89 protein-coding genes and 1 other RNA gene (1 of these 90 running past the window's edge) are annotated in these 115,343 nt (G+C 73.7%); 31 read left to right on the top strand and 59 right to left on the bottom strand.

What is annotated here, in order from left to right:
* From PYR91_RS20910 to PYR91_RS20900, 3 genes are all read left to right on the top strand, one after another.
* On the top strand, nucleotides 1–1,054 hold the 3' portion of the coding sequence (locus tag PYR91_RS20910) for a trypsin-like peptidase domain-containing protein (RefSeq protein WP_279781942.1). The gene continues 20 nt to the left of window position 1, outside the view; the window shows 1,054 of its 1,074 coding nt (coding positions 21–1,074); the start codon falls outside the window, past its left edge; it ends in the stop codon at nucleotides 1,052–1,054.
* A 354-nt stretch (nucleotides 1,055–1,408) separates the two neighbouring features.
* Nucleotides 1,409–1,618: a hypothetical protein gene (locus PYR91_RS20905; protein ID WP_279781940.1), complete on the top strand. Its 210-nt coding sequence runs from the start codon at nucleotides 1,409–1,411 to the stop codon at nucleotides 1,616–1,618.
* A gap of 69 nt (nucleotides 1,619–1,687) precedes the next feature.
* Complete coding sequence (locus PYR91_RS20900) at nucleotides 1,688–2,071, top strand: IS5 family transposase (protein WP_279782348.1); 384 nt, start codon at nucleotides 1,688–1,690, stop codon at nucleotides 2,069–2,071.
* Nucleotides 2,072–2,205: 134 nt separating this feature from the next.
* On the opposite strand, the gene PYR91_RS20895 is transcribed toward PYR91_RS20900, so the two are convergent.
* Nucleotides 2,206–2,538, bottom strand: coding sequence for a hypothetical protein (locus tag PYR91_RS20895; protein WP_279781939.1), 333 nt, complete (start codon nucleotides 2,536–2,538; stop codon nucleotides 2,206–2,208).
* A 323-nt stretch (nucleotides 2,539–2,861) separates the two neighbouring features.
* Between PYR91_RS20895 and PYR91_RS20890 the strand changes: the two genes are divergently transcribed.
* Nucleotides 2,862–4,475: an alpha/beta fold hydrolase gene (locus PYR91_RS20890; RefSeq protein WP_279781938.1), complete on the top strand. Its 1,614-nt coding sequence runs from the start codon at nucleotides 2,862–2,864 to the stop codon at nucleotides 4,473–4,475.
* A gap of 76 nt (nucleotides 4,476–4,551) precedes the next feature.
* Here the strand turns inward: PYR91_RS20890 and ssrA are convergent.
* The 5 genes from ssrA to ftsE form a co-directional block, all read right to left on the bottom strand.
* Nucleotides 4,552–4,928: a transfer-messenger RNA gene (gene ssrA, locus PYR91_RS20885) on the bottom strand.
* 320 nt (nucleotides 4,929–5,248) lie between these two features.
* A complete protein-coding gene (locus PYR91_RS20880; RefSeq protein ID WP_279781937.1) occupies nucleotides 5,249–7,132 on the bottom strand; it encodes a penicillin-binding transpeptidase domain-containing protein in 1,884 nt (627 codons plus the stop codon).
* 25 nt (nucleotides 7,133–7,157) lie between these two features.
* Nucleotides 7,158–7,625 (bottom strand): SsrA-binding protein SmpB, encoded by a 468-nt coding sequence (gene smpB / locus PYR91_RS20875; RefSeq protein ID WP_279781935.1) that lies wholly within the window; start codon nucleotides 7,623–7,625, stop codon nucleotides 7,158–7,160.
* Nucleotides 7,626–7,648: 23 nt separating this feature from the next.
* On the bottom strand, nucleotides 7,649–8,557 hold the full coding sequence (gene ftsX / locus PYR91_RS20870; RefSeq protein ID WP_279781933.1) for a permease-like cell division protein FtsX: 909 nt from the start codon (nucleotides 8,555–8,557) through the stop codon (nucleotides 7,649–7,651).
* 36 nt (nucleotides 8,558–8,593) lie between these two features.
* Complete coding sequence (ftsE, locus tag PYR91_RS20865) at nucleotides 8,594–9,283, bottom strand: cell division ATP-binding protein FtsE (RefSeq protein WP_279781931.1); 690 nt, start codon at nucleotides 9,281–9,283, stop codon at nucleotides 8,594–8,596.
* A 234-nt stretch (nucleotides 9,284–9,517) separates the two neighbouring features.
* Here ftsE and PYR91_RS20860 point away from each other — a divergent pair, with 234 nt between their 5' ends.
* Nucleotides 9,518–9,709 (top strand): hypothetical protein, encoded by a 192-nt coding sequence (locus PYR91_RS20860; protein ID WP_279781929.1) that lies wholly within the window; start codon nucleotides 9,518–9,520, stop codon nucleotides 9,707–9,709.
* Between the two features lie 203 nt (nucleotides 9,710–9,912).
* Here PYR91_RS20860 and prfB read toward each other — a convergent pair whose 3' ends face one another.
* Nucleotides 9,913–11,031, bottom strand: coding sequence for a peptide chain release factor 2 (gene prfB / locus PYR91_RS20855; RefSeq protein ID WP_279781927.1), 1,119 nt, complete (start codon nucleotides 11,029–11,031; stop codon nucleotides 9,913–9,915).
* A gap of 81 nt (nucleotides 11,032–11,112) precedes the next feature.
* Here prfB and PYR91_RS20850 point away from each other — a divergent pair, with 81 nt between their 5' ends.
* The gene (locus tag PYR91_RS20850) at nucleotides 11,113–12,147 is read left to right on the top strand and encodes a hypothetical protein (RefSeq protein WP_279781925.1); all 1,035 of its coding nucleotides are present in this window, start codon (nucleotides 11,113–11,115) and stop codon (nucleotides 12,145–12,147) included.
* A 67-nt stretch (nucleotides 12,148–12,214) separates the two neighbouring features.
* Here PYR91_RS20850 and PYR91_RS20845 read toward each other — a convergent pair whose 3' ends face one another.
* On the bottom strand, nucleotides 12,215–17,083 hold the full coding sequence (locus PYR91_RS20845) for an NAD-glutamate dehydrogenase (protein WP_279781924.1): 4,869 nt from the start codon (nucleotides 17,081–17,083) through the stop codon (nucleotides 12,215–12,217).
* Nucleotides 17,084–17,437: 354 nt separating this feature from the next.
* Here PYR91_RS20845 and PYR91_RS20840 point away from each other — a divergent pair, with 354 nt between their 5' ends.
* Nucleotides 17,438–19,018: an FAD-binding oxidoreductase gene (locus tag PYR91_RS20840; protein ID WP_279781922.1), complete on the top strand. Its 1,581-nt coding sequence runs from the start codon at nucleotides 17,438–17,440 to the stop codon at nucleotides 19,016–19,018.
* Nucleotides 19,019–19,264: 246 nt separating this feature from the next.
* Here the strand turns inward: PYR91_RS20840 and PYR91_RS20835 are convergent, their stop codons facing one another.
* The 13 genes from PYR91_RS20835 to PYR91_RS20775 all read right to left on the bottom strand — a co-directional run bounded on the left by PYR91_RS20835 (nucleotide 19,265) and on the right by PYR91_RS20775 (nucleotide 34,031).
* Complete coding sequence (locus PYR91_RS20835; protein ID WP_279781920.1) at nucleotides 19,265–21,388, bottom strand: acetoacetate--CoA ligase; 2,124 nt, start codon at nucleotides 21,386–21,388, stop codon at nucleotides 19,265–19,267.
* 1,042 nt (nucleotides 21,389–22,430) lie between these two features.
* A complete protein-coding gene (gene alaS / locus PYR91_RS20830; RefSeq protein WP_279781918.1) occupies nucleotides 22,431–25,091 on the bottom strand; it encodes an alanine--tRNA ligase in 2,661 nt (886 codons plus the stop codon).
* 243 nt (nucleotides 25,092–25,334) lie between these two features.
* Nucleotides 25,335–26,075 carry an HAD family hydrolase gene (locus tag PYR91_RS20825; RefSeq protein WP_279781916.1) on the bottom strand — a complete coding sequence of 247 codons (741 nt, stop codon included), beginning with the start codon at nucleotides 26,073–26,075 and terminating at the stop codon, nucleotides 25,335–25,337.
* A 134-nt stretch (nucleotides 26,076–26,209) separates the two neighbouring features.
* Nucleotides 26,210–26,671 carry an HAD hydrolase-like protein gene (locus tag PYR91_RS20820; protein WP_279781914.1) on the bottom strand — a complete coding sequence of 154 codons (462 nt, stop codon included), beginning with the start codon at nucleotides 26,669–26,671 and terminating at the stop codon, nucleotides 26,210–26,212.
* A 30-nt stretch (nucleotides 26,672–26,701) separates the two neighbouring features.
* A complete protein-coding gene (locus PYR91_RS20815; protein ID WP_279781913.1) occupies nucleotides 26,702–26,848 on the bottom strand; it encodes a hypothetical protein in 147 nt (48 codons plus the stop codon).
* Between the two features lie 71 nt (nucleotides 26,849–26,919).
* Nucleotides 26,920–27,426 carry a hypothetical protein gene (locus PYR91_RS20810; protein ID WP_279781912.1) on the bottom strand — a complete coding sequence of 169 codons (507 nt, stop codon included), beginning with the start codon at nucleotides 27,424–27,426 and terminating at the stop codon, nucleotides 26,920–26,922.
* 123 nt (nucleotides 27,427–27,549) lie between these two features.
* On the bottom strand, nucleotides 27,550–28,242 hold the full coding sequence (locus PYR91_RS20805; RefSeq protein ID WP_279781910.1) for an HAD family phosphatase: 693 nt from the start codon (nucleotides 28,240–28,242) through the stop codon (nucleotides 27,550–27,552).
* A gap of 82 nt (nucleotides 28,243–28,324) precedes the next feature.
* The gene (locus PYR91_RS20800; RefSeq protein ID WP_279781907.1) at nucleotides 28,325–30,055 is read right to left on the bottom strand and encodes a glycoside hydrolase family 3 protein; all 1,731 of its coding nucleotides are present in this window, start codon (nucleotides 30,053–30,055) and stop codon (nucleotides 28,325–28,327) included.
* A gap of 58 nt (nucleotides 30,056–30,113) precedes the next feature.
* A complete protein-coding gene (ptsP, locus tag PYR91_RS20795; protein ID WP_279781906.1) occupies nucleotides 30,114–31,784 on the bottom strand; it encodes a phosphoenolpyruvate--protein phosphotransferase in 1,671 nt (556 codons plus the stop codon).
* A gap of 16 nt (nucleotides 31,785–31,800) precedes the next feature.
* Nucleotides 31,801–32,058, bottom strand: a complete 258-nt coding sequence (locus tag PYR91_RS20790) for an HPr family phosphocarrier protein (protein ID WP_279781904.1) — start codon at nucleotides 32,056–32,058, stop codon at nucleotides 31,801–31,803.
* A 185-nt stretch (nucleotides 32,059–32,243) separates the two neighbouring features.
* Nucleotides 32,244–32,693, bottom strand: coding sequence for a PTS glucose transporter subunit IIA (locus PYR91_RS20785; protein ID WP_279781902.1), 450 nt, complete (start codon nucleotides 32,691–32,693; stop codon nucleotides 32,244–32,246).
* 23 nt (nucleotides 32,694–32,716) lie between these two features.
* Entirely contained in the window at nucleotides 32,717–32,953 is a 237-nt protein-coding gene (locus PYR91_RS20780) for a PTS glucose/sucrose transporter subunit IIB (protein ID WP_279781901.1), read from the bottom strand.
* Nucleotides 32,954–32,996: 43 nt separating this feature from the next.
* Nucleotides 32,997–34,031, bottom strand: a complete 1,035-nt coding sequence (locus PYR91_RS20775; RefSeq protein ID WP_279781899.1) for an SIS domain-containing protein — start codon at nucleotides 34,029–34,031, stop codon at nucleotides 32,997–32,999.
* Nucleotides 34,032–34,189: 158 nt separating this feature from the next.
* On the opposite strand from PYR91_RS20775, the gene PYR91_RS20770 reads away from it, so the two are divergent.
* The 3 genes from PYR91_RS20770 to PYR91_RS20760 all read left to right on the top strand — a co-directional run bounded on the left by PYR91_RS20770 (nucleotide 34,190) and on the right by PYR91_RS20760 (nucleotide 37,142).
* A complete protein-coding gene (locus tag PYR91_RS20770; RefSeq protein WP_279781897.1) occupies nucleotides 34,190–34,927 on the top strand; it encodes a GntR family transcriptional regulator in 738 nt (245 codons plus the stop codon).
* 35 nt (nucleotides 34,928–34,962) lie between these two features.
* The gene (locus PYR91_RS20765; protein WP_279781895.1) at nucleotides 34,963–36,384 is read left to right on the top strand and encodes a PTS transporter subunit EIIC; all 1,422 of its coding nucleotides are present in this window, start codon (nucleotides 34,963–34,965) and stop codon (nucleotides 36,382–36,384) included.
* Between the two features lie 452 nt (nucleotides 36,385–36,836).
* Nucleotides 36,837–37,142, top strand: coding sequence for an Rv3235 family protein (locus tag PYR91_RS20760; protein WP_279781893.1), 306 nt, complete (start codon nucleotides 36,837–36,839; stop codon nucleotides 37,140–37,142).
* Between the two features lie 181 nt (nucleotides 37,143–37,323).
* Here the strand turns inward: PYR91_RS20760 and secA are convergent, their stop codons facing one another.
* Complete coding sequence (secA, locus tag PYR91_RS20755; protein ID WP_279781891.1) at nucleotides 37,324–40,125, bottom strand: preprotein translocase subunit SecA; 2,802 nt, start codon at nucleotides 40,123–40,125, stop codon at nucleotides 37,324–37,326.
* 291 nt (nucleotides 40,126–40,416) lie between these two features.
* Between secA and PYR91_RS20750 the strand changes: the two genes are divergently transcribed.
* Both PYR91_RS20750 and PYR91_RS20745 read left to right on the top strand, forming a co-directional pair.
* Nucleotides 40,417–40,701 carry an HGxxPAAW family protein gene (locus tag PYR91_RS20750; protein ID WP_279781889.1) on the top strand — a complete coding sequence of 95 codons (285 nt, stop codon included), beginning with the start codon at nucleotides 40,417–40,419 and terminating at the stop codon, nucleotides 40,699–40,701.
* A gap of 46 nt (nucleotides 40,702–40,747) precedes the next feature.
* Complete coding sequence (locus PYR91_RS20745; protein ID WP_279781887.1) at nucleotides 40,748–41,980, top strand: crosslink repair DNA glycosylase YcaQ family protein; 1,233 nt, start codon at nucleotides 40,748–40,750, stop codon at nucleotides 41,978–41,980.
* Between the two features lie 25 nt (nucleotides 41,981–42,005).
* On the opposite strand, the gene PYR91_RS20740 is transcribed toward PYR91_RS20745, so the two are convergent.
* The 6 genes from PYR91_RS20740 to mtrA all read right to left on the bottom strand — a co-directional run bounded on the left by PYR91_RS20740 (nucleotide 42,006) and on the right by mtrA (nucleotide 49,242).
* The gene (locus PYR91_RS20740) at nucleotides 42,006–42,710 is read right to left on the bottom strand and encodes a response regulator transcription factor (protein WP_279781886.1); all 705 of its coding nucleotides are present in this window, start codon (nucleotides 42,708–42,710) and stop codon (nucleotides 42,006–42,008) included.
* A gap of 135 nt (nucleotides 42,711–42,845) precedes the next feature.
* Entirely contained in the window at nucleotides 42,846–43,517 is a 672-nt protein-coding gene (gene raiA, locus PYR91_RS20735) for a ribosome-associated translation inhibitor RaiA (protein WP_279781884.1), read from the bottom strand.
* 588 nt (nucleotides 43,518–44,105) lie between these two features.
* Entirely contained in the window at nucleotides 44,106–44,843 is a 738-nt protein-coding gene (locus PYR91_RS20730; RefSeq protein ID WP_279781882.1) for a phosphoribosyltransferase family protein, read from the bottom strand.
* 47 nt (nucleotides 44,844–44,890) lie between these two features.
* Nucleotides 44,891–46,792 (bottom strand): LpqB family beta-propeller domain-containing protein, encoded by a 1,902-nt coding sequence (locus PYR91_RS20725; protein WP_279781881.1) that lies wholly within the window; start codon nucleotides 46,790–46,792, stop codon nucleotides 44,891–44,893.
* On the bottom strand, nucleotides 46,782–48,539 hold the full coding sequence (gene mtrB / locus PYR91_RS20720) for an MtrAB system histidine kinase MtrB (RefSeq protein WP_279781879.1): 1,758 nt from the start codon (nucleotides 48,537–48,539) through the stop codon (nucleotides 46,782–46,784). The genes PYR91_RS20725 and mtrB overlap by 11 nt, the downstream gene beginning before the upstream one ends.
* A gap of 25 nt (nucleotides 48,540–48,564) precedes the next feature.
* The gene (gene mtrA / locus PYR91_RS20715; RefSeq protein ID WP_279781877.1) at nucleotides 48,565–49,242 is read right to left on the bottom strand and encodes an MtrAB system response regulator MtrA; all 678 of its coding nucleotides are present in this window, start codon (nucleotides 49,240–49,242) and stop codon (nucleotides 48,565–48,567) included.
* A 314-nt stretch (nucleotides 49,243–49,556) separates the two neighbouring features.
* On the opposite strand from mtrA, the gene PYR91_RS20710 reads away from it, so the two are divergent.
* From PYR91_RS20710 to PYR91_RS20685, 6 genes are all read left to right on the top strand, one after another.
* Nucleotides 49,557–51,119 carry a glycerophosphoryl diester phosphodiesterase membrane domain-containing protein gene (locus PYR91_RS20710; protein WP_279781875.1) on the top strand — a complete coding sequence of 521 codons (1,563 nt, stop codon included), beginning with the start codon at nucleotides 49,557–49,559 and terminating at the stop codon, nucleotides 51,117–51,119.
* Entirely contained in the window at nucleotides 51,116–52,033 is a 918-nt protein-coding gene (locus PYR91_RS20705; RefSeq protein ID WP_279781873.1) for a DUF4129 domain-containing protein, read from the top strand. Before PYR91_RS20710 ends, PYR91_RS20705 begins: the two co-directional genes overlap by 4 nt.
* The gene (locus PYR91_RS20700) at nucleotides 52,033–53,223 is read left to right on the top strand and encodes a DUF4350 domain-containing protein (protein WP_279781871.1); all 1,191 of its coding nucleotides are present in this window, start codon (nucleotides 52,033–52,035) and stop codon (nucleotides 53,221–53,223) included. The genes PYR91_RS20705 and PYR91_RS20700 overlap by 1 nt, the downstream gene beginning before the upstream one ends.
* Before the next feature lie 125 nt (nucleotides 53,224–53,348).
* Nucleotides 53,349–54,287, top strand: a complete 939-nt coding sequence (locus tag PYR91_RS20695) for a MoxR family ATPase (RefSeq protein WP_279782346.1) — start codon at nucleotides 53,349–53,351, stop codon at nucleotides 54,285–54,287.
* Nucleotides 54,287–55,621: a DUF58 domain-containing protein gene (locus PYR91_RS20690; RefSeq protein ID WP_279781869.1), complete on the top strand. Its 1,335-nt coding sequence runs from the start codon at nucleotides 54,287–54,289 to the stop codon at nucleotides 55,619–55,621. Before PYR91_RS20695 ends, PYR91_RS20690 begins: the two co-directional genes overlap by 1 nt.
* A 440-nt stretch (nucleotides 55,622–56,061) precedes the next feature.
* Nucleotides 56,062–57,645 (top strand): penicillin-binding transpeptidase domain-containing protein, encoded by a 1,584-nt coding sequence (locus PYR91_RS20685; RefSeq protein ID WP_279781867.1) that lies wholly within the window; start codon nucleotides 56,062–56,064, stop codon nucleotides 57,643–57,645.
* 122 nt (nucleotides 57,646–57,767) lie between these two features.
* Here PYR91_RS20685 and PYR91_RS20680 read toward each other — a convergent pair whose 3' ends face one another.
* The gene (locus PYR91_RS20680) at nucleotides 57,768–58,757 is read right to left on the bottom strand and encodes a stage II sporulation protein M (RefSeq protein ID WP_279781865.1); all 990 of its coding nucleotides are present in this window, start codon (nucleotides 58,755–58,757) and stop codon (nucleotides 57,768–57,770) included.
* 37 nt (nucleotides 58,758–58,794) lie between these two features.
* Between PYR91_RS20680 and PYR91_RS20675 the strand changes: the two genes are divergently transcribed.
* Nucleotides 58,795–59,925 (top strand): RDD family protein, encoded by a 1,131-nt coding sequence (locus PYR91_RS20675; protein WP_279781863.1) that lies wholly within the window; start codon nucleotides 58,795–58,797, stop codon nucleotides 59,923–59,925.
* Between the two features lie 199 nt (nucleotides 59,926–60,124).
* On the opposite strand, the gene PYR91_RS20670 is transcribed toward PYR91_RS20675, so the two are convergent.
* A complete protein-coding gene (locus PYR91_RS20670; RefSeq protein WP_279781862.1) occupies nucleotides 60,125–61,387 on the bottom strand; it encodes an adenosylhomocysteinase in 1,263 nt (420 codons plus the stop codon).
* 102 nt (nucleotides 61,388–61,489) lie between these two features.
* Nucleotides 61,490–62,917, bottom strand: a complete 1,428-nt coding sequence (gene ahcY / locus PYR91_RS20665) for an adenosylhomocysteinase (RefSeq protein ID WP_279781861.1) — start codon at nucleotides 62,915–62,917, stop codon at nucleotides 61,490–61,492.
* A 112-nt stretch (nucleotides 62,918–63,029) separates the two neighbouring features.
* Between ahcY and PYR91_RS20660 the strand changes: the two genes are divergently transcribed.
* Nucleotides 63,030–63,365 (top strand): MerR family DNA-binding transcriptional regulator, encoded by a 336-nt coding sequence (locus tag PYR91_RS20660; protein WP_279781859.1) that lies wholly within the window; start codon nucleotides 63,030–63,032, stop codon nucleotides 63,363–63,365.
* Nucleotides 63,366–63,612: 247 nt separating this feature from the next.
* Here PYR91_RS20660 and PYR91_RS20655 read toward each other — a convergent pair whose 3' ends face one another.
* The 6 genes from PYR91_RS20655 to PYR91_RS20630 form a co-directional block, all read right to left on the bottom strand.
* Nucleotides 63,613–65,274 carry an amidase family protein gene (locus tag PYR91_RS20655; protein ID WP_279781857.1) on the bottom strand — a complete coding sequence of 554 codons (1,662 nt, stop codon included), beginning with the start codon at nucleotides 65,272–65,274 and terminating at the stop codon, nucleotides 63,613–63,615.
* A gap of 253 nt (nucleotides 65,275–65,527) precedes the next feature.
* Entirely contained in the window at nucleotides 65,528–66,481 is a 954-nt protein-coding gene (locus PYR91_RS20650) for a cation diffusion facilitator family transporter (protein WP_279781855.1), read from the bottom strand.
* A 61-nt stretch (nucleotides 66,482–66,542) separates the two neighbouring features.
* Nucleotides 66,543–67,661, bottom strand: a complete 1,119-nt coding sequence (locus PYR91_RS20645) for an SIS domain-containing protein (RefSeq protein ID WP_279781853.1) — start codon at nucleotides 67,659–67,661, stop codon at nucleotides 66,543–66,545.
* Entirely contained in the window at nucleotides 67,658–67,831 is a 174-nt protein-coding gene (locus tag PYR91_RS20640; protein WP_347943357.1) for a Trm112 family protein, read from the bottom strand. The genes PYR91_RS20645 and PYR91_RS20640 overlap by 4 nt, the downstream gene beginning before the upstream one ends.
* Before the next feature lie 2 nt (nucleotides 67,832–67,833).
* The gene (locus PYR91_RS20635; protein WP_279781849.1) at nucleotides 67,834–69,189 is read right to left on the bottom strand and encodes a phosphomannomutase/phosphoglucomutase; all 1,356 of its coding nucleotides are present in this window, start codon (nucleotides 69,187–69,189) and stop codon (nucleotides 67,834–67,836) included.
* Between the two features lie 142 nt (nucleotides 69,190–69,331).
* Nucleotides 69,332–69,697 carry a DUF3499 domain-containing protein gene (locus PYR91_RS20630; RefSeq protein ID WP_279781847.1) on the bottom strand — a complete coding sequence of 122 codons (366 nt, stop codon included), beginning with the start codon at nucleotides 69,695–69,697 and terminating at the stop codon, nucleotides 69,332–69,334.
* 206 nt (nucleotides 69,698–69,903) lie between these two features.
* Here PYR91_RS20630 and PYR91_RS20625 point away from each other — a divergent pair, with 206 nt between their 5' ends.
* Nucleotides 69,904–70,368 (top strand): metallopeptidase family protein, encoded by a 465-nt coding sequence (locus PYR91_RS20625; RefSeq protein ID WP_279781846.1) that lies wholly within the window; start codon nucleotides 69,904–69,906, stop codon nucleotides 70,366–70,368.
* Between the two features lie 7 nt (nucleotides 70,369–70,375).
* Here the strand turns inward: PYR91_RS20625 and PYR91_RS20620 are convergent, their stop codons facing one another.
* The 4 genes from PYR91_RS20620 to PYR91_RS20605 all read right to left on the bottom strand — a co-directional run bounded on the left by PYR91_RS20620 (nucleotide 70,376) and on the right by PYR91_RS20605 (nucleotide 78,344).
* Nucleotides 70,376–71,839: a DUF5719 family protein gene (locus tag PYR91_RS20620; RefSeq protein ID WP_279781844.1), complete on the bottom strand. Its 1,464-nt coding sequence runs from the start codon at nucleotides 71,837–71,839 to the stop codon at nucleotides 70,376–70,378.
* Entirely contained in the window at nucleotides 71,839–74,847 is a 3,009-nt protein-coding gene (locus PYR91_RS20615; RefSeq protein ID WP_279781842.1) for a glycosyltransferase family 2 protein, read from the bottom strand. The genes PYR91_RS20620 and PYR91_RS20615 overlap by 1 nt, the downstream gene beginning before the upstream one ends.
* A 227-nt stretch (nucleotides 74,848–75,074) precedes the next feature.
* Nucleotides 75,075–75,317, bottom strand: a complete 243-nt coding sequence (locus PYR91_RS20610) for a WhiB family transcriptional regulator (RefSeq protein ID WP_184889896.1) — start codon at nucleotides 75,315–75,317, stop codon at nucleotides 75,075–75,077.
* A 276-nt stretch (nucleotides 75,318–75,593) separates the two neighbouring features.
* On the bottom strand, nucleotides 75,594–78,344 hold the full coding sequence (locus PYR91_RS20605) for a hypothetical protein (RefSeq protein WP_279781840.1): 2,751 nt from the start codon (nucleotides 78,342–78,344) through the stop codon (nucleotides 75,594–75,596).
* A gap of 273 nt (nucleotides 78,345–78,617) precedes the next feature.
* Between PYR91_RS20605 and cofD the strand changes: the two genes are divergently transcribed.
* On the top strand, nucleotides 78,618–79,544 hold the full coding sequence (gene cofD / locus PYR91_RS20600) for a 2-phospho-L-lactate transferase (RefSeq protein ID WP_279781838.1): 927 nt from the start codon (nucleotides 78,618–78,620) through the stop codon (nucleotides 79,542–79,544).
* A 61-nt stretch (nucleotides 79,545–79,605) separates the two neighbouring features.
* Nucleotides 79,606–80,871, top strand: a complete 1,266-nt coding sequence (locus tag PYR91_RS20595) for a coenzyme F420-0:L-glutamate ligase (RefSeq protein ID WP_279781836.1) — start codon at nucleotides 79,606–79,608, stop codon at nucleotides 80,869–80,871.
* Between the two features lie 94 nt (nucleotides 80,872–80,965).
* Here the strand turns inward: PYR91_RS20595 and PYR91_RS20590 are convergent, their stop codons facing one another.
* The 3 genes from PYR91_RS20590 to PYR91_RS20580 all read right to left on the bottom strand — a co-directional run bounded on the left by PYR91_RS20590 (nucleotide 80,966) and on the right by PYR91_RS20580 (nucleotide 86,389).
* A complete protein-coding gene (locus tag PYR91_RS20590; protein WP_279781834.1) occupies nucleotides 80,966–82,660 on the bottom strand; it encodes a substrate-binding domain-containing protein in 1,695 nt (564 codons plus the stop codon).
* A gap of 285 nt (nucleotides 82,661–82,945) precedes the next feature.
* Nucleotides 82,946–83,455: a GNAT family N-acetyltransferase gene (locus PYR91_RS20585; protein ID WP_279781832.1), complete on the bottom strand. Its 510-nt coding sequence runs from the start codon at nucleotides 83,453–83,455 to the stop codon at nucleotides 82,946–82,948.
* Between the two features lie 228 nt (nucleotides 83,456–83,683).
* Complete coding sequence (locus PYR91_RS20580) at nucleotides 83,684–86,389, bottom strand: bifunctional FO biosynthesis protein CofGH (protein ID WP_279781831.1); 2,706 nt, start codon at nucleotides 86,387–86,389, stop codon at nucleotides 83,684–83,686.
* Between the two features lie 195 nt (nucleotides 86,390–86,584).
* Between PYR91_RS20580 and PYR91_RS20575 the strand changes: the two genes are divergently transcribed.
* Nucleotides 86,585–86,830, top strand: a complete 246-nt coding sequence (locus PYR91_RS20575) for a hypothetical protein (RefSeq protein ID WP_279781829.1) — start codon at nucleotides 86,585–86,587, stop codon at nucleotides 86,828–86,830.
* A 92-nt stretch (nucleotides 86,831–86,922) separates the two neighbouring features.
* Here PYR91_RS20575 and PYR91_RS20570 read toward each other — a convergent pair whose 3' ends face one another.
* The 5 genes from PYR91_RS20570 to PYR91_RS20550 form a co-directional block, all read right to left on the bottom strand.
* The gene (locus tag PYR91_RS20570; RefSeq protein WP_279781827.1) at nucleotides 86,923–87,846 is read right to left on the bottom strand and encodes a DNA-3-methyladenine glycosylase 2 family protein; all 924 of its coding nucleotides are present in this window, start codon (nucleotides 87,844–87,846) and stop codon (nucleotides 86,923–86,925) included.
* Nucleotides 87,847–88,131: 285 nt separating this feature from the next.
* Nucleotides 88,132–89,235 (bottom strand): NDP-sugar synthase, encoded by a 1,104-nt coding sequence (locus PYR91_RS20565; protein ID WP_279781825.1) that lies wholly within the window; start codon nucleotides 89,233–89,235, stop codon nucleotides 88,132–88,134.
* Between the two features lie 264 nt (nucleotides 89,236–89,499).
* Complete coding sequence (locus tag PYR91_RS20560; protein ID WP_279781823.1) at nucleotides 89,500–90,627, bottom strand: glycosyltransferase family 1 protein; 1,128 nt, start codon at nucleotides 90,625–90,627, stop codon at nucleotides 89,500–89,502.
* A 350-nt stretch (nucleotides 90,628–90,977) separates the two neighbouring features.
* Entirely contained in the window at nucleotides 90,978–91,967 is a 990-nt protein-coding gene (locus PYR91_RS20555) for a lysylphosphatidylglycerol synthase domain-containing protein (RefSeq protein WP_279781821.1), read from the bottom strand.
* Entirely contained in the window at nucleotides 91,964–92,818 is an 855-nt protein-coding gene (locus PYR91_RS20550) for a class I SAM-dependent methyltransferase (RefSeq protein WP_279781819.1), read from the bottom strand. The genes PYR91_RS20555 and PYR91_RS20550 overlap by 4 nt, the downstream gene beginning before the upstream one ends.
* Nucleotides 92,819–92,978: 160 nt before the next feature.
* Here PYR91_RS20550 and PYR91_RS20545 point away from each other — a divergent pair, with 160 nt between their 5' ends.
* A complete protein-coding gene (locus PYR91_RS20545) occupies nucleotides 92,979–93,923 on the top strand; it encodes a lysylphosphatidylglycerol synthase domain-containing protein (RefSeq protein ID WP_279781817.1) in 945 nt (314 codons plus the stop codon).
* On the opposite strand, the gene PYR91_RS20540 is transcribed toward PYR91_RS20545, so the two are convergent.
* The 4 genes from PYR91_RS20540 to PYR91_RS20525 all read right to left on the bottom strand — a co-directional run bounded on the left by PYR91_RS20540 (nucleotide 93,878) and on the right by PYR91_RS20525 (nucleotide 98,927).
* On the bottom strand, nucleotides 93,878–94,951 hold the full coding sequence (locus PYR91_RS20540) for a glycosyltransferase family 4 protein (RefSeq protein WP_279781815.1): 1,074 nt from the start codon (nucleotides 94,949–94,951) through the stop codon (nucleotides 93,878–93,880). The genes PYR91_RS20545 and PYR91_RS20540 overlap by 46 nt on opposite strands.
* Before the next feature lies 1 nt (nucleotide 94,952).
* Nucleotides 94,953–95,846 (bottom strand): glycosyltransferase family 2 protein, encoded by an 894-nt coding sequence (locus tag PYR91_RS20535; RefSeq protein WP_279781814.1) that lies wholly within the window; start codon nucleotides 95,844–95,846, stop codon nucleotides 94,953–94,955.
* Between the two features lie 117 nt (nucleotides 95,847–95,963).
* On the bottom strand, nucleotides 95,964–96,860 hold the full coding sequence (locus PYR91_RS20530; protein WP_279781812.1) for a permease-like cell division protein FtsX: 897 nt from the start codon (nucleotides 96,858–96,860) through the stop codon (nucleotides 95,964–95,966).
* A 33-nt stretch (nucleotides 96,861–96,893) separates the two neighbouring features.
* Entirely contained in the window at nucleotides 96,894–98,927 is a 2,034-nt protein-coding gene (locus tag PYR91_RS20525) for a hypothetical protein (protein ID WP_279781810.1), read from the bottom strand.
* A gap of 170 nt (nucleotides 98,928–99,097) precedes the next feature.
* On the opposite strand from PYR91_RS20525, the gene PYR91_RS20520 reads away from it, so the two are divergent.
* The 5 genes from PYR91_RS20520 (at nucleotide 99,098) to PYR91_RS20500 (ending at nucleotide 107,407) form a co-directional block, all read left to right on the top strand.
* Complete coding sequence (locus tag PYR91_RS20520; RefSeq protein WP_279781808.1) at nucleotides 99,098–101,248, top strand: hypothetical protein; 2,151 nt, start codon at nucleotides 99,098–99,100, stop codon at nucleotides 101,246–101,248.
* Between the two features lie 467 nt (nucleotides 101,249–101,715).
* A complete protein-coding gene (locus PYR91_RS20515) occupies nucleotides 101,716–103,182 on the top strand; it encodes an LCP family protein (protein ID WP_279781807.1) in 1,467 nt (488 codons plus the stop codon).
* A gap of 309 nt (nucleotides 103,183–103,491) precedes the next feature.
* Nucleotides 103,492–105,372: an acyltransferase family protein gene (locus PYR91_RS20510; protein ID WP_279781805.1), complete on the top strand. Its 1,881-nt coding sequence runs from the start codon at nucleotides 103,492–103,494 to the stop codon at nucleotides 105,370–105,372.
* Nucleotides 105,373–105,472: 100 nt separating this feature from the next.
* Nucleotides 105,473–106,588, top strand: coding sequence for a glycosyltransferase (locus PYR91_RS20505; RefSeq protein WP_279781804.1), 1,116 nt, complete (start codon nucleotides 105,473–105,475; stop codon nucleotides 106,586–106,588).
* Between the two features lie 72 nt (nucleotides 106,589–106,660).
* Entirely contained in the window at nucleotides 106,661–107,407 is a 747-nt protein-coding gene (locus PYR91_RS20500; protein ID WP_279781802.1) for an acetoacetate decarboxylase family protein, read from the top strand.
* A gap of 9 nt (nucleotides 107,408–107,416) precedes the next feature.
* Here the strand turns inward: PYR91_RS20500 and PYR91_RS20495 are convergent, their stop codons facing one another.
* The 6 genes from PYR91_RS20495 to PYR91_RS20470 form a co-directional block, all read right to left on the bottom strand.
* Nucleotides 107,417–108,295: a glycosyltransferase gene (locus tag PYR91_RS20495; RefSeq protein ID WP_279781800.1), complete on the bottom strand. Its 879-nt coding sequence runs from the start codon at nucleotides 108,293–108,295 to the stop codon at nucleotides 107,417–107,419.
* 190 nt (nucleotides 108,296–108,485) lie between these two features.
* Nucleotides 108,486–109,253, bottom strand: coding sequence for a CDP-alcohol phosphatidyltransferase family protein (locus PYR91_RS20490; protein ID WP_279781798.1), 768 nt, complete (start codon nucleotides 109,251–109,253; stop codon nucleotides 108,486–108,488).
* On the bottom strand, nucleotides 109,231–110,271 hold the full coding sequence (locus PYR91_RS20485) for an iron-containing alcohol dehydrogenase family protein (protein ID WP_279782342.1): 1,041 nt from the start codon (nucleotides 110,269–110,271) through the stop codon (nucleotides 109,231–109,233). Before PYR91_RS20485 ends, PYR91_RS20490 begins: the two co-directional genes overlap by 23 nt.
* Before the next feature lie 67 nt (nucleotides 110,272–110,338).
* On the bottom strand, nucleotides 110,339–111,073 hold the full coding sequence (locus tag PYR91_RS20480; protein WP_279781796.1) for a phosphocholine cytidylyltransferase family protein: 735 nt from the start codon (nucleotides 111,071–111,073) through the stop codon (nucleotides 110,339–110,341).
* A gap of 143 nt (nucleotides 111,074–111,216) precedes the next feature.
* Nucleotides 111,217–111,825 carry a DUF5941 domain-containing protein gene (locus PYR91_RS20475; RefSeq protein ID WP_279781795.1) on the bottom strand — a complete coding sequence of 203 codons (609 nt, stop codon included), beginning with the start codon at nucleotides 111,823–111,825 and terminating at the stop codon, nucleotides 111,217–111,219.
* Between the two features lie 14 nt (nucleotides 111,826–111,839).
* On the bottom strand, nucleotides 111,840–113,069 hold the full coding sequence (locus PYR91_RS20470) for a CDP-alcohol phosphatidyltransferase family protein (protein WP_279781793.1): 1,230 nt from the start codon (nucleotides 113,067–113,069) through the stop codon (nucleotides 111,840–111,842).
* An 845-nt stretch (nucleotides 113,070–113,914) separates the two neighbouring features.
* Between PYR91_RS20470 and PYR91_RS20465 the strand changes: the two genes are divergently transcribed.
* A partial coding sequence (locus PYR91_RS20465; RefSeq protein WP_279781792.1) for a bifunctional cytidylyltransferase/SDR family oxidoreductase occupies nucleotides 113,915–115,343 on the top strand: 1,429 nt, incomplete at its 3' end.

The raw sequence follows: 115,343 nt of genomic DNA, 5'->3' as shown, positions 1-115,343 counted from the left end.
CGCCGTCCTGGTGACATCGGGCGGGTGCGCGCCCGCGGCCTCGCCCGCGGCCACGGGGTCCCAGCCCAGCGGCGGCGACACCGGCACCCCCGCGCCACCCCCGCCCCCGCCCCCGGTGACGACGGTCGCGGAGGAGCAGGCGTACGAGCGGGTCATCACGCAGGTGCTGCCGTCGATCGTGCAGATCAACACCGCCGGAGGCCTCGGCTCGGGCGTCGTGTACGACACCAGGGGGCACATCCTCACGAACGCCCACGTGGTCGGCAAGGCGACCAGCTTCGAGGTGACGCTGGCCACCGGCGGCAAGCCTCGCCAGGCCAAGCTCGTCGCCTCCTACCCCCTCGGCGACCTGGCCGTCATCCGGGTGAGCGACACCAACGGGCTCAACCCGGCGACGTTCGGCGACTCCGGCAAGCTCAAGGTGGGGCAGATCGTGCTCGCGATGGGCAACCCGCTGGGCCTGTCGGGCAGCGTCACCAACGGCATCATCTCCGCGCTCGGCCGCACGGTGACCGAGCCCCAGGGCGAGGGCTCCCCCGGCGCGACGATCACCAACGCCATCCAGACCTCGGCCGCGATCAATCCGGGCAACAGCGGCGGCGCGCTCACCAACATGACGGGCGAGGTGATCGGCGTCCCCACGCTCGCCGCCATCAACCCCGACCTCGGCGGCGGCGCCGCCCCGGGCATCGGCTTCGCCATCCCGAGCACCACGGCCAAGGACGTCGCTGATCAGATCATCAAGTACGGCAAGGTCACCAACAGCCGCCGCGCGGCCCTCGGCGTGCGCGTCAACACCGTGGTCGCCCCCGACGGCCGCCCCGTGGGCGTGGGCGTGGCCATGGTCGAGCCCGGCGGCGGCGCCGCGAAGGCGGGGATCAAGGCGGGCGACGTCATCCTCAGCGTCGAGGGAAAGCCGACGCCGACGGCCGCCGCCCTCTCGGAGGTCCTGGCCACCCTCAAGCCCGGCCGCCAGGTGAAGGTCGAACTCCTCAGCCCCGACGGCAGGACCCGCACCGTCGCCGTCACCCTGGGCACCCTCGCCTCCGGCTAGGCAGTGTCCCGCGGATCATTTGACTGGGTCGCGGAGCCAGATGTGGCGAACCCAGCCGCGATCCGGCGCGCGAAGTGGCTTGACGATCGGGCTCGGCCCGGTCGAAGATGTGCCGCATGAGGATCCACAGAAAGGGTCATGCCGCGTAGGCGCCCCGCCGCCATACGGGCGGAACTGCCCCTGCACCCGCGTTCACCGGGTCCTCTCTGGCCCTCGCGGTCGATACTGCCCTTGTCCATATACCGGCAGGTCAGGGCCATAGAGAAGAAGAAGCTGGATAAAGACGCCGTTGAGCGTGCCCTGGGGGCGTGGAAACAACACGCGCGCTGTGCTCCATACGCCTCGCCTGAGTTCATGATGTTGGAGGTCGGCCACACGTGGGCCGACCCGCCGTACACCCGCGACGTGATCGAGGAGGCCGTCCGCGCGCTGCCGCCGAGAGCGGCCGGCGTCCTCGCCGCGGCCGTGCGTCCGATCGACAGGATGGCATTCGCGCGTACGCTGCCCGATCCTTTCGCCGATCCGGGAGGTCCGTGGTGGCACCGCAGGCTGTGGATCCGATGAAGCCGCCAGGCAGCGTCGTAGATCTTGGTTTGGTTTGTCTGGTAGATCAGTTCTGTGGATGAGGAGCGGTTGAAGCGGCACGATCTGACCGATGGTGAATGGGCTCGGTTGGAGGTGTTGCTGCCGTCGATGAGGCCGCGGCGTGGTGGCCGGTGGGCTGATCATCGGATGGTGATCAATGGTGTGTTCTTCCGGACCCGTACGAGCGGTCCTTGGCGTGATCTGCCTGGCTGTTATGGGAACTGGAAGACGGTCTATAACCGGCATCGTCGCTGGTCACTGGACGGGACGTGGGCCAGGATCCTCGATGGGCTGCGGGCCGGGTGTGATGAGGCCGAGGGCAAGGACTGGACGGTGAGTGCGGATTCTACCATCGCTCGTGCGCATCAGCACGCGGCTGGGGCCCGGCGGGCTCCGGCCGCTGATGACCGTGCGGGGGGCTGGATCGAATGACAAGAATTCGGTCGGCCGGGAGGCGTTGGGCCGGGACGGCACTGGCTCGCCGAAAAGCGTGGTGACGACGCGAGGGTGAGGGGCGAGCAGACCGGCGGGATACCTCAGGCCGTGGTCGGTTGGTGGTCGCGCCGTCAGGGGCGGCCGCGTCTCTTGCCGAGGAGGAAGGCCACGGCCGCGACGGCGATGATCAGCCAGAGGACGGCGGCGACCTCGAGGTCGGAGGCGGCCACCAGGGTGAACAGGGCGCTCATGCTGAGGCCGCCGGCGATGGCCGCCGTCGAGGGGGCCATCTCGAAGCGCTTGCGCGAGGGGCGGGCTTCGAGCTTGGCGTCGATGCGCTCGTCGATCGTGCGGCCGATGCGGTCCACGAGCTGGTCCGCGAGCGCGTCCTCGTAGTCCGTGCCGAGCTCGCGCCGCGCCGCGAGCGTGGCGGCGACGTCGTCGCGCGGGATGGGGTGGGCCATGCCCGAATTGTGGCGAACAATCGGAGGCCCGGCCACTTTCTCCTCGAAACCGCAGTGTGCGTCGCGTGTCGCCTGCCGGAGGGGCACACCCACGCTCCACCTTACGAAGGAGATGACGGGAATATTTCATCCTTTGTCAGCATGCGTCCCCAGGCGCGGGTGATCGAGAATCGCCTCAGCCCGGCTTCACCGCCGGGCCGAGCACGCCAGGAGCCGTCGTACCCGCTGTCGCGAGCACGGCCCGGGCACCATCGCCGGGGGAAACACGCGCGTGCGTTCAGGGGGCACGGGTGCGAGGCACGTCATCCGTTGATTGGAGACATGTGCGAAGAAGAGTTCCCCTCATCGCTCTCGCCGTCGCCACCGCCGCCTCCCTGTTCCCGCTGTCCTCGGCGGGGGCACGGACGCTGCCGGGCGCCGCGGCCCCCGGAGCGGAGGCCGTCGCGAGCGGGGCCGCCGGGAAGCCCTCCTCCATCGCGTGGGCGCCCTGCACCGACTTCCCGCCGGAGATCACCGGCGTGGAGTGCGGGACGCTGAAGGTCCCGGTCGACTGGGACAGGCCACGCGGCGCCACCATCGACCTGGCCCTGGCCAGGCGCAAGGCCACCGACCCCGCGGCCAGGATCGGCTCGCTGGTGATCAACCCCGGCGGGCCGGGCGGCTCGGGCGTCGACTTCGTCGGCTACGCCGAGGGCTACTTCACCGAGGAGGTCACCCGACGGTTCGACATCGTCGGCTTCGACCCGCGCGGCGTGGCCCGCAGCAGCCCGGTCGTCTGCTCCGCCGAGCTGCTGCGCACGGCGCCGTACCCGATCCTGCGCAGCGAGGCCGAGTTCAACGCCTTCAGGACCTTCGCCCGCAAGCTGCACAAGGACTGCCGCGCCCGCACCGGGCCGGTGTTCGACCACGTCGATTCCGGCAGCGTGGCCGAGGACATCGACGCCATCAGGGCGGCGGTCGGCGACGAGAAGCTGTCGTACTACGGCATCTCCTACGGCACCCTGATGGGGCAGATGTACGCGGAGAAGTTCCCCCGCAAGATCCGCAGCATGGTGCTCGACAGCAACATGGACCACAGCCTGGGGATCAAGGACTTCATCGACACCGAGGCCGCCGCCGCCCAGGACTCGTTCGACGAGTTCGTGGCCTGGTGCGAGCGCGAGGAGGCCTGCGCACTGCACGGGCGGGACATCCGCGCCTTCTGGGCCGACCTGCTCGCCAGGGCCGACCGCGGCGAGCTGGCCTTCCCCGACGACCCGGACTACAAGCTGACCCAGCTCGACGTCATCGGCCTCGCCTTCGGCGCCTTCTACGGCCCCGCCTGGGGCCCGCTCGCGGAAGTGCTGGTCGCACTCGACACCGGGGAGGAGCCGCCCGCCGGGGAGCTCACGCGGTTCCTGCGGGCCAAGGCCGCCGAGCCCGTGGAGCTGGCGTACCTGCCCGACCAGGTCTTCTGCGAGGACTACCGCCTGCCGGTGCGGAACTACCGCGAGTACGCCGAGCACCTGCGCCGCTCCGCGCGGATCGCGCCCGACATGCGGCTCAGCCCGCCCGCCACGGTGCTGACCGCGATCTGCCTCGGCCAGGAGGCGCCGATCCCCAACCCGCAGCACCGCCTGGACGTCGACGGCGCCCCGCCGCTGCTGCTCGGCAACGCGCTGCACGACCCCGCCACCGCCTACCCCTGGGCGGTCAACGCCGCCCGGCAGATCGGCCGCGAGGCGACGCTGATCACCTACGAAGGGTGGGGCCACGGCATCTACGGCCGCGGCGACTGCCCCACGGCGGCCATCGACCGCTACCTGGTCTCCAGGAACGTGCCCCCGAACGCCATCACCTGCCCGGCGATCCCGCCGGCCGAAGCGCGGACCCTGAGCCGGCCCTCGCTGCCGCAGCGTCCCGGCCCCTACCCGAACCTCCCCGCCTGGGGCTTCTGACCCAGACGCACCGACACCGGTGACCACATGAAAACGCCTCCGCACCGGCCCTGGGGCCGGTGCGGAGGCGTTGTTCGGGTGGAGGTGGCGGGAATCGAACCCGCGTCCTTCGGCACCGCTACAAGGCTTCTCCGGGCGCAGCCTGCTGCGATTTTCTCAGCCCCGGCGATCACACAGGCATGTCGCCGACGAGCTCAGTCACTGTTAGGTTTCCCTATCGGCCCCGTGACCGGGTCGATCGGTTGAGCCTCCTAGCGATGCCAGTTCCGGGCCGGAGGCACTCCCGGGCTGACAAGGGCCTGGTCCTCGCTTAGGCGGCGAGGGCCATACGGCCCTGAGTGCGCGTGTTATCGGCACTTATGGTTTGCGGTCACAGTGTTAACGAGGTTATGTCCGCCGTCCTCGGCCCGCTTCCCTTGCCACGACATGTCGAAGTCGAAACCGGTCACCCCCTGGTGGGAGTCGCCGCACGTACCCCGGAAACATGCGTTCCCGAGTATCCCATGCAACCACCGCGACGCCAACTTGATTCCCGCGCCCGCCGGGGCGCCGACACCCCCGGGGACGTGGCACGAGGCGCACGCCCCCGAGGGCCGACCGGCAGGGTCGAGCCGGTCCGGACGGCAGGGCTTCCCCCGAGATGAAGCCCTGGTCTCATCACGGCGACTGAGCCCGCAACCCCCAAGCGGGCCCAATCATCGAGGAAGACGCGGGATGTGCCCCCGGAGGTTGCTCGCCCGGCCGACCAATTTCGGCCGGGCGCGTCGCCGGGCTCAGGACGCGGTGACGCCGGAGCGGAAGAAGGCGCCGGCCATGCGGGCGCCGGCCGCGGGGTCGGTGGTCTCGGCGAGGACGGCCACCGCGACGTCCCCCTGCCAGCCCACGAACCACGACAGGTTGCGCTGCCGCTTCTTGTCGGTGTACGTCACCGCGGAGGAGACCCCGTGGACGGGCTCGCCCGGCGCCGCCGCGGCGACCGCCGTGCCGGAGGTGACGCCGGCTCGCATCATGGCGCGCAGCCCGTCGAGCGTGCGGGTGTCCAGCGGCACGGGGCTCGGCGCGACGGCCGGCTCGACGTCGGCCGACGGGTCGGGCGAGGAGGGCGAGGTCACGAGCGTGGGCGGCCGCCAGGTGCCCGAGGCGACCGCGCCGGCCACCAGGGCCATCGCCAGCGGGCTGACCCGCACCGACTGGCCGGCGATCACCCGCGCCTTGGCGGCGTCGGTTGAGGCCGCGGGCACCGTGCCGCTGAACGACCGCAGCGGGAGGCCCCAGTCGCCGCCGATGCCGAAGTGGGCCGCGGACTTGGCGAGCGCCTGGGCGTCGATGCGGCGCGACAGGGCCGCCAGGGCGGTCACGCACCCCTGGGCGAAGCCGGCGGTGACGGTGGGGGCGGTGCCGGCGGGGGCCGTGGCCTGCTGGAAGCGCGCGCCGCCGACCGTGCGGTCGGCCGGGCACGGCACCCGCTGCTTGCGGTCGAGCCCGGTCGCGAGCAGCCCCTCGGCGGCCACGATCGAGAACGCCGTGCCGGGCGGGTAGCGCCCGGCCAGCGCGTCGTGCTCCTGGTGCATGTCGTGGGAGCCGACGGCCAGGATCTCCCCGGTGGGCGCGTCCACGGCCACCAGCGCGGCGGGGGCGCTCCCGCCGACGGCGAGGTCGGCCGCCCGCTGAACGCCCTTGTCGAGGGTGGTCTTCACCGAGGTGTTGAGCCTGCCCTCCCACTCGGCCAGCTCGGCCACCTGCTCGCCGGTCTTGAGGTCGTAGGTGATGACCCGGGTGCCGGTGGAGCCGGTGAGCTGATCCTGGTAGGCCTTCTGCAGCCCGCCCTGGCCGACGGTGTCGCCGGCGCGCTGAGGCCCGCCGAGCAACTGCTCGGTCTCGGGGGTGATCGTGCCGACCTTGCCGATGATCTCGACGGGCTGCGCGGGCGCGACCGGCTGCTGCTTCTTGTCGATCTGCAGGCCGGCGATGCCGTCGAGCCGGTCGCTGAGCTGGGCGTACTTGGCACGGCCGAACGTCACCAGCGGGACGAACGACTGCGGCGGCGCGGAGACGATGCGGCTGAGCAGGCGGTCCTGCGCAAAGCCGGTGAGCTGGAAGAGCTGCTCGCACAGCGTCTCGCGGTCTTTCAGCGTGGCCGGGACGACGCCGGCCACGTACAGGGTCGCCTCCTCCTGCAGGGGGTCTCCGTTGCGGTCGAACACCGGCTGGCGCGGCTCGGAGGGCGCGTCCACCGCGAAGCGCTGCCCCTCGCGCAGCTCCGGATGGATCACGCTCGGCGACCAGCGGACCTTCCACCGGCCGTCGACCAGATGGAGCGGCAGCTTGTTGTCGTACTGCCACAACGGGTTGTTGTCGCCGAGGTCGACCTGAACGTGGAAGGTGGCGTCGGCGGTCTCGCCGCTGGTCTTCAGGCCCTTGAGCGAGAAGCGGATGGACGCGGCGTCGAGCTGCAGGCCGACGTTCTCCAGCGCCGCGCTCACCTTCTCGGGGTCGCCGTCGGTGCGCCGGGCGGCGTCGGCGTACCGGCCGGTCTGCCACCCGACCAGGAACTCGCTGACGGCGTCGTGCGGGGACGTCTCGGCGAAGCACGCCGACAGGGCGGGGACCGCCACGGCGAGCGACAGGCCCGCCGACAGCGCCCTCTTGAAACGCACGGCTAGCGCCACGACCGACCGCACCTCACCTGTTGCGGTGGCGCAGAGCGCGGGACATCTCGCGCGTCGCCTGCTTCTCGGCGAGGTCCTGCCGCTTGTCCCAGGTCTTCTTACCCCGGGCGAGGCCGATCTCGATCTTGGCCCTGCCGTCCTTGAAGTACAGCGCGAGCGGGACCAGCGTGAGACCGGACTCCTTGGTCTTGGCGACGAGCTTGCCGATCTCCTTGCGGTGCAGCAGCAGCTTGCGAGGCCGCCGCGCCGCGTGGTTGGTCCACGTGCCCATGTGGTACTCGGGGATGTGCACGTTCATCAGCCAGACCTCGTCGTCCTTCACCTGGGCGTACCCGTCGGTGAGGCTGGCCCGGCCGGCACGGAGGGACTTGACCTCCGTGCCCATCAGGACCATGCCCGCCTCGTAGGTGTCCTCGATGTGGAAGTCGTGCCGGGCACGCTTGTTCTGGGCGATGAGCTTGCGCCCCGTCTCACGTGGCATGGCAGCGAGCCTACCGGGGACCGTCACACCCTCAGGTAACGCCGCAGGGTGACGAAGGAGGCCAGGATACAGATCAGCACGCCGACCACGGTCGTCAGCGTGATCACCTGCGCGACGTCGCTCCAGTCGAGCTGGGTGGACAGCACGAAGTACGCCTGCATCCCGTCGAACAGCACGATCTTCGCGACGATCAGCAGGATCGCCGAGATCACCCCGCCGATCAGGCCGGCGATCGTGCCCTCCATGACGAATGGAAGCTGGATGTACAGGTTGGAGGCGCCGACCAGCCGCATGATCCCGGTCTCGCGTCTGCGGTTGTACGCCGACAGCCGCACCGTGTTGCCGATCAGCAGGATCGCGGCGAACACCTGGATGAGCGCCACCACGAGCGCCGCCCAGCGCAGCTTGCCCATCAGCCCGAAGAACTTGTCGAGCAGCTGCTGGTCGTTGACGACGTTCGACACCCCCGGCGCGCCGCTGAGGGCGGCGAACACCGCCTCGTACTCCTCGGGGTTGTGCAGCTTCACGCGGAAGGACTCCGGCATGTCCTCGACCTTGACCGCGGACAGGAAGACGCTGTTGCTGCTGTAGGCGGCCTTGAAGTTCTCGTACGCCGCCTGCTGGTTCTCGAAGAAGACGTCGTCGACCTGCGGCATGCTCTTGATCTGCGCAAGCAGCGCCTGGCGCTCCTGCGTGTTGACCGCGCTGCGGCCCTTGCACGCCTCGAACGGGTCGTTCTTCTTGCACAGGAAGGCCGAGAGCTGGACCTTGTCAGCCCAGTAGGTGCTCATGTTCCCGACCTGCGCGTTGATCATCAGCCCGATGCCGAGCAGTGCCATGCCGATGGCCACGGTCACGATCACCGCGATGGTCATCGTCAGGTTGCGACGAAGGCCGATCCAGACCTCAGAGAAGATGAAGTTTGCGCGCATGCTTTTGGGTGTCCCCTGTCGCTCTCGCCTAAGTGATCAGTACGCCTGGCCGTAGACGCCGCGCGACTGATCCCGGACGATCTTTCCGTCCTCCAACTCGACCACGCGTTTGCGCATGGAGTCGACGATGGCGGCGTCGTGGGTGGCCATGACGACGGTGGTGCCGGTCCGGTTGATGCGGTCGAGCACCTTCATGATCCCGATGCTGGTAGCGGGGTCGATGTTACCCGTGGGCTCGTCCGCGAGCAGGATCATCGGCCGGTTGACGAACGCGCGGGCCATCGCGACCCGCTGCTGCTCGCCGCCTGACAGCTCGTCCGGCATGCGGTGGGCCTTGCCGTCAAGGCCGACGAGCTCGACGACCTCGGGCACCACCTTGCGAATGAACCGCCGGGGCTTGCCGATCACCTCCAGCGCGAACGCCACGTTCTCGTAGACGTTCTTGTTGGGGAGGAGCCGGAAGTCCTGGAACACGCAGCCGATGCGGCGGCGCAGATGCGGCACCTTGAAGTTCGACAGGCGCGCCAGATCCTTACCGGCGACGTGGATCGCCCCGGAGTTGGGGCGCTCCTCCTTCAGGACCAGACGGAGAAAGGTCGACTTCCCCGACCCCGAAGGACCGACCAGGAACACGAACTCGCCCTTGTCGACATCCACGCTGACGTGGTCGAGGGCGGGGCGGTTCTGGTTAACGTAGACCTTGGTGACATTATCGAAATGGATCACAGGCGCATCACGGCATGCCAGTCTAGGGGTTGGGACGGTCGCGGACGTGGCCGCGTTGGCCACATCGCATTGCTGCCGACCGGAGGCCGACGGTCTTTACCATTGATCGACGTTCCGGTTGGCCGAGGCTCAGTCTAGGGGTAACACTGGCATGGAACGTCCATAACGGAAACAAAACGATTCCACACTCGCTAACGGGCCGGTAAAGCGACCACCGCGGAGAGGAAGATCCCCTTGAGCTGCGAACATCTCGTCTGCGCCCAGTGCGCGGGACCGGTCGTGGAGGGGCGCTGCGCCTCCTGCCGCGCCGGCAGGAACCGGCTCCACCAGCACGGACAGGGGGGCCTGCCGCCCCTGCTGATCGCGATCATCCTGATCGCCCTGCTGTTCTTCACGCTGACCCTCCGGCACCTCTACGGGGCCTGAGAGCGCCGCACGCCCCTGACGAAGGTAGGGTCGAGGGCGCCTGAGGCGCGCCCGCGATCGGAGCGCAGAGCCCCGGACGCACTCCTACCGCGCCCGCCACACACCCGTACCGGCCGCCGAGGCTCACCCCACATCTGAGCGCCGCCGGGCGCGGCACGAGGCCGCCGCCGGGAGCCGCGCGGGCCGCCGTGCGGCCCGCGGGGTCAGTTGGAGCCGCCGGACTCCAGCCGGCGCATCCAGCGGATCTCACCCTCGATGAAGCCGTCGATGTCGCCGTCGAGCACCGAGGTCGGGTTGCCCGCCTCGACGGACGTGCGCAGGTCTTTCACGATCTGGTAGGGATGCAACACGTAGTTACGGATCTGCGTGCCCCAGGAGGTCGTCGACTCGCCGCGCAGCTCGGACATCTTCTCGGCCTCTTCGTGCCGCTTGCGCTCCAGCAGCTTGGCCTGCAGGACCGCCATCGCCGAGGCGCGGTTCTGGAGCTGGGAGCGCTCGTTCTGGCAGGACACCACGATGCCCGTGGGCATGTGCGTGATGCGCACCGCGGAGTCGGTGGTGTTGACGCCCTGGCCGCCCGGGCCCGAGGACCGGTAGACGTCGATGCGCAGATCATCCTCGTTGATGTCGATGTGGTCGGTCTGCTCGACCACCGGGACGATGTCGACGCCCGCGAAGGAGGTCTGGCGGCGGCCCTGGTTGTCGAAGGGGCTGATGCGGACCAGCCGGTGGGTGCCGTGCTCGCCGCGCAGCGTGCCGTAGGCGTAGGGCGCCTTGACCGCGAAGGTGGCGGACTTGATGCCCGCCTCCTCGGCGTAGGAAGTGTCGTAGACCTCGGTGGAGTAGCCCTTGCGCTCGGCCCAGCGAAGGTACATGCGCATGAGCATCTGCGCCCAGTCGGCGGCGTCGACGCCGCCGGCCTGGGAGTTGATCGTGACGAGCGCCTCTCGCGCGTCGTACGGCCCCGACAGCAGGGTGCGGACCTCCAGGGCGTTGACGTCGTTGCGGAGGGACGCGAGCTCGCGGTCGGCCTCCTCGCGGGTCTCGGCGTCGTTCTCGCCCTCGGCGAGCTCGAAGAGCACCGCGACGTCCTCCAGCCTGCGGACCAGCCCCTCGACGCGGTTGACCTCGCCCTGGAGGTGCGAGAGCTTGCTCGTGACCTTCTGGGCCTGCTCGGGGTCGTTCCACAGGTCGGGCGCGGCAGCCTGCTGCTCCAGCTCGGCGATCTGCTTGCGCATGACGTCGAGATCGAGCACGTCCTGAATGCTTCTCAGCGTGCCGGTAAGCTCGTTGATCTCTTCTGCGGGATCGATGGCTGCCACATCTGCCAAGGGTACGCGACTTCGGCGCCGCCGCGCGCGTGGCTAGCATGGGCGTCGGCGAGGACTCTTCGGGAGGCGAGCGTGAGCAGGACCATGCGTGGCCTCCTGGTGCTGTCGCTTCTTCTGCTCGCCGCCTGCTCGCCCGGCGGGGGCGCCTCGCCCCTCCCGGCCGCCGTGAAGCCGGCGACCTCCCCGGCCGGCACCCCGACGCCGTCGCCGGCCCCCTCGGCCGAGGCCCACGTCACGCTGGAGGACGCGAGGCGGGTGCTGCGCGTGTACCTGGCCACCGACGACGTGGTCAGGGCGTCGGGCGACCTGTCCTTCGACCTCGCCCTGGCGCGCGACGGGCAGGCGCCGTTCGCGTCGACCGCCTTCCGGTCGACCTCCATGCGGCCGCCCCGCTACACCTGGGGCGAGCCGCGGCTGCTCGTCCCCCGCCTCGACCGCTTTCCCCTGTGGTTCGCGGCGGTCGTCGAGCGGCGCGGCCCCGGCGGCGAGAAGCGCACCGCCGTCATGGCCTTCATGAAGCAGTACACGACCTCACGCTGGCTGCTGAGCTTCTCGTCCCTGCTGGAGCCGGGCGCCGCGCCGCCGAAGGTGGCCCTGGACGCCGAGGGGTACGCCACCCCCCTGCCCACCAGGGACGACACCGTGGCGATCAGCCCGCACCTGATGGCCCCGCTGCACGCGACCATCGCCGAGGAGGGGCCGGGCGGCTTCGCCGCCAGCCTCATCGCCGCCGGGCCGCGCACCACCGGCTACTTCACCCAGAGGGGCGAGGACAAGCCCACCGCCAAGTGGTTCGGGTTCCTCGACGAGTCGATCTTCGCCGCGACCGCGTACCCGATCTACGCCCTGCGCACCGATGACGGCGGCGCCGTCATCCTGTACTCGCTGACGCGCACGACGTTGCGGCAGGCCAAGATGAAGCACGCCCAGGGGCTCGTGCCCGTGCCCGAGGACGTGCGGTGGGCGGTCGGCGCGCCGGTGGTCGCCACCATGCTCCGCCTGGTGGAGACCCACCAGTACGTCAGCCAGGTCTCCCGCACGGGGGCCGCCGAGCCCGCCCGCGTCATCGGGTTCGACGGCGCCGTGACGGGCGTCAGCCAGAAGTGACCCGGCCGGTGGCGGGCGGCGTCGCCGTCCCGCCACCGGGCGGTGGTCACGGCCGCCCGCCGGGCGCTCAGCCGCTCGCGTGCGGCAGGTTGCTGGTCGCCACCAGGGTGCGCACGGCGCGCAGGGCCACCGAGAGCGTCGCCAGATCGAAGTTGTCGCTCTCCCAGATCTCCGAGAGGGTCTGCCGGGAACGGGCGACGGCGGCCGAGTTGGCCTGCGACCAGCGGGCCAGCCGCTCCTCCGGGGACAGGCCGGGCTCGCTGTGGGTCAGGACGTCCCTGGTCAGCGTGGCGTGCGCGGCGTAGAGGTCGTCGCGCAGCGCCGCCCTGGCCATGGAGTTCCACCGGGTGTCCCTCGGCAGCGCGATCACCCGCTCGCGCAGCCGGGCGAGCTGGAGCCGGTCGGCCAGGTCGAAGTAGACCTCCGCCACGTCGTTCACCGGGCGCGAGGTATGGGACGCGATCTCGACCAGGTCGAACGCCGAGTAGGCCGGCACCATCACCGCCGCGCGCTCGGCCAGGTCGGCCGGGACCCCCCTGGCCACGAAGCCGTCGCGGCGCTCCTCGAACGCCGTGAGGTCGGGGCCGGTGAGCAGCTTGGGCAGGTGCGGCAGCAGCCCCTCGGCGCCCTCCACGAAGGCCTTGGCGGTGGCCGAGAGGTCCAGCGGCGGCCTGCGGTTGCCCAGCAGCCACCGGGCCCCGCGCTCGCAGAGCTTGCGCCCCTCCAGCAGCATGGCGATCTGGGTGGAGGTGTCCACCTTGTTCTCCAGCGCCTCCACCGCGCGCCAGAAGCCGGGAAGCTGGAAGACCTCCCGGGACACCAGGTAGGCCCGCACGATGTCGGGGGTCGAGGCTCCGGTCTCCTCGCCGAAGCGGAACAGGAACGAGGTGCCGCTCGCGTTGACCAGGTCGTTCACCACGCCGGTGGTGATGATCTCGCGCCGCAGCGGGTGGGCGTCCATGCTCGCGCGGTACCGGTCGCGCAGCGCCGTGGGGAAGTACGACACCAGCCACGGCTCGAGGTAGGGGTCGTCGGGCAGGTCGGAGGCGAGCAGCTCGTGGTCGGCGACCAGCTTGGTGTACGCCAGCAGCACCGAGAACTCCGGCGCGGTGAGCCCGAGCCCGGCCTGGCGCCGCTCGGCCAGCATCTTGTCGGACGGCAGCGCCTCCAGCTCGCGGTTGACGAGCCCCGCGCGCTCCAGCCTGCGCAGGTAGCGGGCGTGGATGTGCAGCATCTCGGCCGCCTGGGCCCGCGCGGTGGCCAGCACCACGTTCTGGGCCTTGTTGTCGCGCAGCACCAGCCCGGCGACCTCGCCGGTCATGTCCAGGAACAGCTCGTCGCGCTCCCGGTCGCCCAGCTCGCCGTCGCGCACCACCCGGTCGAGCAGGATCTTGATGTTGACCTCGTGGTCGGAGGTGTCCACCCCGGCGGAGTTGTCGATGAAGTCGGTGTTGACGTAGCCGCCGTTCAGCGCGAACTCGATGCGGGCGAGCTGGGTCAGCCCCAGGTTGCCGCCCTCGCCGATCACCCTGCACCGCAGGTCTGAGGCGTCGACGCGCAACGCGTCGTTGGCCTTGTCGCCGGCGTGGGCGTGGGTCTCCGTGGAGGCCTTGACGTAGGTGCCGATGCCGCCGTTCCACAGCAGGTCGACCGGCGCCCTGAGGATGGCGCTGATCAGCTCGTTGGGGGGCAGCGCCTGCACCGCGTCGGCGATGCCGAGCGCCGCGCGCATCTGCGGGGACACCGGCACCGACTTGGCCGTGCGCGGCCACACCCCGCCGCCGGCCGAGATCAGGGCGGGGTCGTAGTCGGCCCAGGAGCTGCGCGGCAGCTCGAACAGGCGCGCCCGCTCGGCGAAGGAGCGCGCGGCGTCGGGGGCGGGGTCGACGAAGACGTGCCGGTGGTCGAAGGCCGCCACCAGCCGGATGTGCCGGGACAGCAGCATGCCGTTGCCGAAGACGTCGCCGGACATGTCGCCGATGCCGGCGACGGTGAAACCGGTGGTCTGGACGTCGACGCCCATCGAGCGGAAGTGGTAGGCCACCGACTCCCACGCGCCCCGGGCGGTGATGCCCATGGCCTTGTGGTCGTAGCCGACCGAGCCGCCGGAGGCGAAGGCGTCGCCCAGCCAGAAGCCGTACTCCTTGGCGACGCTGTTGGCGATGTCGGAGAAGGTCGCGGTGCCCTTGTCGGCCGCGACGACCAGATAGGTGTCGTCGCCGTCGTGCCGGACGACGTCGGCGGGCGGCACCACGACGTTGTCCACCAGGTTGTCGGTGACGTCGAGCAGGCCGCAGATGAACTCGCGGTAGCAGGCCACGCCCTCGGCCATGAGCGCGTCGCGCCCGCCGCCCGCGGGCGGGCGCTTCACGACGAAGCCGCCCTTGGAGCCGGTGGGGACGATGACGGTGTTCTTCACCATCTGGGCCTTGACCAGGCCGAGGACCTCGGTGCGGAAGTCCTCCATGCGGTCCGACCACCGCAGGCCGCCGCGCGCGACCTTGCCGAAACGCAGGTGCACGCCCTCGACCCGGGGCGAGTACACGAAGATCTCGAACTTCGGCCGGGGCAGCGGCAGCACGCTGATCGCCGAGGGGTCCAGCTTGATCGAGATGTACGGCTTGGGGGCGCCGTCCGCCTTCTGGAAGGCGTTGGTGCGCAGCGTGGCGCAGATCATCTCCAGGTAGGCCCGCAGGATGCGGTCCTCGTCGAGCGAGGCCACCTCGTCCAGCGCGGCGAGGATCTCCTCGCGCAGCGCCCCGCCGACCTCCTCGCGGACCTCCGGCTTGCGGCCGGGGTCCAGCCGGGCCTCGAACAGCCGCACGAGCAGTCTGGCCACCCGGGCGTTGCCGAGCAGGGCCTTCTCGATGTAGAGCTGGCTGAAGGTCGTGCCCGCCTGGCGCAGGTACTTGGCGTACATGCGCAGGATCTGCGCCTGCTGCCAGGTGAGCCCGGTCGCGAGCACGAGGGCGTTGAAGCCGTCGCTCTCGGCCCTGCCGCTCCACAGCGCCGCGAAGGCGTCCAGGAACATCTGCTTGACGTCGAGCTTGCCGTCGTCGGCGAAGGTCTCGGCGCGCAGGCCGAAGTCGTAGATCCAGGCGGGCTCCCCGCCGGGCACGCCGATCTGGTACGGCCGCTCGTCCACGACCTCGACGCCCATGCGCGACAGCAGGGGCAGCACCTCCGACAGCGACAGGGCCGACCCGACACGGTAGATCTTGAACCGCAGCTCGCCCTGCGCCCGGTCGCCGGGCTCGTACAGGTCCATCGAGATCTGCCCGGGGGTGAGCCGCTGCAGCCGGCGCAGGTCGTCGACGGCGGTGGCGGGCGTGAAGTCGGCCTTGTAGCCCTCGGGGAAGTCGGGGAACTCGGTGGCGTGGCGCCGGGCGGGTGCGGTGGTCTCCTCGCCCGGGGGCAGCTCGCCCATCGCCGCCGCCAGGTCGTCCTCCCAGGTGCGCGTGGTGGCCGCGACGCGGGCCTCCAGCTCCTCCAGGTCGATGCCGGCCGTGCTCAGCGGCCGGCCGCGCTCGCCGCGGATGACGACGTGCAGGCGGGCGAGCGGCGACTCGCCGATCATCGTGCTGTAGTCGAGCGACGTGCCGCCCAGCGCCTTGAGCAGGAGCTCCTGCATGCGGATGCGCACGTCGGTGGTGTAGCGGTCTCTCGGCAGGTAGATCAGGCACGAGATGTAGCGGCCGTAGTCGTCGCGGCGCAGGAAGAGCTTGACGCGCTTGCGCTCGCGCAGCCGCAGCACGCCGAGCGCGATCGGCACCAGCTCCTCCACCGAGATCTGGAACAGCTCGGCGCGCGGGAAGGTCTCCAGGATCTCGATCAGGTCGGAGCCGTCGTGGCCGTCGGGGTCCAGCCCGGCCTCGGCGAGCACCTGGCGCAGCTTGCGGCGCAGCACCGGGATGTGCGAGATCGACTCGCTGTAGGCGACGTGCGTGAACAGGCCCAGGAAGCGGCGCTCGCCGACGACCTCGCCCTCGGGGCTGAAGACCTTGACGCCGATGTAGTCGAGGTAGGCCGGGCGGTGCACGGTCGCGCGGCTGTTGGCCTTGGTGACGATGAGGAGCTGTTTCTCCCGCGCCTTGGCCCGCAGCTCGGGCGGCATGGCGGCGAAGCTGGCCGAGCCGGCCTTGTCGGCGCGCAGGATGCCGAGCCCGGTGCCGGGCAGCGCGCGCAGCCGGTCGCCGTCCTGCGCGGTCTCCAGGCGGTACTCGCGGTAGCCGAGGAAGGTGAAGTGGCCGTCGGCGAGCCAGCGGAGCAGTTCGAGGTGGTCGTCCATGCCGCCCGGTGGCAGGGCGGGCGGGTCGGCCTCGACCTCGTCCGCGATGCCCACGGCGAGCGCCCGCATCTTGTCACCGTCCTCGACGGCGTAGCGGACGTCCTGCAGGACGCGCAGCAGGTCGCCCTCGATGTCGGCCAGGGTCTCGGGGCCGACGTGCCGGTCGAGCTCGATGTGCATCCACGACTCGGCCAGGGTCTGCCCGCTGAGGTCGGCGCGGTCGTCGCCGAGCATCCGGCCGGTCATGTCGCGGCGCACGGTCATCTGGGGGTGGATCAGGATGTGCACGCCGACGTCGTGGCGGTCCAGCTCCATGGTCACCGAGTCGACGAGGTAGGGCATGTCGTCGGTGACCACCTCGACGACGGAGCGCCCGAGGTCGTACCCGTCGCCCGGCACCGTCGGGGTGTGGGCGCGCACCAGCGGCCTGCCCTGCGGGCGGTAGGCCGCGAGCCTGCGGTGCGCCATGGCGGGCGCGTACAGCTCGACGGCGTCGCGGCCGGTCAGGTCCTCGTGGGCGACGTGCCGGTAGTACTGCCGCAGGAGCGCCAGGGCGCTCCGGGCGTCCAGGCGGTCACCGCCGGGGGGGCTGGCGCATCGCTCCGCCGCGGACCTGAGCAGCAGGTCCTTCGCCTCGTCGAGGGGCATGGTGTCGCTCACTCCTTTGTGAGGGGTCGCCGGTGTCTCGTCTGGTCACGGCCCGAGGGCCGCGCCCCGGTCACGCGGCGCCTTCCGGGGGACGGCCGGGGGATCGGGCCGCCCTCACCGGGGGGCCGCCGGGTCGCCGTTGACGTCGACTCGCCTCCCGCTGTACCCGATACCAAGCCATCACACCTCAAACGTTAACTTGTCGGCATCTGGCTGGATTCCCCCTTGTACCCCCCGGCTCAAGGAACGCCCGGCCCGCTGTGACGCATCTGTGATAAACCAAGCCGACCCTGGCCACGTCTCACTTATGAGAGTGCACCTTTTCGTGAACGCTGACCGGCCCTTGGGGGACGCGTGACCATTCGGTCCGGCCTGGGCCGGCGGGACTTCCTCCGCGTCTCCGCGCTCGCCGCCGGCGCGGCCGCCGGGTGCGCGTCCCCCGCCGCCGGCCCCGGCGCCCCCTCGGCGGCGGCCACCACGCCCCCCGCCTCGCCCTCCGCCCCGCCCGCGAGCCCCCGGACGTCCGCGGGCGCCGTGCGCACCGGCGCGCGGACGGGCCCCGCCCGCGCCGACTGGGCCGCCCTGGGCGAAGGGCTCGACGGGCGGCTGATCCGCCCCGGAGAGGCTTCCTACGACGAGGCCCGCCGCCTGTACAACCCCTCCTACGACGGCGTGCGCCCTGGCGGGGTGGCGTACTGCGAGAACCCCGGCGACGTCGCCGAGTGCCTGGCCTTCGCCCGGCGCACCGGGGCGCCGCTCACCTCGCGGTCGGGCGGGCACGGCTACGCGGGCTGGTCCACCGGCACCGGCCTGGTCGTGGACGTCTCGCCCATGAGCGACGTGCGGGCGACCCCCGGGCGCGCGGTCGTCGGCGCGGGGGCGCAGCTCGTCGACGTCTACGACCGGCTGGCCGCCCGGGGCGTGTCCATCCCGGCGGGCTCGTGCCCGACGGTGGGCATCGCCGGCCTCACCCTCGGCGGCGGGCTCGGCGTCGTCGCCCGGCGGTACGGCCTCACCTGCGACGTGCTGGAGTCCGTGCGGGTCGTCACCGCCGACGGGCGGCTGCTCACCTGCGACGCCCGCCACCACGCCGACCTGTACTGGGCCTCGCGCGGCGGCGGGGGCGGCAACTTCGGGGTGGCGGTGTCGTTCACCTTCCGCACCCACCGCACACAGGACGTCACCGTCTTCTCGCTGGGGTGGCCGTGGTCCCGGGCGCCGCGCGCCCTGGACGCCTGGCAGCGCTGGGCGCCGCGCGCCCCGGACGCCCTGTGGTCCAACCTGCACCTCGGCCACGATCCCGTCCCCGACCTGCGGATCGGCGGCCTGTATCTGGGCTCGCGCGCCGCCTGCGAGCGCGAGCTGGAGCCCCTGCTCGCCGCGGTGGGCTCCGCCCCCTCGGTCCGCTCGGTGACCGCCATGGGGTACGCCGACGCCATGATGACCATGGCCGGGTGCGCGTCGCGCACGGTGTCGCAGTGTCACCGCCCCGGGGACCTCCCGGGCCGCACCCGTGACGGCCGCTTCCCGCGCGACGCGTTCGTCGCCGCGTCCCACCTGGCCTACCGGCCGCTGACGGCCTCGGGCGTCAAGGCGCTGGTCGAGCAGGCCGGCCGGCCCGGCCGGCACTCCATCCTGCTGGACGCCCTCGGCGGGGCCGTCGCCCGCGTGCGGCCGGACGCCACGGCGTTCCCGCACCGCCAGGCCCTGTTCAGCGCGCAGTACTACGCGCACCGGGCGGGCGCGGCGAGCTGGCTGCGCGGAGCGCACGCCGCCATGGAGGCCCACTTCGGCGCGCACGCGTACGTCAACTACATCGACCCCACCCTGCGCGGCTGGCGTCAGGCCTACTACGGCCCCAACGCCGCACGCCTGTCCAAGGTCAAGGCCGCCTACGACCCCGACCGCCTCTTCGACTTCCCCCAGGCCGTCTGACCCGCGCGGAACGTCGGGCCTGTCGTGAGCGGGCAACCCGTCCAGAGAGGGTGGGTGGCAGGCGATCTTGACGGCTCCAGTGAGCCGCTTCTCACCCCCGGGCAACCCGTCTAGAGAGGGTGGGTGGCCCCGCGGTGGGCGGATCCGCTCAGGCGGGCCGGTCTGTCCGAGCGGCCCGCCGTCTGTCCGAGCGGCCCGCCGGCATGAACGGGGTGCCCCAGGGAGGGGCCCGCCCAAGGCCGGCGGTCAGGGGAGGAAGTGCTCCAGCACCTCCGGGTTGGCCATGGAGCCGGGGTTGGCGGCCTTGTCGACCGGGACGCCGAGCAGGATCTTGCGCACCGGCACCTCCAGCTTCTTGCCGCTCAGCGTGCGCGGGATGCCGGGCACCTCGCGGATCTCGTCGGGGACGTGGCGGGGCGACAGCTCCTCGCGCAGCGCCCGCTTCAGCCGGGCGGCGAGGTCGTCGCCGAGCGTGCCGCCGGCGGCCATCGTGACGTAGAGCAGCAGGCGGCCGTCCCGCCCGAGCTGGCCGGTGTCGATCACGAGGCTGTCGGCGATCTCCGGGAACCGCTCGACCACCCGGTAGAACTCGCTGGTGCCCATGCGGACGCCGCCGCGGTTCAGCGTGGAGTCCGAGCGGCCGTAGATCACGCACCCGCCGTCGGGAAGGACCTTGATCCAGTCGCCGTGCCGCCAGACGCCGGGGTAGTCGGCGAAGTAGCTCTCCCGGTAGCGCTCGCCGCCGGGGTCGTTCCAGAACCGCACCGGCATGGACGGCATGGGGCGGGTCAGCACCAGCTCGCCGACCTCGCCGGTCACCGGCTTGCCCTCGGGGTCGTAGGCCTCCACGGCCGCGCCGAGGCAGCGGCAGGGGATCACGCCCGCCTTGACCGGCAGGGTGGGCACCGCGCCGACGAACCCGGTGCACACGTCGGTGCCGCCCGAGAAGGACCCGAGCTGGACGGTCGGCAGCACGTCGTACAGCCAGGCGAAGCCCTCCGGCGGCAGCGGCGAGCCGGTGGAGCCGACGCCGCGCAGACGGTCGAGGCCCGTGGGGCGCAGCCCCGCGCGCATGGAGGCGGTGATGTACGGCGCGCCCGTGCCGAAGTACGTGACGCCCTCCTCGGCGGCGATCCGCCACAGCGCGTCGGTGCCGGGGTGGGTGGCGCTGCCGTCGTACAGGACCACGGTGGCGCCGGTCAGCAGACCACCGAGCAGGTAGTTCCACATCATCCAGCCGGTGGTGGTGTACCAGAAGAAGACGTCGTCCGCGCCGATGTCCTGGTGGAAGGAGAGCGCCTTCAGATGCTCCAGCACGATGCCGCCGTGCCCGTGCACGATCGGCTTCGGCAGCCCGGTGGTCCCCGAGGAGTAGACCACCCACAGCGGATGGTCGAACGCCACCTCCTCGACCTCCCCGCCCCCGGCCTCCGCCCGAAGCTCCTCCCAGGTCAGCACCCGCCCGGAGGGTCCGTCCCCCGACGCCGCCACACCCGCGAAACCCGCGCCACCCGACGCCGCATGGCCTGGTGCCGCACCGCCCGGTGCGGCGGGGTCCGTGGACACCGCTCCGGGGCCCGTCCCGCCGGAAGCCACGGCGTCCGGCGCCGCATGGCCTGGTGACGCAGCGCCCGGCGCGGTGCCGTCCGTTGACGCCGCTCCTAGGCCCGTCCCGCCGGTGGACGGGCCGCCCGGCTCCGCGCCGACCAGGATCGTCGCCGACAGGCTGGGCAGGCGGGCCGCGAGATCGGCGACGACGGCCGACCGGTCGAAGCGGCGGCCGTTGTAGGTGTAACCGGTGACGGCGATCAGCACCTTCGGCGTGATCTGGGTGAACCGGTCGGCGACGCTGGAGGCGCCGAAGTCGGGCGAGCAGGACGACCAGATGGCGCCCAGGCCGGCGGTGGCCAGGAAGGCCACCAGCGCCTCGACGTTGTTGGGCAGGTAGGCCGCCACGCGGTCGCCCCGGGTGACCCCGAGCCGCACCAGGCCCGCCCGCACCCGGGCGACCTCGTCGGCGAGCTCGCCGTAGGTGAGCGTCCGGCGCCGTCCCGACTCCTCGCGGGCGACGACGGCCGGGCGGCCGGGGTCGTGACGCAGCGCGTTCGCCGCGTAGTTCAGCCTCGCTCCCGCGAACCATTTCGCGTCCGGCATCGTCCCACTGATGACGGGCCCGTCACCACGGTCGCCGACGACCGCGAAGTACTTCCACACCGCCGTCCAGAACTCCTCCGGAGCCTCCACCGACCAGCGCCAGAGGTCTTCGTAAGCCTGCCCGGGACGCCCGAGCCACTCGGCGAACCGGGTGACCCCCGCCTCGCGCACCACCTCGGCCGACGGCTCCCAGAGCAGCGCACCTTCCTCAACCATGGCCCCATCCTGACGGACCCCCCCGCCGAGACGCCATCCCGCCCACCCACACAGGCCCGCCCCCCACCCCGTGCGCGCCCCCCACCCCGCCACCCCCCGGGCACATGCCCCGTCCATACCGACAGCCCCCTCCCAGCATGGCCACCCCATACACCACCCCGCTCCGGCCTCCCCCTCCGCCCGCTCCCCGACCTCCCACCCCCGCCCGCTCCCGACCTCCCGCCCCGCCCGACCCCGACCTCCCACCCCCGCCCGCTCCCGACCTCCCGCCCCGCCCGACCCCGACCTCCCACCCCGCCCGACCCCGACCTCCCACCCCCGCCCGACCCCGACCTCCCGCCCCGCCCGGTTGCTCCCATCCGGCGCCGCGTCGGCGGGAAGGGGTACGGCGAAGCCGGCGCCGAGTACGGCGGGCGACCGGTGAACGAGCGGGACCGCACGAGGTGGGCCCCGTGCTCCCACGCACCCCTCACACACCCGGTCGCGCGTAACCACCATCGCCTATGGTCAACCGGCGTCCCGTGAATGGTGCCTTCGGCGCAGTCTTCCAAGGGCGACCCTCATCCGACTGACCACCCACGGTCGCGCGAGTAATCACCGTCCACCTGCCGTACCCCCGATCGGTGTGGTCTCGGTGACGAGTGTCTTTCGGGACCGAGGGCCTCTGGCTTGCGCGACGGCATGAGTGGGCTGGGTGAGGGTCACCCTTGAGAAATTGCGCCGAAGGCACCATCTCAGCGGCGGCGTCGGCCTGAGACGCGTCAGGCGCAATCTGGTGACGTTTCAGGCCGACACCGGGCACCGGGCCCGTCTGTGGCGGGCAACCCCCGCGTACGCGGCTTCTACGGCGTCGGCCAGACACGCGTCAAGCGCGACCCTCACGGCGCCGTCGGACGACACCGGGCGAACCCGGCCCGCGTGCGGCGATCGCCACCGCGTACGCGGCTTCGGTTGCACCGGCCTAAGGCGCGTCAGGCGAGACCCTGGCGGTGCTTCGGACCGATGCCGGGCGAGCCGGCCCGTAGGCGGCCCGATGCGCCGCTCAGGGGAGCGCGGTGAGGTGGGTGTGGGCTGCGCGGGACGCCAGGGTGAGGGCCTTGGCGAGGTGCTCGGGGTGGCGGCCGCCGGCGCTCGCCAGGGCGCCCTTGCCGCCCGCGCCGCCGCCCACGGCCCGGGCCGCCTCGGTCAGCAGGTCGCCGGCCCGCAGGCCGTCGCCGGACAGGCCGGGGCTGAGCGCGGCGACCAGCAGCGCCTTGCCGCCGGCGTCCGCGCCGATCACCACGATGCCCGGCTCGTCGCCGCGCCGCCGCGCCAGCTCGGTCGCGAGCGGCCGCAGCTCGTCGGCGGTGACGCCGTCGACCCGCTCGGTGAGCAGCCACCCGCCGCCGACCCGCTGGGCCCGGGACGCCAGGGTGTCGGCCATGGCCGACAGCTCGGCCTCGCGGAGCGCGTCGAGGCGGCGCCGCGCCTCGGCCAGGGACGCGAGGCGCCGCCGCAACCGGTCGGGCGCCTGGTCGGCGGGCACCTCCAGCAGCGCCGCCAGCTCCGCGAGCACCGCGCGCTCGTGGTCGTGGTGGCGCAGCGCGTCGGCGCCGGTCAGCGCCTCGACGCGGCGCAGGCTCGCGCCGATCGACGACTCGCCGAGGATGTGCACCGGCCCCGCCTGCGAGCCGTGGCCGACGTGCGTGCCGCCGCACAGCTCGCGGGAGAAGTCGCCGATGTCCACGATGCGCACGCGGTCGCCGTACTTCTCGCCGAACAGCGCGGTCGCGCCCGCCGCCTCCGCCTCGGCGCGGGTCGCCTCCCACACCCGCACCTCGGGGTCGTCGAGCAGGTGCTCGTTCACCAGCGCCTGCACGGACGCCAGCCGCTCAGGGCCGACCGCGGTGAAGTGCGCGAAGTCGAAGCGGACCCGGCCCGGCTCCACCCGGCTGCCCTGCTGCTCGGCGTGCGGCCCCAGCACGCGGCGCAGCATGGCGTGCAGCACGTGGGTGGCCGAGTGCGAGCGCGCGACCGCCGCGCGGCGCCCGGCGTCCACCACCGCCTCGGCCCCCTGCCCGGCGCGGACCTCGCCGCTGGTCACGCGCGCGGTGTGCACGTGCAGCCCGTCGATGCCCGGCCGGGTGTCCAGCACCCGGAGCACCGCGCCGTCGCCGGTGCGCAGGACCCCGGTGTCGCCCACCTGGCCGCCCGCCTCGGCGTAGAACGGGCTGCGGTCGAGCACGACCTCCAGCTCCGCGCCCTCGGACGCGCCGGGGACGGCCCGGCCGTCGTCGAGCAGCGCGACGAGCCGCACCTCGGCCGTGGTGGCGTCGTACCCGACGAAGCGGGTCAGGCCGTGCTCGGCGGCGACGCGCCGGTAGGCGTCCTGCCGCGCGACCGCGGTGCCCTTCCTGCCACGGCCCACCTGCTTGGCCCGGCTCTGCTGCTCCTCCAGCAGGGCCGCGAACGCGTCCCGGTCGACGGTCAGGCCCGCGGAGCGCGCCGCGTCGACGGTCAGGTCGATCGGGAACCCGTAGGTGTCGTGGAGCCGGAACGCCGCCCGCCCGGGCAGGCGCGCCGAGCCCGACGAGCGGGCCCGCCCGATCGCCTCGTCCAGCAGCCGGGAGCCCTGCCGCAGGGTGCGGCCGAACGCCTCCTCCTCCGCGGCGACCACCTGCTCGATCAGCGAACGATGGCGTTCGAGCTCCGGCCACGCCGTGCCCAGATTGTCCACGACACTGCCGGTCAGGGCGGGCAGCACCGGCCCCTCGATGCCGAGCAGGCGGGCGTGGCGCACCGCGCGGCGCGCCAGCCGCCGCAGGACGTACCCCCGGCCGTCCCGCGCGGGCAGCACGCCGTCGGCGACCAGGAACGTGACCGCGCGGACGTGGTCGGCGACGACCTGGAACGACACCGCCTCCTCGCCGCCGCCCGGGTACGGGCGGCCGGCCAGCTCCCGCACCAGGCCGAGGGTCGGCGCGAGCACGTCGGTCTCCCCCAGCGAGCCGACGTCCTGCAGGATCGCGGCGAGCCGCTCCAGGCCCAGGCCGGTGTCGATGTTGCGCGCGGGCAGTTCGCCCACGACCGGGAAGTCGCTCTTGCCGGTGCCCTCGCCCCGCAGGTTCTGCATGAACACGAGGTTCCAGATCTCCTGGTACCGGTCGGCGTCCACCGCGGGGCCGCCCTCGCGGCCGAACGCGGGGCCGCGGTCGTAGTGCAGCTCGGAGGAGGGGCCGCAAGGGCCGGGCACGCCCATGGACCAGTAGTTGTCCTCCATGCCGAGCCGCTGGACGCGCTCGCCGGGCACGCCGACGCGCCGCCACATGCGCTCGGTCTCGTCGTCGCCGGTGAAGACGGTCACCCACAGCCGCGAGGGGTCGAGGCCGAAGCCCCGGGTGAGCAGCTCCCACGACCAGGCGACGGCCTCCTGCTTGAAGTAGTCGCCGAAGGAGAAGTTGCCCAGCATCTCGAAGCAGGTCGCGTGGCGCGCCGTCCGGCCGATCACGTCGATGTCGGACGTGCGCACGCACTTCTGCACGGAGGTCACGCGGCTGTGCCCGGGGCGGGACTCGCCGAGGAAGTACGGCTTGAACGGCACCATGCCCGCGCTGTTCAGCAGCAGCGTCGGGTCGTCGGGGATGAGGGAGGCGGAGGGGACCACCCGGTGGTCCCGTTCGGTGAAGAAGCCGAGAAAGGTCGAGCGGATCTCAGGGGAACGCATGGAAAGGCCTCACGAGGTCGATGGGTCGCCGGCGCGCGCCGCCGAGCCGGGCCGAGAACGAACGCTCGTTCCCCAGCTCGGCGCGGGTAGCTCGCCGCCCCACCTCGTGAATGCCCATGACCTGCCGCTTGACTTCCCGCTCGTGTCCGCCGGCCGCTCACCGTGACCGACGCGGCTCCGTTCGCCGAAGGATAACGTCCGCCACCCGCGACCTCACAACCGTTATAGGGCCGGGGCGCGGGCTCAGCCCGCCTTGCGGCCGGCCGGGCCGGTCAGCCGGGCGACGGCGGCGACGACCTCGGAGGCGTCGGTGAGGTCGCGCAGGATGATGTCGGCGCCCGCCTCACGCAGGTCGGCGACGGTGGAGCGGCCCGAGGCCACCGCGACCATCGCGGCCCCGGCGATGCGGGCCGCCTGGACGTCCCTCGCGGAGTCGCCCACCAGCACGGTGTTCGACCCGTCGCAGGTGAAGCCGTACCTGCGCTTCACTCTGCCCTGCGCGACCTGCAGCAGGGTGGCCTTGGGGTAGACCTCCTCGCCGTAGCCGCCGACCTCGAAGTCGACGTAACGGTCGAGGCCGAACGCGCCGAGCTTGTGCACCGCGTTGCTCTTGATCGTGCCGGTGAGGACCGACTGGACGACGCCGTCGAGCGCGGCCACGGCGCGCAGGGCGTCCTTGGCGCCGGGCATGGCGCGGCCGTCCTTGCCGAGCCGCTTGCGCCGGGAGGCGAAGGCGGTGGCGAGCGCGTCGATGAACCGCGGCAGGTGGTCGTCGCCGGTCGTGATGCCGTTGACCGCGAGCGTCTCGAAGATGATCTCGGAGTCGGGACGCCCCATCGCGGGCGCCAGCTTCACCAGCGGCCGCCCGGTGACCTGCCGGAACGCCTCGGCGAAGGATTCGCGGGTGACGATCGCCACGTCGACCAGGGTGAGGTCGACGTTCCACAGCACGAGACGGTTGATGGGGGGCCTCCGAACGAACACGCGGAACCGGGTGGGCTCAGGGTACGGCCATCGGGGGTACCCGCGGCGCCCGATGCCGAGACGGTCGGGTCACGCGGCCGTGCGGCGCCGGGGACCCGGCGCCGCACGCGGCCGCCCACGGCGGGGCGTGCCGGTCAGGTCGCGTGGCTGAACGCGTCGGTCAGGGTCTCCACGATGGGCAGGCCGGAGGCCGACAGGTCGGCCCTGCTGGTCATGCCGCCGGTGTACAGCACGGCGGACGCCCCGACGTGCTGGGCCGCGTGGGCGTCGTCCAGGCTGTCGCCGATCACCAGCACCTCGGAGGGGTCGATGGCGAGCGACTCGATGTGCGCCACCATGTGCTCGGCCTTGCCTCCGCCCGGCAGGCCGGCGCTGAGGCCGTCGATGCGGTTGAAGTAGCCGCTGATGCCGAGCTCCTCGGCCTTGCGGACCAGCCGGTCGTGGGCCCACATCGACAGCAGCGACTGCGTGCGCCCGGAGTCGACCCACCCGCGCAGGCAGTCGAGGGCGTCCTCGGCGAGCGCGCACGACAGCATCAGCCGGTGGTAGTGGTCGTGGAAGGCCTGGTCGAGCAGCTCCCACTCGCCGTCGCGCAACGGCCGGCCCAGGATGCGCTCGTAGGCGACTCAGATCGGCCGGGTGTAGGCGGCGCGGAAGCCGTCGTGGTCGAAGGCGGCGACCCCGTAGGGCCGGAAGACCTCGTTGGTGGCCCCGACGACGGCGTCGATGTCGTGGAACAGAGTTCCGTTCCAGTCCCAGATGATGTGCTTCATATCGCCGTCAAGCCTAGCTTTTCCGCCGCCGTGTTCAAGCGTCCCGCACGCTCCCTGGGGCACCCCAGACCTCAGACCCGCAGGTCGGGGATCTCCTGCGTGGCGTACCACATCAGCTCGTGGGCCTCGGCGCCGTCGACCTGGAACCGCGCGTCCTGGTCACCGGCGTCCGCGGCGAACACGGCCGCGAGCGCCGACTCGACGTCGGGGACGGCCGCGAGGTCGTCCACGTGGACCGACACGACCGCGCTCATCGGCACCGGCTCCGCCAGGCGCACCCGCGCGCGGTCCTCCAGGTCGGCGCCGGCCTTGGCGGCGCCGTCGGGCACCTCGGCGGCGATCACCACCCGCCTGCCGGGGACCGCCACTCCATCGGCGCGGTCGGCGGCCAGCATGCGCAGGGACGCCCTCGCGGCGTCGGTCAGGGCGACGTACTCCAGCTCCTCGGCGTCCCCCGAGACGTACCACTCCACCAGCGCCGGGGTGACCGCGTAGGCGGTCAGCGGGGCGGGACCGAGCTCCCCGGCGTCGGCCACCCGGGCCAGCGCGGGGAGCGTGCACGGCAAGTACACGCGCATGCGTTCCTCAATCAGACGTTCGCGATTCCGACCCCCGAGCGGCGCCGGCGACCTGTACGAGTGTGCCAGCCCGGCCCGCCACCTCGCGCCGGGCGGGCCGCCCAGGCCCGCTCCCGGGCGGGGTCACGGCGAGGGCGTGCCGGCCGCGGCCGCCGGGGTCGCGCCGTTCCCGGTGCGCAGGGAGAGCCCGGCCATCGTCTCGATGCGCCTGATGGTCGCCTCGGTGTCCAGGTGGTGGACGCCGACGAGGCCGACGGCCCGGGCGGCGACGATGTTGGCCTCCGCGTCGTCGACGAAGGCGCAGTGCTCGGCGGGCAGGCCGACGAGGCCGAGCGCGTGGTGGAAGATCCGCGGCTCGGGCTTGCGCATGCCCACCTCGCCGGAGATGACCACCTGGTCGAAGTAGCCCTCCCAGCCCTCGCGGACGTAGTGATCACCCCAGGAGTTGGACACCAGGCACGTCACCAGCCCGGCGCCGCGGGCCGCGGCGAGCATCTCGTACATCTGCGGGACGGGCCGGAAGCCCTCGAACATGCGCCGCAGCATCCCCTCGGCGACCGGCGGGCCGCCGTCGACGGTGACCAGGCGCGCCGCCAGGTCGCGCTCGAAGGCCGGCACGTCGACCTCCCCGCGTTCCAGCGCGTGGATGGGGTTCTCCCCCTGGGCCCCGTGCTCGTACGCCTCGCGCACGAGCACGCCCATCATGTCGCGGTAGTGGACGCCGTCGATGCCGTCGGCGGCGATCCATTCGGCGATGGCCTCGTGCAGGCTCGTGGTGAGCACGCCACCCCAGTCGATGAGTACGCCTCTCAGCACGTCCGCTCCTCTCCGACCCCGGCCTTTCAGGTTAGGCCGGGCCCGGCCGGCGATCTTCGCCAGCCCCCGCGGAAGGGACCGGTCACCCGCCGTTCAGCTCGACGGGAAGGGCACCGGCGGGCTTGAGCGTGCCGCTCAGGGCCTTCGCGGCGGCCCTCAGCGAGGCGTCGCCGTCGGAGTAGACGGCGAGGGCCGCGTCGTAGCCGCGCAGGCGGGAGAGCTCGTACGGGGCGCCCATGGAGACGACCACGAGCGTCTTCCCGGTGCGGGCCATCTCGGCGACCAGGCGGGCCTGGGCGGGGCCGGCGTCCCGCGTGGTGACCACCACGACGTCGGCGCGGGCCGCCGCGGCGCGCGCCGAAGCCGTCTGGGCGGCGGTCGGGGTGTCGCCGGTGCCCGCCGCCGTGGCGCCGTCCAGCATGCGGGCCAGCCGCCGGGCCGCGGGGCCGGTGACCAGAACGTCCCCCTTGAGCGGGAGGCGCCCGGCGCCCTTGACCGCCGTCACCGAGCGGTCGGCGATGCGCTGGGCCCGCGCCCGGTGCTCCTCGGAGCGCAGCACCTTCGCCGCCTGCCCGGCGCCGGGCGCGGGGCCGTCCAGGATGCCGCGCCCGGCCTTCAGGGCGAGCAGGCGGGAGACCGACCGGTCGAGGCGGTCGCGGGAGATGCGGCCGGACTCCACGGCGGCCAGGACCGCGGCGTGCGCCTTGGGCAGGTCGGGCGGCATCAGCAGCAGGTCGACGCCCGCCAGGATCGCCCGCACCGCCACCTCGCCGTCGCCGTACTTCTCGCGCACCGCGTCCATGTCGAGCGCGTCGGTGGACACCACGCCGTCGTAGCCCAGCTCGTCGCGCAGCAACCCGGTGATGATGGGCTTGGACAGCGTCGCGGGGTCGCCCGAGGGGTCGAGCTTGGGCATCACGACGTGAGCGGACATCACGATGTCCACCCCCCGCTCGACGGCCGCCCGGAACGGCGGCGCGTCCAGCCTGTCCCACTGGGAGCGGGAGTGGTCGATCACCGGCAGGCCGCTGTGGCTGTCGACCCTGGTGTCGCCGTGGCCGGGGAAGTGCTTGGCGGCGCTCGCCACGCCGGCCTCGTGGAAGCCGTCGACCGCCGCCCCCACCATGGCCGCCACCCGCTTGGGATCGGACCCGTACGAGCGGGCCCCGATCACCGGGTTGGCCGGGTCGACGTTGACGTCGGCCACCGGGGCGAAGTCGAGGTTCAGGCCGAGCGCCCGCAGCTCCGCGCCGGTCACCCGGGCCGCCGCGCGCGCCTGCTCGGGATCGCCGGTCGCGCCGATCGCCATGCTGCCCGGCACGTCGGTGACCAGGGGGCTCAGCCGCGAGACGACGCCGTTCTCCTGGTCGGCGCCGATCATCAGCGGGATCTCCGACGCCTCCTGCAGGCCGTCGGCCAGCTTCACGAGCTGCCCGGCGTCGGCGACGTTGCCCGCCCAGGGGAACAGGATCACGCCGCCGGGACGGTACTTCCTGACGACCTGCGCGGGCGCGCCGGCCCCGAACCGCGCCTGGTTCTCGCCGTGGGCGGCGTCGGCGCGAGCTCCGTACAGCACGGGCATGAAGAGCTGGCCGACCTTCTCGGCGAGGCTCATCCCGGCGAGCAGGGCCTCGGCGGGCGCGGGCGCGCTCGCCGAGGGCGACGGGGACGCGGCGGGGGTGGCCGGTGGAGAGGACGCGGGGGGCGCGGCCCGGGTGGGGGCGGCCGGGGGCGGCTCCGGCGGAGTGCCGGCGCAGCCGGCCGTCACGGTCGCGATCACCAGCAGCGCCGCCGCGCGTACACGTCCACCCATGGACTTCACGGTAGCGGCGCCCCGCCCGTCACAGGGCCCCCACGGGACGCCGCCTTGGTCACAATGCCAGGTCGGCCAGCCCCGGAAGGTGCTCGCGCGCGGCGGCGCGCGCCTCCTCGGCGGTCGTCGCGGCCCGGGCGGCGGTGGCGGCCGCCCTGCACTGGGCCAGGGTGTGGCGGGCCAGGGCCGCGCGCACCCATGGCAGGGCCGGGGCGCCCATCGACAGGGAGTCGACGCCGAGGCCCACCAGCACGCAGGCCATGGCGGGGTCGGAGCCTGCCTCGCCGCAGACGCCGCAGGGGACGTCGGCGGCGGCGGTCATGGCCACCAGGTCGAGCAGGACCGGCTGCCACGGGTCCTGGAACTCGGTCAGCGCGCCTAGCTGGCGGTCGGCGGCGAAGGCGTACTGGGCGAGGTCGTTGGTGCCGATCGAGAAGAAGTCGGCCTCGGCGGCCAGCTCGCCGGCCCGCAGGGCGGCGGCGGGGATCTCGATCATGACGCCCGCCGACGGGAGGCCCGCGGCGCGGCAGGCGTCGGCGAACCATCGGGCCTCTGCGGCGGTCGCCACCATGGGCGCCATGACCTGGAGCCGCGCCTCGGTGCCCTCGGCGGCGCGGGCGAGCGCCCGGAGCTGGCCCACCATGACGTCGGTGAACGTGCGGAACACCCGGATGCCGCGCTCCCCCAGCGCGGGGTTGGGCTGCTCGGCGGTGGGCGGCAGGAAGCCGAGCGGCTTGTCGGCGCCGGAGTCCAGCACCCGCACCACCACCGGGCGGCCCGGGAACGCCTCCAGGACCTCGCGGTAGGCCGCCTCCTGCTCCTCCTCCGAGGGCCCCTGCCCGCGGTCCAGGAAGAGGAACTCGGTGCGGTACAGCCCCACCCCCTCGGCGCCGCGGCTCACCGCGTCCGCCAGGTCGCCGGGCCCGCCGACGTTGGCCAGCAGGGCCACCGGGTGCCCGTCGGCGGTGGCGCCGGGGCCGGTCGCCGAGGTGAGCACGGACTCGCGGTCGCGTGCCGACCGCAGGGCCGCGCTGACCTCCTCCTCGGAGGGGACGAGCGCCACCATGCCGGTGGTACCGTCGACCAGCACGGGCGTGCCGTTCACGATGATGGTGGCGCCCGCGCAGGCGACGACGGCCGGGACGCCGAGCGCGCGCGCGATGATCGCGGTGTGGCTGGTGGGGCCGCCCTGCTCGGTGACGAAGGCGGCGACGACCTCCTTGGTGAGCAGCGCGGTGTCGGCGGGCGCGAGGTCGCGCGCCACCAGCACGTACGGCTCGGACGCGTCGCCGGGAAGACCCGGGGACGGCAGGCCCAGCAGCTCGGCGATCACACGGTCGCGGACGTCGTCCAGGTCGGCGACGCGCTCGGCGAGGTAGCCCGCCGCCTGGGCGAGCGTGTCGCGGTACCGCATGAAGGCCTCGTACACGGCGCGCTCGCCGGACGTGCCGGCCGCGATCAGGTCGGCCACCTCGCTCGCGAGGGCGGGATCCCTCGCCATGAGCGCCTGGGCCCCGAGGACGTCCCGCGCCTCGCCGCCGGCCGTCTCCCCCCGCTCCTCCAGGTCGGCGGCCACCCGCTCCACGGCGGCCTCCACCCGGGCGACCTCCCCGACGGGGTCGCCGCCGTGCCGCGAGCCCGCGGCGGGCTCCGGGACGTCGGCGCGCAGCAAGTAGGCGGGGCCGTACCCCGCGCCGGGGCTCACCCCGGCTCCGGTCAGGACTTCCATGGCGGCTCCGTAGGGATCAGGACGTCGAGACGATGGCGGCCAGCTCGTCCAGAAGCTGCTCGGCGCCGTCGCCGTCGGCGTGGATGACGATGGCCTCCCCGTGCCTGACGTCGAGCGCCAGGATGGAAAGGATGCTCTTGGCGTTCACCGGTGTGCCGCCCGGCTTGGCGACGGTCACGTCGATGGGCGCCTTGGCGGCGGTCTGCACGAATCTCGCCGCCGGACGGGCGTGCAGGCCCACTTCCGACTCCACGATCACCTTGCGCTCGGGCACGCGTCCTCCTCGAACCGGCCGGGGCGGTCTGGACCACCCGGGTTCCCTCAGTACGGCTAGCGGGTCATACCGAAAGAATCCCAGACTCAGGTAACAGCCCGTCGACATCGACGGGCCGGGGGCGGGGCGAACACCCGCCGGGAACCGTCCTCTCCTGGTCGTACCCGTCGTCGCGGCCTGCCCGGTCAGTCCCACCGCAGGAGCCGCTCGCCGGCCCGGACGGGCCCGGACGCCGCCACCACCCGCACCGCTCCCGGCGGGGCGTCCAGGGCGACCACCGCGCACACCGGGGACAGGCCCCGGGCCTCGACGCCCGCGGGGTGCCAGGCGACGACGGGCTGCCCGGCGCGCACGCGCTCGCCCTCGCGCGCCAGCACGGTGAAGCCCTCGCCCCGCAGGCGCACGGTGTCGACGCCCAGGTGCACCAGGACGCCCCTGCCGTCGTCGCCGACGACCACGTACGCGTGCGGGTGGATCTTCAGGATCGTGCCGTCGACGGGCGCCAGCGCGTCGGCCGGGCCCCTGGCCGGGTCGATCGCCGTCCCCGGCCCCACCAGGCCTCCGGCGAACACCGGGTCGGGCACCGCCGCCAGCCCCACGACGGATCCCGCCACCGGGGCGAGCACTGTGGTCATGACACTCCCACGCGACGCGGGGATCACCCGATGATGTCGTCGATGTCCGAGGCGATGGTGTCGGCGTCCGGCCCCACGACGACCTGGACGACGTTCCCGGCGGCCATGACCCCGTGGGCGCCGGCGGCGCGCAGGGCGGCCTGGTCGACCCTGGAGGCGTCGCGGACCTCGGTGCGCAGCCGGGTGATGCACGGCTCGATCTCGATGATGTTGGCCGCGCCACCCAGTCCGGCGATGATCGCGTTCGCGTCTGCCGACATGTACGTCCTCCTAGTCCCCGCCCGCGAGGGCGACGGCAGAAGGCTATTCGGTCTGTGTCACCTTGTTGAGGCCGCGCGGGGAGTCGGGGTCGATGCCGCGGCGCCGGGCCAGCGACTCGGTCAGGAGCTGGCCGGGCACGATCAACCCCATCGGGGCGACCCACTCGGGAAGGTCGGGGCCGTTGAGCGCCGCGGTGGAGGCGGCGGCCAGCTCGGCGCCGCCGCCCACGCCGTACGCGGCGGCGCCGGCGCCGGTCACCCGGCGGGCCAGCGCCACGGTGCCCGGCAGGGTCGGGCCCTCGCCCGCCGCCACCAGCAGCGCGGGCGTGCGCTCGTCGACCACCGCGATCGGACCGTGCAGCAGGTCGGCGTACGACAGGCCCATGGCGTGCACGTAGCAGGCCTCCTTGAGCTTGAGCGCGGTCTCCAGGGCGGTGGAGAACGCCATGCCGCGGCCGGAGACCACCACGCCGGACACGTCGGCCAGCCCCTCGACGACGGCCTCCAGGTCGCCGGGGTCGGCGATCAGCCGCTCCACGGCGTCGGGCACCCGCTGCAGGTCCGCGGCGTCGACGTCGGCGCCGAGCCCGAGGGCGAGCACGGCCAGGGCCGCGAGCTGGGTGGTGTAGGTCTTGGTGGCCGGGACGGCCTCCTCGACCCCCGCCACGGTGCACAGCGCCAGGTGGGCGACCTGGGCCAGCGGCGACTCCCCGCCGCCGTTGGTGATCGCGACCGTGGAGGCGCCGCAGTCGCGGGCCCAGGCCAGGGTCTGGACGATCTCCTCGGTGCGGCCCGACTGCGACAGGCCGACCGCGAGCACACCGGTGAGGTCGAGCTTGCGCTTGTAGGTCGTCGCGATGGACGGGGCCGCCAGGGCCGACAGCCGGCCGGCGTGCGCCTCCACGAGGTAGCGGCCGTAGACGGCGGCGTTGTCGGAGGTGCCGCGGGCGATGAACAGGAGCTGCCGCGCCTGCCCCGCCAGCGCCTTCACCTCGCCGACCCGCGGGAGCAGGGCGTCGAGCGTGGCCCGCAGGGCGGCCGGCTGCTCGGCGATCTCGGTGCGCATCTTGGTCGTCATCCGTGCCCGTCCTTCGGCTGCGGAGGGCGAGATCGGGCCGTTATCGATCCGTCGCCGGTCCGTACGTTGACACTCATTTCTGGCCTGTGGTCTAGTCCGGACTAGACCAGCACAAACCATAACCCATCGCCGCGACGAGATCGAGAGGAGCGCACCGGGTGGCCCGGATCGACCCCGACAGCCCTGTGCCGAAGTACTTCCAGCTCCGCGAGATCCTGCTCGACCTCATCGAGAACGACGAGCTGCCGATCGGGGCGGCGATCCCCTCCGAGCGCGAGCTGTGCCAGCGCTTCGGCCTCTCACGCATGACGGTACGCCAGGCCGTCGACCACCTCGTCTCCGAGGGCCGCCTGCACCGCGTGGCAGGCAAGGGCACCTTCGTGGCCCGGCCGAAGATCGAGATGGCGCTGCGGCTCACCTCGTTCAGCGACGACATGCGCGCCCGCGGCATGGAGCCGGGCTCGCGCGACCTGGACCGCCGGGTGGTCCGGGCCAGCGCCCACCTCGCGCGCGAGCTCGGCATCCAGCCGGGCGAGGCCGTGCACTTCATCGAGCGGCTGCGCACGGCGGACGGGGAGCCGCTGTGCATCGAGCGCGCCCACATCCCGGTGTCCTTCGCGCCCGGCCTGGAGTCGTTCGACCTGACGGGCCGGTCCCTGTACGCGCTGCTGGAGTCGCGGCACGGCGTGGTCCTGGACGCCGGGGAGCTGACCATCGACGGCGGCATCGCCGACCCCGGCGACGCCGACCTGCTCAAGCTGCCGCGAGGCGGCGCGGTGCTGCTGCTCCAGCGCCGGTCCTTCGCGGACGGCGCCTGCGTCGAGTTCGGGGTCTCGACCTACCGCGCCGACCGGTACCAGCTCCGCACGGTGCTGGACATCCCGACGCGGCGTTAGCTGAGTCCTCCCTTACCCCCCCTGGAGGAGAGCCGATGGACGCCACCTCGGCCGACGCGCGCCGGTCCGGCGGCGCGCAGGCGAGATCGGCCGTCATGGCCGTCCTGTCGCGCATCGGCCGCTCCCTCATGCTGCCCATCGCGGCGCTGCCGGCGGCGGGGCTGCTGCTGCGGCTGGGCCAGGACGACCTCCTCGGGCGCACGGACGACGCCACCCTCGACAAGATCGCCGAAGTGGTGGGCGGCGCGGGCGGGGTGCTCTTCGACAACCTGCCGGTGCTGTTCGCGATCGGCGTCGCGGTCGGCTTCGCCCGCCGCTCCGACGGCTCCACCGCGCTCGCGGCGCTCATCGGCTACCTGGTCTTCGACCGGGTGTCCCGGCTGCTGTTCTTCGACGCCGCCGCGGGCTACGCGGTCCACCAGCGGGTCGCCCACCAGGTGGTCGGCCCCGACGGCCGGACGACCGAGGTGGTCGACCTCGCCGCGGGCAACCCGGTGGGCGTGCTCGGCGGCATCGTCATCGGCCTCACGGCGGCCCTGCTGTACCAGCGCTACCACCGGATCAAGCTGCCGACCTGGCTGGCGTTCTTCGGCGGGCGCAGGTTCGTGCCGATCGTGACGGCGTTCGCGGCGCTGCTGCTGGGCGTGGCGTTCGGGCTGCTGTGGCAGCCGGTCGGCGAGTGGACGACCGGCTTCGGCCGGTGGCTCGCCGAGCACTCGACCGTCGGGGCCGGGATCTACGGGGTGGTCAACCGGCTGCTGCTCCCGCTCGGACTGCACCACTTCATCAACTCGATCGTGTGGTTCCAGGTCCCCGGCTGCGTGGTGGCAGGCCAGGAGTTCGCGGGCGACCTCACCTGCTACCTGCGCGGCGCCCCGGGGTCGGGCGAGTTCATGGCGGGGTTCTTCCCGGTCATCATGTTCGGCCTGCCCGCCGCCGCCATCGCCATCTGGCGCGCCGCCCCGGCGCCGCGCCGCCCGGCCGTGGGCGGCATCATGGTCAGCGCGGCGCTGGTGGCCTTCTTCACCGGCATCACCGAGCCGATCGAGTTCGCGTTCATCTTCGTCGCGCCGCTGCTCCTGGTCATCCACGCCCTGCTGACCGGGCTGTCCATGGCGCTCGTGGCGGCGCTGGACGGGCACCTCGGCTTCACGTTCTCGGCGGGGGCGATCGACGCGGCGCTCAACGCCACCAAGTCGAACACCGACCGGTTCGGGTTGATCATGCTGATCGGCGTGGTCTACGCGGTGGTCTACTACACGGTGTTCAGCTTCCTCATCAAGCGGCTGAACATCATGACCCCGGGCCGCGAGCCCGAACCCGACCTGGACTCCGGCGAACCCGCCGCCCCGGCGCCCCCCGCCCTCGACGAGCCCTCCGCCCCGGCCGGGACGCCCTCCGGCGCCGCCGAGGCGCGCTCCCCAGCGCCACCGGGCGAGCAGGAGCCCCGGTCGTGACGACGCGACCGCCCGGGACCCGGCCTGGGCCGTCATGCAGGGGCCACCTCAGGGACGACCTTCCATGTGACCGGAGGGTCGTCCGGGAGACCGGTCCGAGACGGCGCGGGGAGCCGGCTTGGGACGGGTCTCCCGACGTGACCGCGGGGCCGGTGGTGGCAAGTTGGGGCGGGGCGTATCAGCGCGCGGGGTGACGGCCTCAAAGTCGCGTCGCGATCGCCGATCCCCGGAGTGCGCCATGCCCCGTCCCCCCCCGGCCGTCCCCGCTGCCCCGGCTGCGCCCCCTCCCCCCGAGCGAGCCGCCCTACGACGGCGAGCGCCCACGCGGGCCGCGTCCGGCCGCGCCGCCGGCCCCGGGCGCGCCCGTCCACCCCGGGCGCCGACGCCCGGTGTCGTCCGGTCCGCCGGGCAGGCCGTCCCGGGCGCGCGGGGCCGGCCGGCCCGCGGGCGCGGTGCCCGACGAGCGGAGCCTTCGCGGGCTCGGGCAGGCCATGGCCGAGGTCCTGGCGGGCCGCCGGGCGCCCGCCACCGTGGCCGAGCACCTGACGGCGCGGGCCCACGCCGAGCTGGTGCGCGCGGGAAGCATGATCGACACCCGCAGGGCGCCGGTGGCCGGCCGGGCCCACCTGCACCGGCCGCGCGAGGGCGTGGTGGAGGCCTGCGTGCTGGTGCACTGCGGCGAGCGCACCCGCGTGCTGGCCGTCCGCCTGGAGCGCCACGGCGCCCAGTGGCTCTGCACCGACTTCGAGACCGCCTGACCACCCGCCCGGCGCCCTGGCCCGCCCGCCCGGCGCCCGGCCGGGCGCCCTGGTCAAACGCCCGTCTCCGGCGCCGTCCCCCAAGGGCCCCAGCCGCCCCTCGGCACCCCGACCAGGCGCCCGGCGCGCGACGGCCCCGGCACCCTTGAGCGGGTGCCGGGGCCGGGTGGTTCGCGTCGCGTCAGGCCTGGACGTTCTTCGGGTCGCCGTGGCAGCGCTTGTACTTCTTGCCCGAGCCGCACGGGCAGGGGGCGTTGCGCTCGACGTTGCCGTAGGCGGCGCGCTCCTCGGCCGTGGTGCGCACCCGGGTCTGCTCGACCTCGCCGGTCTCGCCGGGGGCGGTGTAGATCATCTCGGTGGGACGCTGCGGACGGCGCAGCGCCTTGGAGATGATCGAGCCGACCTCGCCGGTCGCGGCGTCCTGCGCGGCCTCCTCGACGATCGGGTTGTCCTGCACCTCGACCTCGAGGTTGAACAGGTAGCCGGCCGACTCCTCCTTGATGCCGTCGAGCATCGCGGTGAACATGTCGAAGCCCTCCCGCTGGTACTCGATCAGCGGGTCGCGCTGGGCGTAGGCGCGCAGCGCGATGCCCTCCTGGAGGTAGTCCATCTCGTAGAGGTGCTCGCGCCACTTGCGGTCGAGGACCGACAGGACGACCCGCCGCTCCAGCTCACGCGTGGCCTCGGCGCCGAGCTGCTCCTCGCGACGGGCGTACGCCGCCAGGGCGTCGGCCTTCACCGCCTCGGCGATCTGCGCGGCGGTGAGGTTCTCGCGGGTGCCGCCCGCCTCGCGCTCGACCAGCTCGTCGAGCGTGAGGGAGACCGGGTAGAGCTGCTGGAACGCCTTCCACAGCTTGTCGAGGTCCCACTCTTCGGCGAAGCCCTCGGCGGTCGCCGCGCGGACGTACTCGTCGATGACGTCGGTGATGAAGGTGCGGATCTGCTCGTGCAGGTCGGCGCCCTCCAGAACCCTGTGGCGCTCGGCGTAGATCACCTTGCGCTGGCGGTTCATGACCTCGTCGTACTTGAGGACGTTCTTGCGGATCTCGAAGTTCTGCTGCTCGACCTGGTGCTGGGCGGAGGCGATGGCCTTGGAGACGATGCCCGACTCGATCGGGACGTCCTCGGGGATGTTCAGCCGCGTCATGATCATCTCGACGCGGGCGGAGTTGAACAGCCGCATGAGGTCGTCCTCCAGCGACAGGTAGAACCGGGACTCGCCCGGGTCGCCCTGGCGGCCCGACCGGCCGCGGAGCTGGTTGTCGATGCGCCGCGACTCGTGGCGCTCGGTGCCGAGGACGTACAGGCCGCCGAGCTCGGTGACCTCGTCGTGCTCGGCCTTGACGGCCTCCTTGGCCTTCTCCAGCGCCTCGGGCCAGGCCTTCTCGTACTCGTCGGGGGTCTCCGACGGCGACAGGCCGCGCTGCTGGAGCTCGACGTCGGCGCGGAACTCGGGGTTGCCGCCGAGCATGATGTCGGTGCCTCGGCCGGCCATGTTGGTCGCGACCGTCACGGCGTGCTTGCGGCCCGCCTCGGCGATGATCGTGGCCTCACGGGCGTGGTTCTTGGCGTTGAGCACCTCGTGGCGGACGCCGAGGCGCTTGAGCATCCGGGCGAGCCGCTCGGACTTCTCGACCGAGGTGGTGCCGACCAGGACCGGCTGGCCCCGCTCGTAGCGCTCCTTGATGTCGACGACGCAGGCGTTGAACTTGGCGTCCTCGGACTTGTAGACGACGTCGGCCTGGTCGCGCCGGATCATCGGCCGGTTGGTCGGGATCGGGATGACGCCCAGCTTGTAGGTCTGGTGGAACTCGTTCGCCTCGGTGGTGGCCGTGCCGGTCATGCCGGCGAGCTTGGAGTAGAGGCGGAAGTAGTTCTGCAGGGTGATCGTGGCGAGAGTCTGGTTCTCGTCCTTGATCTTCACGCTCTCCTTGGCCTCGATGGCCTGGTGCATGCCCTCGTTGTACCGGCGGCCGTGCAGGACGCGGCCGGTGAACTCGTCGACGATCAAGACCTCGCCGTCGACGACGATGTAGTCCTTGTCCTTCTTGTACAGCTCCTTCGCCTTGATGGCGTTGTTCAGGAAGCCGACGAGATGGGTGTGCTCGGGCTTGTACAGGTTGTCGATGCCGAGCCAGTCTTCGACCTTCTCGACGCCGGCTTCGAGGATGCCGACGGTGCGCTTCTTCTCGTCGACGATGTAGTCGCCGGTGCTCTCCTCGCCGTCCTTGCCCTCGACGCCGCGGCGGAGGCGGGGGACGATCTTTGAGAACTCCTGGTACCACTTGCCGGACTGCTCGCCCGGGCCGGAGATGATCAGCGGGGTGCGGGCCTCGTCGATGAGGATGGAGTCGACCTCGTCGACGACCGCGAAGTTGTGGCCCCGCTGGACGCACTCCTCCAGGGACCACGCCATGTTGTCGCGGAGGTAGTCGAAGCCGAACTCGTTGTTCGTGCCGTACGTGATGTCGGCGTTGTACTGCTTGCGGCGCTCGTCCGGAGGCATGTTGGCCAGGATCACGCCGACCTCGAGCCCGAGGAAGCGGTGGACGCGGCCCATGTTGTCGGCGTCGCGCTTGGCCAGGTAGTCGTTGACCGTGACGACGTGGACGCCCTTGCCGCCGATGGCGTTGAGGTAGGCGGGCAGCGTACAGGTGAGGGTCTTGCCCTCACCGGTGCGCATCTCGGAGATGTTCCCGAGGTGCAGGGCGGCCCCGCCCATGATCTGGACGTCGAAGTGGCGCTGGCCGAGGACCCGCCGGGCGGCCTCGCGTACCGCGGCGAAGGCCTCCGGGAGCAGGTCGTCCAGGGACTCGCCGTCGGCGTGGCGCTGCTTGAACTCGTCGGTCAGCGCGCGCAGTTCGGCGTCGGTGAGGCTGGTGAAGTCGGCCTCGATGGAGTTGACCTGCTCGGAGATCCGCTTCAGCTTACGCAGGACCTTGCCCTCGCCGGCGCGAAGAATCTTGTCGAGAATGGCTGGCACTTTTCGTAAAGCTCCTCGCAGGTATGCACCACGGCCCGATGGCCGGGACAATGAGGACGAGACATGGTTCCCCGTAGCCATGGTAGGCGGTTTCACCACCCCGCACAGCCACCGTCAACCACGCTGTCGGGCGGCGGCGGATCACCGCACCGGCGCGCGGGGAGCTTTACACGGGTACGCCCTGCGGCAAGGGGCAGCGACGCGGTATATCGTGCGACGTCGAGGCGAGAACCTTTGCCCCGGCGTGCCTCTCCGGCGGCACAGGAAGTCAACGCGAGTGAAGGAGTCGGGATGGCCGACAGCGCACCGGCACAGCCGCAGGGCGGGCAGTCACACGCGGGACGCGCGTCCTCGTGGCTCGCGGTGACCGTGATCCTGCTGGGCTTCACCATCGGCGGCGTCGCCCTGACGATCGGCCCGAACTGGTTCCTGTTCTGGGTCGGCGCCGGAGTCATCGCGGTCGGCGGAGTGCTGGCCCTGGTCTTCGACATCTTCTCCGACGTCATCGAGGACGCCCCGAGGACGATGGCCGCCCAGGAGCACCACTCCCCGTTCGAGCGCCAGGACCTGGCCTGACGCCTGCGTCGCCGTTTCGTCGGTGGCGGGTCGTAGCATCGGCGGCATGCCGACCGGTCTCCCCACCCCCGCGATCGAACTGAGCGCCGGCGAGGCGCGCGGGCTGATCCTGCGCGCCCAGGGCCTGCTGGGCGCCGGGTCCCGCAAGGGCGGCCCCGAGGCCGTGCTGCGCCGGCTCGGCGCCGTCCAGCTCGACACCATCTCGGTGCTGGCCCGCTCGCACGAGCTGGTCGCCTACGCGCGCGCCGGCGCGGTGGGCAGGGCCGCGGTCGAGAACGCCTACTGGCGTGAGCCCGCCGCGGCCTTCGAGTACTGGTGCCACGCCGCGTGCGTTCTGCCGATCGACCACTGGCCGCTCTACGCCTTCCGCCGCCGCGCCTACCGCGAGCGGGGCATCCGCTGGCACGAGGTGCCGGCCACGATCGACAAGGTGCTCGAGCAGGTCAGGAACGAGGGCCCGCTCACCACCACCGAGCTCGGCGGCGCCAAGAACGGCGGCCCCTGGTGGGACTGGTCGGACGTCAAGATCTCGGTGGAGTTCCTGCTCGACATCGGCGAGGTCGTCTGCACCCGCAGGGTCGGCTGGCGGCGGGTGTACGACGTCGCCGAGCGGGTGGTGCCCTCGCCGCTGCTGGCCCAGGAGCCGACCGACGCCGAGTGCGTGGCCCGGCTGGCGCGGGTGGCGGGCGCGGCCATGGGGGTGGCCACCCGGGCCGATCTCGTCGACTTCCTCCGGCTGCGCGGGGCGCACGCCGCCCTGCTCGACCAGGCCCTGCTCGACGGCTCCACCGGCCTGGTGCCGGTGCGGGTGGCCGGCTGGGCCGAGGGGCGCGGCAGCGCCCGCACCGCGTGGGCCGACGCCCCGGCGCTCGAGAGCGCGCCGAGGGGGCGCCACCGCACCACGCCGCTGTCGCCGTTCGACTCCCTGGTGTGGGATCGCGCGCGCACCGAGCGGGTGTTCGGCTTCACCCACCGCCTGGAGGCCTACGTGCCCAGGCCCAAGCGCGTGCACGGGTACTTCTCGATGCCGGTGCTGGCAGGCGGCCGCCTGATCGGGCGCTTCGACCCCGCCCGTGAGGGGGCGACGCTGGTGGCCCGCCAGGTCGGCTTCGAGCCGGGCCCCCGCGGCGCCGTGCGCGGGGAGGCCGTCGAGGCGATGGGCCAGGCGCTCCGGGAGGCCGCCGCGTGGGTCGGCTGCGACGACGTCCGGGTGGAGCGGTTGAGCCACCCCGAGGTCGCCGCGGCGCTGGACGCCGCGCTGCGCGCCCCCGCCGCCTGACCCCCCGCCTCTCGCGGGGCCAGGCTCAGGTGATCTCCAGCAGGCGTTCGCGCACGGCGTAGACCACGGCCTCCATGCGCGAGTGGAGCTGCAGCTTCTCCAGGATGTTGCGCACGTGGTTCTTGACCGTGTTCTCGGAGATGAAGAGCTGCTTGGCGATCTCCCGGTTGTTCATGCCCTTGGCGACCAGGCGCAGCACCTCCATCTCGCGCTCGGTCAGGCGGGGAACCGGGAGCTGCGGGGGGCGCTCGGCCTCCTTGCGGCTCATGTTGGCGAACTCGCTGATGAGCTTGGCGGCCATCGCCGGGTTGATGAGCGACTGGCCCTCGTGCACGCCGCGGACGGCGTCGGGGACCTCGTCGATCTGGACGTCCTTCAGCAGGTAGCCCGTGGCGCCCGCCTTGATGGCCTCGAAGAGGTCCTCCTCCTCGTCGCTGACGGTGAGCATGATGACCCGCGAGCTCGGCACCGACGCCTTGATGGCGCGCGTCGCCTCGATTCCGCTCTGCCGGGGCATCCGCACGTCCATCAGGACGACGTCCGGCAGGAGGCGGTCGGCTAGCTCGACCGCCTCCTGACCGTCGCTCGCCTCACCGACCACCTCGATGTCCGGCTCCGCGGTCAGCGCGAGGTCCAGGCTCCGGCGGATCAGCGCGTGGTCGTCAACGATCAGCACGCGGATCGGCTCCTCACGCCCGGACCGGCCGGCCGTTTCGTCGGTCTGCGTCACGCCTCCTCCTCGTGGGGAGCCATGCCGCGGGGTAGGTCGATCCCTACCGCGCGACGCTCCCGCGCCGTCGGAACCGCCATCATTACATGGCTTTCCGACGCGCGGGGTGGTCGAGAGGATCTTCGAACGCGTTGGCTACTGTTCTTCCAGGCGCAGCACGCCATAGGCGTACCCGACACGCCGGTACACGACGCTGGGGTGGCCGGACTCCTTGTCGCGGAACAGGTAGAAGTCGTGCCCGACGAGCTCCATCTCCAGCAATGCCTGGTCGATGGTCATGGGATCGGCCTTGTGGAACTTCTCGCGGACGACGAGGGGGCCGTCGCCGTCCATCTCGATCGGGACGATCGTCGTCTCGGGGTACTCGCCGTCGTGGGCGGCCCGGTCGCTCTGGGCCTTCTCGCGCTCGGGGGGTTCCGCCGGGAGAGGCTCGGGCAACGGCTCGTAGCTGTCGGCCAGCGGGGAGGTCAGCTCGGCGACCGATGGGGGGGCGTGGTTGCCGTGGTGGACCTTGCGCCGGTCGGCGATGCGGCGGAGCCGGCCTTCGAGCTTGCCGAGGGCGATGTCCAGCGCCGCGAACCGGTCGTCCGCGGACGCCTCGGCGCGGATCGCCGGCCCTTTGGAATGGATGGTGAGCTCCACCCGCTCGCGGTCTTCGGTCGCCCGCACGTTCGCGTGCTTGGACACCTCCACGTCCACTCGTATGAGCTTGTTGTCCAGTCGCTCGATTCTGGCCAGCTTCGTCGTCACATGATCACGGAAGCGGTCACTCACACTGGTGTGCCGTCCCTTGACGATGATGTCCACTCAAAGGCCCCCCTTCGTCTCGACTGCGAGGAGGACACCCGTCCGGCCGACCTGGTCTTCGTCCCCACATCCGCCTGCTGAGAGGGTCGCGGCTCTGTAGCCACTACTGCCCTTCTCTTCTGGCGAGGGACATCTGGCCCCTCGGGAAGGCAGGACTTACCTCTAAGCCGCACCGTGATCGGTCGACGAAGAGTCGCCTTACGTGGGCCGTTTCGCCTGCGGCTGGCATCGGCTAGCCAGTCCGGTCCCCTGGAGGGGACTGGTCCGGCGCAACCACGGACCCGAACGGGTGCCATGCTCAGACGCTAGTCGCTGCCGGGCCGAATGTCAGCCGTGCGATCGTCCAGAGGATCACTTTCAGTGATCCCTCGCGGGTGCCGCGCGCCCTCCCGGCGGGCCCCGCCCGTCGCGGGCGGCCCGCCCGCCAGGGGTTCTTCCCTCCGCTGAGCAGGGGCGACCGTACCCCGCTGTGGTACCTCGCCGACGAAGTGAGGTTCGCGTGATTTGACCATTTCATTACCTTCGGTGATGGACCAGAAATTCGATCTATCCCGGGCGTGTCGCGCGTGTCGCCCACTTTTCACCGGCTCACCGGACAGGTTGCGGCAAAGCCGGGATGACCCACCGCCGCCCGGGGCCGCCGGGCCGGCGCGGAGTGGCCGCCAGGGTGACGGCGAGCGGCACCTCGACGCCCTCGCGACGCAGCGCCGCGGCGGCCTCCGCCAGCGTGGCGCCGGTGGTCACGATGTCGTCGACCACCACCGCGACGGCCCGCGCCCGGCCCCAGACGCGCCGCTGAGCGGCGTCCCACTCGCCGACCACCCCGAATGCCCCGGCGAGGTTCTCGGCCCGCTGCGAGGCTCCCAGGCCCGCCTGGTCGCGCACCCGGCGGCGCTGCCGCAGCACCGGCGCGAGCACGGCCGGCCACCCGCGCGCCCGCAGCGCCGGGACGGCGAGCGCCGCGAGCCGCCGGACGGGATCGTGCCCGCGCCGCCGCACCGCGGCCCGCGCGCTGGGCACCGGCACCAGGGCCAGCGCGGCGCCCGGCGGCCGCGGGGCCGCCAGGAGTGCCGACGCCAGGCAGGCGGCGAGCGGCGCGGCCAGCGCCGTGCGCCCGCGCTCCTTGTAGGCGAGGATGGCGCGGCGCGCCGCCCCCTCGTAACGGGCGGCCGACCAGCAGTCGGGCAGGCCGGGCACGTGGCCGGGCGGCCTGGGCCGGGGATCGCCGCACAGCTCGCCGGCGCAGCCGCGGCACAGCACGGCGCCGGGCCGGGCGCACCCGGCGCAGGCGGGGGGCAGCAGCAGATCGAGCCAGGCGCTCAGCACCCGTCCACCCTGCGCCCCACCACCGACAGAAACGGGACGGGGCGTGGTCAGCCGAGGGGGTAGACCGGGGAGCCCGCGTCGCCGGCCACCAGGGTGACCCACCCGGACTTCTTGGGGTCCCAGATCAGCACCTCGCCGCCGGCCGTGCCGGCGAGCACCGCGACGGGGCCCGGGGCCGCGCTGATGCTCTCGATGCGGGCGGCCGCCTTGGCGGTCTCCAGGCGTATGCCCTGCGTGACCGACCACGGGGTGAGCTCGCGGTCGGACTTGCTGTCGGTGAGCACCAGCAGCGTGCTCGCGTCCTGCCACGCGATGTCGCGGATCCGCTGCCCCTCCTCGGGCGGGATCAGCGCGCGCAGGTTCTGCACCGCCCAGCCGCCGGTCCTGTTGATCGAGCCCACCAGCACCTGGTCGCCGTGCCCGTCGTCGGAGATGACCGCCACCCGGGCGCCGTCCCTGGCGACGCGGAACGCCTTGACCTCGCTGGACTCCAGGCCGGTGGCGGGCACCTGGATCTGCCGGGAGGCGTCGCGGGCGCGGAAGACCGCGGAGCGGCGCGTGCCGGTGCGCGAGACCGACCAGACGTCCCCGTAGCGGTCCCAGGAGGGCTGGGTCAGCCGGGTGCCCTGGATCCAGCGCTGCCACGGGTTGCCCGGGGCGACGCCGCGGACCCACACGCCGGCCTCCTTGTCGAGCGCCGCCACCTTGGCCGGCAGGTCGTTGGAGACCGCGAGGCCGGTGTACCGCCGGTCCTCGGTGGCGTCGTCGCCGGGCACCACGGGGTTGCCGGTCTCCTTGTCGAGATCGTGCAGCCTGCCGTCCTTCAGGAAGTAGGCGCCGGGCCGGCCGGACAGCACGTCGGGGCTGAAGTGCTCGTACTCCTGGGGGTCGATGAAGAACGGGGCGCCGGGGAACTGCTCGCCGTTGACCCGCACCTCGATGCGCCGGGCCTCGGTGAGCGGCTTGAGCGTCCAGGAGAGCTGGGCGGACAGCGCCCTGCGGTCGCCCTCGGCCCGGGCCGCCTCCACGACGCCGTACGTGAAGTCGACCACGACGACGTCCCCCTCCACGAAGACGTCGTTGACGTCGACGTCGACGCTGCCGTCGGCGGGCTTGAACGCCGACTCGACCGCCCCCTGCAGGGGCCTGGTGGGCCCGTCGAGCAGCTTGCGCACCAGCGACTTGGCCAGGCCCACGCTGGGGTCGATGGGCACCCGCACCTGGTCGGCTACCAGGCCCTCCACCCCGGCGGCGCCGAAGTACAGGTCGAAGGCGCGGTAGGCGCGCTTGAAGTCGTCGTTGGACAGCAGCAGCCCGGCCGGCGCCGCGGAGATGCGCCACTGGCCGCCCACCTTCACCAGGGTGAAGGCGTTGTCGGGCCGGCTGTCGGGGGAGGCGTCGCTCGCCACGTAGTGACCGTCGCCGTCGATGGTGCCGAGCACGGTGCCCTTGACGGTGACGTGGGCGCGCTGGAGCTCCTCGCCGAGCGGCTCCCCTTCGGGCTGGGTGCTGTCGTAGATCGTCCGCGCGTCGAACGGGCTCCAGGTGCGCTGCGCCTCACCCGTGAGGTACTGGCGCGCCACGCCGCGCAACGGGTCGTCGAAGCTCGCGGAGGCGGCCAGGAAGCCGGTCACGATGTCCCGGGGCGAGGCGTTCGGTTTCGGCGGCGCGGGCAGTATGCGCACGTACGGCTGGCTGAGCGGGTCGTCGCCGCCGGCGCCGCGGGCGGCGACGATGGTGCCGCCGGTCGGCACCGTCGAACAGGCGGCCGGTCCCAGCACCAGCATGAGGACGGCCGTCGCCGGCCAGAGGCCCGCCCGCGCCCACCCGGCCCGCCGGGGGCCGCCGAAGTGCCGGGGGCGGACGGAACGCCGGGGGCCGCCGAAGTGCCGGGGGGCCGGGGAGCCGGGCCCGGCGGGCGGCGCCGGGGCGGCCGCCTCAGTCGCCATCGAAGCCCCCTTCGATCGCGGGAGACAGCACCGGGGTGGCCTGGCCGCGCCAGGTGCGCCGTATCTCGATCTCCGGCGGCACCAGGGGCAGCGGCGAGCCGCGCAGCTCGGAACCGGCCTGCCGGGGCAGCGACAGCCGGAACTGCGACCCCTCGCCCGGAAGGCCCCAGGCCTGGAGCCACCCGCCGTGCAGCATGGCGTCCTCCCTGGAGATCGCCAGGCCGAGGCCGGTGCCGCCGATGGTGCGGGCCCGCGACGGGTCGGCGCGCCAGAACCGGTCGAACACCATGGTCTCCTCCCCCGGCTTGAGCCCGACCCCGTGGTCGCGTACGGCCACGGCCACCGAGTCGCGGTCGGCGCCCAGCGTGACCACGATGTCGCGCCCCTCGCCGTGCTCGATGGCGTTGAACAGCAGGTTGCGCAGGATGCGCTCGACGCGGCGGCTGTCGACCTCGGCCATGCAGGGCTCGTTGGGCAGCCGCAGGTCGAGCCGGGTGGCCTTGCGCTCGGCGAGCGGCTGGGAGTCGCCGACCGCCCTGAGCACCACGTCGCGCATGTCGACCGAGTCGACGTCCAGCGTGGCGGCGCCGGCGTCGTACCGGCTGATCTCCAGCAGGTCGGCCAGCATCGACTCGAAGCGTTCGAGCTGGGCCTGCATGAGCTCGGCCGACCGCGCGGCTGCGGGGTCGAAGTCCTCGCGGCTCTCGTACAGCAGGTCGGCCGCCATGCGCACGGTGGTCAACGGCGTGCGCAGCTCGTGGGAGACGTCGGAGACGAACTGCCGCTGGACGTGCGACAGCTCTTCGAGCTGGTGGATCTTCAGGGCGAGGTTGGAGGCCATCTCGTTGAACGAGACCGCGAGCCGGGCGAGGTCGTCCTCGCCGCGGATGCGCAGCCGCTCCTCCAGCTTCCCCGCGGCCAGGCGCTCGGCGGCCTGCCGCGTCAGCCGGACCGGAATGACGACCTGCCGGGTGACCAGCGAGGCCACGGCCGCCAGGAGCAGCACCAGCGCGGCGCCCACGACGACCAGCCACTGCTGCACCTGCGACAGCGTGTTCACGTCGTCTTCGAGCGGGAAGAAGTGGTAGACCTCGTAGTCGCCGTAGACGGTGGGCACCAGGGAGCCGATGGCCAGCGCGGGCACCGGGTTGGGCCGGCCCGCGTAGTAGACCGGGGTGTACTGCGCCTGGGGAGGGTCCTGCGTCTCGCGCACCTTCTCGCGGAGCTTGCGGGTGACGCTCTTGGGGGCGACGTCGTCGGTGCCGCGGTCCTCACCGACCTTGTCGGCGTTCAAGATGATCACGCTGTAGCGCAGGTCGGCGCGCTTGGCCAGGGCGTCGGCCGCCCGGTCGACGGCGCTCTCGGGCGCGGTGTCGGGCTCGCCGTTCTCCGCCGTCCCCGAGGGCTGGTTCACCGGCGGCTGGTTGGTGATGAAGCTCGCCACGGTCGCCACGTTGGCCTGGGCCTCGGCGGTGGCGGAGTCGAACCGGCCGTCCAGCACGGCGGTGTCGATCATCTGCATGAGGAAGAAGCCGAGCACCGCGACGACGGTCATGGAGATCACCAGCGTGCTGGTGACGACCCTGAGCTGGAGGGAGCGCCGCCACCCCCGGCGCAACCGCCCGGCGGCGCGCCGGGCCCGCCTGCGCACCCCGCGCGCGATCTGGCGCGGGGTCCGCCGGGTCTTCTTCTTCGGCCTGGGCCCGGGGGCGGCGCGGGCGGCGGCGGAAGAGGTCTGCGGGGCCATGGGGGCCAGGGACGGGGCCGGCCGCCTAGGCCGGGCCGGCCTTGTAGCCGACGCCGCGGACGGTGACCACGATCTCGGGGTGCTCGGGGTCCTTCTCGATCTTGGCGCGGAGCCGCTGCACGTGCACGTTGACCAGGCGTGTGTCGGCCGCGTGGCGGTATCCCCACACCTGTTCGAGCAGCACCTCGCGGGTGAAGACCTGGCGCGGCTTGCGAGCCAGCGCGACCAGCAGGTCGAACTCCAGCGGGGTGAGGTTGACGGTCTCGTCCGCCCGCTTCACCGAGTGGCCGGCGACGTCGATGGTGATGTCGCCGATCTGCAGGACCTCCGGCGTCGGCTCGTCGGTGCGGCGCAGCCGCGCCCGCACCCGCGCCACCAGCTCCTTCGGCTTGAAGGGCTTGACGATGTAGTCGTCGGCCCCGGACTCCAGGCCGAGCACGACGTCGATCGTGTCGCTCTTGGCGGTCAGCATCACGATCGGCACGCCCGACTCGGCCCTGATGCGGCGGCAGACGTCGATGCCGTCGGCTCCCGGGAGCATCAGGTCGAGGAGCACCAGATCGGGCCTGGTGTCGCGGAACGCGTCGAGCGCCTTGTCCCCGTCGGATACGAACGAGGGCTCGAAGCCCTCGCCCCGAAGGACGATGCCGAGCATCTCGGCGAGAGCGGCGTCGTCGTCGACGACAAGCACGCGTCCTTTCATGGGCCCCTCATTCGTTCTGCACACTGGTGTGGGAGTTTGAGGCGAAAAAGCCGTACGGCCGACCGAAGGCTACCTGTGAGTCATCGCTGGGTGATAAACGATCGGTCAATAGCCCTACTGAAAGCCGAATTTTAGGCGCACGTTACGGAACCCGCCAATGATCTGGCCGGATGGGCCTGTCGCGTGGCGCGCCGCCGGTCTGGTGCCGTCCTCCCCCAAGTCTGCGCCATGTACGGCGTGTCCGCTCGGTCCTCACCGCGTCGATCCGGTGACGGGCCGCCACGGGGACCGGTGCGCCGTGCCAGGATTGGGATATGTCAGACGGTCCCGGCTCCGCGTCCAGCAAGCCCCCCGCATGGGCGGAGAACCAGCCCCCGCCGTACTCCGGGCAGGGCGCGACGCCGTGGACCGCCCCGGGCGACGGCCGGCCCGGGCCCGGCCCCGGCCAGGGCGCCGGCCCCGGAGACTCCCCGCCATACCCCGGGGACGGCCGGGGTCGGCCGCCGTACCACCCGGACCAGCCTCCGCCGCCGTCCGGCCCCCCGCAGGGCCCGTACGGCCCGCCCGGCCAGGCCCATCCCTACGCGCCGCCCGGCCATGGGCCGGGCTACGGCGCGTCCGGCGACGCACCGCCCTACGCACCCCCGGGCCAGGGGCCCGGCTACGGACCGCCCGGCCAGGGGCCGCCCTACGGCGCGCCGGGCCAGGGGCCGCCCTACGCGCCGCCCGGCCAGGGGCCCGGCTACGGGGCTCCGGGGCAGGCGCCTCCGTACGGCGGCGGGCCGCAGGGCGCCTACTCCCCCGGCCCGTACGGCTTCCGGCCGCCGCCGCAGGCGCCGCGCCCGGGCATCATCCCGCTGCGCCCGCTGGGCCTGGGCGACATCCTCGACGGCACCATCAAGCTCATCCGCTCCAATCCGAAGGCGACGCTGGGGCTGTCGGCGATCGCCGCCGCGATCGGCACGCTGCCGCTCGCCGTCGGCCAGGGCATCTACTACACCTCGCTCGGCGGGGCGCTGGCCGACCCCTCGCCGTCCGGCTCGGACGCCGAGCTCCCCCTCGGCGGGCTGGCCGCGCAGCTCGGCGGCAGCGTGCTCTCGCTGATCATCCAGTTCTTCCTGGTCACCATGCTCACCGGGCTGCTCACCCGAGTGCTGGGGCGGGCGGTCTTCGGCGGCCGCATCTCGATCGGCGAGGCCTGGCGGCTCACCCGGTCGCGGCTGCCCGCGCTGTTCGGCCTGGCGCTGCTGACCGGCCTGATCGCGCTCGCGCCGCCGGCCGTCGCCGTCGTCGTGGTGGTCGCGGTCGCCGCGGCCGGCGCGAGCGGGGGCACCATCGTGACCGTCGGGGTGCTGCTCGCCCTGCTCTGCGTCGCCTACGTGCTGGTGGTCACCGCCCGCTTCGCCCTCGCCTCGCCCGCGGTCGTGCTGGAGGGCCGCGGCGTCGTCGACGCCATGCGCAGATCGTGGCGGCTGGTCGACGGCAGCTTCTGGCGCGTGCTCGGCATCCTGCTCCTGACCCAGCTCATCGCGACGATGCTGGGCGGCATCCTGTCGGTGCCGGTCAACATCGTCACCGTGGTCGTGTCCATCGGCGGCGAGGGCGGCCTCGCCACCGCGGTGCTGACCACCGTGCTGTTCACCATCGGGGGCATCCTCAGCGCCATGATCACCTACCCGGTGCAGGCGGGGGTCAACGGCCTGCTCTACACCGACAGGCGGATGCGCGCCGAGGCCTTCGACCTGGTCCTGCAGACCGCCGCGATGCAGCAGCGGCACCAGGGCTGGGTGTCGTCGGCCGCCGACGACCTCTGGCACCCGTCACACGCCGCGGGCGCGCAGGGCATGCGGCCTCCCGGCCCCGCCGGAGCGCCGTGACCGCCCTCACGCTCGCCGGCACGCTCCTCGACGACATCGGACGCGACGAGGCGCGGCGCGCGGCGGTCCAGGAGCTGATCAAGCCCCAGTACCAGCAGGAGTCGCTGTTCGAGCGGGTGGTCAGGCTCATCGGCGAGTTCATCGACGGTCTGGTGGACAGAGCCCCCGGCGGCGTGCCGGGCGGCGTCCTGGCCCTGGCGGTCGTGATCGTCGTGCTCGTCGCGCTGGCCATCCTGCTCGCCGTCCACGCGAGAAGGGCCACGCGGAGCCGCAGGGCCGCCGCCGAGAGCATGTTCGGCGCCGGGCAGCGCACCGCCGCCGAGCACCGGGCCCTGGCGGAGCGCCTGGCCGCGGAGTCCCGCTGGCCCGAGGCCATCAGGGAGCGCCTGCGCGCCATCGCCCGCGACCTGGAGGACCGCGCCGTCGTCGCGCCCCACCCCGGCAGGACGGCCGCGGAACTGGCCGGCGCGGCCGGGCGTGAGCTGCCCGCGTTCGGCCCGAGGCTGGTGGCCGCGGCCCGCCTCTTCGACGACGTCACCTACGGCCAGGCACCGGGAAGCGCGGAGTCCTACCGCACCATGGCCGACCTCGACGAGGCCCTGCGCGCCGCCAAGCCGGCCATGGCCATGGCCGGCACCGGCTCCCCCGCGACCGGCGCCTCCCCCGCGTGGGACCCGCCGACCCCGGCCGCCGGCGAGCAACCGCGAGGTGAGCGCCTCCCCGAGGACACCGACTCCTCCACGACCAGTGCCTCCTCGCCGTGGGGCTTGCCGACCCCGGCCGGTGAGGCGGGCGAGCCGCGCTCCGGCTCGACCGGCACGCCGTCCGTGGACGATCCGCCCGCAGGCTCGCCGCCGCCTCCCTCCGAGGGTGACGCGGGGTCCGGTTCCGCCGGTTCCGAGGGGAGGTCGTGATGGCCGCCGTGACCGCCCCCGAGACGGCCCCGGCCACGGAAACGCGCGCCGAGGCGACCTCCACCTCGCCGACCGCCGGGAGCATCTGGCGCGGCGCCCGGGGAGGCGTGGTCATCGGCGTGCTGGTGGTCGTGGTGGCCGTGCTGACCGCGCTGGTCACCGGCACCTCCACCGAGGGCCGGCGCCTCGACCCCGCCGACGCGACGCTGAGCGGGAGCAAGGCGCTCGCCGAGATCCTGCGGCAGCGGGGCGTGCGCGTGGAACGCGTGACCACCGTCGACGACGCCCTCCGGCTCGACGGCCCCGGCGCCCAGCTCCTGGTGCCCAACACGGTGACCCTGAGCTCCGCCGACGCCGCCCGGCTCGCGCGCACCCGCGCCGACCGGCTGCTCGTCGGCCCGGTGATCGGGTTGACCACCCTGGCCCCCGGAGTCGCCGTCAGGAGCCAGGTGGCGGTGCGCTCCCGCGAGCCCGCCTGCGACCTGCCCGCCGCCGCCCGAGCCGGCAGCGCGCACATCGGCGGCGCCACCTTCACCGCGGGCGCCGGCGGCGTCGGCTGCTACCCCTCCGACGAGGGCCCGAGCCTCGTGCGCACCACCTCCGGGCCCACCGTGACCGTGCTCGGCAACGGCGCCTTCATGACCAACCAGCGGCTGCCCGAGGACGGCAACGCCGCGCTGGCGATCAACCTCGCCGGCGCCAGGCCCGTCCTGATCTGGCTCGTGCCGCCGGAGCGCGAGAGGCCGGCCCCCGGCTCCGGCCGCGCCTCCGCCGCCGACCTGATCCCCGCGGGCGTGCCGTGGGCGGTGGCGCAGCTCGTCGTCGCGCTGCTGCTGGTGGCGTTCTGGCGCGGACGCCGCCTCGGCCCCGTGGTGGTCGAGCGGCTGCCCGTCGTCGTCCGCGCGGCCGAGACCGTCGAGGGGCGGGGCCGCCTGTACCGCGCCCGGCGCGCCCGCGACCGCGCCGCCGCGGCGCTGCGGGCGGCGAGCGTGGCGCGGCTCACCCCGCGGCTGGGGCTGGCGGCGGACGCCACCCCGCAGGAGATCGTCGCCGCGACCGCCCTCCGGACGGGGCAGGATCCCCGGTGGGTCGGTTCAGTGATGTACGGCCCGGTGCCGTCCGACGACGCCGGGCTCGTGGCCTTGGCGGGCCACCTCGACACCTTGGAAAGGCAGGCACGAGAGCCGTGACCACACCTCCGCCCGGAGGCCCGTTGAGCGGATCGCCGGGTCACTCCTGGCCGCAGGCGCCGTCCCCCGCAGCACCCGCGTCCCCGGCCCCGGCCCCGGCCCCGGCAGAATCGCGCGAGGGCGCCCTGGCCAGGGACGCTCTCGGGGCGCTGCGCGCCGAGGTCGGCAAGGCCGTGGTCGGGCAGGACGCCGTCGTGACCGGCCTGGTGATCGCCTTGCTGTGCCGGGGGCACGTGCTGCTGGAAGGCGTCCCCGGCGTGGCCAAGACGCTGCTCGTGCGCACCCTGTCGGCGACCCTGTCGATGGACTTCAAGCGCGTGCAGTTCACCCCCGACCTCATGCCGGGCGACGTCACCGGCTCGCTGGTGTACGACGCCAAGACGGCGGAGTTCGCCTTCCGCGAGGGGCCGATCTTCGCGAACCTGCTGCTCGCCGACGAGATCAACCGCACGCCGCCGAAGACGCAGGCCGCGCTGCTGGAGGCGATGGAGGAGCGCCAGGTCAGCGTCGAGGGCCTGCCCAGGAAGCTGCCCGACCCCTTCGTGGTGGTCGCCACCCAGAACCCCATCGAGTACGAGGGCACCTACCAGCTCCCCGAGGCGCAGCTCGACCGGTTCCTGCTGAAGCTCACGGTGCCGCTGCCGCCCCGCGACCAGGAGATCGCGGTGCTCGAACGCCACGCGCTGGGCTTCGACCCCAAGGACCTGTCGCACGTCAAGCAGGTCGCGTCGGCGGCCGACCTCGCGGCCGGGCGGGCGGAGGTCGCCAAGCTCCACGTGGCCCCCGAGGTGCTCGGGTACATCGTCGACCTCGCCCGGGCCACCCGGCTCTCCCCGTCCCTGCAGCTCGGCGTCTCGCCGCGTGGCGCCACCGCGCTGCTGGCGGCGTCCCGCGCCTGGGCGTGGCTGTCGGGCCGTTCCTATGTCACGCCGGACGACGTCAAGGCGCTGGCGAAGCCGGCGCTGCGGCACCGCGTCCAGCTCCGTCCCGAGGCGGAGCTGGAGGGGGCGACCGCCGACGGCGTGCTCGACGGCGTGCTCGCCTCGGTCCCGGTCCCCCGCTGATGGCACTCACCGGCCGCGCCGGGCTGATCGCCGCGCTGGGGGCCGTCGGCGTGCTGTTCGCGCCGCGACCCCTGTACGCCGTGCTGGGCCTGCTGCTGCTGGTGGGCGCGCTGGTCGCGGTCGACCTGCTGTTCGCCGGAGGGGTCCGGCCGCTGCGCTTCCGTCGCGCCGGTGAGCGGCTCGTGCGGCTGGGCGAGCCGGTCGCGGTCGAGCTGGTCGTGGAGAACCCCGGGCGCAGGCGCGTGCGCGGCACGCTGCGCGACGCCTGGCCGCCGTCGGCGGGCGCCGCCCCCCGGCACCAGCGCCTCGACGTCCCGGCGGGCGAGCGCCGCCGCCTGGTCACGACGCTCACGCCCACCCGGCGCGGCGACCGCGAGGCCGTCACGGTCACCGTGCGCTCGGTGGGCCCGCTCGGCGTCGCCGCCCGCCAGGGGTCGCACAGCGTGCCGTGGAGCGTGCGGGTGCTGCCGCCGTTCCTCAGCCGCAAGCACCTTCCGGCCAAGCTGTCCAAGCTCCGCGAGCTGGAAGGGCAGCACCCGGCGCTGGTGCGCGGGCAGGGCACCGAGTTCGACTCCCTGCGCGAGTACGTCGTCGGGGACGACGTGCGCTCGATCGACTGGCGGGCCACGGCGCGCCGCGCCGACGTGGTCGTGCGCACCTGGCGGCCCGAGCGCGACCGGCGCGTGCTCATCGTGCTCGACACCGGGCGCACCGCCGCGGGCCGGGTCGGCACCTCGCCGCTGTCGCGGGCGAGCGGTCCCGGCGGCGCCGGATGGCCGCGCCTCGACTGGTCGATGGACGCCGCGCTCCTGCTGGCCGCGCTCGCCAGCCGCGCCGGCGACCGCGTCGACTTCCTCGCGCACGACCGCGTCGTGCGGGCGTGGATGTCGGGCGGCTCGCGCACCGACTCGCTGTCGGCGCTGGTGAACGTGATGGCGCCGATCGAGGCCGAGCTCGTCGAGGCCGACTCCGCGAGCATGGTGGCGGCCGTCCTCGCCCGGGCCAGGCGGCGGTGCCTGGTCGTCCTGCTCACCGACCTGAACGCGGCGGCCATGGACGAGGGCCTGCTTCCGGTGCTGCCGCAGCTCGCCGCCCGCCACCTCGTGCTGGTCGCCTCGGTCGCCGATCCGCGCGTCGCCGAGATGGCGGCGGGCCGTGGCACGGCCGAGCTGGTGTACGACGCGGCGGCGGCCGAGCACCTGCGCGGGGAGCGCGCCCGCCTCACCGCGCGGCTGCGCCGCCACGGGTGCGAGGTCGTGGACGCCACCCCCGACGACCTGGCGCCCGCGCTGGCCGACGCCTACCTGGCCCTGAAGGCCGCCGGCCGCCTGTGACCCCGGCGCCCCCGGCACCCCGCCGGAGGCGCCGTGAGCCGCCGGGCTGATCCGGCGGGCGGACAGAACGGGCCCGGCATCGTCTCGCCCCGATACCCCACCCGGCCGCGCCATAAGCCGCCCGGTGACCCGATGGGCGGACGGGAACAGGCCCGGCATCGTCTCGCCCCGATACCCCACCCGGCCGCGCCATAAGCCGCCCGGTGACCCGATGGGCGGACGGAAACGGGCCCGGCATCGTCCGGCCCCGGTACCCCGCGGGGGGCGCCGTGAGCCGCCGGTGATCCGATGGGCGGACGGAAACGGGGCCCGGCGTCGTCTCGCCCCGGCGCCCCACCGGGGGCGCCGTGAGCCGCCGGGGTGATCTGGCGGCGGGAGGGGGCGGGCCCTAGCATCGTCTCGCCCCTGTGTCCCCCCGCGCACCGGCTGGAGCTGACGGCATGCGAGATCGGTGGCCCCTGGTGATGGTCGCGGCGGTGGTGGCGATCATCGCCTTCGGGGTCTACGCGGTGATGACCTCCCCCGCGCCGGGCGGCGCGGCCGAGCCAGCGAACCGGTCGCGCACGGAGGCCGGGGCGACGCCGTCCGCCGCTGCGCCGTCCCCGACGCCCACGCCGTCCCCGACGCCGCCGCCGCCGGACACCCCCGAGGCGACGGCCGACCGCTACTTCTCCGCCTGGCAGGGGGGCGACCTCGCCACCATGGTGGCCCTGGTCGCCGACGCCCCGTCCGACTTCACCGAGCGGCACCGGCGGTTCGACGCCGACCTGCGGATCTCCTCGCTGTTCCTGGCCCCCGGCCCGCCGCGCCGGGAGGGTGAGGACGCCGCCGAGGTGCCGTTCGAGGGCGTCAGGGAGGTGACCGGGCTGGGGCGGTGGCCGTTCTCCTCGACCCTGCGCCTGGCCCGGCGCGACGGAACCTGGGCCGTGCTGTGGACGCCCGAGACGATGCACCCGTCCCTGAAGGACGGCGCGAGGCTGCGGCTCAAGGAGACGCAGGTGCGGCGCGCGGGCACGCTGACCCGCGAGGGCGAGCCGTTCCCGGCGGACAGCAAGGCGCGCGACTACTTCAGCAGCGTCTCGACGACCCACCCGCGCCTGGTGCTGGAGGAGTCGCCGTCGGGCCGTGTGCTGCTGTCCACCCCGGAACCGCCCGCCTCGGGCACCAGGACCACGATCTCCCGCCGGGCGCAGGCCGCCGCCGACCGCGCGCTTGAGGGCGTCCAGCGTCCCGCCGCTCTCGTCGCCCTCGACATCGCCAGCGGCGAGGTGCGCGCGGTGGCCGACACGCTGGGCGGAAAGCAGGCCTTCCGCGGGCTGTACCCGCCCGGGTCGGCGTTCAAGGTCGTGACGGCCGCCGCGCTGCTCCGCGGCGGCCTGACCCCGCAGACGCCGGTCGGCTGCCCGGCCTCCTACACCATCCCCGGCGCCAGGAGCTTCACCAACGACGGCGGTGCCGACCACGGCACCGTGACGCTGTCCAGGGCGTTCGCGCTCTCCTGCAACACCACCTTCGTCCGGCAGGCCTACGAGCGGCTGCGCGACGGCCGCCTGAGCGCCGAGGCGGCCGAGCGGTTCGGGTTCCGCGAGAAGCCGGGGCTGAGCTTCTGCCGCATCCGGCCGCCTTCGGACCTGAACGAGCTGGGCGCCGACGCCATCGGCCAGAACTCGGCGCAGGCCAGCCCGCTGTGCATGGCGGAGGTCGCCGCGGCGGTCGCGAGCGGCGTCTGGAAGCCGGCCGTCATGACGGACGCCTCAGACGCCCCGCCGAGGGTGCCGCTGGACGAGGGCGTGGCCTCCGGCCTGCGCGCGATGATGGGCGCCGTGGTCTCCGACGGCACCGCCGCGCGGGCGGGCCTCCCCTCGGGCACCGCGGGCAAGACCGGCACGGCGGAGGTCGCCGGCGCCGCGGCCCACGCCTGGTTCATCGGCTACCGGGGCTCCCTGGCCTTCGCCGTCTTCGTCCAGAACGGCGGCAGCGGCGGCACCGTGGCCGCGCCGATCGCCGCCCGCTTCCTGCGCTGAGCGGAGGGGCGAGGCCCGGCCGCCGCCCGCCTCCTACGCGAAGCGGAGGGGCGAGACCCGGCCGCCGCCCGCTTCCTGCGCTGAGCGGAGGGGCGAGGCCCGGACGCCGCCCGCGCCCTGCGCTACGTGGAGGGGGCGACGTCCGGCGGGCGTTCGACGTCGCCGGACTCGCCGGCCCGCAGGGCTCGGCGGCCGAAGAAGACGACGTAGGCCAGGAACGCGGCCTCGGCGGCGACGCCGATGGCGATGCGCGCCCACGTGGGCAGCGGGGACGGCGTCACCAGCGCCTCGATCAGGCCGGACACCAGCAGGACGACCACCAGGCCCAGGGCGACGGCGACGACCGCCCGGCCCTGCTCGGCGAGCGCCTCGGCGCGCTTCCTCGGGCCGGGGTCGATGACCGTCCAGCCCAGCCGCATCCCGACGGCGGCGGCGAGGAAGACGGCGGTGAGCTCCAGCAGGCCGTGCGGGGTGAGGAGGCCGAAGAAGATGTCGAGGCGGTCGCGGGAGGCCATGAGGCCGCCGGTGACGCCCACATTGGCGGCGTTCTGCCACAGGACCCACGGGATCGGGATGCCTAGGAGGACGGACATCGCGATCACCTGCAGGGACACCCAGGCGTTGTTGATCCACACCTGGCCGGCGAAGGCGGCCGCGGGGTGCTCGGAGTAGTAGTCGGCGAAGTCGTGGTCGACGAGCTGCTTGATCTCGGCGGGGCTCGCCATGGCGGCCTGGACGTCGGGGTTGCGCGCCACCCAGGCCCCGAGGACCACGGAGACCAGCACGAAGGCGGCGGCGGTGCCGGCCCACCACCACCGGGCGCGGTAGGCCACCACGGGGAACGAGACCATGAAGAACCGGGCGAACTCCCGCCAGGCGGGGGTGTGCGCGCCGGTCACGGCCGAGCGCGCCCGGGCGACCAGCGCCGAGAGCCGCCCGACCAGGAGCCGGTCGGACCCGGACCTGACGATGGACAGGTGGGTCGCGGTGCGCTGGTACAGCTCGACCAGCTCGTCGACCTCGGGCCCGCTGAGCGAGCCGCGGCGCCGTACCAGCGTGTCGAGCCGGTCCCACGTCGGCTTGTGCGCGGTGACGAACGCGTCGATGTCCACGCATGAAGCCTATTGGCCCGGCGGATAGGGTGGGGGCGTGTCCGATGTCGTCACCGGCGAGGCCGTTGTTGTCGAGGTGCGGGTCGCCCAGCTTCCGAGCCGCGCCCTGGCGCTCGCGATCGACATCGCCCTCCAGGGGCTGGCCGTCATCGGCGTCACCATGCTGCTGGGCATGCTGGCGCCGGTCACCGAGCAGGCGGTGACGGCCGCGCTGTCCATCCTCATGATCGCCCTGGTGCTCCTTGGCTACCCGGTGATCGTCGAGACGCTGAGCCGCGGGCGCAGCGTCGGCAAGCTGGCGCTCGGGCTGCGGGTGGTCGGCGACGACGGCGGGCCCGAGCGGTTCCGGCAGGCGCTGTTCCGCGGCCTGGCCGGGCTGATCGAGTTCTGGCTGCTCTTCGGCGCTCCCGCGCTGATCAGCTCGCTCATCTCCGAGCAGGGCAAGCGGCTCGGCGACGTCTTCGCCGGCACCATCGTGATCTCCGAGCGGGCGCCCCGGCAGGACCCGCCGCCCCAGATGCCGCCGCCGCTCGCGGCCTGGGCCGGCACGCTGGAGCTCTCGCGGCTGCCCGAGGAGCTCGCCGCCACCGCCAGGCAGTACCTGTCGCGCTGGCATCAGCTCTCCCCGATGGTGCGCGACGAGATGGGCGCGCGCATCGCCGCCCAGTTCGCGTCCTTCGTCTCGCCGCCGCCCCCGCCGCACGCGCCCGCGTACGCCTACCTCGCGGCCGTCCTGGCCGAGCGCCGCCGCCGCACCGAGGTGCGGCTGGCCCGCCAGATGGCGCAGAGCTCCGCCCGCTACGGCACGCCGCCCGCCGGCCACGCCGGCGGCTTCCCGGGCTACGCCTACGGCCCCGCCGGAGGCTTCCCGGGCTACGCCTACGGCCCCGCCGGGGGCTTCCCGGGTTACGCCCACGGGCCCGCCGGGGGCTTCCCGGGCCACGCCTACGGGCCCGCCGGGGCTCCCTGGCCCGGCTCGGGACACGACGGCGGCCGTCCGGCCCCCTCGTGGCCCCCGGTCGGCGTGCAGCCGCCTCCGCCCGCCGGCCCCCCGGTGCCGCTGCCGCCGCCGCCGACCGGCCCCGCCGTGCCGCTGCCGCCGCCCGCCCTGGCCGGGCCTTCCGGGACGGCGCGGCCGACGCCAGGCGGATTCACCGCTCCCGCGTAGATTTTCGGGCAAGCGTAGGCATACATCGAATAATGCCGGGCACGTGGCGTTCAGCGGACCTCTGGGGCATTGGTCCGCTACGTGGGAACGGGTATGGCCGACGCGTTCGGGAGAGGTCGCGGCGGCCATACCCACCCCGCGAGGCCTCCGACGTTCCCGCTTGAAGCGGAGTCGCGACCGCCCCGGCCCGGCGAGGGGCTCAGGAGCCGAAGCGCCACGATCTCAGGTAGTCGGCCTGCACCCCGGTGAGCGTGTCGATGCCGATGCCGGCGGCGGCGAGCTTGAGCCGCGCCACCTCCGCGTCGATCTCCCCCGGCACGTCGTACACCCCGGGCTCCAGCCGCGTGCGCTCCTCGGCCAGCCACGCCACGGCGAGGGCCTGGGCGGAGAACGACATGTCCATGACGGCCGCGGGATGCCCCTCGGCGGCCGTCAGGTTGACCAGGCGGCCCTCGGCCAGCAGCAGCAGGCGCCTGCCGTCGGGCAGGACGTACTCGTCGGTGTGCGGCCGCACACCGACGTTGACGGTGCGGGCCATGCCCTCCAGCGCGCGCACGTCGATCTCGATGTCGAAGTGCCCGGCGTTGGCCAGGATGGCGCCGTCCTTCATCTCGGCGAGGTGCTCGCCCCGGATGACGTCGCGGTTGCCGGTGACGGTGATGAACAGGTCGCCGTCGGGCGCCGCCTCGGCCATCGGCCGCACCTCGTAGCCCTGCAGGCTGGCGTCGAGCGCCTTCACGGGGTCGATCTCGGTGACGATCACCCGGGAGCCCTGGCCCTTGGCCCGCTCGGCCACCCCGCGCCCGCAGTAGCCGAACCCGGCCACGACCACCGTGCGCCCGGCCAGCAGCGTGTTGGTGGCGCGCATGACGCCGTCGAGCGTGGACTGGCCGGTGCCGTACCTGTTGTCGAACATCCGCTTGGTGCGGGTGTCGTTGACCGCCACCACCGGGAAGCGCAGCGCCTGCTCGGCCGCCATCTGCCTGAGCCGGATGATGCCGGTGGTGGTCTCCTCGCAGCCGCCCGAGACCTTGTCGAGCAGCTCCACCCGCTCGGTGTGCAGGATGTTCACCAGGTCGCAGCCGTCGTCGAGCACGATGTCGGGTGAGATGTCGAGGGCCTGGTGGATGTGCCGGTAGTAGGTGTCGCGGTCGACCCCGGCCCGGGCGTGCACCTCGACCCCGTACGCGCGCAGCGCGGCGGCCACGTCGTTCTGGGTGGACAGCGGGTTGGACGCCGCCAGGGCCAGCTCGGCCCCGCCCGCGCGGAGCGCGCCGACGAACACCGCGGTCTCCGCGGTGACGTGGAGGCACGCGGCTATCCGCAGCCCGGCGAGCGGGCGGGTGTCCCCGAAGCGTGCCCCGATCGCCCGCAGGACGGGCATGGAGCGCATCGCCCAGTCGATCCGCCGTTCGCCGGCGTCGGCGAGCGGCGCGTCCGCGATATTCACGTTCTCCCCCATGTGGCGAAAGGTCCCCGCGCGAGCCGCGCGGGGACCTCGGGCCCGGTCGCACCGCCCGGCCCCGAGGGGCCGGGCGGTGGCCGGGATGAGCCGGCCGGTCGATCAGTACCGGTAGTGGTCGGGCTTGTAGGGGCCCTCGATGTCCACGCCGATGTACTCGGCCTGCGCCTTGCTCAGCTTGGTGAGCTTGACGCCCAGGGCGTCGAGGTGCAGGCGCGCGACCTTCTCGTCGAGGTGCTTGGGCAGCACGTACACGCCGACGGGGTACTGCTCGGTCTTGGTGAACAGCTCGATCTGCGCGATCACCTGGTTGGTGAAGGAGTTGGACATCACGAAGCTCGGGTGGCCGGTGGCGCAGCCGAGGTTCATGAGCCGGCCCTCGGCCAGCACGATGATGGAGTGGCCGTCGGGGAAGGTCCAGGTGTGGACCTGCGGCTTGACCTCCTCCTTCACGATGCCCGGGATCTTCGCCAGGCCGGCCATGTCGATCTCGTTGTCGAAGTGGCCGATGTTGGAGACGATCGCCTGGTGCTTCATCCGGCTCATGTGGTCGGCCGTGATGATGTCGTAGTTGCCGGTGGTGGTCACGAAGATGTCGGCGGTGCCGACGACCTCCTCCAGCGTGGTCACCTGGAAGCCGTCCATCGCGGCCTGCAGCGCGCAGATGGGGTCGATCTCGGTGACGATCACGCGGGCGCCCTGGCCGCGGAGCGCGTCGGCGCAGCCCTTGCCGACGTCGCCGTAGCCGGCGACCACGGCCACCTTGCCGCCGATGAGGACGTCGGTGGCGCGGTTGAGCCCGTCGATCACGCTGTGGCGGCAGCCGTACTTGTTGTCGAACTTCGACTTGGTGACCGAGTCGTTGACGTTGATCGCCGGGAAGAGCAGCGTGCCGCTCTTGAACATCTCGTACAGACGGTGCACGCCGGTGGTGGTCTCCTCGGTGACGCCCTTGATGGCCTGCGCCACGGTGGTCCACCTGCCCTCGGAGGAGACGGTGCGGCGCAGGAGGTCGAGGATGATCCCCCACTCCTCGGGGTCGTCCGCGGAGGCCGTGGGGACGGCGCCGGCCTTCTCGTACTCGGCGCCCTTGTGGACGAGCAGGGTGGCGTCGCCGCCGTCGTCGAGGATCATGTTGGGGCCGCCGCCGTCAGGCCACATGAGGGCCTGCTCGGTGCACCACCAGTACTCCTCCAGGGTCTCGCCCTTCCACGCGAACACCGGCACGCCCTTTGGCGCGTCGACGGTGCCCTCGGCGCCCACGACCACGGCCGCGGCCGCGTGGTCCTGGGTGGAGAAGATGTTGCAGCTCACCCACCGCACGTCGGCACCCAGCGCCACCAGCGTCTCGATCAGCACGGCGGTCTGGATGGTCATGTGGAGCGAGCCCATGATCCTGGCACCGCTGAGCGGCTGCGCCTGTGCGTACTCGCGGCGGATCGCCATCAGGCCCGGCATCTCGTGCTCGGCCAGCTGGATCTCCTTGCGGCCGAAGTCGGCCAGCGCAAGGTCGGCGACCTTGAAGTCCATGCGTGTATTCCCCTCAACCCGGTCAGTGCGTCATTGCGAGTTTACGAGCCGCGTCCCCGTAAACACACCCCAGACCTCGGAAACCTGACGCGAGAATGTAAGAATTGGAGCCATGCGCATCACAGAGGCGGCGAAACGCCTGGGAATGTCCCCCCGGATGCTCCGGTACCGCGAGGCGCTCGGCCTGCTGCCGCCGACCCGCGACAAGGGCTCGCACCGGCGGTTCGGCCCCGAGGAGCTCGCCGCCGTCGGCCAGGCCATGGAGCTCGAGCGGCGGTTCGACGTCTCCCCCGCGGAGCTGGCGTTCGCGCTGCGCGTGCTCAGCGAACCGGCCGTCGCCCAGGCGATACGCGACCTGGGCCTGCGCATCGGCCGCATCCACGCCCCCCGCCGGGCGCTGGACTTCGAGCAGGAGAAGGCGCTGCGGCTGCTCCGCCAGGGCCGCTGAGCCGCCGGCGGCGGCCTCCCCGGCGTGGCCGTCCGGCGGCGGCACACGCGACGCCGGCGGCCCTGCCCGGGCGTGCGAGCCGCCGCCGTCCACCCCGTGCGAGACGACGGCGGCGCGGAGCCCTCGTGAAGAAGGCTCCGCGCCGCCGGGCGATCGTCTGGGGACCGCGGGGTCGTGGACCGGGGTGGTCTAAGGGGCGGTCACGGCCGCCCCGGACGGGCGTCGGACGCCGTCCGGGGCGCCTCGGTCAGGGAGCGCAGGAGTCGTAGGAGCGCCGCGGGCCGGGAGCCGCCGCGATGGTGCAGCGGTACGGGGCGGGGTTGATCTCCGAAGGGGGCCGGCGGAGCTTGGTCGCCTGCTCGTAGGCGTAGGCGTAGCCGATGAGCGCCGGCTCGGTCCACGCCCGGCCGAGGAAGGCGATGCTGAACGGCCGGCGGTTGGCGGCCTGGTAGCCGGCCGGCACGTTGATGGACGGGTACCCGGCGCGCGCGCCGATCCCCGCGCTGCCGCTGTTGGCGAAGAGCAGCGCGCCCAGGTCGTTGGCCTGGATGACGGCATCCAGGCGGTCCTTGCTGGCCGCCAGGTCGGCCGCGCGGTCGGCCTGGTACCTCGCCGTGTCGGCGCTGCCCGGGCTGATGTCCTTGGCCTGCGAGGCAAGCGCGTTGGTCTGGCCGAACTTCAGCGCCTCGCGGGCGTGCGCCTGGTTGTAGGCCACGATGTCGTCGATCGTCTTCATCGGGGCGTTCCTCGGCAGCCGCGCCAGGTAGGCGTTCAGGTCGCGCTTGAACTCGTAGCTCAGCACGGTCGAGCTCGGCCCGGAGGTGTCGAGCGTCACGTCGACCAGCGTGGCCCCGCGGGCGCGCAGCGCGGCGACGGCCGCGTCCCACAGGGTGCGGTTGTCGGTGCCCTCGGCCGGCACCTGGCTCGCCACGACGCCGATCCGCGCGCCCCGCAGGGCGTCGGCCGACAGGTCCTTGGTGAAGTCGTGCCCGGCCAGCGGGTTGGCCGCGGTCGCGGGGTCCTCGGGGTCGACGCCGGTGATGGCGGTCAGCTCGGCCGCGGCGTCGGCCACCGTGCGCGTCATCGGGCCGGCGGTGTCCTGGCTGGCCGCGATGGGGATGATCCCGGTGCGGCTGACCAGGCCGACCGTGGGCTTGATGCCGACGACCGAGTTGGCGTAGGCCGGGCTGAGGATCGACCCGGAGGTCTCGGTGCCGATGGTCAGGGCGGCGAAGCCGATCGAGGCCGCGACGCCCGAGCCCGAGCTGGACCCGCTGGGCGTCTGGCTGGTGTCGTACGCGTTCAGCACCTGGCCGCCGAGTGAGCTGTACCCGCTGGGCATGCCGTTGGTCAGGTAGTTGGCGAACTCGGTGAGGTTGGCCTTGCCGAGGATCACCGCCCCCGCCTTGCGCAGCCCGGTGACCAGCGGGGCGTCCGCCTTGGGGTAGGAGTCGGCCAGCGCCACCGACCCCGCGGTGGTCGGCATGCCCTTGACGTCGATGTTGTCCTTGACGATGACCGGGATGCCCAGCAGGGAGCCGTGCGGGCCCCGGCCGCGCCGTGCCGCGTCCGCCGCGGCGGCCTCGCGCATCGCGGCGGGGTTGAGGGCGCGCACCGCGTTCAGGCCGGGGCCCGAGGTGTTGAGCGCCTTGATCCGGGTGATGTAGGCCGCCGTCAGCGAGGTGCTGGTGAGCTTGCGGGCGTCCATGAGCCGGTCGAGCTCGGCGACGGTCGCGTTCTCCAGGTCGACGTCGACGGACCGGTCGGCGGCGCGGGTGCCGGTGAGGGCGGCACCCGCGGCGGGGGATGAGGCTCCGGCCACGGCGGCGAGCGCGAGGGCCAGGGCTGCGGCGCGGCGCCGGGGGGTGAACAGGCGGCCGTGCGTGCGGGTGTCGATGGCGTCCTCCACGGGCGGGGGGTGTGATCAGGACGTCGTCATGATTTTGCGACGCGGAGTCGGCCCGGTTTCCCCGAGGAGGCGATCATGTTAATTACCGCAATACGGCCACAAGCCACTTTTGGTACGTAAGCCCTGCTTGCCGGAGCATTCCCCCGCTCTCGGCATGCCGCCACCCGTTCACCCGGTACACGGGGCGGGCGAGACCACACGGGCCCGCCGCGGCGAGGCGGCGGGCCCGGGACAGGCGTCTACTCCGAGGCGTCTACTCCGGGTGGCCCGCGGCGGCGGGAGCGGTGCTCACGTGGCCGGGGTGGTAGAGGTCGGGCTCCAGGTAGATGACCCGGGCGATGGGCACGGCCTCGCGGACGCGCCGCTCGGCCTCGTCGATGCCCCGGGCGACCTCCGCCGCGGTGTCGTCGTGCTCGACGGCGATCTTGGCGGCTACCAGCAGCTCCTCGGGGCCGAGGTGCAGGGTGCGCATGTGGATGACCTTGGTGACCTCCGGGGAGTTCTCCAGCGCCTCCCGGATCCTGGTCTCCATCTCGGGGTCCGCGCTCTCGCCGATCAGCAGCGACTTGGTCTCCAGGGCGAGGATCACCGCGATGATCGCCAGCAGCACACCGATCATGACGGTGCCCACGCCGTCCCACACGCCGTCGCCGGTGATCACCGCCATGGTGACGCCGAAGAGCGCGAAGACCAGGCCCAGCAGCGCGCCGAGGTCCTCCAGAAGCACCACCGGCAGCTCCGGAGCCTTGGAGCGCCGGATGAACTGCACCCACGACGCGTCGCCCTTGACGGCCTGGGACTCCTTGATAGCCGTGCGGAAGGAGAAGATCTCGGCGATGATCGCGAAGGTCAGCACGCCGAAGGCCCAGCCGGGCGACTGGAGCTTCTCCGGGTGGGTGAGCTTGTGGTAGCCCTCGTACAGCGAGAAGACCGCGCCGATCGTGAACAGCACGACGGCCACCACGAAGGCGTAGAAGTATCGTTCCCGGCCGTAGCCGAAGGGGTGCTCGCGGCTGGCGCGCCGCTGCGCCTTCTTGCCGCCGAGCAGGAGCAGCGCCTGGTTGCCCGAGTCGGCCACGGAGTGGACCGACTCGGCGATCATGGAGGAGGAGCCCGTGAAGAGGAACGCCACGAACTTCGCCACCGCGATCGCCATGTTGGCGATCAGCGCCGCGAGGATGGCCTTGGTACCGCCGCTCGCGCTCACCTTCTGTATCCACCCATCCGTTAGACGTGCCCGCCACCGACCGTAATGCGGTGTGCAGATCCTATTGGGAAATTCTGGCCTTCAGTTCCGTGATCGGGCTCACCGGCACCGGGTCGACGCCCGAGCCCAGGGCGAGGTAGACGCCGGCGTAGTCGGCGAGGCCCACCAGCGACGCCAGCCGCTCCAGCGGGTGCTCCCCCTCGGCGGCGATCTCGCTGACCGGCACCCCGCGGTCGGTCGCGATGCGCACCGCCGTCGTGCGCGACTTGCCGGCCTGGGGATGCTCCTCCAGGTCGCGCAGCACGAACAGCCGCAGCGACAGCGCGGCGGAGTCGCCGAAGATGTCACGCTCGGCGAGGGGCCCGTCGAAGGCCACCGCCTGGCCGTGCGCCGCCTCCGGGATCTCACCCCAAATAGCAGGATATTTCGCGCTCTTGTGGATTTCGGAGGCGAACCGGTGCGCGGCGACCGCCGCCAGCGGCGAGGACCCCCAGATCATCGGGATCGTGCCGGCGACCTCGATGGCCAGCGTCTTGCCCGGGTTGATGAACGACTCGCTCGACGGGCGGCAGCGGTGCGCGATCTCGTCCAGGCGACCGGCCGTGGCCTCCACCACCTCCGAGCCCACCTCGGCCAGCCCCAGCGCCGAGGCGACGGCGAGCAGCGGCATCGTCACCGCCCACAGGTTGGCACGGGGACGGCCGACCGCCCCGGCGACCGGGACGACGGCCAGGTGCGGCGCGGACGCCTGCTCGGCGATCGCCGCCAGCGGCGAGCCCGCGCGGCCGATGGTCGCCAGCCGGCAGCCCCGGCGCGCGGCCTCCAGGGCCAGCGCCAGGGTCTCCTCGGTGGCGCCGGACGACGACACCGCGACGACCATGTCGGCGGCCCCCACCCAGCCGGGCAGCCGGTAGGAGCGCACGGTGACGATGGGAATCGGGACGCCCGCGCCGCACACGGCGGCCAGCATGTCGCCCGCGAGGGCCGAGCCGCCCATGCCCGCGACCACCAGCGCCCGGGGCCGGCTCTCGCCGGACAGCGGGACGCCGGCCTCAAGCGTGGTGCGGTGTGACGCGCGCACCTGGGCGCCGGAGGTCGCCACCGCGTGCAGCATGCCGGAGGGATCGGCCTGGGTCAGGTAGGCGGCGTCGTCCAGCCGGTCGGGCTCGAACGCGGTCACGCCTTGCGCGCCTCGTCGACCAGGAGCACCGGGATGTCGTCGCGGACGGGGTAGACCAGCCCGCAGGTCTGCGAGGTGCAGGCGAGCTCGTCGCTCTCGGGCACGGCGCTCAGCGGCGACTTGCACGCGGGGCAGGCCAGGATGTCGAGCAGCCATTCGTCGATCTTCACGGTCAACTCCTCACGATGGCGAGCACCCCGTCGCGGACCGCCGCCATCTGCTGTTCGTCGGCCGCCTCGGCGTTCAGCCGGAGGAGCGGCTCGGTGTTGGACGGACGAAGGTTGAACCACCAGCCGGGGCCAAGGACGGTGAGCCCGTCGAGGTCGTCCAGGGTGACGCCGTCGCGGCCGGAGTAGGCGGCGCGGACCCGCGCCAGCGCGGCCCCCTGGTCGCCGACGGTGCTGTTGATCTCGCCGGAGGCCCGGTAGCGGGAGTAGCGCTCCAGCAGCGCGGACAGCGCGCGATCCTGCTCGCCGAGGGCCGCCAGCACGTGCAGCGCGGCGAGCATGCCGGAGTCGGCGAACCAGAAGTCGCGGAAGTAGTAGTGCGCGGAGTGCTCCCCGCCGAAGACCGCGCCGGTGCGGGCCATGTCGGCCTTGATGTAGGAGTGCCCCACCCTGGTGCGCACCGGCACCCCGCCGTGCTCAGCGATGATCTCGGGCACCGCCCGGGAGGTGATCAGGTTGTGGATCACCGTGGCCCCCGGGTGGCGCGCCAGCTCCCGCACCGCCACCAGCGCGGTGATCGCCGAAGGCGGCACGGACTCGCCCCGCTCGTCGACCACCCAGCAGCGGTCGGCGTCGCCGTCGAAGGCCAGGCCGAGGTCGGCCCCCTTGTCGAGCACGGCCTTCTGCAGGTCGCGCAGGTTCGCCGGCTCCAGCGGGTTGGCGTCGTGGTTGGGGAAGGTGCCGTCGAGCTCGAAGTACAGCGGCACGACCTCCAGCGGCAGCCCGTCGAACACCGAGGGGACGGTGTGCCCGCCCATGCCGTTGCCGGCGTCGACCACCACGCGCAGCGGCCTGATGCCCGACAGGTCGACCAGCTTGCGCAGGTGGGCGGCGTACCCGGCGAGAAGGTCGCGCTCGACGACCTCCCCGGAGCCGGGGCCGCCGGGGCCGCCCGCGGCGAGGATCTCGGCGGCGCGGTCGCGCACGAGGGTGAGCCCGGTGTCGGAGCCCACCGGCACGGCGCCCGCGCGGCACAGCTTCATGCCGTTGTATCCCGCCGGGTTGTGGCTGGCCGTGAACATCACGCCCGGCAGCCCCAGGCTGCCGCTGGCGTAGTACAGCAGGTCGGTGGAGCCGAGGCCGGTGTCGACGACGTCGGCGCCGCGGGCGGTGGCGCCGCGGGCGAAGGCGGCGGCGAGCGGGCCGGACGACGCGCGCATGTCGCGGGCGATCACCACGGCCTCGGCGGAGACCACCTCGACGAACGCGGCGCCCACCGCCGCGGCGACGTCCTCGTCGAGCTGGGCCGGGACGAGACCGCGGATGTCGTACGCCTTGAAGATGGTGGCGAGGTCGCCCACTACCGCTCCGCCCCTACGTCGGTGTTCTGTCCGCCCACGAGCCTACTGTGTTCCCTCGCGCCCCTTCACAAGATCGCGGCGATGCGTCCGAAGCCCCGGAGCGGTCGCGTGAGCCGGTGGATCGGGCCTTCGGGAAGGGCGGTCACCGCTCCAGGTTCTGCTGGGCGGACCGCAGGACGCGCAGGTGCCCGCGGCGCCCCACCTCGACGCCCTGGCCGACCGGCTCGCCGGAGGCCTTGGCGGGCCTCGCGGCCTCGCGGACGGCGTTGGCGAGCGCTTCGAGGTCGTCGCTGGTGGGCTGGCCCGGCTCCGAAGGCAGCCGGACGACCTCCCACCCACGGGGCGCGGTGAGCCGCTCCGCATGGTCCGCGCACAGGTCGTAGCAGTGTGGTTCGACGTACGTCGCCAGCGGTCCGAGCACTGCGGTCGAGTCGGCGTAGACGTACGTGAGTGTGAAGACGGCAGGCTGCCTGCAGGCGGTACGGGAACAGCTGCGGACGGGGCTCACGGAGGGACCGTATCCGGTCCGCGTTCACATTGCCACCACCCCGGTCCTCTTAACGAGCGTGTCGCCACAATTCGGACACGTGCCGTGCGGGGACGGGCCTCGCCCCCCAGCCCGGACGCCGCTTGACCGGTGAGGCTCACCATCTGTCCGGCCGCCGGCCACGGGAGGCGGTGCGGGAGCGGAGAAGCACGATCTAGGCTTGCCGTGTGAGTACGGCCCCCGGCGGCAAGCCCCGCCCCAACGGCCCGCGGCGCCGCGACCGGCACGGCCGCGGCATGCGTGGTCCGCTGGCCCCGTCGCACGTGCCCATCGCCCGCTCCCGCAGCGAGAGGTTCGACGACTTCGTGCTCGACGCCGTCGACCGTCTCAAGCCCAAGTGGAGCGGCCAGCTGTCCTCGGTCGAGTTCGCGGTGGAGGACGTCCCCCCGGTGGACGAGCTGCTCGACGGCCCCGGCCGCCTGTCGTCCGACCCCATCCCGTTCGGCCGCGTGCAGCCGGCCGAGGACGGCTCCCCCGCCATCGTCGTCGTCTACCGCCGCCCCCTGGAGGCCAGGGCCCGCGACCGCGACACCCTCGGCGCCCTGGTGCACGACGTGGTCGTGGAGCAGGTGGCGACCCTGCTGGGCCTGTCGCCCGAGACCGTCGACCCCGGCTACGACGACCGCCACTGATCGGCCGCTAGGGCAGCACGGCGGCCGGCGACTCCACGGCGGGGCGCACGACGGCGTACGTGCGGGCCGGCCCCAGGGGCTGGGCGGTCAGCATGAGCCCGTCGCCGGTGCGCTCGTCGAGCACCCGGCCGCCGTAGACGGGGCCCGAGCCCGGCAGGGGCAGCACGACCACCCCGAAGTCGCCTCGCCCGCCGGGGGCGTCGAGCTCGACCTCCTCGGTGCGGGCGGCGGGGATCGCCACGTCGACCGGCGGCGGCGCGGCCCCGCGCCGGGGCAGGGCCTGCACGCGCACCCGGGCCGCCGCGGCCGGGGCCGAGAGGATGAGGCGCGACGAGACGTCCTTGCCGCCGCGGTTGTCGGCGACGACGCTGCCGACGTCGATGGGCCCGGCCCCGGCGGTGAACGCGATGTCCTGCCGGGTGCCGGTGCCGGTCGCCGTCAGGCCGGCCACGATGGGGACGTCCGAGGTGAGCACGACGGCCGAAGGCTGGCCGCCGATGCCGGTCGACAGGTCGAGCGAGGCGGTGGACCCCGCGGGCACCTCCAGCGTCTCGCGGTTCTTCATGGCGTAGAAGCCGTCGGCGGTCAGCGCCTTGACCCGCACCACGGTGTCGGCCTCGCCCGGGGCGCTGACGTACAGCTCGCGCAGGCCGCCGCCCCCGGGGATGCCGGGCACGACGACGGTGGTCGCGGGCGCGGCGGCGGCGGGGAGCCAGTCGGCGCCCTTGCCCTTCTCCAGCACCACCCGCGCGGCGGCGGCCACCCGGCCGCTGCTCGTGCGGACCTCGACGGCCATCACCAGGGGCGAGGGGGCGAGGTCGCGCAGCCGGACGACGCGGTGCTCGCCGGGCTTGAGCACGAGCCCGCTGCCGGACTCGCTGACCACGGGCCCCTCGCCGGAGTAGACGACGATCTCCAGGACGGCCTGGGCGGTGTCGGCGTTGGCCAGGTGCAGGGTGACGTCGGCGCCGGCCGCGGGGCCGGGGCCGATGAACCACGCCTGCGCTCCGGGCTCCGCGCAGCGCACCCCCGCCAGCCCGCGGACCTTGCCGCCCGCGTTCCTGGTGGTCTGGGAGGCCTCCAGGCCCGAGGCCATGGCCCCGGTGCCGGAGATCTCCAGCGGGGCCGACTTGGCGGGCACCTCGCGCTGCCACAGCAGCCCGGGCCGGTCGGGCGCCGAGGCCGCCGGCGCGCCGGCCTCGGGGGCCGCGCCGACCTCGGCGACCGTCGCCAGGCCCTTCCCGCGGCCGCCCGGCGGGGTGAGCGCGCTGACCCGGGCGCCGCCGGGCTCGGGACACACGGTGGTGACCGACTCGACCGCCACCCTGGCGGGCGTCACCGCGACCGGGGTGGCGACCGCCGGACGGGTGACGGTGGCGACCCCGAAGAGCGCCCCCAGCGCCGTCAGCACCAGCACCAGGAACCCGAACCGGCTCTCGACCACGGCCTTCACCGCGCCGGCGCCCTTCATCAGACCGGCACCTCCTCCTTGTCGGCCTCGGCCGGGGCCTCGGCGTACTCCTCGGCGGCCTCGGGCGCCCGGGCGCCCGGGGAGGCGAAGACGGCCGCCAGGACGACGAGGCCGAGCTGGGCCCACAACCAGAGGCCGTGCCAGAAGGTGTCGTAGGCCACGGTGACCCGGCCGCCGGTGGGCGGCATCTCGAACCCCTGAGCCCAGCCGTCCACGGTGACGGCGGCCAGGGCGGAGTCGCCGACGGCGGCGGCCCAGGCTCCGGCGGGCTCCGCCAGGACCAGCGTGCGCTTCACCGCGCCGGCGGGCACGGCGAAGGTGAGCGCGCCGTCCCCGGCCCGGACCGGCTCGACCGGGGTCCTGCGGCCGTCGGGTTCGAGCAGGAAGGCACGCCCCAGGGGGCGGGCCATGCGCCACAGCCCGGAGGTCGCCGACAGGCTCACCCGCGCGAGGGCGGGGTCGGAGTCGAGCGCGCGGCGCACGACGGGGTCGACCGGGCCGGGCACGGAGATGAAGCGGACGCCGAAGGCGGCCAGGGTGAGGGCGTCGTCGCCGCCACGGCCGGACGCGACCCCGGCGACGACGGCGGACAGCCGCTCGCGCGCGGCGGCGGCCACCGGAAGCTCGGTCTCGCCGATCAAGGGCGTGCGGCCGCGCACCAGGGTGAACGAGAGCCTGCCGTCGCGGGTGGAGCGGAGCAGCAGCGTGCTCTCGCCGCGGGTGGAGTTGGCGGTCGCGAACTCCGAGACCACCTCGGGGGTGCCGCGCCGGAGCGGGCCGGGCACGCCCTCGTTGATCCACAGGCCCGCGGCGGCGAGCGGCGTCGCGCAGGCCACCAGCACCATGAGCAGGGCGCCGGCCCTTCGCGCGCCGCCGGCGCGGTGCAGCTCGACGACGCGGTGGCCGGTGATCGCGGCGGCCACCATCAGGCCGATGGCCGCGAACGCCAGCGGCACACCCGGCCAGGCGGCGACGCCGTCCACCGGGACGCGGCTGACCACGATGGCGACCAGCACGCCGAAGACCGCGACGCCCCACCCCGTGACGACCACCATCTGGTGCCTGCGGAACAGCAGCGCGGCGAGCGCGGCGGCGATCAGGCCGGCGGTCGCCCACACCGGCGGCACGCCGGGCCCGCCGGGGTTGAGCGTCAGCAGGGAATCGGCCGCCAGCCGCGGGTCGGCCAGCGACGGCCGGTGCAGCCCGGCCTCCAGCAGGACGCGACCGGGGTCGGCCGCGAGCTGGGCCAGCCAGGGGAACAGCAGCACGAGCGGCACCGCCATGGCGATGCCCAGCGAGACGCCCACGCCGCGCCGCACCCCGGCGAACGACAGCGCGGCGAGACCGCCGAGCGCCGCGACCAGCACGTACACCAGGGGGACGAACGCCGTGCCGACCGTGAGCAGCAGCCCCAGCGCCCACGCGGCACGGCGGGCCCGCCGCCGTTCGGCGGTGAACACCCTCGCGGCGAAGGCGGCGTAGGCGGGCAGCAGGACGAAGACGACGGCCGTGCCGAGCCGCCCGGCGGCGACCGCCCCCGTGGCCACGGGAAGCAGGGCGTAGGAGGCCGCGAGCAGGGCGCGCGCGAGCGGCTGGGAGATCATCGAGCGGGTGGCCACATAGGCGGACAGGCCCGCCAGCGGGACGCAGCCGAGCAGCAGCACCGAGACGGCCAGCCACGTCTTGCCCAGGAAGATCGTCGAGAGGACGGCGAGCACCGCCACGTACGGGGGCGCCCACCCGCCCGACCCCAGCCCCGCCGCGTGGTAGCCCGAGGTGTACAGGTTCCACAGGTCGGACGCGCCGCCCACCACGGGGACGAGCGCGCCGCCGCCGAGCACGCCGCCGTAGACCAGCGAGCGTTCGGCGGCCAGCGTGACGGCGGTCAGGGCGAGGACCAGCAGAACACCCGGGTTGCCGAAGAAACGCTGCATGAGCCCGGCGTCGGTGAGCAGCTCCTCGCCGTCGTCCCGGGAGGCCTCGGGGATGACCGCGTGGTGCCGCCCGGCGGAGTCGATCGGCCCCGCGCCCGACAGGAAGCTCTGCACCATGTCGGCCAGCCGCCGGTAGGCCATGCCCCGGGGCGTGAACAGCTTGACGACCTCCGGGTAGCCCTCTTTCCTGCCCTGCCTGCGCGCTTTGCGCGCGGCCATGAGCCTGCGGGGGGAGCCGAGCACCGAGGCCAGCGCGACGATCTCGTCCAGCGCGTTCGCCGGTTGCTTGGCGAGCAGCAGCAGGACGGTGCGGAACAGCGAGGCGAAGGTGTTGCGCACGACCGACCACAGAAGCGACCGGAACGGCAGGTTCGCCATGACCACGAAGATCGCGTTGCGGCGGTCGAGCCGGCGCGGGTGGTCGGTGCTGGCGGTGAGGCGCCGGCGGCGGCGGGCGGCGGCCTCGGCGTGCCAGGCCACCGCGTCGGTGACGTTCAGCACGCGGTAGCCGGCGGCCGTGGCACGCCAGCACAGGTCGAGGTCGTCGCGGAACAGGGGCAGGCCGGCGTCCAGCCCGCCGAGAAGGTCCCACACGTCGCGGCGGATCAGCATGCCGGCGGTGGACACCGAGAGCACCTGCCGCACGCCGTCGTGCTGGCCCTGGTCGTACTCCCTGGCCTCCAGCCCGGTGTCACGCCGCCCCGACCGGTCGACCGTGACCCCGGCCTCCAGCAGCAGCCGCCGGTCGAGCCAGTCGCGCAGCTTGGGGCCGAGGATCGCCGCCTTCTCGTCGGAGGCGGCCGTCCACAGCAGCGCCTCAAGCGCCTGCGGATGGGGCGCGCAGTCGTCGTGCAGGAGCCAGATCCACTCCTGCCCGCCGGTGCGCGGCAGCCGGTCGAGCACCGCCGCGACCGCCTCGCCGAACCCGGTCGAACGGGGAAGGGTGAGGACGTTGCCGGCGCCGAACGCCTCGGTGAGGATCGCGGCGCACCCGTCGCGGCTGCCGTTGTCGACCCCGACCACGCGGTCGAGCGGCCGGGTCTGGCGCAGGACGCCCTGCAGCGTCTCCCTCAACCACCGTGCGCCATCGTGGGCGACGACGATCGCTGTGACGGACGGGGGCGGCGGGTGCACGGAGGTGGTGTCCTAAGGGGCTCGTGTGGCTGTGCGCCGATCACGATACGGCACCCCCGGCATACCGGGTCAGGCACTCTGGCAATCCGCTGCGTCGGACGGCGCGGGCGTCACGCCGTCCGCTCGCCGGCTCGCGGCCCCCCGGCCGCGGCCCGCGTCATGGTCTCTCAGCCGGCCTCTCGCTTGATGCGCCGGCGTTCCCTCTCGGACAGTCCCCCCCAGATGCCGAACCGTTCATCGTGCTGCAACGCGTACTCCAGGCATTCGGCCCGCACCTCGCAGGACCGGCACACCTTCTTCGCCTCTCGCGTGGACCCGCCCTTCTCTGGAAAAAACGCCTCCGGGTCGGTCTGCGCGCACAGCGCACGCTCTTGCCATCCCAGCTCTTCCGCGCCGAGCATCTGTGCCATGACCAGATCGGTCACTGCACACCTCCTGCTGATCGCACGCCCGCCCCGCAACGGAGCCCCCCTTTTGAACACCTTCCGCAATACCCACACTGTGAAAGGCGTAACAACACAGTTGTAATTACACGCGTGTGCCGCATGTGGCGTCAAGCGGCATGACGGTATCCGGGGAAAGACCAGCTCACCCCGGTATACGGGCTCAGGCGAAATATGCGGCCCCTCACACATGCCGCCCGGCGGAGAACCAGCGTCCTCCGTCGCCCTCGATGATCAGTGCCCTCAGCGGTCGGAACCGTACCAGGGCCTTCCCTGATCAAGACCAGACGCTGTCTGATCTCTACCGCCGCTTTCCTCCGCCCTTACCTGGGCGGACCTGTCGGGCGCGTAGATGGCCGTCGGGTCGATCGGCTCGTCCCTGCGGCCCTGCGGATCGGTCGTCGCCGCGGGGTCGGAGGGGGGGCCGGCGGGGTCGGGACCCGCCGCCGGGGCGGGCGGCGGCATCGGCGCGTTCAGCGGGTCCCGCTGGTAGGCCTTGGGGTCGAAACGCACCGTCCTGTCGGCCGGCGGCTCCTCCCAGCCGGGCCCGGCCGGGGGCTGGTACTGACGCTGCTCGGAGCCGGCCTGGTAGGGCTGGTCCTGAACCCCCTGGTAGGGCTGGTCCTGAGGAGCCCCCTGGTAGGACGACGGCTCGGGTGCCGGGCGGTACGGCTCCTGGGCGGGCTGGTACGGCCGCTCCTGGCCCGTCTGGTAGGGACCCGCGTCCTGCGGGGTGCGCGGGTAACCCGCGGGCTCGACCGGCTCCTGGGGGTGGCCGAACGGGCCGCCGTAGCCGGGGGTGCTCCCGGGCTGCGTCGTGTACCCCTGCGCGTCCCCGGCGCCGCCGTGCTCGTCGGGGGCCTGGCCGCCGGGGCTCTGGGCCTGCTTGTAGTTCTGCGCCTGCTGGTAGGCCTGCGCGATCTGCTGCATGCGGGGGTCGGCGGCCTCGGCGTACATCGCCGACGGCTCGGAGTGGCGGGTGAACTCCCCGGACGCGTACCCGGTGCCGTACGGGTCGGTGCCCTGCCCCGCCGAGCCCTGCCCGTACGCGCCCGGCTGCGCCGCCTGCCCGTAGGGAGAGCCCTGGTCCAGCGGGCTGGACTGCGGGCCCGTCTGGCCATAGGTGGCGGGCTGGTCCAAGGGGCTGGCCTGCGGACCGGTCTGACCATAGGCCGGTGGCTGGTCCAGCGGGCTGGACTGCGAACCGGTCTGACCATAGCCCGACGGCTGGTCCAACGGGCTGGACTGCGGCCCCGTCTGGCCATAGGCCGGAGGCTGATCCAAGGGGCTGGACTGCGGACCGGTCTGACCGTAGGCCGGAGGCTGGTCCAGCGGGCTGGACTGCGAACCGCTCTGACCATAGCCCGACGGCTGATCCAACGGGCTGGACTGCGGCCCCGTCTGGCCATAGGCCGGAGGCTGATCCAAGGGGCTGGACTGCGAACCGCTCTGACCATAGCCCGACGGCTGATCCAACGGGCTGGCCTGCGGCCCCGTCTGGCCATAGGTGGCGGGCTGATCCAACGGGCTGGACTGCGGCCCCGTCTGACCGTAGGCCGGAGGCTGGTCCAGCGAGCTGGACTGCGAACCGCTCTGACCATAGCCCGACGGCTGATCCAACGGGCTGGACTGCGAACCGGTCTGACCATAGCCGGACGGCTGGTCCTGCGGGCCGGGACGGCCGTAGGCCGAGGGCTGGTCGAGCGGGCTCGACTGGGGGCCCGTCTGACCGTACGCCGAGGGCTGGTCCGGGGAGCCGCCGTAGGGGGTCGGGGCCGTCAGCGGGTGCGGGAGTGCCTGCCGGGCGCCGGTGGTGTAGGCGTCCGGGGAGCCGAAGGCGTCGGAGGGGTTGAACGGGGCGGCGGGGGAGCCGAAGGCCCCGGTGCCGCGCGGGGCGACGTGCGTGTCCTGCGGGTCCGCCGCCTGCCGCGGCCGGCCGCCCTGCTCGAAGACGTCGCCCTGCTGGTGAGGCGCGAACGCGCCCGAGCCCTGCGGCGGCTGCTGGTAGCCGTAGGGGCCGTACGCCTCGGTCGGCTGGGAGTGCTGGGGCGTGTAGACGTCGCTCGGGCGCGGCTCGGTCATGTACGGGCGCGGGCCGGGCGCGGTCGTGTCGCCGGGGCCGTACGGGCGCTGCTCCGGCATGGAGGACTGCTGGTCGGCGGCCAGGTACGGCTGCGGGGCCGGCGTGCCGGGGCCGGGGGGCAGCGCGGGCGGGCCGAGGGGGTTGTCGGAGGCGTGCGGACGGCCCTGCGACGGCTGCCCGGACGGGCCGCGCTCGCCGAAGGCGCCCTGCGGGTGGCCGCCGCCCTGCCCCATCCCGGCGAAGGCGCCCGTCCCGGCGGGCACGGGGCCGCCGCCGTTGGGCCCGGGACCGCCCATGCCGGGGTTGCCGGGGAAGCCACCGCCCGGGCCGTTGGCGCCGGCCATGCCCGGAGCGCCCGCCATGCCGGGGCCGCCCGTGCCGGGGCCGTTCATCCCCGGGCCGTTCATCCCCGGGGCGTTCATCCCCGGGGCGTTCGTTCCGGGGCCGTTCATCCCGGGGCCCATGCCGTGGGGGCCGCCGGGCTGGGAGCCGAAGGAGCCGGGGAAGGCGCCCTGGCCCGGCCTCGGGCCGAACCCGTCCGCGCGCGCGGACCCGGCGGGCAGGACGGAGATGCCGTACACCAGCGCGATCACCGTCAGGGCGAGCGGGGGCAGGCCGGCCAACAGGCACTCGACGACGCCGGAGAAGCCGCCGCCGGTCAGCGCCCCGACGAGCGCGACCACGCCGAGCACGGCCGACAGCGCGAGCAGGACGACGGCGAGCAGGGTGACGAGGCGGGCGCGGGGCGTCGGGGCGCCGAACCGCGTCGCGAGCAGGACGGCGCCGATGCCGAGCGCCACCTGGACCGGTGACAGGAGCGTGGTGAGCGTGAAGGCCGCGCGCGCGCCGAAGGGCACGACGGGGCCGCCGAAGAACAGCCGTCCGGCGCCGTCCAGAACCTGTGCGCCCACCCCCACGAGCATGATCCAGGCCGCGGGCTCTCGGAGCCTTCCGGGCTCAACTCTGACCACAACTACCCCCCAATGGGTCCATACGGCACCCGAAGTTTCGCACATCTCCCCACTTACGGGGCGCGAGACCCAACAACCTCACTGATCACTTAAGTGCCACATCTCGACCATTTGCCCTTTTCTTTCGGCCCTTGAGCAGCCCATTCTCCCGTCCGCCGCGTGATCACCCGGGCCGGAGCGGGGTGGTGCGCGAGGAATGGAAGACTTGACAGCATGCGCATCGTGTCCCTCGCCGGTGGAATCGGCGGCGCCCGCTTTCTCCGCGGGCTCCAGGCGGCCGCCCCCGAGGCCGAGATCACCGTCATCGGCAACACCGGCGACGACATCACCCTGTTCGGCCTCCGGGTCTGTCCCGACCTCGACACCGTCATGTACACCCTCGGCGGCGGCATCGACGAGGAGCAGGGCTGGGGCCGGGCCGGCGAGCACCACGTGGTCAAGGAGGAGCTCGCCGCCTACGGCATGGAGCCGCAGTGGTTCGGCCTCGGCGACCGCGACTTCGCCACCCACATCGTGCGCACCCAGATGCTGGGCGCCGGCTACCCGCTGTCGGCGGTCACCGAGGCGCTGTGCGCCCGCTGGCGGCCCGGCGTGCGGCTCATCCCCATGACCGACGACCGCGCCGAGACGCACGTGGTCATCCACGACGAGCAGGGGCGGCGCGCCATCCACTTCCAGGAGTGGTGGGTCCGGCTGCGCGCGTCGGTGCCGGCCGAGGAGATCGTCCTGATCGGCGCCGACGACGCCAAGCCCGCGCCCGGGGTCCTTGAGGCCATCCAGGCCGCCGACGCGGTGATCCTCCCGCCGTCGAACCCCGTGGTCAGCATCGGGACGATCCTGCAGATCCCCGGCATCCGCGAGGCGCTGGAGGCCAAGACGGTGGTCGGCGTCTCCCCCATCATCGGCGGCGCCCCCGTGCGCGGCATGGCCGACGCCTGCCTCGCCGCCATCGGCGTCGAGACCACCGCCCAGGCCGTGCTGGAGCTGTACGGCTCCCGGCTGCTGGACGGCTGGCTCGTCGCCGAGCAGGACTCGGGCGTCGCGCTCGACGGCGTGCGCGTGGTCGCCAGGCCCCTGCTCATGAGCGACCCCGCCGCCACCGAGGCCATCGCCCGCGCCACCCTGGATCTGCTCAAGTGATCAGCGTGCGCGCGGAACGAGCCCGGACCGCGCCGCCGCGCCCCCGACAGGAGCTGACGAAGTGATCACCATTCACCCGGTGCCCGGCCTGCCGGAGGTCCGGCCGGGGGACGACCTGGCCGCGCTCATCTCCCCCGCCGTGCCCGACCTCGCGGAGGGCGACATCCTGGTCGTCACCTCCAAGATCGTCAGCAAGGCCGAGGGCCGCGTCCGCCAGGGCGACGACCGCGCCGCGGCCATCGCCGAGGAGACCGCGCGGGTGGTCGCCCGCCGCGGCGAGACGGTGATCGCGCAGACCCGGCACGGTTTCGTCATGGCGGCGGCCGGGGTCGACGCCTCCAACACCGAACGCGGCACGGTGCTGCTCCTCCCGGAGGATCCCGACGCCTCCGCGCGCCGCATCAGGGCGGGCCTGCGCCCCGGCGTCGGGGTGATCCTCTCCGACACCTTCGGGCGGCCGTGGCGCAACGGCCTCACCGACGCCGCGATCGGCGCCGCCGGCGTCCGGCCGCTGGACGACTTCCGCGGCAGGTCCGACTCCTACGGCAACCCCTTGTCGGCGACGGTCACCGCGCTGGTGGACGAGATCGCCGCCGCGGCCGAACTGGTCAAGGGCAAGCTCGACGGCGTGCCGGTCGCCGTGGTGCGCGGGCTGGGCCACCTGGTGACCGCCGAGGACGGCCCGGGCGTGCGCCCGCTGATCCGCCCCGCCGACGACGACATGTTCCGGTACGGCTCCTCCGACGTGCTGTTCGCCCGCCGCACGATCCGCGAGTTCTCGGCCGCCCCGGTGGACGCCGCCGCGGTGCGGCGCGCGGTCGGCGCGGCCGTCAGCGCGCCCGCGCCGCACCACACCACGCCGTGGAGGTTCGTGCTGCTGGAGTCGGCCTCCTCCAGGGAGAAGCTGCTCGACGCGATGCTGGAGGCCTGGATCACCGACCTGCGCGCCACCGGCTTCACCGAGGAGTCGATCGCCCGCCGGGTGCGGCGCGGCGAGGTGCTGCGCCGGGCGCCGTACCTGGTGGTGCCGTGCCTGGTCATGGACGGCTCGCACACCTATCCCGACGACCGCCGCAACGCCGCCGAGCGCGAGATGTTCGTGGTCGCCATGGGCGCGGGCGTGCAGAACCTCCTGGTGCAGCTCGCCGTCGAGGGCCTGGGCTCTGCCTGGGTGTCCTCCACGATGTTCTGCCGCGACGTGGTCCGCGAGGTGCTCGACCTGCCGGCCTCCTGGGACCCGATGGGCGCCGTCGCCGTCGGCCACCCGGCCGCCCCGCCCCGCGACCGCCCCCCGCGCGAGCCCGGCACCTTCATCCTCACCCGCTGACCGCCCGGCGGCCGTTCCCGAAGTGCCCGGGGCGAGGCCGCCGCGGGCGCGGGCGCCGAACCGACCCCGTCCAGCAGGCCTCGCGGGGCGCCGGTCAGCCGGAGCCTGTGCAGGTGGGGTGACAGAGGCGGCGGGCCAGGGCGCTCAGGAACACCTCGATGATCTCGCCGGGCTCCGAGGCCACGTGCACGGAGCCGTTGGTGAGGGCGGTGATCTCACCGAGCGCGGAGCGGTCCACGTCCGCGCCGAAGGCGATCACGATGATCTGCACGGGGTTGTCGGGGTCCCACTCCTCGCGCAGCCGCTCGGCCAGCTCCCGCCGCGACAGGCCGGTTCCGTCGTCCCGGCCGGCCGTGATCACCAGCACCGAGTTGTTCATCGCCGGGTCGTACTCGGCCGTGACCTCGCGGAACCCGGCCAGGATGGTGTCGTAGAGCGAGCTGTCGCGGCCCTTGTCGGCCTTGAGCGTGCGGGTGAGCTGGTCGAGCCGGGTGCGGCGGGTGAACTGGTCGTCCTCGCGGCCGGGCTGGTTGATCGGCCCGAGGCCGACCAGCGCGCGATGGCCCTTGCCGCCCGCGAAGCCGTCGGCGAACTCCCACAGGCCCATGCGCGTCGTGTCGGGGAAGAGCTGGAGCCCCATGCGGGCGGCCTCCAGTGCGACCGAGTGACGGGTCGCTCCCTTCCTGCCGGCGATCGGCTCGGCCATGTGCCGGGAGGCGTCGGCCAGCACCAGGATGTCGCTGGGCGGGGCCAGGCGGCTCCAGGCGTCCAGCGCCTCGTCGATCATGGCGGGGTTGATGGACGGCCGCGGCTTCGGCTGCCCGGGCGGGATGGCCGGCCCGGCGTCGGGCGGCGCGTCCCGGCCGTCCGGGAGGCGGAAGCCGCCCCGCCGCACCGCGGCCCGCGTCTCGGCCGACCCCAGCCAGTCGCCGAACAGTCGCGCCCCCGCCGCCGCCGAGGGGTCCTCGGCCGTGACCACGTACGGGTAGTCGAGGGCGATGGTGCCCTCTTTGGGGTGCAGCGCCACCACGGGGTCGTCCGACGCCGTCCGGCCGTGCAGCCACACAGCCTGCTCCGGCACCACCACGACCGGCCTGCGCCAGAACGAGCGGTCGTCCACGGCCGCGACCATCGTCCGGTAGTCGGGCGCCGACCCGGCCTGCGCCATGCGCACGAACGCGGTGAGCTGCTCGGGCCCGTCGCCGCCCGTGCCCGCGATGTCCCGGGCCGCGGCGACCGTGGCGATGCCCGCGCCCGCCACCGACGGGTCGGGGACGCGGACGACGTCCGGCTCCTCCTCCGTGGGCCGCAGCCGCCCCCTGGCCGTGGCCGGGAAGACCATCTCCCAGCTCATCTCGGTGCCGCCGGTGGCGAACCGCTCGGCGAGCGACCGCCTGGTCGCGAAGACCAGCGGGGAGGTCGCGACGACCTTCTCCTGCGGCGCCAGGCCCGGCGCGCCCGACTTGCGGGCCAGCCGCACCCAGGCGGAGGAGTCGGCGATCCAGGCGTCCGGACGCCCCTCCGGCACGCCCGCCCGGTCGCCGATCAGCGTGCGCAGGACGGGCGCCGGGGGCTGCTCGGTGACCTGCACCAGCACACAGCGCCCGTTGACGGCGGCCTTGGTGGTGTTGAACCGCTCGGCGGCCTCCATGGCCACCGGGGCGATGTCCACGGCGGCGTCCACGCCGACCAGCACCGGGTCGCGCGCCGAGCAGGCCCCTCCGGCGCTGTCGAAGACCAGCACCAGCACACCGCCCAGCAGCACCAGCGCGATCACCGCCGCCAGCACGCCCGGGCGCCGATCGCGCCGCGCTGGCTCCAGGAAGGGATCCGCGCGGTGCCGGCCATGCCGCCCTGACGCCACGGTTCGCCTCTCGCCGTCTCACACGTTCCAGAAAACGGATGCACGATTCTTCCAGCGTCCACCGCACCCGGCGCAAGTATCCCAAGGGGGAAACATAGAACTTGTTCCAGCTCCCCGTGACGAACGGCCCCATCACACCCGGCCACCGTCGGCACGGAGTCCCTGCCTCGGCGACGTCCACCGGGCGACCGGCCCTCGGTCCGCCTGTCTTCAGGGGTTCCCGGGGTGGGCGGCGGCCGTGGTGAAGCGTCTCAGCGGGCCGCCGGGGCCGACACGGCCCTCGCACTCGCGCATCCCGAGCCGTTCGGCCAGCCGTGCCGAGGCGGCGTTCCCCTCGTCGGTCTCGGCGATGATCTCCTCGACGCCGAGCACGTCGCGGGCGTGGGCCATGACGACGGCCGCCGCCTCCGTCGCCAGGCCCTCCCCCCACCGGCCGGGGTCGAGGCTGTAGAGCAGCTCGGCGCCGCCGCCCTCCCTGGGCAGCAGCCCGCACGAGCCGATCAGCGTGCCGTCATCGATGACGGCCCACACGCCGTAGCCGTGCGCGGCGAAGGCCTCCGAGCTGTGCGCGATCACGTCGGCGACCTCCTCGGCGGTCACCGACCGGTCGTCGAACAGATGCCTGCGGACGAGCGGCAGGTTCCAGTGCGCGTGCAGGACGACGGCGTCCTCGGGGGTGATCGGCCGGAGCGTCGACCGGCCGGAACGCAGAACGGTCACCCCCCAAGCACAACACGCCTCCCGGCCTGAACGGGCCGTCCCCGTGGAGCCGGCCGGCCCGGACCGGTGAACCCGGCCCGGCCCGCCGCGGCGCTCCCGCCGAAGCGCCTCGGCACGGACAGGAGAGCGTGCGGTCGCCGCCGCGCGCCTACGCTCCCCCGCCGCGGCTCGGCGTCGCCCACGTCCACGGCGGCGCCGGCGGCACGGATCCGCCGAAGAGCTCGCCGGTCACCGCCCCACCAGCGGGATGCTCCTGCGCACGCTCCCGCAGACGCCGTCGCTGGCGGCGGCGGCCGCCGCGCGCTCGGGTGAGGGGGTGCCGTACTCGGTGGTGCGCTGCCGCAGGGGACGGCCGGTGGGGGCGACCATCGCGGCGATCTCGCTGACGGTCTTGTAGGAGCCGTTCTCCGACCCGGCCATCCGGCTGATCGTCTCCTCCATGAGAGTGCCGCCGAGGTCGTTCACGCCGCCCGACAGCACCGCCCGGCACAGGTCGTCCCGCAGCTTCACCCACGAGCACTGGATGTTGGAGATCGCGCCGTGCAGCATGATCCTCGCGAGCGCGTGCACGGCGCGGTTCTCGCGCGGCGTCGGGCCCGGGCGGGCGATGCCGGCCAGGTAGATCGGCGCGCTGTGGTGGACGAACGGCAGCAGCACGAACTCCGAGAAGCCGCCGGTCTCCTCCTGGATGCGGCGGATGAGCCGGATGTGCGCCACCCAGTGGGCGGGGGTGTCCACGTGGCCGTACATCATCGTGGACGTCGTGGGGATGCCGACGCGGTGCGCGGTGGTGATCACATCGACCCACTCGCTCGCCGGGAGCTTGCCCTTGGTCAGCACCCAGCGCACGTCGTCGTCGAGGATCTCGGCCGCCGTGCCCGGCAGGGAGTCGACCCCGGCCTCCTTGGCGGCCACCAGCCAGTCGCGCACCGACAGGTTCGTCCGGCCGGCGCCGTTGATCACCTCCATGGGCGAGAAGGCGTGCACGTGCATGCCCGGGACGCGGGCCTTCACCGCCTTGGCGATGTCGAAGTACGCCGTGCCGGGGAGGTCGGGGTGGATGCCGCCCTGCATGCACACCTCGGTCGCCCCGGCCTCCCACGCCTCGGCCGCGCGGTCGGCCACCTGGTCGAGCGACAGCGTGAAGGCGTCGGCGTCGGTGCGGCGCTGCGCGAACGCGCAGAAGCGGCAGCCGGTGTAGCAGACGTTGGTGAAGTTGATGTTGCGGTTCACCACGTAGGTGACGTCGTCCCCCACCGCCTCCCGCCGCAGGCCGTCGGCGACGCCGCAGAGCTCCTCCAGGTCGGGGCCGTCGGCCGCCAGCAGCGTGAGCGCCTGGCCGTCGGTGAGCCCGGCGGGGTCGGCCGCCGCGCGGCGCAGCGCCTCGCGCATGTCGGCCCGGATCACCGACCCGGCCCGCCCGTCTCCGGGACGCCCGCCGGCCCTCCCGTCCGCGCCGGCAGCACCCTCCGCGCCGTCCACACCGCCTGGGCCGTCCGCGCCATCCGAGCGGTTCAGCCCGTCGGCGCCGTTCACGCCGTCGGCGCCGTTGGCGACGCCGGCGGGGAGACGCTCACGAAGAGCGTCCCAGTCGCCGTAGACGTGGTCGAAGTCGTCGCGGCGGTCGTGGGTGCGGCCCGAGGAGTCGACCTCCACGTGCAGGTCGGTGCGGCCGGTGGCGGCGAACCCGCCGTCGGGCTCCTGCCACGGCCGCCCGGCCGGGACGGTGTCCTCCAGCGCCAGGCCGGTCCTCGGGTCGGCCAGGGCGTCCACGTGGGCGCGCAGGCGAGGGTCGAGCCACGGCTCGCCCGCCAGGATGTACTCGGGGTAGATCGTCAGGCGCTCCCTGAGCGAGAACCCGGCGGCGGACGTGCGGGCCGCGAGATCGTCGATCTGCGGCCACGGGCGCTCGGGGTTGACGTGGTCGGGGGTCAGCGGGGAGACGCCGCCCCAGTCGTCGATGCCCGCGCGGATCATCAGGGAGTACTCGTCGCCGATGAGGTTCGGCGGGGCCTGGACGCGGGTCTTGGTGCCCAGCACGAGGCGGGTGACGGCGATCGTCGCGGCCAGCTCCCGCAGGTCGGCGTCGGGCATGCCGCGCATGGCGGTGTCGGGCTTGGCGCGGAAGTTCTGCACGATCACCTCCTGGACGCCTCCGTACTCGCGGGCGACCCGGCGGATCGCGAAGATCGACTCGGCGCGGTCGGCGATCGTCTCGCCGATGCCGATGAGGATGCCGGTGGTGAAAGGCACGTTGGAGCGCCCGGCGTCCTCCAGCACACGCAGCCGCACGGCGGGATCCTTGTCGGGCGAGCCGTGGTGGGCCTGCCCCTTCTCCTCGAACAGCCGGCGTGAGGTGGTCTCCAGCATCATGCCCATGGACGGCGCCACCGGCTTGAGCCGCGCGAGGTCGCGCCAGCTCATCACGCCGGGGTTGAGGTGCGGCAGCAGCCCGGTCTCCTCCAGCACCCGGATGGCCATGGCGCGCACGTAGGAGAGCGTGTCGTCGTAGCCGTGGGCGTCCAGCCACTCGCGGGCCTGGTGCCAGCGGTCCTCCGGGCGGTCGCCGAGCGTGAACAGGGCCTCCTTGCAGCCCATCGCCGCGCCGGCGCGGGCGATGTCGAGCACCTCGTCGGGGCTCAGGAAGGCGGCGGGGAGCTTGCCGGGCGCCGTGGCGAACGTGCAGTACCCGCAGCGGTCGCGGCACAACCGGGTGAGCGGGATGAACACCTTGCGGCTGTAGGTGATGGTGCCTTCGCGGCCCACCGAGGCCAGCCCGGCGTCCCGGACGCGACCGGCGTACTCCAGCAGCCGGTCGAGATCGGCCCCTCTGGCGTGCAGCAGAACCGCGGCCTCCGACACGTCGAGCGCCTTGCCGTCTCTGGCCCGGGCCAGGGCCCGCCGCATCGCGGCGTCTGTGGGGTTCGCGTCCATCTAACGCACAGTACGGAACCGGCGGGGCCGACGTGGACCGGGGGGCACCCCCTGTGGATGTTTAGTGATTCTTAACCGTGAGCCCAAAACATTTTCGATAGACGCAAAAGATGCACGGGAACATACTGAGGAAGTCGGCCTCCCGGCCGCCGCGGCCCTCCCGGGCCGGTCCCCTCCGGAGCCCAAGGAGACACCATGAGCTGGCTCGTCCTCGCCTTCATCCTCGCCACGGCCGTCCTCGCCCCGCTGTTCGGCGCCGACACGCGCGACGGCCGCGACTGGAGAACGACCCCTCGAAACGGTTACGCCCCTCCCGAGCCCTCGCCCGCGGCCCCGGTCCGCCGGCGCGTCCACCGCGTGAGGACGACCGGCACCCGCGTCCGCCCATCCTCGTCCCCCGTGCCGGCCGGCGCCGCCCGCCGCGTCCAGACGGGCCGGTGACCCACTCAGGACGACCGATGGTCGCGCGCGGCCGTCCTCGGGCCGCGTCCCGGCGGGCGCCGGCCGGCGGATCCAAGCCGGCCGACGAGCGATCAGAACGACCGATAGTCCCGCGCGGCCATCCTCGGGCCACGTGCCGGCGGGCGCCGGCCGCCGAGTTCGAGCAGGCGGACGACGCGGTGGCGGTGGCCGAGGTAGGGCGCGAGCAGCTTCAGCATCCCCGGGTCGTCGGTCCTGGCGCCGGTCAGCGACCAGCCGACCAGGGACGGCAGGTGGAAGTCGCCCACGGAGACGGCGTCGGGGTCCCCGTGGGCGCGCTGCCGCGTCTCGGCGGACGTCCACACCCCGACGCCCGGCAGCGCCCGCAGCAGGCGGTCGGCCTCCGCGTCACCCGCCGCCTCCAGCTTGCCCGCGTGCCGCGCCGCGTTCACGATGGTGCGCGCCCGCACGGCCTCGGCGCCCGCGCGGTGCCAGTCCCACGAGGGGATGACCCGCCACACCTCGGGCGCCGGGAAGACCCGCATGGTGGTGGGCGCCGGGCCGGGGGCGGGCTCGCCATAGGCGCGTAGCAGCGTCCGCCACGCCCGCCAGGCCTCGCGGCTCACGACCTTCTGCTCCAGCACCGCGGGCACCAGCGCCTCGAAGACCCGCAGGGTGCGACCGAAGCGCATCCCGGGGTGGCGCGACGCCAGCTCGCGGACCAGCCCGTACCCCGAGGAGCCCAGGCGCGTCACCAGCTCCCCGAAGTCGGCCAGCCGGTCGTCTGAGCCGAGGAGCTTCGGCAGGGTCTCCAGCATCCACTCGGCCCCCGGCCCCCACGCCTGGCCGAGCACCACGGCCTCCAGCGGCAGGGCCGTGACCCGCAGCGTGCCCGGGCCGTCCGGCGTGCGGGACGTGCGCCAGATCGCGCCGTCCGGAGTGGCCTGCCAGGCGGGGTCACCCCCGCCACGGCGATGCGGAGCGAGCGTCCGCCCCACGTCGAGCGGCCCATCGGGCCGCCACCTTCGTTCCCGCACACCGCCAGCGTATTGCCGCACCGAACCGCCCGACCCCCCACGACCGGCGCACCCACGCGGGGGCGATCAGCCCCCCGAAAGCGGCAGGTGGACCACACCCGCGCCGGGCTTGGACGGATCGTGTACCGGCCGGGCGGCCCCGATCGCCCGCATGCCGGTACGCCTGGGTCAGATCACCCCGGGGAGGCGGTTGGCGGGCCCCGGCCACCCGCGGCGGGCGGGCCAGAGCGCGCACCAACCGGAGGGGACCCGGTCACCCTCGCGCCCCGGCACGTGCCGGGGCGGTCAGATCTCGCTGGAGAAGCGGATGGCACACGGCGGCAGGTGGACGCCGGGCCACACCCGCATGCCGGAGCGCAGCTCGTTGTCGGCGCCCACGACGGCACCGTCGCCGATCACGGCGTCGTGGACCACGGCGCCCGAGCGGATCCGCGCGCCCGCGCCCACCACCGACTCCGAGACGGTCGCCCCGGACTCGATGTGGCAGTCGTCGTCGAGCACGCTGCCGTGCACGGCGGCCTCGGCGTCCACCACGGCGCGCGCGCCCACGACGGTGCCGCCCGAGAGCTTGGCACTGGGTGACACCCGGGCCCCGGGGAGGGCGAGGTACTCGCCCTCGGGGCCGGGAAGGGCGGCGGAGTGCAGACGTCCGAGCACGAGGTCGCACGAACCCTGGACGAACGCCGCCGGGGTGCCGACGTCCAGCCAGTACGACCGGTCGGCGTAGCCGAGCACCGTCTCGCCGGAGGCGATCATGCCGGGGAAGGTCTCCCGCTCCACCGAGACGACCCGGCCCGCGGGGATGCGGTCGATGGCCGACCGCTGGAACACGTAGCAGCCGGCGTTGACGCGGTTGGTCACGGGATGCGGGGTCTTCTCCAGGAACGCCGTGACCCGCCCCTGGTCGTCGGTCGGCACGCACCCGAACCGGGAGGGGTCCTCCACCTCGGTCAGGTGCAGCGTCACGGCGGCCCGGCGCTCGACGTGCATGGCGATCTGCGCGGAGATGTCGTGCCCGGACAGGATGTCGCCGTTGAGCACGAGGACCGGCGCGTCAGGGCCGCAGGTGAGCGCCTGGGCGGCGTTCCGGATGGCGCCGCCCGTGCCGAGCGGCGCCTCCTCGGTCATGTACTCCAGCGACAGCCCGAACTCCTCGCCGTCCCCGAAGGCCTCGACGAACATCGAGGCCCGGTAGGAGGTGGCGAAGACGATGCGGCGTACGCCGAACGACCTCGCCCTCGCGAGCTGGTGGGCCAGGAAGGGCACGCCGGCCGTGGGCAGCAGTGGTTTGGGGGTGCGCAGGGTCATCGGGCGCAGCCGAGTGCCCTGCCCGCCGACTAGGAGGATGGCCTCGAGGTGCGCCGGCTCGGGCGGGTGGCTCTCCGTCACACCGCGAGGCTAGCTCACTGATCGGCCGGACGCCGATCCGAGACCGTCTGCGCCTGGCAGGAGACACGACCGCGAATTCGGGGAACCCCCGGGCCGCCGCGATGCCGGCGAAAGCCCGAAGACGTGTGTCCGCGCCACGATGAGGAGTGGGCTGGGTGAGAGTCGCCCCAAGAAGGCGCGCCGAAGGCACCATTTCGTGGCGGCCGGGCCGGTCCAGGATGAGCGCTTGGCGCGCGCCGGACGGGGTGGGAGCTGGGCGAGGGGCTAGCGGTCGATGGCGCGTTGGTAGGCGTGCATGTGGGCCTCGGCGGAGGCGTCCCAGGTGAACTCACGCGCCCGCGCGATGCCGGCCTCCGACAGGGTGCGACGGCGCTCGGGGGCCTCCAGCAGCGCCCTGAGGGCGACGCCTATGCCGTCGGCGTCGGGCTCGGTGTAGGCCACGGCCTCGCCGCCGACCTCGGGCAGCGAGGTGCGGTGGGTGGTGAGGACGGGCGCGCCGCAGGCCATGGCCTCCAGCACCGGCAGGCCGAAGCCCTCGCCGCGCGAGGGGAACGCCACCACGACCGCGCCGCCCAGGAACCCCGCGAGGTCGGCGAAGGACAGGTAGCCCGGACGCACGACCCGCACCGTCACCGGGAGCTGGCCGATGGCGGCCTCCACCTCGTCGTTCCAGCCCGCGCCGCTGGCCAGCACGAGCGCCGGCGGGGAGGGGAGGTCGCCGACGGCGCGGCCGAAGCCCTTGACGAGGTTGGGGACGTTCTTGCGCGGCTCGAAGGCGCCCAGGAACGCGACGTACGGCTGGCCGTGCAGGCCGAGCCGGCCGGCCGCCCTGGCGACCTCGACCGCGGACGGCGGGTGGAACAGCGCCGGGTCGACGCCGTGGTAGGCGACGTCGATGCGCGTGGGATCGGCGGACAGCACCCGCACCAGCTCGTCCCTGGTGGCCTTGGACGGCACGATCACCCGCGCGGAGTCGCGCACCGCCGTGCGCGTGGCGGCGCGGAAGAACGAGGCCCGGGGAGTGTTGTGCTGCTCCTCCTCGGTGAACCACGTGACGTCGTGCACGGTGGCGACGATCGGAATGCCCGAGTGCAGCGGGATCGAGTAGTACGGAGCGTGGATGACCTCGGCCCCGAGGTGCCGGGCCAGGACGGGCAGCCCGGTCTGCTCCCACACCAGGCGGGCGCCGCGGCTGCCGATCACCTTGGGCCCGGGGTGGATGCGCGCCGAGGGGGCGATCTTGCCGTAGCGCTCGGCGTCGGCCTGCTGGCAGACGATGCCGAAGTCGGCGCCGGCTCGGTGCAGAGCGGCCGCGAGCCCGTCCACGTAACGGATCAGGGCCCCGCGATCCGCGGGAACCGCTGCGGCGTCGACCAGCACTCGCGGGGTCACGGGCGAACTCTCCTCTCGGGTCTCCACACAGGCCCGGGGCGGAGACCGCGTGTGGGCGAAGGCCGCGCGGCACCGCGCGGACCGGCCGGTTCACGATCGTGCCCCGCCGGTCGCCCAACCGGCTCCCTCACCCCGATCCCATCTACTTCACTCTATTGCCAGGCTTCCCGGAATCGAGAGAGAAATCACAGAGCATTTCAGCCGACGCGCGGCCGGTGGCTGCGCAAACCCGGGGCGCCGCAAAGATCCCGTACGGAGATCGCGGGGTGCCGTGCGCTCCGGCGTCGCGCACACCAGCGGAGATCTCAGGTGAGTTTGCTCCCCCGCGCGCCGCACCCGGTGAGGGCGGCTCAGGCGCCGCGCGTGCGGACGCGCACGCCCGGCGCCCGGCGGGCGGCCAGGCCGGCGAGGCCGGCGCAGACGAGGTCGCCCGCGGTCACCACCAGCCGCGAGCACAGGGCGGCTGCGATCGCCGACCCGGGGTCGAGCACGGGGGCCAGCACCGCGATCATCGCGACCTCCCGCACCCCCGCCCCCGCCGGGACGACGACCACGACGAACTGCAGGCACCAGGCCAGCGCGATGGCCCCGAAGGACAGGATCGCCGCCCGGGGGCCGGTGGCGCCCAGGCCGGCGACGATCAGCGCCAGGTGCGTGCCGTAGAACAGCCAGCCGGCGAAGGCCCAGCCCACAGAGGCGAGCACGCCCGCGCGGGTGAGGGGGTGCTCCAGCGGCGGCCGTTTGAGCCTCCTCAGCCCGAACCCGAGGACGGCGTTGACGACGCGGGGGTGCAGCCCGGCGGCCACCACGGGCAGCAGCACGAGCAGCCAGGCGTAGGGGGCCGCCGAGTCGCCGGCGAAGGCGGGGAGCGTGACGGCGGCGACCGTGAGCCCGGTGGCCATGTAGATCGGGTAGGTGAGGAAGAACGCGGCGGCGCTGCGCGGGCGCGGCACCCCGAGGTCCCGGCCCATCTCCATCTGGGCGAGCACCGGCCACAGCGACCCGGGGATGTACTTGCCGAGCTGGCCGACGAAGAAGACCTTCGCCGCGGCGAGGAAGGGGAGCGGCGAGCCGAGGTCGGCCAGCAGCGACCGCCACATCAGCATGCCCGCCGCCAGTGCCGCCAGCACCGCCGCGAGCGCGCCGACGACGTACGGCCACGACAGCCGGGAGAACCCGTCGGACACCTCGGCCCACTGCGTGGAGACGGCCCAGGCGCCGAAGCCGAGCGCGACCGCCAGGAACGCCAGCCGCACCGCCTTCCCGCGGGCGCTCCGGCGCGGCGGAACCCCGGCGGGCGTCGCGGCGTTCTCGGTGACCACGGGAGACGGGCCGGTCACGGTGTGCGGACGGGCTCGGGAGGCTGCGGGAGCGCGGGGCCGAGGGGGCGGCGCGGGGTCTTGGTGGCCACCCACAGGTAGGTCGGCACGACCGGCAGCAGGGCGCGCAGGGCCGGGCGCGGTGTCCTGGCCAGGGCGCCCTGGGCGGCGCGGCCCACGGCGCCGGGGAACAGCTCGCCCCCGGCGAACCGCCCGGGCGAGGCCAGCACGGGGAAGGAGTAGTCCCACACGTGGAAGCCGGCCAGCATGCGCCGCAGGCCCCGCCGGGTGCGGAAGCGCTCGTAGTAGTGGTCGGCGCGCCCGGAGGCGCGCACGTACCGGTCGGCCAGGGACGGCGGCAGGTACGACAGGAACGGCAGCTTGTAGTGAGGCTCGACCACGCCGAGCCGGTTGCCGAGCCCGAGGTAGAGCACGCCGTCGTCGGACAGCACCCGGCGCATCTCGGCGATCACGGCGTCGGGGTCGACCACGTGCTCGTAGATGTGGTTGAAGACCAGGACGTCGACCGACCCGTCGGGGAACGGCAGCGCGGTGCCGTCGGCGCACACGAACTCGACATGGCCGCCGAAGCGCTCGGCGGCCCTGCGCAGCCCGGGAACGTCGATGTCGACCCCGAAGGCGCGCTCGGCGCCCGCGGAGGCCAGCTCGTCGGCGATGAAGCCCGCCGAGCACCCGATGTCGGCGACCGTCAGCCCGTCGAGCACCTTGGCGCCGTCGTCGCCGGGGTCCCGTCCCAGGAAGTGCCCCAGCACCGCGATGATCTTGGCGGCCTTGCGGCGGCGCTTGGCCTCGTCGAGCATCGCGCCCTGGAACTCGGAGTACGCGAGCTGCGCCGTGCGTTCCTTACCCACGCCGCCCAACCCTAGTGGAGCCGCCCCCGCGCCCCCGCCCGTTCACCGCCGATCGGCCGCCCGCGGGGCACAGGGTGCGCACCGAAGCTTTGCATCGTGGTTGCGGGAGGCGCGGCCCGGGAGCTACCGGCGGGTAGGGCCGGGGTCGTACGCTGGGCGGATGCTGAGCCGCCTGCGATCGAGCCGCCTGCTGCGGGTGGCCCTCGCGCTCGTCGCCCTCGGTTTCCTGGCGTATGGCCTGGCCAGGAACTGGAACGAGTCGGTGCGCGCGCTGACCACGCTGTCGGTTTGGACGGTCGCCGGGTCGGTCGCCGCCGTGTTCGCCGGCGCCGGGCTGATGCTCCTGGCCTGGCGCGTGGTCCTGGCCGGGCTCGGCTCGCCCCTGCCCGCGCGGGTCGCCGCCAAGGTCATGTTCATGGGGCAGCTCGGCAAGTACGTGCCCGGCTCGGTGTGGGCGTTCGCCGCCATGGCCGAGCTGGCCCGCGACCACGGGTCGCCGCCGCGCCGCACGTTCGGAGCGACCGTGGTGGCGCTGGTGACCTCCCTCGGCTGCGCGCTCGCGCTCGCCGCCGCGACGCTGCCCTTCACCTCCGGGCACGTGGCCAGGCAGGCGTGGTACCTGCTGGCGCTGATCCCGCTCATCGCCGCCGGCCTGCACCCCCGGGTGCTGACCTTCGGGCTCAACCTCGTGCTGAGGATCGCCCGCAGGGAGCCGCTCGACCGGGTGCTCACCGGGCGGGCGATGCTGGCGGCGGCGGCCTGGACGATGGCCGGATGGCTGGTCTACGGGATCCACATCTGGCTGCTGATCGGCGACATGCGCCCGGCCGGCCCGTCGCTGTACGCGGTCGCGGCCGGGGCGTACGCGCTGGCCTGGGCGACCGGCCTGCTCACCGTGATCGTGCCGGCGGGCATCGGGGTGCGCGAGGGCGCCATGGTGCTCGTGCTGGCCCCCGTGCTGGACGCCCCGCGCGCGCTGGTGGTCGCCGTGGTCTCCCGGCTCGCCTTCACGCTGGTCGACCTGCTGTGGGCCGGCATCGGGTTCGCGCTGGCGCGCGCTCAGGCGCCGGAGGGCAGCAAGGCCGAGGCGTACGCCGCCCAGTAGGGCTCGGGGTCGACGGCCTTGACGCCCTGGCGCAGCCGCTCGGGCTCGCCGTCGGCGTAGAACCGCTCGATCGTGGCCGCCAGAGCCTCCACCGAGGGCTCGGTGAGCAGGCCGTCCACGCCGTCGGTGACGTGGTCGGCGAGCGCGCCGACCCGGGTGGCGATCACCGGGACGCCGTGCTCGTGGCCCAGCCAGGCGTTCTGGCTGCCGGTGGCCGAGCGGTAGGGCATCACCAGGGCGTCGGCGCCGGCGAACAGCTCGGGGACGTCCTCGGCGGGGACGTAACCGGGCCGCAGGTCGACCCGCTCGCCGAGGCCCAGCTCGGTGACCAGGGCGCGGGTCTGGTCGAGGCCGCCCCAGAACTCCCCCGCCACCGTGAGCGAGACGCCCGGCACGCGGGCCAGCGCGCGCAGCAGCAGGTCGAGCCCCTTGTAGGGCCGAACGATGCCGAAGAACAGCAGCCGGCGGCGCACCCCGCCCCCCGCGCCGGTTCCCGCCTTGCCCGGCAGGTGCGGCGGCAGGGCTGCCACGCTCACCGGCGTGGGCGCCAGGCCGCGCGCCAGGCCGGCCTGCTCCTCGGAGTGGGCCAGCACGCGGTCGGCCCGCCGCAGCAGCGCCCGCACCAGCGGCGCGTCATGTGCCTTGCGCTCGTGGGGCAGCACGTTGTGGCACAGCGCCACGACCGGGGCCTCGCGCCGCAGGCCGTACAGGATGCCGAGGTAGGCGGGGACCTGAACCGGGCTGAGCAGGGTGAGCACCACGAGATCGGCGCCGCGCAGCCTGCGGCCGCAGGCGAGCCAGCCGTCGGGGCGGCGCCAGTCGAGCTCGCGGCGCACACCCGGGAACGGCTCCCCCTCGGGGACCTCGATCGTCTGCTGCCCGGGGTAGAGGAAGGAGGGGTACTGCGCGCGCCAGGACTCCACGACGACATCGTGGCCCAGGGCCGTCAGCCGGTGGGCCAGCTCGGTGGTGTGCAGCGCCCCGCCGCCCTTGTACGGGAACGCCGGGCCGACGATGGCGACGCGCACGTCATTCGCCCCGAGATCGGACGATCAGGTCGGCGAGCAGGGCCAGCGAACCGATGATCAACCCCGACAGGAAGGCCATCACCGTGCTCGCCGGGAAGTAGAACGGGTGCCTGACCATGTCGACCACGCCCTTGCCGAGCGCGATCACCACGAGCCAGATCGCCGGCGGCATCAGCACCTTGAGCGGATTGAAGTACATCACCATCCGCAGCACCTGCAGGATGTAGCGGTAGGCGTCGGAGATGAAGCTGAACTTCGACGTGCCGGCCCGCTTGCTGTACTCGATCGGCATGTAGTGCACGTCGTGCTGGTTCGACAGGAACGCCAGCGTGATCGTGGTGACGCAGGAGAAGCCGGGCGGCAGCAGCCGCAGGTAGGGCAGCGACACCGAACGCCTGAAGGCCCGCAGCCCGGAGTTGAGGTCGGGGATCTCCTGCCCGGCCAGGCGCTCGGCGACCTTGCGGATGAACCACTTGGCCGGCACCCGCAGGAACTTGTGCGAGCCCTGCTCGCTGGTGCGGGCGCCCACGACCTGGTCGATCGTGGAGTCCTTCTCCAGGAGCTGCACCAGCTCGGGGATGCGCTCGTTGGGGTAGGTCATGTCGGCGTCGGTCCACACGACGATCTCGCCGCGCGCCTCCTGCGTGCCGATGCGCCGCACCGTGCCCGAGCCGCCGTTGCGGTGGAAGGCCACGACACGCATGTGGGGGAAGCGGTGCTCCGCCTCGCGCAGCCGAACGAGGGTCTGGTCGGTGGAGTGGTCGTCCACTGCCATCAGCTCGTAGGTGTAACCGCTGGTGTCCATGGCGCCGCAGATGCGCTCGACCTCGGCGATGACGTGGTCCTGCTCGTTGTAACACGGCAGGACGATCGTCACGTACGGCTTCGCTTCCACGGCGGATCCCGTCTCAGGCGTCTCGGTCACACTCACGTCGGGCGAGAATACAGTGCCCGGCCGGGATCCGAGTCCACCTCGCCCACTACCTGTGAGCTTTCCCCGCGGCGGCGCGGGCTACCCGGGGGGCGGCAGCCGCCAGGCCGCCTCCACGCCCGGCATGCCCTCGACCGCCTGGAGCACGAGCGCGGCCTCCGCGGGCCCGTCCGTCTTGACGTAGAGGACTTCGCGCTCCGGACGCGCCCGCGCCGAGTCGGCCGGCCCTGGGTCGTAGTGCCTTTCCAGCCTCATCTCGAAGGCGGGGTCCGAAAGGTAGACCGTGTCGACGCCCTCGGCCTTCTGGATCGTCTCCAGGACCGCCCGTTTGCGGTCGGGGCTGATCGGCCGGTGCGCGAGCGGGCATCCCTGGTCGTCCCGGCCGCACAGCCGCACGGCGACGTCGGCCTTGCCCTCCCAGAACCCCGTCGTCCTGCGCTCCACTCCCTGCACGCCCGGAATGTCCCTCGCCTGCTCGGCCACGCGCGCGAAGTCCGACGCGTGGCGCATGGTCCCGCGGAAGCCCTCGGCGAACGCCATCCTGACCAGCCGCCGGCCCTGCGCGCCGCGAGGGGTGCCGCCGGCGTACCGGCGAAGCTCCTCCGACACCTCCTCCTGGCTGACGAACCGCACCTCCGACACCTCGGGTATCGCGCGCAGCGCGGCCTCGACACGCTGGATGTCCTTCGCGCTCTCGCGCCCCTCCGGCCAGCAGGTGGGCCACCGTTCCTCGCACAGCTCCACCCGGAAGCCGAGCTGCTCGGGAAACGCGACGTCGGGCGGCGGGAGCGGTTCCAGGGACCGGCCGGACAGGAAACGGGCGCCGGCCACCGCCACCAGCAGCACCGCGAGCACGGTCATCCCGGCGAGGGCCGTCTTCCCATGGGCCGACGACCATCGTCGTAACCGGGATTCGGAGTCGGGGTCGTCCCCGAACGACAGCTCCTCGGCTTCCGTGACGTCCGCGCGCGCGTCCACGGTGACCACTCTCCTGAGCGCCGCGGCGGGCCGTCAAGGCGCGGCGGGGCGTGAGGAGGCGGGCTCGGCCATCCAGACGTTGATCTTGAGCGACCAGGTGCCGTCCGGCGCGCCGGCCAGGGAGCGCTCGTCCTGGCGGGTGTCCAGGGCGACGACGTGCGCGGGCGGGCCGTAGGGAAGGGCCTGCGACCACTCGGCGGCCAGCACGACCGGGCGCCGGCCGGCCGCGCGCACGCGGGCGGCCACGCGGTCGACGTCCACCGGCGCCGCCAGGTCGCGGCCGGCGGGGCGCACCCGCGCGGCGGGCACCCCGCACATGCCCCTGACCACCTGGGTGAACCGGTCGGCCGTCGCGCGCTCGACGATCAGCACGGTCGCGTCCGCCGGGATCGCCGCGCACATGCGGGCGATCGCCGCCGCCTCGCCGCGGTCGGCCTGGGTGAAGGCGGTGCCGATGGAGGTGACCGCGCCGGGCACCAGCACGAGCACGCCGCCGGCCGCGACCAGCCACCGCCGGGCCTCGCCGCCGTACCCGGCGCCCCTGGCCCGCCCCGTTAGCCAGCGCAGGCCCCAGACCGCGAGCAGGATCAGGCCCGGGAGGATCACCGGCACCAGCCGCCGGGACGCCCACGGGTGGTCGGGGGTGATGGCCGGGCGCCACAGGGTGGTCGCCGTCGTCCATCCGATGATCGCCAGCGGCAGCACCCAGGCGAACCCCCTGCCGCGTGTCATGCGCCACACCAGGACGGCCGCCGCCAGCGTGGCCAGCACGACGACCGGCAGCCCGACGTACCAGATCACCCAGTTGAGTGACTGCTCGGTGTAGAGGCGCGTGGGGTCGACGGGCAGCCCGTTCGACCGCTGCAGACCGCCGATGAACTGCGCGTTGGCCTTGTCGTCCCGGGTGACGGCCGTGCGGTGCACCGTCTGCAACCAGGGACGGACGGCGAAGCCTGCCATGACGAGCACGACGAGGGCCGCGGCGGGCCACGACAGCCGCCTCCCCAGCCGTTCCGTCAGGGCGGCCGCCCGCACGCGGGACGACAGCAGCGCCGGGCCGGCGGCGGCGAGCACCGCGGTGAGCAGCAGCACGACCCCGGTGATGGCCAGCAGCGGGATGATCGAGCCGGACAGATAGGACAGGTACGGCCGGGCCGCGAGGAAGGCCGCGACCAGCCCCAGCGCCGCGCCCGCGACCAGCCCGCCGAGCAGCGGCAGCCCCAGCGGGGCGAACGCGGCCCCCCGGCCGGCGACGCGCCGCAGCGCGACCAGCAGCCCGGCGTAGGCGATCACCGGGAGCAGGTCGCGCAGCCCGTCTATGCGCACCACCACGGCCAGCCCGAACGCCAGCCCGGCCAGCGCGGCGGTGACGCGCGGCCGGGCGGCCAGGCGGGCGTCCAGCACCAGCGCGACCGCGCCGAACAGGAGGATCATCGACGGGATCTCGCTGAACGTCGTGCGCGAGGTGTAGATGATCGGCAGCGCGCAGGCGAGCACCAGCGCGGCGAGCGGGGCCCAGCGCCCGCCGGCCAGGCGGGTCACCACCCCGGCGAAGGTGAGCACGGCCAGCGCGCCGAGCACCGCCGGCGTCACCAGCAACCCGGTGACCCCGCCCAGCCAGTGGCCGGCGGCGAGGATCAGCGGCGCCCCGGGCATGAACTGCGGCACCACCGCGCCGGCGTGGTCGTAGAAGCCCACGCTGTCGAAGCGCAGCGCGGTGTCGGGCCCGCCGAAGGCCGCCAGGTCGTACGGGATGGGCAGCGAGCCGTGCCCGGCCAGCCAGATCGCGTACTGCGCGTAGGTGCCGGGGTCCCTGCGGACGATGAGCTGCTCGCTGTGCAGGACGCCGTTGAACACCGCCGACAGGGCGGCGACGACCAGCACCCCGCTCACCTGCCAGGCCGTCGCCTCCGGCGCCTCGCGCCTGATCGCCACCCGCGGCCCGTACCAGCACAGGGCCGCGGCCAGCGCGCCGCCCAGGGCGAACGCGGGAAGCGGCGTGAACCGGCCGAGCAGGAGGAGGGGCACGCCCGCGACGAGCCAGCCCGCGAGCGCGAGGGCAGGCATGATGGACACCGCGGCGAGCACCCGGCCCGCGGGCGGCCTTCGCGAGCGATCGAGCCACGTCCCGTGCATCATGTGTGCGCGAGCCTAACGCCCACCCCGCCGTGGGGAATGCGGGCACTCCGCGGGGCGCCCGGTAGCGTACGGCTCCCGGGACGAACGAAGGGACGTGGATGGAGCGCTGGCCCCGCGGCGCGTCGGCGTGGTGGCGCCGGAACGCGTACGCCTGGCTCGGCCGTCCCGGCCGGCCCCCGGCGCGCCCCACCCCCCTCCCCGCCCTTCCCGGCGGCCCCCCGGAGCACGCCGCGACCCCCGCGACCCCCGCGACCACGCCCGAAGCCGGCCCCCCCGCCACGGCGGACGCCTCGGCCGGCGCACCCACGACCACCGACGAGCCCTCCACCACGCCAGAGGACCCGCCCACCACCCCGGACCCGGCGCCCACCGACGAGCCCCCCGCCACCACGGACGACCCGCCCGACGCCCCCCACCCGGCGACCGCCCCCGAACCCGCCCCGCCCCTCACGGCGGGCCCTCCGGCGACCACGCCCGACCCCGCGACCACGACCGCGCACGAGCCCCCCGCCACCACAGACGACCCCCATCCTGTAGTCACGGCCGTACCAGACCCGCCCATCACGGCCGGCCCTCCGGCGACCACGCCCGACCCCGCGACCACGACCGCGCACGAGCCCCCCGCCACCACAGAGGGCCCCGCCGACGCCCCCCGTTCTGCGGCCACGGCCGTACCCGGGCCGTCCGTCACCGCGGGCGGCCTGGGGCGGGCGCGGGCGGCTAGGGCGCGGATCGGCGGGCGGCTGGGGGATTTCGGGGGGCGGCATCGGTGGTTTCTCGCGGTGTTCGCGCTGGGCGCGGCGTTGCGGGCGCTCGCCATGCTGGGCTACCGCCCGGCGATCTGGTTCCCCGACTCCTACACCTACGTGGTCACCGCCCTGCGCCCCCGGCCCGACCTCGTGCGGCCCGCCGGGTACTCCATGTTCCTGCGGGCGCTGGAGCCGCTGCACAGCTTCGGCGCGGTGGTGTTCGCCCAGCACCTGCTCGGGCTCGCCACCGGCGTGCTCGTCTACGCGGCCGTGGTGCGGTGGGGCGGACGGCGGTGGGCGGCGGCCGCGGCGGCCGTGCCGGTGCTGCTGGACGCCTACCAGATCGAGCTGGAGCACCTGCTGGTCTCCGACTCGCTGTTCATGTTCCTGGTCGCGGCGGCCGTCGTCACCGGCATGGGCGCCCGCACCTGGCGCGCGGCCTGCGCGGCCGGCCTGCTCCTGGCCGCCGCGACGGTCACCAGGACCGTCGGGCTGCCGCTGATCGCGATCGTCGCCGCCTGGGTGCTGCTGCACCGCACGGCGGTCCCCGCCGTCCACCGGGCCGTCCTGCGCCTGCTCCGCCGCCCGCGCCCGGGCCGGAGGGCGGGCGAGGCCGGCATCCGCGGCCGGGCGTGGCTCGCGGGTGTGGTGGCGGTCGCGGCCATGGTGCCGGTGCTGGGGTACGCGGGCTGGTTCGCGGCCACCTACCACCGGTTCGGCATCGTGGGGTCCAACGGCGTCTTCCTGTACGCCCGCGCCATGTCGTTCGCGGACTGCGAGCGCATGCGCCCGCCCGCCGACCTCGCGACGCTGTGCGACCCCACGCCGCCCGCCCTCAGGCCGCCCTCGCAGGAGTACGTGTGGGCGCCCGAGGCGCCCCTGGTCCAGCGGCCCGGCATCACCTTCACCCGCGAGACCGACGAGCTGGCCGGGCGGTTCGCGTTCCTGGCCATACGCACCCAGCCGCTCGACTACGCCCGCTCGGTGCTCTCGGAACTGTCCCGCTCGTTCACCTGGGGCAGGCCCGTCTACCCCGACCGGGAGATCTACGACTACTACGAGTTCCCCGAGCACCCCCCGCCGCCGCCGGGCCGCTACCCGGCCATGGCGGGCGCGCAGTTCGCCCTTCGCTACGAGCGGGGCCCCATCGGGACGGCGATCGCCGAGCCGTTCGCGGGCTGGATCCGCGCCTACCAGGACGTGGCCCGGCTGCCCGGCGCGGTGCTGCTCATCGTCCTGCTGGTCCCGCCGGTCGTGGCCGCCGCCGGCCGCCGCCGCGCCCGCCCCGCGTCGCAGGACGGGCCGGCCGGGGCGCCGTGGACGCTGCCGTGGGGCATCGCCGCGACGTTGCTGGTGATCCCCGCCGCGACGGCCGAGTTCGACTACCGGTACGTGCTGCCGGCGGTGCCGCTGGCGTGTCTCGCCGCGGCCCTCATGACCCGAGGGCAGGGAGGGCGGTCAGGAGCGTCTCTACCTGGGGATTCCATGAACATCGTGTAAAGCTGCGAACTACTTGGTTCCACGAAATATCCTCATATCGGTACACTTGCCCGCGAGATCGACCCCCATGGAGCGCGCGTGATCATCAGCCGAATCGACCGATCATGCCGCTCAGAGCAAGGCCGGTGACCTACCCTCGTGACGAAATGAGCGAGCACCGACACCTCGGCGCGGTACGCGACCCCCGGGCGGAGCCCGAACCCCCCGGTCGAAGGGCGAGCCGCCGCCGAGCGCAGGAGCCACCCGACCGTCCCCCCGCGGGCGACGGCGGGCGTTCACGCCGTCAGACGGGCGCGCCGGCAGCCCCGCCGCCCCCCGAGCGGCGCGAGCACCATGTGGTGGACGACCGGCCTCCCCGCCGCCGCGGCGGCCCTGAGACGCCCCCGCCGCCTCCGCCCGAGGAGCCCGGGCCCCGGCGCCGCGAGCCCTCCGGGCCTGGCCGGAACGGCAACGGCCGCATGCGGCTCATGGCCTGGGTCAGCATCGCGCTCACCAGCCTCCTGGTGCTGCTCGCGCTCACGGGCTACACCCTCTACCGCAACGTCCTGGGCAACCTGCGCACCGACGACGTCAGCGACGACCTCAACGCCAACCGCCCGGTCAACGCGACCGGCGCGCTCAACGTCCTGCTGGTCGGCTCCGACACCCGCGAGGGCGACAACAAGAGGTACGGCCAGCACATGCAGGGGCTGGGCGAGCGCACCGACACGATCATCCTCATGCACATCTCCCCGAACCGCGACAAGGCGACGCTGATCAGTTTCCCCCGCGACTCGATGGTGCAGATCCCCGCGTGCAGGAACGCCCAGACCAAGGTGGCGATCCCTCCCCGCCTCGACATGATCAACTCGGCCTTCAACGAGGGCGGCATGGGGTGCACGATCAACACGATCGAGGCCACCACCAACATCCGCATCGACCACTACATCAAGGTCGACTTCACCGGCTTCAAGAACATCGTGGACGCCCTCGGCGGCATCCAGATCTGCGTGCCCACCGCCGTGCAGGACAAGGAGGCCAAGCTCACGCTGCCGGCCGGCAAGCAGATCGTGAAGGGCGAGACCGCCCTCGCGTACGTGCGCGCCCGCAAGGCGCTGGGCGACGGCAGCGACATCAGCCGCATCAAGCGCCAGCAGATCTTCCTGTCCCAGGTGGCGAAGAAGGCGACCAGCGGCGACACCCTGACCGACCCGGGCAAGCTGGTCAGCCTCGTCACCGCGGCCGCCCAGTCGGTCGTGATGGACCCGAACCTCGACGTGGACACGCTGATCGAGATCGCGCAGAGCGCCCGCAGCCTCACGGCCAAGGGCGTGAAGTTCGTGACGGTCCCGTGGGAGGCGTACCCCGGGAACGCCAACCGGGTGCAGTTCAAGCAGCCGGACGCCGCGCGCATGTTCGAGTCGCTCCGCAACGACATCGAGGTCACCCCGTCGGCCAAGCCGAGCGCCGCCACGTCCTCCTCGGCGCCGTCCAAGCCGGCGATCAAGCCCGCGCAGGTGCGGCTCCAGGTGCTCAACGGCACCACCATCGACGGCAAGGCCAAGGAGGCCGCCGCCGCGCTGGCCGCCCAGGGCTTCACGATCACCGAGGTGGGCGACGCGCGACCGGCCGACGGCACCAGCCGGCCGAAGACCACGGTGCTGTTCGGCAAGAAGGACACCGACGGCGCCGACTACGCCGCTCCGCTGGCGGCCAAGCTGGTGAACAAGGTCACGCCGGCCTCGGGCAAGGTGAAGCCCGGGGCGGTCCAGCCGTTCACGCCCATCGCGTCCGGCTCTCCCACCGCGGACTCCGGCGAGGGCACCGGCACGCCGGCCGACGGCCCGGTGGTCCAGCTGGTCATCGGGCTCGACTTCAAGGGCATCAAGGTGCCGGTCACCATCCCCGAGAGCGCGCGCGTCGTCGACTCCAAGACCGACGTCTGCAGCACCTGACCGCGGTGCCGCGCCGGCCTCGGAACCGGGGCCGGCACGGCACCTCCGCCCGCACCTCCGCCCGCACCTCCAGCCACGCTCTCCTTACGTGTGGGATGGTCCAATCTCGTCCTGCTATGGGACGTCACCTGCGGTGATCGCCGCGCTGGAATCCCGGCTCTGTCGCGACATTCGACGGAGAGCGCGTTAGGGTGATGATCTGGTGAGCGCGTCCTCGTCAGTCCCAACCTTCACCTCGATCGCTCTTGGGCGCCCGCCAGAAGTCCGAAGCTGGCCTGGCCTACCGAGAGATAGCTGAGCGTTTCCCCCGTGAGTGACACGCGATCCTCTTTCCACGTACCGGCCCCGCGCTCCGACGACGTCCCCGACGAGGAGTCCGGCGCGGCCGAGGAGGAGCAGGCTCCCGAGTCCGCCGCGACCGACACGGAGACCGGTCCGGAGGAGGCCCCGGCGGCCCGGTGGCCCGTTCCCGACTACGCGGCGCCGCCGACCGGCGCGTGGGACCGTCACCGACCGAGAACGGCCGAGAGGTCCCCGGGGTCCCTGTGGCCGGCGGCCGACCCCACCCAGCACGTCACCCACGACCACCCCGCGCCGCGGCACCGCTCCAAGAGCGCCCCCGCCCCCGCTGACGACGACCCCGAGACCTTCACCTTCGACGCCCCCAGGTGGGACGATCGGCAGCCTCAGGGCTACGACGAGGCGCCGCCACGCCGGCCCTCGCCGGGCGAGGCGGCCCCGCGCCGGCCCTCGACCGACGAGGCGGCCCCGCGCTGGCCCTCGCCGGGCGAGGCGGCCCCGCGCTGGCCCTCGGCCGACGAGGAGACGCCCCCGGCCCCGTACACGCCTCTCGCCGGGCAGGCCGTCCCCCACGCGGAGCCGTACGCCGACGACCCCACGCCCTACGCCGGGCGGTCCGCGGCCCACGCCGTCGCCCCGTCCGTGCCCGCCTGGGGCGGCGGCCACGCGACGCGCCCCGCCGAGGGCGCCGTCGCGCCCGAGCAGGCGCCACCGGGCGTCGCCTCCGACGGCTTCTCCTACTGGGAGCGCCGCCCGCCACAGCCGGCCCCGTCCACGCAGGGCGGGTGGCCCGACACCGAGTCGCCGCGTGGCGGCGTCCAGACCGGCGAGCGCGCCTGGGGGCAGCCCTGGCCGCAGCCCGAGGAGGCCCCCGAGGCGCAGGCCGCGCCCGCGGCGAAGCGCCCGCGCGAGCCCTACCTCGACAACGTCAAGTTCGTCCTCATCGCGCTGGTGGTCACCGGGCACTCTCTGGTGCCCACCCTCGCCGCCGACTCCTCGCGCGCCGCCTACCTGTTCATCTACGTGTTCCACATGCCGCTGTTCGTCGTGATCAGCGGCTACCTCAGCAGGAACTTCTGGAACTCCAACGCCAAGACGAACAAGCTGGTCGACACCTTCCTGGTGCCGTACGTGATCGTGGAGCTCGGCTACGCGGTGCTCCGCTTCGCCTTCGGCCACAAGTGGAGCCTGACGATCATCGACCCGGCCTGGCTGAACTGGTACCTGCTCGCCCTGCTGCTGTGGCGGCTGTCCACGCCGGTGTGGCGGCGCATGCGCTATCCCCTGCCGATCGCGGTCGCCGTCTACCTGCTGGCCGGCCTGTCCGACCTCCCCGGCGACTTCAGCATGGACCGCTTCTTCGGCCTCATGCCGTTCTTCGTGCTCGGGCTCCTGCTCCAGCCGCACCACTTCGACCTGCTCAACCGCGCCTGGATCAAGATCCTCTCGGTGGGCGTGCTGGCGGGCGCCGCCGCCGTGGCGATCCTCATCGCGCCCGAGGTGCCGCTCGACCCCATCTACTACAAGGACGCCTACGCCGAGCTGAAGCTGTCGTGGTGGATGGGCATGGGCGTGCGGCTCGGCCTGCTGGTCGCGGCGCTCGCCGTCTCGATGGCCGTCATGGCGCTGGTCCCGCGGCGCAGCACCTGGTTCTCCGACCTCGGCACCCGCACGCTGTACTGCTACCTGCTGCACGGCGTGCCCGTGTACATCGCCAAGGAGATGGGCTGGCTGAGCCAGCCCTGGCTGTACGGGCCGCTGGGCGTCATGGCGATCACGAGCAGCTGCTTCGCCCTCGCGATCGTCCTGTGCCTGCCGGAGACCCGCACGGCCTTCAAGTGGCTGCTGGAGCCGCGCCTGAGCTGGCTCTACCGCAGACCGTCGTCCTAGGCCCGCACGGCGCCGCCCGCGACGCGATGTTCAGCGGCATTTCCCCCGCGATTCACGGTAAGCACCCGGGCAGTAAGGGAACCGCGCTCAGCATCGACACATGAAGGTATGTGTCGGCACGATCGTCCACCACCCGGAGGACGCCCGCATCATGCACCGGCAGATCCGGGCGCTGCTGGCGGCGGGCCACGAGGTCACGTACATCGCGCCGTTCACCCACTGCAACGTCACCCCGCCGGCGGAGATCCGCGCCATCGACGTGCCGCGTGCCGTCGGGCTGCGGCGCAGGCACGCGCTGCGCGCCGCCCGCGCGGCGATCAAGAAGGGTGTCCAGGACGCCGACCTGCTGCTCGTCCATGACATCGAGCTGCTGTTCGCCCTGCCGCGCCGCCGTCCGCCGACGGTGTGGGACGTCCACGAGGACACCGCCGCCTCGCTGGACACCAAGGACTACCTTCCCGAGCCGGCCCGCCGGATGCTGCCCCCCCTGGTCCAGCGGGTCGAGGACCGCGCCGCGCGCCGCACTCACCTGATCCTCGCCGAGCCCGCGTACCGCGAGCGCTTCACCGGCGACCACCCGGTGGTGCCCAACACCACCTACGTGCCCGCCACGCCGCCGCCCGCCCCCGGCGAGAGCCGCGTGGTGTACGTCGGCCACCTGTCGCAGGCCAGGGGCGCGCTGGAGATGATCGAGCTGGCCCGCCGGCTGCGGCCCAGCGGCATCAGGCTCGACCTCATCGGCGGCGCCGACGCCCGGGTGCGCCCGGCGCTGCGCGACGCGCAGCGCGAGGGAGTGCTCGACTGGTTCGGCTACGTCCCCAACGACCACGCCCTGCGCATGGCCGAGGGCGCGCTCGCCGGCCTCTCGCTCCTGCACGACCTGCCGAACTACCGCCGGTCGCTGCCCACCAAGGTCATGGAGTACATGGCCAGGGGCGTGCCGGTGGTGAGCACCCCGCTGCCGATGGCCGCCTCGGCGGTCGGGCGCGCCGGCTGCGGCGTGATCGTGCCCTTCGGGGACGTGGACGCGGCCGAGCGGGCCGTCCTGCGGCTGCGGGACGACCCCGAGCGGCGGGCGGCGATGGGCGCCCGGGGGTACGCCGAGGCGCGCGGCCACTACCACTGGCCCGACCACGCCCCCGCCTTCGTCAGCGCGCTGGAGGCGTGGGCGACCCGGGTCCCGGCCACGGTCACCCGGCGCGTGGTGCCCGCCTGACCCCGCCCCGCCGGGCATCCCGGCCCCTTCCACGGCTGGCGCCCCGCTCCGCTGATTGGTCTACTTGACCTCATGGCCAGCCATCACATCCAGGGGCGGACGGTCGCCATGCCGGTGGAGATCCGGGACGCCACGGCGTGCGCCGCCACCTACCTCGTGCGCGCGGACGCCGTCCGGGCGGTGCTCGCCTACTGCGACCTCGACGTCGCCGAGGTGCTGCCGGGCAAGGCGCTCTGCACGCTGGCGTTCATCCGGTACGACGAGGGCGACCTCGGCTCCTACAACGAGTTCGGGGTGGCGTTCAGCGTGCGCCCGCCGGACGACCGCCGCCGGCGTACCCGCGGCCCCGTGTCGGGCCTGCGCGACGTGCTCGCGGCCGTCTCGGGCATGTTCGTGCACTGGCTGCCCGTCGACCAGCGGTTCACCATGGAGGCCGGCCGCGCCATCTGGGGCTTCCCCAAGGAGCTGGCGCAGATCGACCTTCGGCTGTCGTCGCCCTACAAGCGGTGCCTGCTGCGCAAGGACGACCGCCTGGTGCTCGACCTGCTCATCCGCCCCGGCGTCCCGGTGGTGGCGGCCCGCACCCCGATGGACGCCTACTCCCACCTCGACGGGGTCACCCGGCGCACGCGCTGGCACATCAGGCCGCACGCCCTGCGGACGCGGCCCGGCGGGGCGCTGGTCAGGCTGGGCAACCACCCGATCGCCAAGGAGCTCAGCGAGCTCGGCCTGCCCAAGCGAGCCCTGGCGACGGTCACGGTGTCCGGCGCGGCGCTGAGCTTCGAGGAGCCGCGCAGCATGCCCTGCCACCGGCGTTGAGCGGCCGCCTCACACGATGGGCGGGCGTCCCAGCCTGAGCATGCGCCAGGCCGTGCGCCACGCCATGGGGCGGCGCTCGCCCGCGGGCTCCCTGAGCCCTTCGGCGAAGCCGCGCGCCCACGCCTTGATGGCGTCCCACGACCGCTCGCGCACCAGCGTCAGCACCGCCCAGTCGAGCAGGTAGAAGACCGCCAGCGGCCAGGGGAGGTTGCGGCGCGCCAGCCACACCCGGTTGCGGGCGTTGAGCCGGTAGAAGTCGGCGTGACGCGTCGGCGGCACCTGGGGGTGGTACATCACGGCGTCGGCGTCGTACTCGATGCGGTAGCCCTCGCCGAGGAGCCGCCAGGCGAGGTCGGTCTCCTCGTGGGCGTAGAAGAACCGGCCGGGAAGGCCGCCCACCTGCAGGTACGCCGAGCGCCTGATCGCGCACGCGCCGCCGAGGAAGGTGGTCACCGGGGAGGAGCGCTGCGGGTCGCCGGCGCGCAGCCGGGGCACGTGCCGGCGCTGGCCGGCGCCGCCCTCGGGATCCATGACGCGGAAGGAGATCACCGCGAGGTCGGGCTCGCTGGAGAACCGCTCGCGCACGTGCGCGGCCACCTTGTCGTCGGCGTACCAGCCGTCGTCGTCGAGGAACAGCACGACGTCGCCCGTGCATTCGCGCACGCCGTGGTTGCGCCCCTCGGGGATGCCGACGTTCGTCGGGATGCGCACCGCGCGGACGCTGGACGCGCCGCTGCGCGGCACGTCGGCGACGGGCGGGACGTCGGCGCCGTTGCCGACCACCACCACCTCGACGTCGCCGTCGGTCTGTGTCAGAGCGGACTCGATCGCGCGCTCAAGCTCGGCGACCCGGTTGCCCATGGTGAGGATGACACATGAGATCTTCAACGCGTCATCGCCTCGACGCATGGAGAACGCATGTAGACATGATCACCGAATCTGGTTGAGCGGGCATTCGGAACCCTACTTGCTGACGGCCAAATAAGCGTATCGGAACTCTCGGCGAACCTTCACCGAACAGTAGGCGTTCCCACGTGACCGGTGTTGACTCAGATACGCGGCGGAATGCTCGCACGGTTCACCCGAGGCGCCTGGATCCGAGAATGCTCACGAGGTGCAGGACGGTCTGCAGGCCGGCGAAGACGGCGCACGCGACGGTGAGCACCTGCGTCGCCGTCAGGCCGCCCGCCACGAAGTCCCACACCGCGGCGGCCAGCGCGATCAGCGACAGCTCCACGGCCTGGATCACCCGGTGGAACCGCAGCGCCGCCGCGACCTTGCGCGCCGCGCCGAGCCGCGGGGAGCGGAACCGCTCCGCCTGGGCCTCCTCCGAGGCCGGCAGGCCGGAGCGGGCGCGGGCGACGTCCACCAGGTCGGTCTCCGACTTGATCAGGATGGCGCCGAGCGCGGCGGCGAAGCCGAGCACGGTGAACCAGTCGGGCGTGGTCTCAGAGGCCCGGAAGCCGAGCCCGATCAGCAGCGCGGCCTCGGCGAAGTAGTGGCCCACGCGGTCGAGGTAGACGCCGGTGATCGAGGTGCGGCCGGTCCACCTGGCCAGCTCGCCGTCGGAGCAGTCGAGCAGCAGGTAGACCTGCACGAGCACGGCCGCGGCGAACGCCGCCCACAGGCCCGGCAGCGCGAGCACCGCGCCGGCCAGCAGCCCGCAGGCGATCATCAGGCCGGTGACCTGGTTGGGCGTGAGCGGCGTGCGGGCCAGCGCCCACGTCACGTAGATCGAGAGCTTGCGCATGTAGAGCAGGCCCGCCCAGTGCTCGCCGGACTTGCGTTCGACGGTCGTCTGCGGCTGGGCGACAGCCCGCAGCTCAATGACCGATGGCCCGGACATATTCCTCCACCCGGTCGCGCACCTCGGCCTCGGACAGCCGAAGGTGCTCAAGAATCGTGTAGCGCCCCGGCCGGGTGGACGGCGCCAGGTCGACCGCGGCGGCGAACTGCTCGTTGGTCAGGCCCAGGTCACCCGGGACGACCGGAAGCTTGTGCGCGCGCAGGCAGTCGGCCACCACGGCCAGCCGCTCCTCGTCCTCGCGAAGGAAGAAGCAGAAGGCCGCGCCGATGCCGGCGAGCTCGCCGTGGTTGGAGGTGCCGGGGTAGAGCTGGTCCACGGCATGAAGGATCTCATGATCTCCACCGCTTCCGGGACGGGAGGACCCGGCGACGACCATGGACATGCCCGAGAGGATCAGCGCCTCGGCCAGCACCGTGAGGAAGGCGTCCGACTCGATGGAGTCGGCCCGGCCCAGCACGGCCTCGGCGCTGGTTCTGGCCATCGAGACCGCCAGGCCGTCGATGGGCTCGCCGCGCTCGACGTTGCCGAGCTGCCAGTCCTCGATGGCCGACAGGTTGCTGACGACGTCGCCGATGCCGGCCCGCACGAGCGCGGGCGGCGCGCCGTGCACGAAGTCGAGGTCGACGAGGATGGCCAGCGGCATCGGCACGCCGAACGAGCCCTTGCCGCCCTCGTGCTCCAGCGAGGAGACCGGCGAGCAGATGCCGTCGTGCGACAGGTTGGTGGCCACGGCCACCATGGGGATGCCGGCGAGCGACGCGGCGTACTTGGTGACGTCGATCGTCTTGCCGCCGCCGATGCCCACCACGGCCTCGTAGGCGCCCTTGCGGAGATCGGCCCCCAGGGACACCGCGGCGTCCACCGACCCGTCGGCGACGCGGAACACCCGGGCCTCGCCGAGCGTGGGCGCGATGAGGTCGGAGATGTGGTCGCCCTGGCCTGAGCCGACGGCGACGGCGACCCTGCCGGACGTCGCCACCCGGCTGTCGGCGAGCAGGCCGCCGAGCTGGGCCACCGCGCCCCTGCGGACCTCGACGGTCAGCGGGGCCATGAGCATTCGTGCTAGAAGCGGCATGCGTCCTCCCGGGCCGTGGTCGTGGCCTGCGCCTGCCGGCGGGGCGCGGCTAGTAGTGGCACGCGATCTCCCGGGCCTTCGCGAGGTCCTGGTGGTTGTCGACCTCGACCCAGTCGACCTTGCCGATGGGCGCGACGGCGATCTGCTCGCCCCGGGCGACCATCTCGCCGTAGCCGTCCTCGTAGTAGAGCTGGGGGTCGCGCTCGAAGGTGGCCTGGAGCGCGTCGGCGAGCCGCCGAGCGGCGCCCGGGCGGATCAGGGTGGCGCCGATGTACTCGCCGAAGGCCTCGGCGGGGTCCATGAGCTTGGTGATGCGCTTCAGGTGGCCGGTCTCGTCGAGGACGACCTTCATCTCCTCGTCGGCCAGCGACTTGACGTCGTCGACGGCGAGCAGGAGGTCGGTGGTCGCCGGGGCGTCCAGCAGCGTGCGCTCGACCGACACCGGGTGCACGGTGTCGCCGTTGACCAGCAGCGCGCCCTCGGCGAAGTGGTCGCGCGCGCACCACAGGGAGTAGGCGTTGTTCCACTCCTCGGCCTTGTCGTTGTGCACGAGGGTCAGCTTGACGTCGTGCCGCCGTTCGAGCTCGGCCTTGCGGTCGTGGACCGCCTGGGCGGCGTACCCCACGATGACGACGACGTCCCGCAGATCGACCGCCGCCAGATTGCGCAGGGCGATGTCGAGGATCGTGGTCTCCCCGTCGACCGGCACCAGCGCCTTGGGCAGCGTGTCGGTGTACGGCCGCAGGCGTCGTCCGGCCCCGGCGGCCAGCACCATTCCCAGCAACGTGCACTCCTCAGTCAGAGCAGAGTTCTCCGTAGGGGCAAAGGTTAGTTGCCTTGACGTGCTGATCGTGTAATCCGGAGTTCACTTCGACCTTTATGAGGTCTTTTATTGGTTGTGCGGGCGGAGATACGGGGCGGAACCGGTCAGTCGTGGCCGCCGAGGTCGGCCGCCTCGACGCCCGACGTGGGGGCGGCCAGCCAGCAGGTCAGGCTCTCCCAGCCGAACAGGGCGGTCAGGTAGAGCGCCGCGAGCGCGAAGACCGGGGTGACCACGTCCAGCAGGGCGCCCATGGCCACCAGCAGCATGCGGCCCTCCCAGCCCAGGCCCGCCGAGGCCAGCCACGACGGCGGGTAGACGTGCTGGCGGCAGCGGTAGACCACGTCGTAGTGGTGGAAGAGCATCGCCCCGAGCAGGCCGAACAGCAGGGGCTTGGGAACGTCCCAGGCGAAGCCCACGCAGGTGATGAAGCCGTACTCGGTGACGCGCAGGATCGGCGGCACGAGCCAGTCGAGCCTGCCGTCGTGCGCGTGGGAGCTGCCGGGGCCGGCGAGCAGCAGCGCCACGGCCGGCGCGAAGACCGACGGGCCGTCGTCGCCGGCGACGCCCAGGAACAGCATGACGCCGGTGACGAACGCCCCGGCGAGGGCGGGCGGCAGCGGCGGGAGCTGGCCCGCCACCAGCAGGCCCATGCCGCGCGACAGCACGCCGTCGTCGCGGTAGGTGACCACGAAGCTGCGGGGAACCGGCGTCATGTGGACGATCATCGTCAGAACGACCTCGCGATCCGGCCGGCGAGCATGTAGAGCGTCGCGAGCCCGCCCCAGGCGAGCAGCGCGATGAACGTCACCCGGGCGTCGTAGAGCGCGGCGGTCACCGCGATCAGCAGCATGCGCTCCCCGATGGGCAGCACCACGACCTTCCTGAGCCAGGGCATCCCGGCGAGGACGCTCGGCGCGTCGCCCGGACGGTCCCAGAGGCGTTCGGAGCCGGGCTTGCCGGCCCGCGCCCCGGCGTAGGAGAAGTCGATCATGTGGCGCATCGACTGGACCAGCATGGCGGCGACGGCCAGCGCCCAGATGCTCTCCGGGCCCGTGGGCCCGCGGTCGAGGCCTCCGGCGTAGCCGACGGCGAGGCCGGCGTAGACGAGGTACTCCTTCACCCGGGCGAAGGTGGCGTCCAGCCAGGCGCCGATCGGCGAGAAGGCGCGGGTGTAGCGGGCCAGCTGGCCGTCCACGCAGTCGAGCACGAAGGACAGGTAGAGCAGCGCCGCCCCGGCGACCTGCGCGCGACGCTCGCCCGCCGAGAACGCGACGGCGGCCAGCCCGGCCAGGGCCACCGAGAGGCCGGTGACCGCGTTCGGCGTGAGGCCGAGCCGCGCCGCCGGCCGCACCAGGTGGCGTGACCAGGAGCTGACCAGGTAGGTGGCCACCCAGCCGTCGTCGGACTTGACCGACGCCGCCAGACGGGCGCGATCCTGGTCGACCTCGGCCAGCTTCGCGACGGCGGCGTCCGCGCCGAGCTGCCCCGAGACCCGGCCGCAGTGCAGCCCGCCGAGCGGGGCGGCGCGCACGGGAACGCCGACGCGGACGAGCCCCGCGAGCAGCAGGTCGGCGGCCTCGGCGTCGCGTACGTCGCCGAGCCGCCGGGCCTGGGCGAGGTTGGCGAGCTCGTCCGCGACCTCGGCGAGCCCGGCCAGGTCGGCCTCGCCGACGTGCAGGACGCCCCGGAAGCAGGCGTTGGGGGCGCTGACCGTGTGGAAGGAGTTGCCCGCGGCCACGACCCGCCCGCGCTCCACCCGCACCGGCGGCGTCAACGGGCCCGCGCGCTCGGCCCCCGGCGACACCAGCGCCCCGGTGCCGTGCGCCGGATCGGCCAGCAGCAACGCGAGCGCCTCGGTGTGCGCCACCAGATCGCCCGGCAACACCGCCACCGGCCCCGGCCCCGCCCTCGCCACCGAAGCCACCGCCCGCAGATCCCCCGCGAGCCCTTCACTCACGGTGACCCGAGACCCTCCGGGCCACCCCACGACCTCACCCCCCGCACCATGCCGGCCAGGCACGAGCGACGACCCAGGCCCGTCACCGGCCGAGCCCGGCGGGACCACAGCCGTTCCGTCAGGCGCACCGCCCGGCGACCGCGGACCGGCCCCCGAGCCGTACCCGTCCCCGGCCGCCAGGGGGCGCGGCCCGGCGCCGGCCGTCGTCCCGGGCGACTCGGGCTCTCGGGCCGACCTGTCGACCACATGGACCTCACGCACCGGCAGGGTGAGAAGCTGCCCGGCGAGCCGTAGCGCCAGCGTCCCCTCCGCGCAGGCGAGGCGGGTGGCCGCGGTCGTCGCGAGCACGACCGCGGCCGCCGCCGGGGCGGGACGCGCCGGACTCCCCTGCGGCTCCCATGGCACGGCGGCCGTCCTCGCGGAGGGCCGCACCGGCGGCGGATACGCGGATTCAGGCAACCGGAGGTCTCCTTCCGCGACCGGTATCGTCACCCCGCAACGTAACCGAGTGATCACCACCCCGCAATCCCATCACCGCACGTCATTCCCCCGTCCCAAGCCCCCCGCATCCCCACCCGCGCCGTTTCCCAATCCCATATCCCGACATCCCCCCACCCATCCCCCGGCCCCGACGGCACCACCGAACAACGAGGGCTTGGGAGCAGCACGAAGGGGCACAGGGGACACCCGCCACCCCGCCACCCCGCCACCCCGCCACCCCGCCACCCCGCCACGGATGCTCCCACCCGGCGCCGGGGCGGGGGCTGGGCGTCGGGGGTGGGAAGGGGGTGGGGGTGGGTAGGGTCGGGCGTTGGGTTCATGGGTGTCGCGGGAGGGAATTCATCGTGGGGGTAGCGGAACCGCGTCTGCGCACCGTCGCCGTGGTGCTCGCCGGAGGGGTCGGGCGGCGCGTCGGGGAGGGGACGCCCAAGCAGCTGCTCAAGATCGCCGGGCGGGCGGTCATCGAGCACACGCTCGCCGTGTTCCAGGAGGCGGCCGAGGTCGACGAGATCCTCGTGCTGATGGCGGCCGGATACACCGGCGAGGTGGAGCGCATCGTCGAGCGGGGCGGGTTCGGCAAGGTCAGCCGGGTCGTGGAGGGCGGCGCGACGCGCACCGAGTCCACCTGGCGGGCGCTGGAGGCGCTGGGCGCCGAGGAGTGCGACGTGCTGCTGCACGACGCCGTCCGCCCGCTGGTGGAGCCCAGCACGATCACCGCGTGCGTCCAGGCTCTGCGAACCCACGTCGCCGTCGAGGTGGCCATCCCCTCGTCCGACACGCTGCTGGTCGTCGACACCGGCCCCGAGGGCGAGACCGTCCGCGACATCCCCGACCGCACACTGCTGCGCCGTGCCCAGACCCCGCAGTGCTTCCGCCTGTCGGTGATCCGCGAGGCGTACGAGCGCGCGTTCGCCGACCCTGACTTCGCCGAGCGCCAGGCCACCGACGACTGCGGCGTCGTGCTGCGGTACCTCCCCGGCGTGCCGATCCACATCGTGCCGGGCAGCGAGCACAACATGAAGGTCACCCACCCGGTCGACCTGCACATCGCCGACCGGCTCCTGCGGCTCGCCCCCGCGACCCGCCACGCGGACGCCGAGGCCCGCCACCGGGCGCTCGCCGGGAAGACCGTGGTGGCCTTCGGCGACGGCCCCGAGCTGTCCCACCTCGCCGAGCTGGCCGGGGAGTACGGCGCCGCCGTCCACTGGTTCTCCCGCTCGCGCGACGAGGTGCGGGTGGAGGACGCCGGGGCCGTCGCCGAGGCCCTCGGGCGGGTGGCCAAGGAGAGGGGCCGCATCGACGTCGTGGTCGGCGTCGGCGGCCCCGAGCGGCCGCTCACGCTGGCGGACGCGGACGACGACGCGCTGCGGGAGGTCATCGCGGTGCACCACCTCGGCCCGCTCACCGTCGCCAGGGCGGCGCTCCCCCACCTGCGCGACAGCGGCGGCCACCTGCTGCTGCGCGCCTCGTCCCCCACCCCCGGCGCGGGCCGCACCGGCGTCTACGCCTCGGCGGGCGCGGCCGTGGCGGCGCTGGCCGAGGCCCTGAACGACGAGTGGGCGGGCTACGGCGTCCACGTCGCCTGCCTCGACGCCGCGGACACCACGCTCGCGTCCCCGGACGCGCTGGCCCAGGCCGTCCTGGACGCGGGGGCCCCCCCCCCCCCCCGGGGGCCCCCCCGGGGGGGGGCCCGCGCCCGACCTGCTGGCCGCCGGCCCGGCCGGGGTGCTGGTCACGCTGGGCGCCGAGGGCAGCCTCGTGGCCACCGCGTCC

The sequence above is a fragment of the Sphaerisporangium sp. TRM90804 genome, assembly GCF_029846175.1.
GTDB lineage: Bacteria > Actinomycetota > Actinomycetes > Streptosporangiales > Streptosporangiaceae > Sphaerisporangium.
The sequence above is the reverse complement of the archived record's forward strand: the minus strand, read 5'-3'. Positions and strand labels throughout refer to the sequence as shown.

Excerpts from the sequence above, each read along its gene's own strand:
- PYR91_RS20905 (WP_279781940.1), top strand. The coding sequence starts at position 1,409 with ATGATGTTGGAGGTCGGCCACACGTGGGCCGACCCGCCGTACACCCGC.
- PYR91_RS20895 (WP_279781939.1), bottom strand. The coding sequence starts at position 2,538 with ATGGCCCACCCCATCCCGCGCGACGACGTCGCCGCCACGCTCGCGGCG.
- smpB (WP_279781935.1), bottom strand. The coding sequence starts at position 7,625 with ATGCCACGTGAGACGGGGCGCAAGCTCATCGCCCAGAACAAGCGTGCC.
- ftsX (WP_279781933.1), bottom strand. The coding sequence starts at position 8,557 with ATGCGCGCAAACTTCATCTTCTCTGAGGTCTGGATCGGCCTTCGTCGC.
- PYR91_RS20845 (WP_279781924.1), bottom strand. The coding sequence starts at position 17,083 with ATGCCCCTCGACGAGGCGAAGGACCTGCTGCTCAGGTCCGCGGCGGAG.
- PYR91_RS20835 (WP_279781920.1), bottom strand. The coding sequence starts at position 21,388 with ATGGTTGAGGAAGGTGCGCTGCTCTGGGAGCCGTCGGCCGAGGTGGTG.
- alaS (WP_279781918.1), bottom strand. The coding sequence starts at position 25,091 with ATGCGTTCCCCTGAGATCCGCTCGACCTTTCTCGGCTTCTTCACCGAA.
- PYR91_RS20815 (WP_279781913.1), bottom strand. The coding sequence starts at position 26,848 with ATGAAGCACATCATCTGGGACTGGAACGGAACTCTGTTCCACGACATC.
- PYR91_RS20810 (WP_279781912.1), bottom strand. The coding sequence starts at position 27,426 with ATGCGCGTGTACTTGCCGTGCACGCTCCCCGCGCTGGCCCGGGTGGCC.
- PYR91_RS20800 (WP_279781907.1), bottom strand. The coding sequence starts at position 30,055 with ATGGGTGGACGTGTACGCGCGGCGGCGCTGCTGGTGATCGCGACCGTG.
- ptsP (WP_279781906.1), bottom strand. The coding sequence starts at position 31,784 with ATGGAAGTCCTGACCGGAGCCGGGGTGAGCCCCGGCGCGGGGTACGGC.
- PYR91_RS20785 (WP_279781902.1), bottom strand. The coding sequence starts at position 32,693 with ATGACCACAGTGCTCGCCCCGGTGGCGGGATCCGTCGTGGGGCTGGCG.
- PYR91_RS20780 (WP_279781901.1), bottom strand. The coding sequence starts at position 32,953 with ATGTCGGCAGACGCGAACGCGATCATCGCCGGACTGGGTGGCGCGGCC.
- PYR91_RS20775 (WP_279781899.1), bottom strand. The coding sequence starts at position 34,031 with ATGACGACCAAGATGCGCACCGAGATCGCCGAGCAGCCGGCCGCCCTG.
- PYR91_RS20765 (WP_279781895.1), top strand. The coding sequence starts at position 34,963 with ATGGACGCCACCTCGGCCGACGCGCGCCGGTCCGGCGGCGCGCAGGCG.
- PYR91_RS20750 (WP_279781889.1), top strand. The coding sequence starts at position 40,417 with ATGGCCGACAGCGCACCGGCACAGCCGCAGGGCGGGCAGTCACACGCG.
- PYR91_RS20745 (WP_279781887.1), top strand. The coding sequence starts at position 40,748 with ATGCCGACCGGTCTCCCCACCCCCGCGATCGAACTGAGCGCCGGCGAG.
- PYR91_RS20725 (WP_279781881.1), bottom strand. The coding sequence starts at position 46,792 with ATGGCGACTGAGGCGGCCGCCCCGGCGCCGCCCGCCGGGCCCGGCTCC.
- mtrB (WP_279781879.1), bottom strand. The coding sequence starts at position 48,539 with ATGGCCCCGCAGACCTCTTCCGCCGCCGCCCGCGCCGCCCCCGGGCCC.
- mtrA (WP_279781877.1), bottom strand. The coding sequence starts at position 49,242 with ATGAAAGGACGCGTGCTTGTCGTCGACGACGACGCCGCTCTCGCCGAG.
- PYR91_RS20710 (WP_279781875.1), top strand. The coding sequence starts at position 49,557 with ATGTCAGACGGTCCCGGCTCCGCGTCCAGCAAGCCCCCCGCATGGGCG.
- PYR91_RS20700 (WP_279781871.1), top strand. The coding sequence starts at position 52,033 with ATGGCCGCCGTGACCGCCCCCGAGACGGCCCCGGCCACGGAAACGCGC.
- PYR91_RS20690 (WP_279781869.1), top strand. The coding sequence starts at position 54,287 with ATGGCACTCACCGGCCGCGCCGGGCTGATCGCCGCGCTGGGGGCCGTC.
- PYR91_RS20685 (WP_279781867.1), top strand. The coding sequence starts at position 56,062 with ATGCGAGATCGGTGGCCCCTGGTGATGGTCGCGGCGGTGGTGGCGATC.
- PYR91_RS20670 (WP_279781862.1), bottom strand. The coding sequence starts at position 61,387 with ATGGGGGAGAACGTGAATATCGCGGACGCGCCGCTCGCCGACGCCGGC.
- ahcY (WP_279781861.1), bottom strand. The coding sequence starts at position 62,917 with ATGGACTTCAAGGTCGCCGACCTTGCGCTGGCCGACTTCGGCCGCAAG.
- PYR91_RS20660 (WP_279781859.1), top strand. The coding sequence starts at position 63,030 with ATGCGCATCACAGAGGCGGCGAAACGCCTGGGAATGTCCCCCCGGATG.
- PYR91_RS20620 (WP_279781844.1), bottom strand. The coding sequence starts at position 71,839 with ATGAAGGGCGCCGGCGCGGTGAAGGCCGTGGTCGAGAGCCGGTTCGGG.
- PYR91_RS20610 (WP_184889896.1), bottom strand. The coding sequence starts at position 75,317 with ATGGCACAGATGCTCGGCGCGGAAGAGCTGGGATGGCAAGAGCGTGCG.
- cofD (WP_279781838.1), top strand. The coding sequence starts at position 78,618 with ATGCGCATCGTGTCCCTCGCCGGTGGAATCGGCGGCGCCCGCTTTCTC.
- PYR91_RS20580 (WP_279781831.1), bottom strand. The coding sequence starts at position 86,389 with ATGGACGCGAACCCCACAGACGCCGCGATGCGGCGGGCCCTGGCCCGG.
- PYR91_RS20575 (WP_279781829.1), top strand. The coding sequence starts at position 86,585 with ATGAGCTGGCTCGTCCTCGCCTTCATCCTCGCCACGGCCGTCCTCGCC.
- PYR91_RS20545 (WP_279781817.1), top strand. The coding sequence starts at position 92,979 with ATGCTGAGCCGCCTGCGATCGAGCCGCCTGCTGCGGGTGGCCCTCGCG.
- PYR91_RS20525 (WP_279781810.1), bottom strand. The coding sequence starts at position 98,927 with ATGCCTGCCCTCGCGCTCGCGGGCTGGCTCGTCGCGGGCGTGCCCCTC.
- PYR91_RS20520 (WP_279781808.1), top strand. The coding sequence starts at position 99,098 with ATGGAGCGCTGGCCCCGCGGCGCGTCGGCGTGGTGGCGCCGGAACGCG.
- PYR91_RS20515 (WP_279781807.1), top strand. The coding sequence starts at position 101,716 with ATGGCCTGGGTCAGCATCGCGCTCACCAGCCTCCTGGTGCTGCTCGCG.
- PYR91_RS20505 (WP_279781804.1), top strand. The coding sequence starts at position 105,473 with ATGAAGGTATGTGTCGGCACGATCGTCCACCACCCGGAGGACGCCCGC.
- PYR91_RS20500 (WP_279781802.1), top strand. The coding sequence starts at position 106,661 with ATGGCCAGCCATCACATCCAGGGGCGGACGGTCGCCATGCCGGTGGAG.
- PYR91_RS20490 (WP_279781798.1), bottom strand. The coding sequence starts at position 109,253 with ATGTCCGGGCCATCGGTCATTGAGCTGCGGGCTGTCGCCCAGCCGCAG.
- PYR91_RS20485 (WP_279782342.1), bottom strand. The coding sequence starts at position 110,271 with ATGCTCATGGCCCCGCTGACCGTCGAGGTCCGCAGGGGCGCGGTGGCC.
- PYR91_RS20475 (WP_279781795.1), bottom strand. The coding sequence starts at position 111,825 with ATGACGCCGGTTCCCCGCAGCTTCGTGGTCACCTACCGCGACGACGGC.